The following is a 115,343-nucleotide window of genomic DNA, read 5'->3' as shown; positions in this document are numbered from 1 at the left end:
GGTGGCTCCATAGGCTCTTTTTACCTGATAAAGAATATAGGCATATTTAATTCACAGGCCGAAGTTGATGCCTATTCTAAAGATGGCAAGCTGATACAACCAAATGCCGCCCCAGGTGATGTTAAATTCCAGGATACCAATAATGATGGACAAATAAACGATAACGATAAAGTTAACGCGGGTAGTCCGTTCCCCAATTTTGAGTATGGCTTTGGCATAAATGCATCCATGTATAACTTTGATATCAATATGTTCTTTCAGGGTTCTCAGGGTAATAAGATCTACAATGGCTTAAGGCAGGATCTGGAAAGTACAAACCTGGATTTTAATTACTCCAAATCAATGCTTAACGCCTGGACACCTACCAATCACTCCAATGTGCCAAGAGCGGTTACCAGCGATCCAAACTTTAATAACCGTACATCTACCCGTTTTCTGGAAGATGGTTCTTATTTAAGGATGAAGACCTTGCAAATTGGGTACACTTTAAATAATGCATTGGCAAAAAAAATAAAGATAACTTCTTTACGTGTTTATGCAAGTGCTGATAACCTTTTTACAATAACAAACTATACTGGTTTTAACCCTGATTTGGGCAGAGCAACGAATGCTCAACTGAGTATTCTTGACCGGGGTGTAGATTTTGGGCATGTGGCTTATCCGCTGGCCAGAACCATCTCACTTGGTATTCAATTAACCTTGTAATTAACAAAGCGCTATTAAAATTTAAATTATGAAAAATTTAATAATCATATTTTGTATAGCTGCTATAGTTTGCAGCTGTAAAAAAAGCACATTAGAACTTCAAAATCCCAATCAAATAACAACAGAAACTTTCTGGAAAACCGAAACCGATGTACAAAGCGCCTTTGCTGCTACTTATGGCTTACTGAGGGATGTAAACGGCGGTTTTTATGGTGTAAGGGGTATTGAGCTGGGTAATGGTCGTGGCGATGACTTTTTTATCAGGAACGATGTGGCCGACCTGTACAAACTGTCGACATTTACCAATACACCCGATAATGGGCCTGCCAATGACCTGTGGAATACATCGTACCGTGCTATTTTCAGGACTAATCAAATCTTAGCTAATATTGATAAAGTTACTTTAGATGCCACTGTTAAAAAGGCCTATATAGCCGAAGCGAAGTTTTTAAGAGGCTTAAACTATTTTATTTTGGCCATAAACTTTGGAGATGCTCCTTTGATCGTTACTGTTCCGGCAACTACTCAGGAATATTTTACAGCCAAATCTCCAGAGGCTGATGTTTGGAAACAGGTAATTTCAGATTTTACCGCGGCTGGCGCCGATCTGCCGGCCTCTTATCCTTCCCAATGGATTGGCAGGGCAACTAAAGGTGCGGCTTTGGCCTATCTGGGTAAGGCATATGTTTACACCAAAGCCTGGGCCAATGCCGAAACGGCATTAAAACAGGTAACAACCATGTCATACCAGTTGATGCCTGATTATGGTGATAATTTTGTCGCCGCTAAAAAGAACAACCAGGAATCTGTTTTTGAAATTCAGCTGGCAGATGTTGGCGGAACCAATCCGTGGGCAGGTGAAAACGCGAATCAGGCTTTAGGAGTTACTACAGCGCAAGAGTTTGCACCATCTGAAGTAAGCGGATGGTTTGAGGTGAGCCCTACAGATAAACTTTTTAACGAGTTTAAGAAGGAAAAAACAACCGCCAATGATTTTGATCCCAGGATGTATGCTACCTTAATTTGGGATTACCCCGGAGCTACTTTTTACAGGAAACCGTTTAGCAGTTTTGCACTGGTGTTTGGTTACCATTCCATGTTCAAAAAATATCAGAATTACGACCAGGTTAACGAGCTCACAGGATCAAGCGGTGCATCTAATTATGCCTCAAGCAATAATGAAAGGGCCTTACGCTATGCGGATGTGCTATTACTGCTGGCCGAGTCTTTAACCATGCAGGGAAAAGTGCAGGACGCATATCCTTACGTAAAACAAATAAGGGACAGGGCAAAACTTGCCAACCTACCCGGTGGCTATAGCCCTGACCAGATGATGGCCGAGATTATGCACCAGCGAATGATTGAATTTGCCCGTGAAAACCAACGCTTTTATGATCTGAAACGCTGGGGTAAACTGGCACAGGAGATCGCCAATAGTGATAAAATTGGTAAGCAATTTTTTGTGGCCGGCAAGTATGATTATTTCCCGATCCCGCAAAATGAGATCAACAGTAACCCACAAATGAAACAAAATTCCAATTGGTAAAAGCCTGAATTGCTTTTCATTTTTATGATCTGATTGCTGTTGTTTTACGAACAGCAATCAGATCATCCTGTTAATTTAACCGGTTGGCTAATATCTGTAAGCACTTAAACAGATCACTGACCTATGCTAATTTCGCTATTTATATGAAAAAATTAAGCTCGCTTTTGTTAATTGCATTTTTGCAGTTTACATGTATAACCATTGCCAATGCGCAGTCAAAAAAAACACCGGTAAGCGCAGGTAAAAAGATAGATCTTTCAGGTAGTTGGGCGTTTCAAACCGACTCGCTGGATGAAGGAGTAACGCAAAAGTGGTATGCAAACACCTTAAAGGATAAAGTTACTCTTCCGGGTTCAATGACTACCAATGGCAAGGGAAATGATATTACCGTGCATACCCCGTGGACGGGCAGCATCGAAGATTCCACCTGGTTTCGTAGTCCGGAGTATGCACAATACCGCAAGCCAGGGAACGTCAAGGTACCGTTCTGGCTCCAGCCGGTTAAATATTACAAAGGGGCGGCCTGGTATCAAAAAAAAGTTGATGTGCCGGCATCGTGGTATAAAAAACACGTTGAGCTATATATTGAAAGAAGCCATTGGGAAACAACCGTTTGGGTGGATGGTAAACAAATTGGAATGCAAAATAGCCTTTCAACCGCTCAGGTTTTTGACCTCTCCAATACATTATCACCGGGGCAGCACCAAATAACTATCCGGGTTGATAACCGGGTTAAGGATTTCAATGTGGGGCAAAATTCGCACAGCATTTCTGATCACACTCAAAGCAATTGGAATGGCATGATAGGGCAACTGTTTTTGGAGGCCAAACCACTTGTATATATTGACGATGTGCAACTGTACCCTGATATAAAGAACAAACAGGTTGTAGCCCGCATACAGATCAACAATACCACAGGTAAGGCAGCCAACGTTACGGTGAATTTGTTAGCCACATCAAAATCTCCCCAGGGGCTAAAAACCGTAGCTAAAAAGCTTGCCATAGCAAAAAGTACAATTATCGAAATGACCTATCCAATGGGAAAAACCCCATTGTTATGGAGCGAATTTACGCCTGATATTTATAAAATGAAGATCAGTCTGGCTACTGACAAAAGTGGCCGGGACGAGCGATCTGTAACTTTTGGGATGCGCGATTTTTCGACCCGCGGCACACAATTTATCATTAATGGTCAACTTACGTTTCTTAGGGGAACGCTGGAATGTGCCGCTTATCCTAAAACAGGTTTCCCGCCAACTGATATAGCATCATGGATGCGGATCTTAAATATTTGCAAATCATACGGATTAAATCACTTACGTTTTCATTCCTGGTGCCCGCCTGATGCTGCTTTTGAAGCGGCCGACCGTTCAGGCTTTTATTTCCAGATTGAATGTGCCTCTTGGGCCAACCAGGGCGCCACCATTGGCGATGGAAAACCACTGGATCAGTACATTTATGACGAAAGTAACAGGATTGTAAAAGCATACGGGAACCACCCATCTTTTTGCCTGATGGACTATGGCAATGAGCCTGCCGGTAAAAATCAGGTTAAATACCTCACAGATTTTGTGAACTATTGGAAAAAGAAAGACCCCCGGCGGTTGTATACAACAGGCTCGGGCTGGCCCATTGTTAGCGAAAGTGATTATAACAGTACCCCAGCCCCGCGTATCCAGCAATGGGAAGAGGGACTAAAAAGTGTCATAAACAGCAAGGCGCCAAGTGCAGGCTATGATTGGGCAGATATTATTAAAAAGTGGCAGCACCCAACCGTAAGCCATGAAATTGGCCAATGGTGTGTTTACCCTGATTTTAAAGAGATAGCCCAATATGATGGCGTATTAAAAGCAAAGAATTTCGAGATTTTTAAGGATATACTGGTAAAGCATGGCATGGGCAATTTGGCCGAAGACTTCTTGTCTGCATCAGGAAAACTGCAGGCTTTGTGTTATAAGGCCGATATAGAAGCCGCTTTACGCACACCGGGTTTTGGTGGTTTTCAATTATTGGGCTTAAATGATTTTCCGGGGCAAGGCACAGCTTTAGTAGGGGTACTTAATCCGTTTTGGGGCGATAAAGGGTATATCACAGGAAAAGAATATAGCAAATTTTGCAACGCGGTTGTTCCATTGGCCCGCTTGCCAAAAATGGTTTATCTTAATAATGAAGTGTTAACAGTTCCAATTGAGATAGCACAATTTGGTCCGCGGGAGTTAATAGACGTAACACCGAATTGGAATATAAAGAATGACGCCGGTGATGTTTTATTTAAAGGCGAATTGGAGCGCACTAAAATATCCTTTGGTAACGGAATAAAGCTGGGCGTAATTAATCAACCCTTAACTTTGGTAACAAAGCCTGCTAAACTTACATTAACAGTTTCGGTTGCCGGTCATGAAAACTCGTGGGATATATTTGTATATCCGGCTACCTTGCCCCAGGTTAGCCAGGAGATCATGGTTACTAATACGCTTGATAACAAAGCTATTGAATTGTTAAACAAAGGCGGAAAGGTGCTGCTAACGCTTGAAAAAGGGCAGCTTAAAAAAGATAAGGGAGGCGATATCGCTATCGGATTTTCAAGTATATTCTGGAACACGGCCTGGACTAAAAGCCAGCCACCGGTAACATTAGGTATTTTATGCAATCCTCAGCATCCGGCTTTAAAAGAGTTTCCTACACAAAGCTATAGTAACTGGCAATGGTGGGATGCCATGTCGCATTCCAACGCAATCCGGCTTGATTCGGTGGCAAATGATTTGCAGCCAATTGTAAGGGTTATTGATGATTGGGTTACCGCAAGGCCTCTGGGTTTAATTTTTGAGTGCCAGGCCGGAAACGGTAAGCTGATCGTATCGGGTATCGACCTGCAGTCTGATCTGGACAAGCGCCCCGAAGCACGACAGCTATTATACAGTCTTAAAAGTTATATGAATGGCGACAAATTCTCTCCAAATAAAAAGATCGATATTCAAAAAATAAACGCTTTATACCAATAGTATAATTGCAAGGTATTACCTATTTATCCGGGGTATAGTCATTGGGCTATGCCCCGGATTTGTTATGGCAGCTTTTCTTTGGAATGTTTCATGCAACTATTTTATATACATGGATGTCTTTTACATCAAAATATTCGTTATCCATTACATTTTAATATAATTACAATAAATTAACCCCGACTGACTCCTCCAATTAATAGGCTATGTTAAAAGAAGAAAGACAAAACTTTATCATGAAGCAGATAAATCTGCATAATAAGGTATTATCCTCAGACCTATGTGTTAAACTAAATGTATCGGAAGATACCATCAGGCGCGATCTGAATGATCTGGCAAGTAGTGCGAAGATAAAGAAGGTATATGGGGGAGCTATGTCAAAATCATTTTCGCATACCACGGGTATAAAAGAAACCTATGCCCAGGAGGCTAAAAAGCAAATAGCCAAAAAAGCGCTAACGCTTATTAATGATGGGATGATTGTGCTTTTAGGTGGTGGTACAACAATAATTGAAATGGCCCGGCTGGTGCCTAAAGATCGGCGTTGTACTTTTTTTACAGTAAGTCCGGTGGTAGCCATGGAACTTATTGAATACTCAGATTGCGAGGTGATATTACTTGGAGGGAGTTTATTGCATGACTCTTATATAGTTACCGGTTCAATGGTGATCAATCAATTGGCTGATATTAAAGTTGATCTTTGTTTTTTAGGCACCAATGCTATTTCGCTGGAGAACGGTATTACCGATTCTGTTTGGGAGGTTGTACAGGTTAAAAAGGCCATGATCAAATCTGCTAATAAAACGGCTATTGTAAGTATTGCCGAAAAGCTTAATTCAGATGAGAAAATGAAGGTTTGCAATGTAAACGCCATCAACTATTTAATTACCGACATTGACCCTGCCGAACACATGTTATCTCCATATGCCAATGTTTTAAATGTCCTTTGATATTGCCCTGATCAGCAACCTGCTTCCCTAAGTTTTTTGTGTTAACAAGAATGTTACAATAGCTCTTTTCTTTGAAAATCATAAGGGAAAGACTGCATTTTGCTATGTTATTTTATGCTGTTTTATGCGGTATTAAATTAAATAACGCATAAGTTTGATATTTTAATTTTGTTATTGCATATATTTGAGCACAGGCGTTCAGGCGTTTGCATGTTTGTGCGTTTTTAAGCAGATTGAATTATTACTCTAAGCCTTCAAAATAACCGTATGCGTTTAATCACACTATTGCTGGTATTCATGCTTAACGCAGGTGTAGTGTTTGCACAAACAGACTCTATAAATTTCAAAAGGGCCGAGTGGGAAACAAAGCGCATAGCTCCCGGCATCCATTTAAAGCAAGTGTGGTTCAGGGGCAATTCATTATTTAAATCCAACCAGTTTATATCCATCCTGGAAGTTAATACCAGGCGTAGCAATAAACTAAGCATAGCTTATGAGGCCCAAATAAAAAGGGTTACCAGCGATTTTGGTAGCCAAAATCAAGCACTTGCTGCCATTAATGGGACTTTTTTTGATGTGAAAAACGGCGGTTCTGTGGATTTTATCCGCGCAGGAGGCCAAATTATAAACGAAAATCATCTGGAAAAAACTAATACCAGGGCAAGGCATCAGCAGGCAGCCTTAGTTATAAAAGATGGTGAGCTGCACATTGATCAGTGGGATGGCAGCCAGGATTGGGAGAAAAAGCTTGATGGTCAGGATGTAATGCTAACCGGTCCGCTGTTGTTGCATAACGACCTGCAGGTTAAGGTTGATTCAAACAGTTTTAGTATCACCCGCCACCCGCGATCGGCTATAGCTATTACTGATAATAACAGGATTTTATTGATCACGGTAGATGGCAGGGATGCAAATTCAAAAGGAGTGAGCCTGTTTGAACTCAGCAAGATCCTGCACTGGCTGCATTGCCGTGATGGTGTAAATATGGACGGTGGGGGCTCAACAACATTATGGGTAAAAGATCAGGGTGTGGTGAACTATCCCTCTGATAATGGAAAGTGGGATCACAAGGGGCAGCGAAAAGTAGCGAACGTGGTATTGGTTAAAAGAAACTAAGACATAAAGTTATATCAAAATGAAAATAGCAATGCTTTCCTTACTTACGCTGATCCTGGCCGGATGGGTAGGGGTTCAGCATCAACCCGGTCATGCGCCTTTACCCACATCTCACAAAAAAGAGATCATTACCGGGGCTGATCAAACCGAAAAATACCTTCCTTATTTAAAAGGAAAACGGATAGGTATGGTGGTTAATCCATCATCTCGAATTGGCAATAATGCAAGTGTTGACAGTCTTAAAGCTTTAGGGGTTAACATAGTAAAGATATTTGGACCTGAACATGGCTTTAGAGGCGACGCAAGTAATGGTGCAAAGGTTGACGATAGTGTTGATCCAAAAACCGGAATACAGGTAGTGTCATTATACGGAAAAACCGGCAAACCAAGTCCCCAGGACCTTGCCGATATTGATCTGATGATCTACGATCTGCAGGACGTAGGAGCAAGGTATTACACTTACCTGGCTACCCTGCACCGGGTTATGGAAGCCTGTGCCGAAAATGATAAAGAATTATTAATTCTTGACAGGCCTAACCCCAACGGGTATATGGTTGATGGGCCTGTGCTTGATATGAAACTAAAATCGGGCATCGGTTTTCATCCGGTGCCTATTGCTCACGGCATGACGGTAGGTGAATACGCCCGAATGATCAATGGCGAAGGCTGGCTGGCCGGTGGCGTAAAATGCCGGCTTAAAATTATCCCGGTAGCCAATTATAAGCACAGTATGCTTTACACGCTCCCGGTACATCCCTCTCCTAATTTAAACACCCAGCAATCCATTTTACTATATCCTTCCTTATGCCTGTTTGAAGGCACTATTATAAGCCAGGGCCGGGGTACTTATTTTCCGTTCTGTGTACTGGGCAATCCCGATCTGAAAGGAAAATACGATTTCACGTTTACGCCCATAGGCATTAAGGGCATGAGCGAAACACCTCTGTTTCAAAATGAAGCTTGTTACGGCCTCGATCTGAGGAATTACGATATCCAAAAATTGGTCAAAAGCAAACGCGTAAACCTAAGCTGGTTAATAGAAATGTATAAGGCCTACCCATACAAAGACAAATTTTTTGACTTTAAGCAAAGCAAGCAGATAGGGAATTTTGATAAGCTGGCCGGCACAACCGAGTTAAAAGAACAAATTATAGCCGGCAAAACCGAACGCGAGATAAGAAAAAGCTGGGAGCCCAAACTATCTGAATTTAAAAAAATGCGTCAACAATATCTGCTTTATCCTTAATCATACCAGCGCGCTCAACATACTATATAATATCAAACTAATAAAGTTTTACTGAACATTTAAATGAACAATTATGGAAAAAAAGCTACTTAAAACGTTTCTGGCTTTATTGTTTTTGTCGGTACAGGTTATGGCCCAGCAAAAAACAATTAGCGGAAAAGTGACTTCTGCAGATGATGGAAGTGTATTACCAGGGGTTTCAATTAAAATAAAAGGAACTTCTGATGGTACTGTTACCGATGTGAACGGTTCGTATTCAATTAGCGCCGGCAAAGGCCAGGTACTTGTATTCAGCTTTATAAGCTTTGCTACACAAGAAGTATCTGTAAACGCCAGCACCATTAACGTTAAACTTGGTGCCGATACCAAATCATTAAATGAAGTAGTGGTTGTTGGTTACGGAACGCAAAAGCGGGCCAACTTAACGGGTGCGGTTGCCACGGTAGATACGAAGGTTTTACAGTCGCGGCCCATTACCGATGTTGCGCGGGGATTGCAGGGCGTTGTTCCGGGTTTAACCATTACCACCGCTACAGGCGACTTGGGAACTGACCCTAAAATAAGGTTGCGGGGATTAGTTGGTTCAATTAATACAGGTGCAGCCGGAGCGGCACCTTTAATATTGGTTGATAACGTAGAGATCCCCAGTTTGCAATTGCTTAACCCTGATGATATTGAATCTATATCGGTGTTGAAAGATGCGGCTTCGGCTTCTATATATGGTACAAGAGCGGCCTTTGGGGTAATATTAGTTACCACCAAAACAGGTAAACGTAACGGTACTAACCGCATAACCTATTCTAACAATTTTGCTTGGTCATCCCCAACAAACCAGATAAAATTGGCACCCGCGGCAGATAACTCACAGGCTTCATTACTGGCACTGCAGCGTTTTAACCCCAACACATCCAGTTTCAGTATTATCGGTTATTCTGTTGATGCTGCATCCATACAAAAAATGCGCGACTGGGAAACCCAATACGGCGGTCAAAACCTAAGTCCCGAAATGGTACAGGGCCGTGATTTTGACATCCTTGGTGGTAAATTATACTTTTACCGTTCATGGGATGCCGGCAAAATGTATTTGAAAGACTGGACCCCGCAGCAATCGCACAATGTTGGTATAAGTGGTGGAAGCGAAAAAATAAATTACAACGTGGGGTTAGGTTACCTTAACCAGGACGGTGTACTAAAAGTAAATCCGGATAAATTTGATCGTTATAACTTTTCATTAGGTGTAGGCGCAAGCCCAACTAAATGGCTGGATGCACGTGCTAAGGTTATATTCTCCAATACGTTAACGTCTACCCCTTTCATTTTCTCGGGTACACAGTACGGTCCTTATTATTACTTGTATCGCTGGCCGGCCAACTATCCGTATGGTACTTTCAACGGATTGCCATTTCGAAGTGCTGTAACCGAGGTTCAGCAGGCAAAAATGGATCAGGATAAAAATAATTTGTCAAGAATATCAGTAGGGGGTACCATTAAAATAATTCCGGGTTTAACCCTTGATGCCGATTATACTTACTCAGGCACTAATGAGCATTTACACCAAACCGGTGGCAACACTATGGCTTATGATTTCTGGTCATTTAACGGAACCGCGTTAAATTATACCGGTTATCAAAGTGCTTCTTACAATAAGGCGCGGTATTACTCTTATTGGTCGACAGTAAACACAGGTAAATTATTTGCTACCTATAATAAAAATATAGGCGATCATTCGCTTAAATTTATTTTGGGTGGTGATATAGAACTTAATCAAAACACAAGTCAGTCGTCGGAGAGGAGGAATTTACTTGATCCTGATTTTGGCGAAATTCCGTTGGCTACCGGCGATCAATTTGTAACCGGATCCGATGCTCATTATTCAACTCTGGGTTATTTTGGCCGTATTAACTATGCCTACAAAGACAAGTATCTGTTAGAATTGAATGGACGTATTGATGGTTCATCACGCTTTCCGGTTAACGATTTGTATGGTTTCTTTCCATCAGCTTCGGCAGGTTATGTGCTTACCAAAGAATCATATATGGACTGGAGTAAAGGGTTTCTGTCATTCTTGAAAATAAGAGGGTCTTATGGCTCGGTAGGTAATCAGTCTATAGTAGGTAATTCACCGGCAGGTACAAGTTTATTCTTAATAAATTATTTAGGGCAAAATTCAAACTGGCTATTGCCATCAGGTAATGCTGTTACTATAGGTACACCGGGTGCACTTTCTCCTATTTTAACCTGGGAAACTATCAGAACGGCAGATATCGGTTTAGATGCACGTTTTTTAAATGATGAGCTCGGATTAACATTTGATGTTTATAACAGAACTACCAGCAATATGATCAGTCAGGGTGCAACACTTCCAAGCTCATTTGGTACTGCCGCTCCATTACGTAATTTTGGCGAATTGCAGGGTAAAGGATGGGAGTTAGCCATTGATTATAACCATACTTTTTCTGGCGGGTTTCATTTTAGTGCAACAGCAACAATGTCTGATGCGCAGGAAACAATCACCAAGTTTGCTCAAACAAACAGACAGCTTCCAGACCCGATAGCTGCTCTGAATTCAAAGTATTATGAGGGCATGAAGCTGGGCGAAATATGGGGCTATCAGACAGATCGTTTATTCACAGCGAGTGATTTTGCGGGTAAAGACGCGGCAGGGCATTATGTATATGCGCAGGGTGTGGCTTCACAAACTCAATTGGAAAGTGGTTCATTTTATTTCGGTCCAGGCGATGTTAAATATAAGGACCTGAATGGTGACGGTGTAGTTTATCAGGGCAGCAATACGGTTGATGATCACGGTGATAAAAAAATTATCGGTAACTCAACTCCGCGTTATCAATACGGTTTAAGATTGGGGGCTGAATGGAAAGGCTTTGATCTGAATGTGTATTTTCAAGGAGTGGGTAAGCGCGATCTGTGGGCAAGCGGTTCTGTTTTTATCCCCGGGTTCAGGGGCGCAGAAGGTTGGTACTCCAATCAGATGGATTACTGGACAGAAGCTAATCCTAATGCCTATTACCCAAGGCCAACTGATTATGGTGCAGTTGCCGACAAATGGGACTTTCAGCCTCAAACCAGGTATCTGCTCAATATGGCCTATCTGCGCTTAAAGAACCTGAATTTTGGTTATTCTTTCTCTAAAGGAGTTACCCGGAGATTGGGGATAACAAAGCTGCGTGTTTTCTTCAGCGGCGAAAATATATTAACATTTGATCATTTAGGAAACCTTGCCATTGATCCGGAAACTGATTTTTCGCAAACACAGATTGATAATGACCGTGCCGGTTTCGGACGTGTTTATCCGTACAGAAAAACATATTCCGCAGGATTACAGGTGACATTTTAATTTTATTAAAGAAGAAATTATGAAAACGCTAAAATATTTAATGTTCGGTTTAATCCTTATCTCTTGGGGATGCAAAAAGACCGATGATTTTCTAACTAAATTACCTCTCGATAAACTAACCGATGATACGTATTGGACAAGCGAAAATAATGTAAGAACTTTTGCTTATGGCCTTTATCCTACCTATTTTCCTGGTTACGCTTCTGGTTTTGACCTAAGCTGGGGGGGGTATTTTTCGGGCGAAAGTTTAAACGATGATTTTGCACCTACAACCCCAACAACTTTTACCAAAAACGTACCCGCAACTGATGCAGGAGATGCTGCCTGGTCATTTAAAAATATTCGGCGGGAAAATCTTTTTATTGACCGTATTAAAAGAGTACCCATGCCTGATGAAGCTATTAAGCATTGGACAGGTATTGGCCGTTTTTTCCGTGCATTGGAATTTGCCAATAAAGTGAAAAAATATGGCGATTTTCCATGGTATGGTAAAGTACTTGCAGAAACTGACACTAAAGAGCTTTACCGCCCGCGCGATCTGCGTACTACAGTAATGGACAGCGTATTGGCCGATTTTAATTATGCCGCCGCCAACGTTCGTCCTGTTGATGCTACAGCAGGAACACCGGGGCTTTTAGTAAACAGATATGTTGTGCTGGCATTTATGTCGAGGGTGTTTTTGTTTGAGGGCAACTGGGAAAAATACCAGGCTAACAATGCTGCAAAAGCTACAGAGTACCTTACAGCAGCAAAATGGGCAGCTAATGAGGTGATCACCAAAGGAGGTTATTCAGTAGCACCCGATTACAGAAAACTGTTCAACTCGCTTGACCTTTCAACCAACCCCGAAATAATATTATACCGGAAATATCAAACCGGGTTGCTTACGCATAGCCTGCAAAGTTATGTGAATAAAGAGCCGCAAACCGGTGCTTCAAAAAACGCCCTTGAATCCTATTTATGTAAAGATGGGCTGCCTATTAGCATATCTCCGCTTTATAAAGGAGATAAGGCCATCGCCGATGTTATGGCAGACAGAGACCCCCGCATTAGCGCTACCTTTGTACCTGCAATAAGGCTTAACGGTGTGGTATCAAATTATTCATCATCAGGTTATGCGGTATTAAAATTCTTTAATGCGGATATTAAGGACCTAACCAATGGAAACAGTAATTTGAATGATACCCAGGCCCCTGTAATACGTTATGGCGAAGTGCTGATAAACTACGCAGAAGCAAGTGCCGAACTGGGAACTTTAACACAAAATGACCTTGATGTATCCATTAACAAACTAAGGAAGCGTACAGGTATCAACTTGCCCGATCTGCAGGTAATGGGTGGGTTGCCGGCCGTAAATGGTGCAGTTTATGATGATCCTAAAAGAGATCCTTCTGTTTCCTCTTTATTATGGGAAATACGCCGCGAGCGCCGTACCGAACTGATGATGGAAGGTTTCAGGAATGATGACCTTAAAAAATGGAAAAAATACCAGTATCTGGATACACAGGGAAATCCTGATATTAACTTAGGCGCATGGATCAACAGGGTCGATTATCCCGCTACTTTATCAGTGGCCACACAAAACAATGCGGCTCAGGGTTACGTAGTACCCGCTACAAAAGCCGAGACACAAAGGATATTTAATGACCCTAAAGTTTATTTAAGTCCCTTACCTTTAGATCAAATAAAATTGTATAAGGATCAGGGTGTGGATCTGAAACAAAATCCGGGTTGGCAATAACAAAGAAGCATAAAGCCCCTTCCTGTTCTATCAGGAAGGGGCTTTTATAAATTGGTCATGAGCATGAAGAGGTTATACTATTATTTTCTGTGTCTTTTTTGCATAGCTGCACAGCTGGTAAATGCACAAACTAACCCTAAACGTGAGTTTAGGGGAGTTTGGGTGGCTACGGTTCAAAATATCGACTGGCCTTCAAAGCGTGGTTTAGGTTCTGATGTGCAAAAACAAGAGCTCATAAACATTTTAAATGAGCATCAAAAAAGTGGTGTAAATGCCATTATGTTACAGATCAGACCATCGGCCGATGCATTATATGCCAAAAGCCGCGAACCCTGGAGCATGTTCCTGGCCGGCAAACAGGGGCTTGCACCGCAGCCTTTTTATGATCCGCTTAAATTTGCAATTGACGAGGCTCACAAACGCGCCATGGAGCTGCACGCCTGGTTTAACCCGTACCGGGCAACTAACGACCTGATCGATTCAAACATCAGCGCAACTCACATTACACGCACACATCCTGAATGGTTTTTTACCTATGGCGGTAAAAAGTATTTTAATCCAGGCTTGCCCGAAGTGCGCAGTTACATCATTAGTGTAATTATGGATGTAGTACGCAATTACGATATTGATGGCGTACACTTTGATGATTATTTTTATCCGTATCCCGGAAAGAATAAACTGCCCGATACTACAACCTATGCGCAATATGGCAAAGGCTTTGATGATATTGATAACTGGCGCAGGCATAATGTTGATACCCTGATCCATGTGCTGTCTGATAGTATCCATGCTGCAAAAAAATATGTAAAATTTGGCATAAGTCCGTTTGGTATATGGCGTAACCTTAAAGATGATCCCAACGGATCACAGTCAACCGGGTTTTCGGGATATAGTAAATTGTTTGCTGATGCCCGCAACTGGACACGCTCCGGCTGGATAGATTATGTAAACCCGCAGATCTATTTTCCTTTTTATTATGCCGCGGCCCCATATGAAAAGCTGTTAGACTGGTGGAGTAAAAACACTTTTAACAAGCATTTATACATTGGTCAGGGAGTGTACAGGGCTATGGAAAACCGCGAGGGTTGGCGCGATAAAAGACAATTATCCAACCAGATGCGCGAACTACGAAAAAATGCACGGGTACAGGGCAGCGTGTTTTTCAGCTCGAAGTCACTTGCCGATAATTTAGCCGGGTTTCAGGATTCTCTCCGTATGGAATTTTACCAGTATCCGGCATTACCGCCCCAAATGATATGGCTTGGCGAATCTGTGCCACAGGCTCCGGCACGCTTAAATGTTTTATCTCAGAACAACAAGGTACAGCTAACGTGGTCATATTTAAGGAAACGACCGGTGGGTGTTTATGGATATGTTATTTACAGGTTTAAGAAAGGCGAAAAGGTTGATCTTGATCGCCCTCAACATATCATCAAGATAAGTTTTGATAAAACCCTGAGATCTTACACCGATACTACCGCAATAAGCGGAACACGCTACAGATATTTAATTACCGCTATTGACAGGCTTAAAAACGAAGGCTGGCCATCAAAAGCAGCCCTAATTGATCTAAAAAAATAATATATGTCAACATCGCCTATCTCCATTAATAATAAAAAATTAACCTCCTTTTTATTAGCACTATTATTAACAATAGGCATTGCTAAAGCCCAGTCGTTCAAATTCGCGTTTGTTTCGGATACCCATATCAATATAGGCAATGCAACAGCTGCGGAGGACTTGCGCAGAACAGTGAAAGACATTAATGCTAACAATGACTTGAAATTTGTTGTAATTACCGGTGATATAACAGAGTTCGGTGCAGATGATGAGCTAAAACTGGCTAAGCAAATTCTGGATAGCCTGAATAAAAAGTGGTACATTATTCCGGGTAATCATGATTCCAATTGGTCTGAAAGTGGGAGCAATACCTTTAAAAAGGTTTTTGGAGGAGAAACCTTCGCTTTTAATTATGGCGGATATCTTTTTGCGGCCACCAGCTCGGGCCCTAATATGCGGATGGGCCCGGGGCAGGTTCCACGGGAAAACATCGTATGGCTTGATTCGGTATTAAATCATACCCCACCGGCAACTCCGGTTGTGTATTTGAACCATTATCCGCAGGATTCCTCACAAAATAACTGGTATACCGTAATTAATAAACTGAAGCAGAAAAATATCCAGCTCATTTTGTGTGGCCATGGGCATAATAACCATACCTATACTTTTGATGGCATCCCCGGTGTAATGGGGCGCTCCAACTTAAGGGCCAATGATAGTATTGGGGGGTATAATATAGTCACTTTTGAAAATGGTAAGGCCACATTTGAAGAGCGTAAACCGGTTATACAAACCAACCGCAAATGGGCCGAAACAGCGCTGTTTGATCATCATTTTAACAAAGACACCGCACAATATTACCGCCCTTCCTATGCCGTTAATAAAAAGCCGGCAAGGGTAAAGGCCTTATGGAGCTATCAGGATCAAAGCGATATAGGAGCGGGGATGGCCATAGCAAAAGACAAACTTATTTTAACCGATACGAAAGGTTTGATATATGCTTTAAATAAAAGCAACGGGAAGCAGGTATGGTCATATGCCACTGGTGGTAAAATATATTCCACCCCGTTTGTGTCTGGTAATTATGTGGTTGCCGGTTCATCCGACAATTATATCTATTGCCTTTCGGCAGTTACGGGTAAACTCATCTGGAAAACCGCTGCTGAGAAAGCTGTTATAGCTTCGCCAATAATAAAAAATGATATCGTTTACATAGGTGCATCTGACGGGCATTTTCGTGCCCTGCATTTAGCTACGGGTAAATTATTGTGGGATTTTGATCAGGTAAAGGGTTTTGTGGTAACCAAGCCTTTGATCTACCAGGATAAAATATATTTTGGCTGCTGGGCCAATGATTTTTATGCGCTCGACCTCGCCACTGGTAAACTGGTGTGGAAATGGAGCAATGGTTCATCCAACCGTATGTTTTCGCCCGCGGCATGTTATCCCGTTGCCACCAATGGTCGGGTATTTATTGTAGCCCCCGATCAGTATATGACCTCTTTGGATGCATCAACAGGCAAAGTGTTGTGGCGTGCGCGGGTAGCCCATAATAGGGTGAGGGAATCAATGGGTTTATCAACAGATAGCGCATTGGTATATGCCAAAACAATGGATGGTCAATTATTGGGCATATCAACAAAAGCCGACACCCTGCAAATTGCCTGGAAATCGTCATTACAGTTACCTTATGAGCTTGATCCTTCTGCTATAGTAGAAGATCGGGGAGTAATTTACGTACCAACCCATTCGGGTACAGCCTATGCTGTCGATCGTAAAAGCGGCAGTGTTCTATGGAAATACAAGGTATCCAACTGTTTAATGAACAGTATATTGCCTTTTAATAATGCTGTTTACGCAAGCACTATGGATGGCAAAGTAAACTGCCTGCAAAGCATAAAAGGTAAATAGGTTGGATTTATAAAGCATGTCATTGCGAGCGTAGCAATCTCAAAGGACAAGTAACGAACTTTGCTTGTGCAACCTGTATGGTGAGATTATTAATCTTGTGTTTGTTTTTATTGTATTAATGAGCTCCCTATGGTCGGTTGCCACGCTACGCTCGCAATGACATATTGTTAATTGTTGTAACTGAAACACAAGCATCAATCCGTTTTATTGATTTTTCTAAGGCGATACAATTCTGAAGGATGATTTGTTATAATTGTATTACAACATACCAATTATGAAAAAGCACCTTTATTTGATCCTTTTATGCATTTCTTCAGCATGTTTTGCACAAAGTAGCCTACCGGATGTAGCGTTTATAAATCCACCTTCAGTAAGCACACCCAAAGGATATTCGCAGGCTGTTACTATTGATCTGGGCAAAAGTATCATGGTTATTATGTCCGGCCAGGTAGCGTTTGACAAAGAGGGAAACCTGGTAGGTAAGAATGACCTTGCCCAGCAAGTTCAGCAAGTGTTCACCAACATCAAAAATATAGTTGAAAGTGCAGGTGGCTCTATGAATGATGTGGTAAAACTCAACTATTATATGTTGGATGCTTCGCAGGTGCAGGTAATTCGCAACATCAGGGACAAATTTGTAAATGTCAGCCATCCGCCGGCCAGTACGCTTGTACAAGTAGGTAAACTTTTCAGAAATGATATTTTAGTTGAAATTGAAGCCACGGCCGTTATCCGGAAAAAGCAGTAAGGTTTAGTATTATTAAATCTTCGTGATCTTACGTTTGGTCTACACAATTTCCTGTTTGGTCTACTCTTCCCTGTGATAAACATTTGCTTAGGTAGTTTTATCATAAATGTTTAAGCATGCAAGTTAATTTAGTGTGAAATGACCAAGTCAAACATTAAAACATTGTACGGTTCGGTTGCCTTTTTATCACTCATCGGGCTTATTATTGTAGTGCGCAGAACGCTGCTTTTAGTGCCGGTGCTTATAAATGGTTGTCATCCACCTGCTACAGTTTCAAAGTTTACACAGATGGATGATATTTTTGCGCATCATCCTGTATTAACGCTTATCCACATTATTCCGGGCCCTATCTTTGTTATTACAGGGCCGTTTCAGTTTATCCAAAATATTCGTGTCCGTTATCCCCGGTGGCACCGTATTGGTGGCCGTTTGTTTTTGATAAGCGGCATCATGATAGGAATAACCGGTTTAGTGATGAGTTTTGCCATGCCTGCAATTGGCGGGCTTAACCAGGCCGCAGCAACCATTTTGTTTTCACTGTTCTTTTTGTACGCGCTGATCAAGGCTTTTCAGCAAATCCTGCAACGCAAAATTGCAACACACCGCGAGTGGGTAATCCGGGCTTACAGCATAGGACTGGCTGTAGCAACCATCAGGGTCATCAATGGTGTTTTCTTCGCCACCAGTCGTTTTACAGGTTTAACTCCGCACGAATTCTTTGGTATCGGCTTTTGGATAGGTTTTGTGATTCACCTCGTTGTTGCGGAGTTTTGGATCAGTAAAACCCGGCTGGTAAAAACTAAAAAACCTGTAAACACACTAACCAAAGATCCTTTTATTAAATTTATGTACCGATAGTATTTAAACCATTAAATGAAAGTAATTATAAAGCCCCGGCATATCAGCATCACACTTCATGTACTTATTTGGGGTGTACTACTGTTATTGCCCTACTTTGTTTCGACTGCTGCAAGTGGGTTTAAAATAGGTTCAATCCCCGGTTTGTTCTTTACAGAGGCCGGCATTATCCACATGGCCATTTTTTATATAAATGTTTTTTACCTGTACCCCAGATTTTATAACAGGCGTTTTTGGTTCCTTTATATTTTAAGTTGTACCCTGCTTGTATTTGGGTCTTTTTGGTTAAAATATCATATCATGGCTGCCTGGTTTCCAGAAATTATGAGGGATGCATCGGTATATAAGTTTGTTTTCCCCCCGTCCATTGCTGTTTTTATCATCAGTATCATTTATTGCAGAATAGTCGACAGCATTCGTTCTGAACGGGAGCAAAAGGAAAAACAGGCAGCACAGCTATTAACTGAACTGAAATTCCTTCGTTCGCAGATCAGTCCGCATTTTTTGTTTAATGTGTTGACCAACCTGGTATCCCTGGCCCGCAAAAAGTCAGATAAACTGGAGCAATCCCTCATTATGCTGTCAGATCTGATGCGCTATATGCTTTATGATGCCCAGGGTAAAAAGGTAGCCCTTCAAAAAGAAATTGAATACCTGAGCAGTTATATCGAACTGCAGAAACTTCGCTTTGGCAGCGATGTGCAGGTTAACAGCAGGATTGAGCTGGATAATGAGGATGATCAATATACCATTGAACCAATGCTGTTGATCCCATTTGTAGAAAATGCATTTAAACACGGGGTAGGTTATAATAAACACCCCCAAATTGACATTGAATTATCAGTACACCAAGGCCTGATGATATTTGAAGTACGGAATAAGTTTGAGGATGAGCCTTTGGTTAACAAAGATGAAAGCTCTGGCATCGGATTGAGCAATGTGCGGTCGCGGTTAAACCTGTTGTATAAAGACAGCTATACGCTAACTATAAATGATCAGAACAATTTATTTAGCATTACTTTAACTTTGAAGCTTGTATGATGCGTTGTATTATAGTTGATGATGAACAGTTGGTTAGGGAACTGCTGGAAGATAACATCCGGCAGATACCCTTTTTGCATTTGGTGAAAGCCTGTAAAAACCCATTGGAAGCCATTGAGGTTTTACAAACAGAACAGGTTGACCTGATATTCTTGGATATACAGATGCCCCGGTTAAACGGGCTGCAATTTCTGGAGTCGTTAAATAACCCGCCGCTGGTAATTTTGGTTACCGCTTATGAAAAATACGCGCTGGAAGGCTTTAACCTGAACGTGGTTGACTACATATTGAAACCCTTTGGCTTTGATCGTTTTTTAAAAGCCTGTAACCGTGCTAATGATCTGTTCAAACTACAGCAAAACAGTAAGTCGGCTATAAGCGAAGGGCAGGAAGATTTCTTCGTGAATGTAGAATATACCCTCGTGAAAATTGTAGTAGCCGATATTGATTATATTGAGGGGCTAAAAGATTATATCAAGATTCACCTGTCATCATCGCCCAAGCCGGTGCTTACCCGCATGACCATCAAAGCCGCCGAAGAGAAGCTCCCAGTGCCGGCCTTTATCCGTACCCATAAATCCTTTTTGGTGGCCGCCCGTAAAATTACCACCGTAAAACGCGATTTTGTTTGCATAGGCGAAAAAGAAATCCCTGTAAGTGAATCATATAAGGAGAATATCGCTCAAATACTGAATCGCCCCGAGCATTAAGTTTCTATACTTCCCGCTTTTGTCGCCACACTTCCCGCCCTTGTCTACTCTCCAAAAAAGGTAATATCCAGCCTTATAGTTTTGCCTGTAAATAGTATGAAAAACTAACAGGCTATGAAAAACAGTATCATAAAGTATAGCACTGCCGCTTTCCTGCTTTTACTGATATCGCAGAGATGATCAGGAACTTTTAAGTAAATACAAATAATTTTTAACCATTAAATTTTACGATCATGGGATTTGGGTTCATCATCATCATACGGATACTGTTTGTTACCTGTATGGTATTTATAATCGGTTACATTTTTGGCGGATTTTCAAAAAAGCCCGCGTTAGCTAATATAACAAAGGTGGCGGCTATTTTGGTGATCGTGCTCTTTATAGCTTCTAATGCTATAATCATGCGTAACAGCTTTGGTCATTTCAGAGGCAAAAATCACTTGCATCAATGCGATACTGCTTACAAGCAGGAAAAGCACCCCTAACAAGCGTAACTTCTTCATAACAAGTTAATACAGGGTATTGTTAGTGCTTTGGTACTAACAAACCCTTTTTGCTTTTTAAATATGTTGAAAAAGTAGTAAAACAAGTGCCGCTCTACTAATTATTTAACGATATAATATACCATAAGTAACCGGTATCCGGATATTAGATTTTAGCTAATGCCTGTTGCAGATCATTTATTAAATATTGGGGATCTTCTAAACCAACATACATCCTGATGAGCTGGTGACGTTCATCCGTTAATATATATTGATGCTCGGTAATTGACGCTATGGATGGGAGTACTAAACTTTCATGCCCTCCCCAGGAAACTGCCAGTAATATATGCTGCAAGTGATTGCAAAAAGCCTCAATTTTTTTGAACGAAGTATTTTTTAAGGTAAAACTAAATAATCCGCCGCAGCCCTGCATTTGTTCATGGGCCAGTTCTGTCTGTTTAAAGTCCTTGCTAAAGGGCCATATTACCTGTTGTACTGCTTCCTGGTCATTTAGCCATTGGGTAATAACTTTTGTGCTTTCAAAACTACGTTGCAGGCGCAATGGCAGCGTTCTTAGTCCCCTTAGTAGCAGCCATGCAGAATGTGGCGAAATTGCGGGGCCCAGGTTCATAAATTCGTGGTCAAATATCTGCCTGATCAATTCCTTACTGCCTGTAAGCACACCGGCCACTACATCTGAATGTCCGCCTATATATTTTGTGGCCGATTGTGCAACCAAATCAATGCCCATACTGATGGGTTGCTGATATATAGGGCTGCAATAACTATTATCAATCATTGTCATGATGCCCCGCGATCTGGCAAAAGCTGCAACCCTTTTTATATCCTGTAATTCATAGCTAAAAGTATTGGGGCTTTCCAGGTATATCAACCGCGTTTGGGGCTTAACCGCGTTTTCAAAGTTGTTAAAGTCAGTTCCGTCAATAAAGGTGGTGGTTATACCAAATTTGGGCAAAAACTCCTTAAAAAGTTTTATGGTCCAACTGTATGGGTTTTCAACTGCAATAATATGATCTCCTGTTTGCAGTAACGATAGCAGAGGCACACTAATTGCCCCTATTCCGCTGCTAAATACTAAAGCATCCCCGGCTCCATCCAGTGCCGCCAGTTTTTTCCTTAATATACTAAGCGTTGGGTTTTGCCCCCTCGAATACAAATTGGTGTCAAATTCATCGGCCATGGCCTGTCTGAGATCTGTTACCGTATTAAAGGTAAAGTTACTTGATTGTATAATAGGGGGCGAAACTGCATTAAAATAGTTTTCTCTTTCTTCTCCCAGTTCATTTAATATAAATGAAAGTTCCATAATTAAGGTGTTGAGATTGGTTTTTGGCTGTTTTTAGTTACAAAATATATGATAAGGCCAGCAACAAATGCACAAAGGCATATCAGCGCAGCCAAAGGGTTTTCAATAAAAATACTTATAGTAACAAACCAGTAAGTAGCAATAAAAATAATGGGGATAAGGGGGTACCACTTTATGGTATAAATGCCGGTTCCGTCAAGGTGTTTGGTTTTTTTTCTTAAAATAAAAATAGTAACGGCGGCTGTAGAGAGGCCAACGGTGTCAAAAAACATAACATAGCTCAGCATTTTCTGAAACGAGCTCACGAAAAATAATATAATAAGTACAGCAGCTACAAAAAAACTTAAGCCAAACTCCTGTACCTGGGTTTGCTGGTTAACATGACTAAATTTTTTCGGTAATATCCCATCTTCGGCCATGGCATAATAAACCCTTGGGTTGGCCATAATATTTACATTGATAAAGGCCAGTACCGATACAAACATTAATAATGAGATTATTTTATAGCCAATTGCGCCAAAAATGGCACCGGCCAGCGTGGCTGCCAGGGCAGTTTTATGCTGTAACCCGTTAATACCCAAAACAGAATAATAAGCAAAGTTGATTAACAGGTATAGGCATATAACTGTAATCATCCCCGCAAAAATAGCTTTAGGGATATTAACCTTCGCATTAATGATATCGCCTCCAAAATTTATAGTTTGCTGGTAGCCCCCGTAAGTGAAAAATACAGCTACCAAACTTATTCCGAACGCACTCACGCTGTAATTATTATCATTAACCTGTTCAATGATTTTATAAGCTTCCAATGTGTCATGGCTTTTAAAAACAGCGGTGCAAAGAATAAGGATCATGCTTATTTTAAATATAGTAAGTACGTTTTGCGTTCTTGCACTCATTTTAATACCCAAAAAGTTAATGATATATAATATAAGCACCGACGTTATGGTTATGATTTTAATACCCATATCATTTTGAAGATTTGCAGGCATTATTATAGGATTAATATATTGGGCACCTATTAGCGCCACTGCCGCTACTGATGCTGCATTACTGATCACTAATATCCAGTTGATCATAAAAGCAAACGCGGGATGAAAGCAATGCGAAAAAACCTTATAAAAACCTCCTGTGGTTGGATAGCGGGCGCCGATCTCGGCAAAGGTAAGCGCACCGCATAAACTTACGGCTCCGCCAAAAAACCAGGCACCAAAATATAAAAAAGGATTACTGGAACTGGTGGCTACTTCACCTGGGGTTGCAAAAATACCCATACCTATCACCAGACTAATAACGATCATGGAAAGATCAAAACGGTTAAGCTTGGGCGTAATGCTCATATTTAGTTATAGGGGATCAAATGTTTAATGTTAAGGGGCCGTTAATGACATCGGAAATTTAAACATATTTTTAATTAAATTCTTTTTAGTAAACGGGTTTACCAATTTTATAACCGACCAAGAAATTGCTTTAAAGCATTATATTAAAACTATATATGATATGGTGGGGTTGTAACATTATTATTAATTATTAATATGTAATAGAGCTCTGCGTACATTGCAAATGTTAATTAATGTTAATAGTGCTTAATGTTAAGATATTAAATACCCATTGCTTTGTAATAAATTTATATTTTTGACTATGACTAATAAGTACATTTTATTGTCTTTATATCCAGATATATAAACCTGAAAATCACGACCCATATATAATGATAAATAAAAAAATATCCATAAAGGATATAGCAAAACTTACTAATACCTCTATAACTACGGTTTCCTTTGTTTTAAACGGTAAGGGTCGTATCAGTAAAGAGATATCAAAAAAAATACTGGACGTAGCCGCCAAAAACGGGTATGAGCCAAATCGTATGGCCGTTGGCTTGCGCACAGGTGTTTCAAAAGTTATCGGGCTAATTGTAGAAAGCATTGGAGGTCCATTTTTTGGAGCAATGGCCAGGGTTATAGAGGAGGAGGCAGAAAAGGAGGGGTACAGGATCATATATTGCAGTACTAATAATAATATCCAGAAGGGGAAAGATGTGATCAGGATGCTTTCGCAGCAATTGGTTGATGGTTATATTGTTACTCCCATGAAAGGTTTAGAAAAAGAGATACAGAACCTGATAGCCAATGAAAAACCCGTAGTATTGATTGATGGCTATTTTCAGGGATTAGATATTCCGCATGTGCTGGTTGACAATTATGGCAGCGCTTATAATGCGGTTGAACATCTTGTTAAGGCCGGATATCAAAAAATAGGCCTTGTAACTGCCGATCTTGACCTTGTTCAGTTGGAAGACCGTATGTTGGGGTATAAAGAGGCTTTAAAGGCCAACGGTATAAAGGACGATAAAAAGTTGATCTTTAAACTGCCTTTCGATATAGATAAAGATGAAGCAGTGAATGCCGTAAAAACCTTTATTGCTCAGCATAAAAAAATGGATGCTGTTTTTTTTACTACCAACTACCTGGGCACAATGGGCTTGCAAAGTATCAAAGAACTTGAACTAAACATCCCGGGAAACCTGGCTGTGGTTAGTTTTGATGATAATGAGGTATTCAGTTTATACCCGCCTGGAATTACAACCATTCAGCAGCCCACCTACGAGATAGCAAAGTCGGCAATTGACCTTTTATTGTCCCAAATGAGTCCCGATAAGTACGATATATCAAAAATTAAACTACAAATTCCGTCAAAGTTGATTGAACGGGGGTCAGTCATGAAAAAAAAGATTGATCAAAAGGTGATTTAAACCGTGTAAAGCATTTGCCTCCTAAAATATTGAGTATCCCATATTAAAAAAAGAAAAAAAATGTGTTTATTTGGTAAAACGTTTTATCAAATAAACACATGCAGTAAATTACTGATCTGTTTGGGCTGTTAACATGATTTTTAAATGCCATAACTTATATATTTAACAATTATTTATTCAATGAAAAAAGTATTTCTTTTAAGCGTCTTGATTGCTCTTGTTTTTACTGAAAACACTCATGCCCAATCTTCCGAGGTTTTTAATAAAAAAGGATATAAACTTACCTTCGAAAACCAGGATGCTACATTTAGCAAGGACCTTAAAGATAAACTGGTTGAAACTTTCTATGAGGTTTATCCTAAATTAGCTAAGGCATACAATAAAAAGACCTCCAAAAATGTAACCTTTGTTATTGATACGGCTTATGATGGCGTAGCTGCAACAGACAATGGCAGGGTTGTTTTTAGCTCGAAGTACATGGCCAAACACCCGCATGATATTGATGTGGTTACTCATGAGGTAATGCACATAGTACAGGATTATGCTCAGAGCAACGGACCCGGATGGTTAACCGAGGGCATTGCTGATTATGCACGGTATAAATTCGGGGTAGATAATGCAGGAGCAAAATGGACGCTGCCTGCTTTTAAAACCAGCCAGAACTATGAAAACAGCTACCGCATTACCGCCCGCTTTTTGGTTTGGATTGAAAAAGGAATAAAGCCCGGTTTAGTAAAAGATTTGGACAGTCAATTACGTGACCATACCTTTACTGATAATAGCTGGAAAAGCGAAACGGGAAAAACATTGGATGAACTTTGGGCGGCTTATGCAGCTAATCCAACTATTTAAGCGTAACCAATTCTATAAATTATATTATGAAATTTAACAACGGTATAAAAGTCATTTGCATTGTTTTGTTTTGCAGCCTGTCTGTTATATTAAAGGCACAAAGTAATAAACCGGTAAAAGACCTGGCACAGTTGCAGCAGGAATTTGTCGACCTGCGTTTCGGTATGTTTATCCATTTCAACATCCCTACCTATCTGGATCAGGATTGGGCTGATCCGGAAGCATCACCAGCAATTTTTAATCCTACCAAACTTAACTGTGATCAATGGGCAAAGGCTGCCAAATCTGCCCACATGACTTATGGCTGTATCACTACCAAGCACCATAGCGGGTTTTGTATCTGGGATACCAAAACCACCGATTATAATGTGATGAACAGCCCCCTGAAAAGGGATGTGGTTAAGGAATATGCTGATGCTTTCAGGGCCAACGGATTAAAAGTGTTTTTATATTATTCTATACTTGATACCCACCACAGGTTAAGGCCCAACGCTATAACACACAAGCATATTGATATGATCAAGGCGCAAATTACCGAGTTGCTCACCAAATATGGCGATATAGGTGCGCTGATCATTGATGGCTGGGATGCACCGTGGTCAAGAATTTCATATGATGATGTTCCGTTCGAAGAAATTTATCGTCTTGTAAAATCATTACAGCCAAATTGTTTATTAATGGACCTAAATGGCGCCAAGTATCCGGCAGAGGGGATGTTTTATACCGATATTAAAACTTATGAGCAGGGTGCAGGTCAGCATATCTCAAAAGAAAATAACAATATGCCGGCACTTTCCTGCTATCCGCTGCAAAAGCACTGGTTCTGGAATTTGTCTGATCCTACCGATGCGGTAAAAGATCCTGTTAAGCTGGTAAATGACAACATCATTCCGTTTAATAACGTTGATTGTAATTTCATTTTAAACGTTGCCCCTAACCGCGATGGCCTTATTGATGATAACGCGTTAGCGGCCCTGAAAAAGATAGGCGAACTGTGGAAAAATGAAGGCCCGGTAGCTAAGTTACCCAAACTGGATGCACCCATTATTTCACATAACCTGGCTAAAAACCAGTTTTCTAACTCCAGCTGGAGCGACGACTCCAATATTATGGACTTTGCCAATGATGACGATTTTCGCTCCTCATGGATCTCTAACCCAACAGTGAAGAAACCCTGGTATGAGATCACTTTTGATCGGGATCAGGGTTTTAACGCGATCGCCATTACTGAAGAAAAACCAAACATTGCCAAATTGCATATTGAGTATTGCGAAAACGGAACCTGGAAACCATTGTTTTCGGGTGAGAATAAAGGCAGAGTAAAGATCTTCCGTTTTGACCGTGTTTGGGGAAGCAAAGTAAGAGTGTCTGTAGATGCATCTGACCGCCAGGTTTCTATTGCCGAAGTGGGTGTTTATAATGAAAGAAGATAATAACCCGTCAGGAAATTAAAACCTGATGTGAATATAATAATGAAATCCTCATGAACGGGTATTTTGTAAACCTTCATGAGGGTTTTATCCCCGTAAATTAATTTTTGTACTAATGAAAATAATTTTTAGCGCTTTTTTAGTCGTACTGTCGGTTTACACTTATGCGCAACAGGCCGAAAAGAGTAATAGCCCTGTAGACTATATTAACCCTTTAATGGGTACCGCGTCAAAGCCTGATCTTTCAAACGGGAATACCTACCCGGCAATCGCGCTGCCATGGGGTATGAACACCTGGACGCCGCAAACAGGTAAAATGGGTGATGGATGGCAATATACTTATGATGCCGATAAGATCCGCGGGTTTAAACAAACTCACCAGCCAAGTCCCTGGATGAATGATTATGGGCAGTTTGTAATTATGCCGGTAACCGGTCATCTCCGTTTTGACCAGGATCAGCGGGCCAGTTGGTTTTCGCATAAGTCTGAAACGGCCAAACCATATTACTACAGCGTTTTCCTGGCCGATGCTGATGTAACTACAGAAATTACCCCAACAGAACGGGCTGCACAGTTCAGGTTCACTTTCCCAAAATCAGATAGTTCATTTATTGTGGTTGATGCTTTTAATAAAGCATCTTATATAAAAATACTACCTAAAGAGGGAAAGATCATTGGCTATAGTACCCGTTACAGCCGTGGTAAAATGACCAACTTTAAAAATTATTTTGTTATTTATATTGATAAGCCTTTTACCCTGGCTAAGGCCTGGCATGATAAAACCATTGCCCCCGATTCGCTGGAGATAACCAGCGCCCACTCTGGTGCTGTAATTGGTTTTAAAACTTCAAAAGGCGAGAAGGTACATTTAAAAGTGGCATCATCATTCATCAGTTTTGATCAGGCCGAACTTAACCTGAAACGCGAGCTGGGTAATGATAACTTTGATGTAACCTGCCAAAAAGCCAAAGCCGTTTGGAATAAAACATTAAGCCGCATCAATGTGGAAGGTGGCACCATCGATCAAACACGCACCTTTTACTCTTGTATGTACCGGACGCTGTTTTTCCCTAATAAACTGTATGAGCTCAATGCACAAAATCAAATAGTGCATTACAGTCCTTACAATGGTAAAATAGTGCCGGGTTATTTATTTGGCGGCACTGGTTTTTGGGATACTTTCAGAGCGCTTTATCCATTTTTGAACCTGGTTTATCCATCCATCAATAAAGAAATGCAGGAAGGTTTGATCAATGACTATAAAGAAGGCGGCTGGTTGCCCGAGTGGTCAAGTCCTGGATATGCAGACATTATGGTGGGTAATAATTCCGCATCGGTTGTTGCCGAGGCTTATTTAAAAGGCCTCCGCGGTTATGATATCAATACCTTATACGATGCCCTGGTGCACGGTGCAAATAATGAAGGGCCTATATCAGCCACAGGCCGGTATGGTGTTAAATATTATAATGAATTAGGCTATGTTCCATACGATGTGAAAATTGATGAAAACGCGGCCCGCACCCTTGAGTATGCCTATGATGATTTTGCAATTTACCAACTGGGTAAAGCTTTAGGCAAACCACAATCAGAAATAGAGGTATACAAAAAGCGCAGCCAAAATTATCGCAACCTGTTTGATCCATCAAGCGGGTTAATGCGCGGCAAAAACAAGGATGGTAGCTTTCAATCTCCATTTAACCCCTTTAAGTGGGGCGATGCCTTTACCGAAGGCAACAGCTGGCATTACAGCTGGAGCGTATTCCATGACGTGCAAGGTCTTATAAACCTGATGGGCGGGAAACAAAAGTTTGTTACCAAGCTCGATTCGGTATTTACCCTTCCGCCAGTATTTGACGATAGCTACTATGGAGATGTGATCCACGAGATTCGTGAAATGCAGATTGCCAATATGGGCCAGTATGCGCATGGCAACCAACCAATACAGCACATGATATACTTGTATAATTACGCCGGCGAACCCTGGAAAACACAGTACTGGGCTCGCGAAACCATGAACCGTATGTATAAAGCCACACCTGATGGTTATTGCGGCGATGAAGATAACGGACAAACATCTGCCTGGTACGTATTTTCGGCAATGGGCTTTTACCCGGTAACCCCCGCCAGCGATCAGTACGTTTTGGGCGCGCCTTTGTTTAAAAAAATAACATTAAACCTCGAGAACGGTAACAAAGTTATTGTAAATGCCCCTGCCAACAGTGATCAAAACCGATACATTCATACATTTGAGCTAAATGGTAAAACGTATAGCCCAAACTGGTTAAGCCATCAGGCATTAATGAAGGGAGCCGTGATCAATGTTGGTATGACTGCAACACCTAATAAAACACGCGGTACCCAAGACAAAGATTTTCCATTTTCCTTATCAGGGAAAAACTAACTATATAACATGAAACAACTATTCACTGCCTTTTTATTATGTGCTGCTGTAGGGGGAAGTGCGCAAATCCGCCCTGCAGAAAATCTTGTACAATACGTAAATCCTATTATTGGCACCCAGCGAATGGGCCATACCTATCCTGGTGCAACCGTACCTTTTGGCATGGTGCAACTAAGCCCTGAAACCGATACAGCAGGCTACGAACTAAATGGCAAATATAACCCCGATGTATATAAATATTGTGCCGGTTACCAGTACGATGATAAAACCATAGTGGGCTTTAGTCATACCCATTTTAGCGGTACCGGTCACTCAGACCTGGGCGACTTTTTAATTATGCCAACTGTGGGCGCTTTAAAATTAAACCCCGGCACGGCAGATAAACCAGGCAGCGGTTACCGCTCAGCTTTCTCACACCAGAACGAGGTTAGCCAGGCTAATTACTATAAAGTAAAGCTTGATGCAAGCAATATCATTGCCGAAATGACCACCAGTACCCGTGTGGGTTTCCATCAGTACACTTTCCCTAAATCAGACCAATCACATATCATATTGGATCTGATGGCAGGCATTTATAACTATCCTGATAAAAACGTTTGGACTTACTTGCGTGTAATTAATGATTCAACAGTAATAGGCTACCGTCAAACCAATGGCTGGGCACGCAACCGTACGCTGTATTTTGCCATGAGTTTCTCCAAGCCATTTTATCAGCATGGTTACAAAAAATATGATAAACGCGAGGTGTACGGTGGTTTCTGGGGCAAGTTCAATCAAACCAAAAACTTCCCTGAAATAGCCGGTCGCCAGATCAGGAGCTACTTTGATTTTAAAACTGAAGAGGGAGAGAAGATCAAGATCAAGTTTGCTTTATCACCGGTAAGTATGGATGGCGCGCTGAATAATATGCGTACCGAAATACCAGGCTGGGACTTTGATAAAGTAAAGAACGATGGTCAGCAGCAATGGGAAAACGAACTGCATAAAATAGTGATACAAGGCAGCAAGGAAACAAAGGAAAACTTTTATACTTCCATGTACCATGCCATGATCAACCCGACCATTTACATGGATGCTGATGGGCAATATAAAGGGCTTGACCAAAATGTGCATAAAGCCGATGGCTTTACAAATTATACCACCTTCTCTATGTGGGATACTTACCGTGCCCTGCATCCGCTGTTTAATATTATTGATCCTAAGCGGAATGCGGATATGGTACAATCCATGCTGGTGCATTTTGATCAGAGCCCCGAAAAAATGCTGCCAATATGGTCAAACTCAGGTAATGAGAATTGGTGTATGAGCGGTTACCACAGCGTAGTAGTACTGGCCGATGCCGTGGTAAAAGGTAATGCCCCATTTGATGCCAATAAAGCACTCGACGCCTGTGTAGCCACTGCCCGTCACCGCGATTATGAAGGCATAGGATCATATATTGATCTGGGTTACATTCCTGATGAAAAAAGTGGTGTATCCGTATCATCAACACTGGAGTATGCTTTTGACGATTGGGCTATAGCCCAGATGGCTAAAAAGCTGAACCGTAATGATATTTATGAGGAGTTCATCAAACGTTCGCAGAACTATAAGAACGTGTATGATGCCAAAGCGGGCTTTATGCGCCCCAAACTGGCCGACGGAACCTTCCGCCAAAAGTTTGACCCCTTGAGTACCATTAATGAGGGATTTATTGAAGGTAACTCCTGGAACTATACCCTGTTTGCACCGCAGGACCCAGAAGGACTTATTAAACTGATGGGCGGCAACAAGCGTTTTGTGGGATACCTCGATTCGTTGTTCACGATGAACCTGCCTGATAAGTATTTTGCCGAAACAGAGGATATCACCCGCGATGGCATCATTGGTAATTATGTGCATGGCAATGAGCCATCGCACCACGTTGCCTACCTGTATAATTGGACCGATAAACCCTGGAAAACACAGGAGCGCATCCGCATGATATTGCCCCGCATGTACAAACCAACGCCTGATGGCCTGGGTGGTAATGACGATACCGGGCAAATGAGTGCCTGGTATATATTCAGTTCATTAGGGTTTTACCCGGTTGCCCCTGGTTCTGACCAGTATTCAACCGGCAGTCCGGCGGTTAACGGCGCAGTGATCAATCTGGATAATGGTAAAACCTTTACTATCAATGTTAAAAACCAAAGCCCTAAAAATGTTTACGTGCAGAAAATGGTGCTGAACGGAAAAACACTAAATAGTTTATTCATCAGCCATGCCGATATCATAAACGGCGGCGAGATCACTTTTTATATGGGATCAAAGCACAAGTAGAACCGCTGATTTGGGATGATTACGTTGATTTCGTTGAGATTGATTTAAACGATACACCCGAACATGACAAGCTTAAGGCTTGTTGCGTTCGGGTGTTCGGGTTTTAATTAACGGAAAACCTTATACCGTTCATATGTACACCCGTGAACGCCGTGAACACTAATGAACACTTGATAATCAGGTGTTTGAATTTTAGACCTTAAAAGAAAACGCTGTACACGGGGGGGCAAGCAAAGTCAATCAACTAAATCAGCGTAATCAAACTAATCAACGGTTCCACCTTACTGTTCAATCTGCACACTCATCACCCCTTTAGCCGGAATAGTAAAATGATTATTTAATGCCTTCAGCTTATCTTCAAGGAGGTTACTTTCCCATATCTTAATTGATGAGACATTGTTTGGCGTAATGCTTATCTCGCTATCACTATCCCCGCAGCTTACCAGTTGGGCAATTACACCTTTACCATCATCGGTTGGTTTTATAGCTTCTACATAAACATTGTCGCCATTGATCTTAAAGAACAAGCCCTTTTCAGGCTCACCAGAAGCAGCCGCAACTATGAGCGGTTGATGATTATTGAGCCCGGTTTGGTTGGCTTTAAAGCTATCAAAACCGCTATCATGCGCCTGTATAAAGTAATGGAAAGTAGCGGGCCCTTCCTGATCGGCCCTAAAATTGGTATGCCACAGGTTATTCATCACCCATGAATAAATATTTGATGATTGCGGCGTGAACGACAACCATTGAGGCGAATGGTGCAGCCCGCCCAGCAAATTGGCTGTAGTAATGTTGCCGATCTCGAACAATGGCGCATCCGGGCTCGACCAGGTAATACCGTACGAAGCATTTGATATATCAACCCAACGCTGCATAGTGTACCAGTTATGGTTGGAATAGGGAAGCTGATCAGCCTCGGCACGGGAGCTGCCCCATGGAATGCTATAACGAACCTGTACCTCGGGAACGTTGAATGGAAAAGCGAAATGCACGCTCTCTTTCCGTCTGATGGCGGTTTTATCTATGGTATTGATCAGTTCTACTTTATCCATACCGCTGATCAACTTTATTTCGCGGGTTAATCCTTTGCTGCCCGGAGCATCAGATTTAACCAGCAAACTTACCACCAGCGGACCTTTTTCCTTAATACTGATGCTGGCGTTTGAACTGGTAACCAGGTTTTTCAATGAGTCGCCCGGCATGTATATGTACTGGTTAAGTCCTGCAGAATCAGCCGAAACATAGTTACGGGTAGCAGAGGTGGCTTTGGTTAGTTTTACAATGTTACCTGTTTTGGCATCAACACCTATAGTATAAACACCATTGGTTAAACTGCTTGCAGTTACTTTGGCCGCGCCTTTTGCAAAGGCTTTACCGGTATTAATGGTATAGGTGGTTTTGCCCATTGCGGGTACGGCATCAGCAACAAAAACCAGTTCGCCGGTACTTAAACGCTGGGACGGGATCTTTTTTCCGGCGGCATCTTTAATCAGATCGCCTGCTTTACTTAGGGCTGCTGATACATAAACCACATCGGTACGCGGCCACGAAGTGGTGTTATAAACGTCAATGGCATTTGCTTTGGCGGCTGCTGGTTTTAATGCCTGCGACATTAAAGAATCAACTTGTTTTTCGGCGCGTAATACAAAACTCTGTTTTACGGCCCATTGGCTTTTTACTTTGGGATCATCGGGTTTACCAACGCTGTTGAAAGCGCCCCAGGTGTGCTCGTTGAATAATAATAAGTTTTTCCAGGTATCATCAAAAGCTGCAACAGGGTAAGCCGATTTATTGCGGATGGCCCATATAGCTCCGGTTTGCTTTAACCTGTCGGATGTATTGCGGCTTAAAGCGGTTTCTTTGGCTGCTGATGAAACACCATCGGTCCAGTACTCCGTATAATCGCCGGTGAAGCTGGGAATATCATTCTTGTATTTATCTTCCAGATCATTAAAAAACTGTTTTACCGAAGTAATGATCAGCTTTGGTGAAGCATAGCGCTCGTTCCACGCTTTAACCGCATCTGGTAGTTCGGGGTCAATGGGGGCGTTATCGCTCATGGCCCAGGTAAGGATAGACATGTTATATGGAAAGTTATTTTGCTCCAGATCGCCGAGGTATTGAAACAGGTATGGGTTCAGGAAATTTTCTGTCGGGCGACCGGTATAATACGGCTTGGGTTCATCAATGGTGAAAAAGTTAGGTATTTTGGCTCCTTTTAACTTATAACCAATAGAGTAGGGCTGGCACTGCCAAAACAATAATTTTTGCTTGCCCGATGGCGATACCCAGTAAAAAGGTTTATCCTGCCATTTGGCTAAATTCCCGATACGGTCTGACGCGTTTGGTCCCGATAAAAAGTAGTGGATACCCGTTTGCCCGGCTTGTGCCGCTAAACCCCATGATGCCCCCGGTACATCGCCCTGGAACATGGTATGAATTTCAATACCCTGCTCTTTGGCCAGTTTTTGCGATTTGGAGAACATCTGCATCAATTGCCTCGAATCTGTCATGCTGGTATTGATATTGCCATAAGCGCCATCTAAATTGATCCAGCCTTTTTTTACGGCATTCCAAAATCTGACCTTCTTTTCGTCACTGGCCAGTTTCAGGTAATTATCAACCACCCATATGGCTTCGGTGGTCCATTTGAAACGGGCCTCGGCGGGATAGTTCTGCGTTTTTTCGGCCAGATCAATGGATTCATCAATGTTATCCATGTGCAGCTTGAGCACTTTGTCCTGCGTGTTGGTATAACCAATATCTACGTGCGAGTGTGGCAATACATAAACGCTCCAGTCGGCACGGGCAGGCTCTATAATACAGCGGGCCACATAGGTTTGGCCGCCTGCTTTTAAAGTTACAGTAGCCTGCATAGCTATTTTTACAGCCGGACCAGGTAAGGCTACTTCAAAAACATCCAGGCCATCGGCACTGGCCGGAATCGTAATATTTTCAGTATGATCATTAAATGAAACAACTGCAATGCCCTGATTAAAGCTTTTACCATTTTTAAACAACAGCCTTGCCATGCGCCTGCTTTCGGCATTGTATTTTAAATAAGCAGTAGTAGGTTGCAAGGTTATGGAACTGAATGCCACCTTAGGTTTTTGAGCGTAAGCGCTAATGGCGATTATGCCAGTAAAAAACAGGGTAGCTATAAAGCGCAGACTTTTAATGCAGTGGTTTTTCATCTGATCAGGTTTTCTAATAAAGTGTGGCCGTAGTTTTAATATGTTATAATGTACAAACATATATTTTTCTAATGGATTTTTCAAGCTGATCAAAAGAAAATTGATTGTAAGAAATTAGGCTTATTTGATGCTAATGGTGATGAATTGGATGTCGGCGAGATGACTCATCCGACCATCGCTACGCTTGGTCACCCTCTCTTCGCCTGCGGCGGAAGGAAGGCGTTTTTAAAATCATAAAATAAAATTGTCATCCTGAGGAACGAAGGATCTATACGTAAACAGGTATAGTGTAGAATAGATGCTTCACTTTGTTCAGCATGACAAATTAAGAAGTTATGGAGTGCGCGGACAAGAACCACACGTAGAAACCCCTCCCTGCCACAGCACAAGCCAACCGCGCCCCTCCCGTGGGGAAGCAATGAAAAGAAAAAGTCCGTTAAGATTAATCTAACGGACTTATTTCTCGGTAATAAATCGGATTAATTGAACAGCATTGCTGCATCAAATTCCTTTTTCTCCAATGATCCCGGCGCTGTCACTAAAATCCGGAGGGGAGTTTGCCTTGTACGGTACGAACCAGGTACCGGTATAGGGGCGTTATAAATGTATTTCACCCTAATTTTATGGAACCCCTTTGCCAGTGGCAAAGCACTTTCGCTTTCGGTTATCTTTTCACCGTCAATAAATAATTGTGTATCGGTATAAGAAGACTGTGTAAAGTTATAGGCCCCATCAGCCGGAACATTTACGTAACCATCGAACAACATACCGAAGTGTGGATTATCCTTCTTAGGTGTTTCGGCATTTAGCTTATCAACTATTACGGAGTCTTTAGCGGTGGCGAAATCCAGCTGATCGGGTACAGTAAATTTACTTTTTACCATTTTACAGCTTAAGCCGGGTTTGTTTGCGTTATAATTTACTGCGGGCATTAACGCTCTGTTACACATCAGCGTGCGGGTGGCAATACTTCTGCGGCCCGATGGGGTGATCACCCTGGTTTTAAATTCTCTTTTTTCGTTAGCCGGAACATAGATGGTAATAGGTGACACATATTCGAGGTCAGTATCCAGCGGATCGCGGCCATTAAGCGTGTAGTAAATTTTAGCGCCCGGCACAACAGATTTTGGCGCGAAGGTAAACTTGTCGCCAAAAAACACGGTATCAATAATAGGTAAGGCGGTTGGTACGCGGTAGTTATAGTGTATAGCATCAAGTCTGGCAAAATGTTTAGCCAGCCGCACTTCCGAAAAGTTAGTATATTCCTTGTTTTCTGGCTTGCTCCAGGCTACTTCTGATAGCGCGAACAGGCGAGGCAGTATCTGGTACTGTAGTTTGGCTACAGTTGGTACATATTCCGTCCACAGGTTGCCCTGGGTGCCTATTACGTATTGCTGCTCTTCGGGTGTCAGCTCTTTCGAAACCGGGTCATAGTTATAGGTTTCATCCAAAGCCGCGTACCTGCCAAATGATACCGGCTCCTGTGGCGAACCGCTTTGATAATGGTCAAAATAGTTACCGGTGGTTTGCGGGGTCATGATCACGTTATGCTTTTGACGTGCAGCGGCAATTCCGCCTTCTTCGCCTGTCCAGCTCATTACAGTGGCATTTGGTGCCAGACCGCCTTCCAATATCTCGTCCCAACCAATAATACTGCGGCCCTTTGAGTTCAGGAATTTCTCTATCCGTTGTATAAAATAGCTTTGCAGTTCGTGCTCGTCTTTTAAACCTTTTTCTTTGATCAAAGCCTGGCAAAATGCCGATGCTTTCCACGGCTCTTTGTTGGCCTCATCGCCGCCTATGTGAATGAATTTGCTCGGGAAAAGCTCCATTACCTCGGTCAGTACATTCTCCAGGAAAGTAAATGTTTCTTCAGTAGGGCAGTATATGTTGTTTACCTCCCTTGCAGGTACTTTACTATCGGCAGGCAGTTGGCATTTTAATTCGGGATAAGCCCTTAACGCGGCCTCAGAGTGGGCAGGCATTTCAATTTCAGGGATAACATTAATATAACGGGCAGCAGCAAATTTCACTACATCCCTAATCTCGTCCTGGGTGTAATAACCGCCGTACGATAGGGAGTCGGGCCAGTCGCGGTTATTGCCAAACATGGTTTGCATGCGGTAAGCCCCAACCTGTGTTAGCTTAGGGTATTTTTTGATCTCGATGCGCCATCCCTGGCCATCTACCAAATGCCAGTGAAAGTTGTTCAGCTTATAAGCCGCCATGAGCTCAATAACTTTTTTAACCTGCGGCACGGTGAAAAAATGACGTGAAACGTCCAGCATCATACCACGGTATCCAAATCTGGGTGAATCCTCAATGGTTAGGCAGGGTAGTTTTTCGGTGCCTGATGTTTCAACAGGGAACAGTTGCATAAAGGATTGAATGCCATAAAACAAACCGGCACCCTTTCCAATAATGGTTACCCTCCGCTGGGTTATAGTTAATTTATAGCCTTCTTTTGGTAGTGCGGCCGCTCCTTTTGATGTAATTACAAGCCATGTGCCTTTATTTGATCTGATCCTGGAATTGTATTTTGATAGCTTGTTATTAAAGTGCCTGTTGTTTAACAGGAAATCTTTTAAAAAAGCAATGTTCCTGTCTTTAATATTATCTGCCTTGATCAGCGTTAGCTGACTGAATACAAAGGTACCCGTAGCTTTAGTTATGGAAGCAGGGGCGGGGATGATACCCATATGCGGATCATCGACGGGCGTTTGTGCTTTAACCTGGAATGCAAATACCAGGAAACAAGTGATAATTAACAGAGACTTTAATCGGGAGCTATAGTTTTGATTCATGATTAAGGAAAAGAAGATGAATAAACCGGATTGTTCCCCGCTAAAATACTTTATAATAATTTAACGTTCACAATAATGGTTTATGTAACAAATAATTGACAATAGAGGTTTGGTGAGTCGCCCCGATACGCCAATCAAAAAAAATCTTGATTAACGCCTTCGGGATATGTAACTAAAGATTAACAAATGTTAATCTAAATTTAAAATACCTCGCTTGTGATATTGATTTTTTTATCAATAACTTTATCATAACGAACCACCAATTAAAAACTATAAATTATGAACACACAAGAGGTAGCCGACAAATTGATACAGCTTTGTCGTGAAGGTAAAAATGTAGAAGCTATCAACGAGCTTTATGCAGATCATATTGTAAGTCATGAGCCTAAAGGCTCACCTATGGAATTTACAGAAGGTAAGGATGCTGTATTAGATAAAACAAACCAGTGGTATGCTATGGTTGAAGAGGTACACAGCGGCTCTGTTTCAGATCCTATTGTAACCGGCGAATTTTTTACCTGCGCTATGGATATGGATGTAACCTATAAAGGAATGGGCAGAAGCATGATGAACGAGATTTGCGTTTACCAGGTTAAAGGCGGAAAAATTGTTTCTGAGCGGTTCCATTATGACATACCCCAGGCAAACTGATAAGTTGCACAAAATCTCCCCATTATAAACTTAAAAATCCCCGCGACGCCTGTCAGGGGATTTTTTTATTTGAATCTGGTATTCCGCTATTTTATTAGGTTTAGGGCCAAGCCATTGCCCTGTAAGTTAAACAAGCCGATTGATATGCTGTTAAGGCATATTTATTATAAACTTAAGCCGTTTTGTTATTGGCTAAAATGGAGAGGCGTAAGATAATATATACTTTTTTTATTTTTATAATATTTAATTAATTGATAATTAAATAAATATAGTCTATTTTTATAAGAATTTTAGTCGATCCCTTTCATTTTTATTAGCCGATAGCCCCTTATGATTTATGTTCCCATAGATATAAAATTCCGTGATGGATACGGGATTTTTAGTATACCTTTTCCTCCTTCAAAACAAAAATCCAACAAATTAATATTAGAATTTATAAATGCCCAGGCTTGTCTTAATTATCAACTTGAACTGCTTGATTTAATGGCTGAAATGAAAGCTGATGAATCACTTTCCAGTAATATTGGCTTGCAAAATAGGGTTAGATTTTGCGAAAATTTAATGTTGGAGTTAATCAGTTGTAAACTATCTGATTTTATAAATCATCAATAACCGAACGTTCCAGTTAAGAATTACACAATATTTAATCAATAGTTATTTTTTAGTTTTCTAATAAATAATATTAATTACCTTAGAAATATATACCTCACATATCACATATTAAATAATACAATACACATTTTTGGTTATGCTAACCTGGCATAAGTGATTTGCTTTTTTTTAATAATATTTAACTCAAATAACATTTGAGTTTTTCTAAAACTATTCCTGATCTGTTAAAGACTATTCTTGCTATTCCTGATCTATCTTTTTAGCCGATACTTAATTTTTAGCCTATATGATTAATGTCCCAATTGATTTTAAATTCCTCAGTGGGTTTAAATTTTTTAATGTGATCATGCCATTATCCAAGAAAAATGATGATAAATTATTTTTGAAGTTTACAGGTAAAGCAACCCTATTTGCTTACGAAAAGTTGTTAATCAACTTATTAAACGATATGCGGGTTGATAAAAAGCTCTCTGCGAGTATTTTAATGCAAAATAAAATCAAATTTTTAGAAGATTTAGTTATTGAACTTATTCGATATAATGTTCGGGCGCGGAATGGTTAAATGATCTATAGCCTCAAAATTGACCGATTGACATATGATAGCTGTTAAGGATAAAAATGTGCTTTTAAAAGCCTTCGGGGTTAAACCTTTGAAGGCTTTTTTTATCATAGCTTTAGCTAAAAAAATACGTATGAAAAAACTGATTCTTTCGCTCATTTTAATAGCTGGTATGATTACACTGGTGTCTGCCCAAACCAGTTCACCAGTGCTTAACCGGTACAAGGATACCGTAACTTACCTTGGCCATAAAATTTATGTTAATATGGAAGTAAAATTGTTATATGGTTCAAAGCCGGATAAGGGTTTCGTATTTACTTATTCTAACCTGGTAATCAACCAACTATCTGCAGGTTATTCCAACGAGGTGGTGATCATTAAAGAGTTGAAAGAAATGAATGGTAAATGTTACGCCAGCGGAACATTCAAAACAGTTACCGGACTTTTAAACAGTAAAAATTGTTTGATCGATGTTCAGGGAGCTATTGATTGGAAAGAAATACAGGTTGAGTTATAGAACTTATCAATCGCCGGTGGTAACTGATTCATATTTACCGTCTTTCCAATAATAAGTTTGAGCTAAGCAGCAAGTTAACCCCGTTTTTACAAACTCCTGTTCTGTTTTATCAGTGCTTTTTAACATCTTTACACCTATAAAGTTTATATAATTCAGATTAACTTATGCAGCATTGGCTTGTAAAATCAGAACCCGTAAAGTATAGTTGGGAAAAGTTTAATAAAGATGGGCGTACCTTTTGGGATGGTGTGCGCAATTACCAGGCCCGCAATAATTTAAGGCTGATGAAAGAGGGCGACCTGGTACTGTTTTATCACAGTAATGATGGTAAAGCCGTGGTGGGTATTGCCAAAGTGGTAAAAGAGGCCTATCAGGATCCTACCACCAGCGATCCGAACTGGGTAGTGGTCGACCTGTCGCCGGTTGAAACCCTTAAAAACCCGGTAACATTAGAAGTAATCAAGGCTGATGAACAATTAAAAGATGTAGGCCTGGTTAGGCAGGGACGCTTATCAGTAATGGGTTTAAAACGCGAAGAATTTGACCGTATATTAGAATTAGGCAGTTAATGAGCACATTATCCTTTCCGCAAAATTTTAAATTAAAAAGCCTGTCTTTGATCAAGACAGGCTTAATTGTATCCGTGTTTTTTACTTCAGGCGCGGCAAAAGCACAGGATGCCTTTAAAGGACTGGAAAACTTATTTACCGTTCCTGAAAACTACGTAGTAAAGCATATAGCCACTGCGCCGGTAATTGATGGTGATATTGATGAGGCTATATGGCAACAGGGTAAATGGACAAATGATTTTGTGGATATTGAAGGTGACCTGAAGCCTAAACCATCGATGCAAACCAACATCAAAATGCTTTGGGACGATAGCTGTTTGTATGTGGCCGCCCGGATATATGATCCGCAGGTGTGGGCCACGCTAAAAAAACATGATGATATAGTTTTCAGGGATAATGATTTTGAGCTATTTATTGATCCGGTAAATACTACCCACGGTTATTATGAAATTGAGGTTAATGCTATAAATACCATTTTTGATCTGTATTTAAACAAGCCTTACCGTAACCAGGGTGGTGCGGTACCAGGCTGGGATGCACATGGTTTGCGTACCGCGGTTAAAATACAGGGCACGCTGAATGACCCTGCTGATACCGACAAAGGGTGGACGGTTGAAATGGCTATTCCGTTCAAATCTGTTAATCCCGGTTTTAAAGCTGCCATTCCGCAGCATGGTACTTTGTGGCGCATCAATTTTTCGAGGGTAGAATATGATACACAGGTACAAAACGGGCAAAATGTAAAATTAAAAGATGCGGCTTCGGGGCGCGACCTGCCTGAGCATAACTGGGTATGGTCATCGCAGGGGGTAATTAATATGCATTACCCAGAGCGTTGGGGTTATCTGCTGTTCAGTAACCATACAGCCGATGATGTAGTGTTTGAGATGCCTTATGCCGAGCAGCAAAAAAAATATTTATGGCTTATTTATTACCGGCAAAAAGAGTGGTACAGGAAAAATCAGCAGTACGCGTCATCATTAAAAGAATTAGGTATTGAAAGTGGTTGTAACATTTTAAAAAAATTTAATAACTTACGGCTTGAAGCCACTAAGCGTCAGTTTATGGCTTTAATTAACGATGAGGAAAATAAAATAACCTATACCATAAATCAGGATGGGCTTGTTGAACCTTTAAATACTAATCATTAAAAAGCTATGAATAAGCGCGAATTTTTAAAAGCTGGTCTGTTAGCCACTGTTGCATCGCAATTACCAATAAAAGGCCAGGCTTCGCCAGTTGTTGTAAGCAATAAAAAGAAGGTTATAAAAAACTGGATCTGGATAAATCCTAATTTAAAGGATACTGACGATGATCTTAAAACCAATTACACGGCTTATAAAGCTGCTGGCATCACCGGGATATTTTTTGAGAACGATAGTGAAAGGCATTTTCGCGCTGCAAAGGCCCATGGAATTGAAGCACATCGCTGGATATGGACCTTTAACCGGGCCGAAATGGTTACCGAGCACCCGGAATGGTACAGCAAAAACCGTAACGGCGATTCATGCGCAGATAAACCACCTTATGTAAAGTATTACCGCTGGCTTTGCCCGTCGCGCCCTGAAGTGGAGAAATACCTGACAGATACGGTTGATAAAATTTTGGCTAAAGATTATGTAGATGGTATTCACCTGGATTATGTACGTTATTGCGATGTGGTGCTGCCTGTAAACCTTTGGGATAAATACAAAATTGAACAAACCAAAGAGCTGCCCGAGTATGATTATTGCTATTGCGAAGTTTGCCAGGCTAAGTTTAAGGAGCATTATAACCAGGACGTTAAAGCAATTCAATACCCGGAGGCAAGCCTTTCATGGCGCTTGTTCAGGTATGGCAATATTATCCGCGTAGTAAACAGCATATCGGCTGTAGCGCATCAGCATAAAAAACCAATTACGGCGGCAGTATTCCCAACTCCCGAAGTTGCGCGCCGCAATGTGCGTCAGGACTGGACAAACTTTAAGCTGGATGGCGTATGCCCCATGATATACCACGGTTTTTATAAAGAAGGTGTAAGCTGGATAGGCGATGCTGTTGCAGAAGGGATTCACTTTTTGGCCGGCAAATTCCCACTGTATGCAGGCCTTTATCTTTCCGATTTTAATAATGACGAAGAAGTACGGTCGGGTATACAATATGCTTTAAAGAACGGCGCCTCGGGCGTATCCTTCTTTGGCAGGGTTACACCATCTGTTCTGGATATTTTAAAACAGGAAACGAGCGGATTTAAAGCCTGAGTTAGGGGTATTTGAAATATAGCGACGAAGACTCCCGATATCAACATATACACGCGTCATTGCGAGGCACGAAGCAATCCCCGACTTACAGAGCGACTCTGTATAGCATAGAGATTGCTTCGTGCCTCGCAATGACGCGTTTTCATTTTCTTTTTTCCCCTCTTTCCACCGCAGGCGAAGAGAGGGTGACCGAGCGTTGCGATGGTCGGGTGAGTCAATTCATCGATTAGTGCTACTCATTTCAACAAAGCCGTTTTGATTATCAAAACGGCTTTGTACTTTTACCACTGCAACAACTGCTACAAAAACTATGAACTACAGGGATTTTAAAGGTACTGCAATAGCCGAAGTTGGATTGGGTACCTGGCAATTGGGCAGCGCCGATTGGGGCAATGTGAATGAGGATGATGCCATAAACATTTTAAGGGCCTATACAAATGCCGGGGGTAATTTTTTAGATACTGCCGATGTATATGGCATGGGTGTAAGCGAAACGGTTATAGGCAAATTTTTAAAAACGGTTGATCACACTATTTATGTAGCTACCAAGCTTGGCAGGCGTGGCGATGCCCCAAACGGATGGCCGCAGAATTTTACCTATGATGCCATGAAGCGCCAGGCCGAAGATTCTTTGAAACACCTGGATATCCCGCGTTTGTTTTTAGAACAGCTGCACTGTATCCCTACGGATGAAATGCGCTCGGGCAAAGTGTTTGATCATTTACGCAGCTTACAGCAGCAAAAGCTCATCACGCATTTTGGCGCCAGTGTTGAAACTTCTGAAGAAGCATTGATTTGCCTGGAGCAGGAAGGTTTAGCGTCGTTACAGATCATATTTAACCTGTTCAGGCAGCACGTAGCCGATGAAGTGTTTACCAAAGCCGCGGATAGGGGAGTGGCTATTATTGTGCGCGTACCTTTAGCCAGCGGGTTACTATCCGGCAAGTTTAATTCACAAACCCAATTCGCTCAAAACGACCATCGTAACTATAATGCCAATGGCGATGCATTTAACGCCGGCGAAACATTTTCGGGCATGGAGTTTAATGAGGGTGTAAAGCTATCAGATAAAATAAAGGAACTATTACCTGATACCCGTATGCCGCAATGGGCCATCAGGTGGATACTCGATCATCCCGAAGTTACCACTGTAATACCAGGCGCATCAAAAGTGGCACAGGTTAACAGTAATGTGGAGGCATCAAAATTGCCGCATTTATCGCCGGCCGTTCATCAGCAGTTAAGGGATTTGTATGATGCGGAGATTTACGATAAAATAAGGGGGCATTTTTAAGCGAATACTTTAGATTGATAAATTAGTATAAATATGATTATCAATATGCATTTACTGTTGTAAATGTTGATAATATTAAATGTTGGTTCTCATTGTTCTCGTAAAAAGTGTGATAGCATCAATGCTTTCCGCATATAAATATCTGTTCATATGATATGTTAATCCTCGATTGTAGATATCAAGAACATTTTCGTCAGCAATTATATAATCTATGGTCTTATACGAATTTCTAAATGAATCTAAGTCAGCAACATGATCTGTTATATACAAACATAAATTAGGTGTAATCGGCATAATAAAAGAAAAATCCACGTTTGGTAATTCATATAAGTATCTACCATTGTGAATGAAATATCCAGGGTTGTCAGAGGTAATAAACTTATTATCTGATATACAAAGACACCACTTTGAAGTTAATAATTTAAATAAATCACCATTTTCGTCTTGTTTTGAATGATATTTTAGTATTAAAGTCAATAAATGTGAGTTCTTATTAAAGTGGGGATCACTTAGTACTCTTTCGATATCTTCCTTATCATTCGAGCTTAGAATATGAGTGCCATGCTTTTCCTCTGCAAGCATCTTATTCAATGTATTCTTTTTAACTTGTACAGAATTGTCTCTGAAAAATAAATTTCTATCCCTAAAATCAGTCAAAACGTGTAAAAGAAATTCGGCATCATTAAAAGTTATTCCGGGTTGTCCACTTTTTAAAGTAGTTAGGAGTTTTGGATACCAATCTTCATAAGTTTTAAATTTATTTTCCAAATACAAAGCATCCAAGTCCTTAAATCTTGGATAAATCTCTTTAAATTGAGGAGTGATGGTAAAATAGTCTTTTTGTTTGCATGCTTCTTTAGGGTAAGTTATTCTTGGCTTTGGAAGAATGCCTTTAGTTAACAATTCATTATCGATACTATAAAAATGTCCTTTTTTATTACAAAACTCTTTAAGATAACACTCTGGTAAATAATGCTGGTTCATAACAACATTAAATATACTTATTCTTATACAGATTTTGTCATTAGAAGGATAAGGTAACTCTATGTATGGTTAAAAAAATAAAGGCTGTCATGCTGAGCCTGTCGAAGCATGGTGGGAGGCTTCTCCGCGCGATCCTTCGACAGGCTCAGGATGACAGGCCCGTCTTATATAGATTAGCCACTTGTCCTAAAGAGATTGCTTCCTCAATGACGTGTTTTTTTATTATTACAAGAAACCTTTGGCCTTTAACCTTTGCCCTTTTACCTCAAAACTCCTCAAAAAACTATCCCCTCAACTTATCAAGCAGGTCACTTAGTGCGGCGGCTTCTTCTTCACTCATGTTGTTTTTCAGAAAGTCTTTGGTCCTAAATTCTTCATCCATTTTTGAGAGGATCTGCAGGCCCTGCTCGCTGATGCGTATATCAACCGCCCGCCTGTCTTTATTATTGGTACAGCGCGAAACCAGTTCTTTTTGGATAAGGCGGTCAACAATACGCGATGCGTCAGACATTTTATCAACCATACGTTCTTTTAACAGATTGATGGTTGCTGGGTTGGGGTATTGTCCCCTTAATATCCGCAGAATATTAAATTGCTGTTGAGTAAGATTAAATTTATCAAAGTGACATTTAAAGAAATTACTTAACCAGCCGGCGGTGTATGCAATGTTAATTGCCGCTTTATGGTAGTTATCTTCAAAATTTGTGCTTTGTATTTCGTCGTCAATCCGCATAGTATGTAACAATCAATAAGATGCAAATATGTTCAATTATTTTTAATTTGCACTAACCGTAATGTGCACACTTTGAACGATTAATTATACAATATTGTTTTTATCAGGAGAGTCCTGATCTGCTGATTGGTCAGTTTTTCCATAATCCCAGGGGCAATGCAGGCATTTGTTTTTACAACAATAACCACGTTTTAAATGGTACTCCTTTGTAAATACAAAGTTGCCATCCTCATTTATATAATAGTCAACACCTTCCTGTAGCATTTAATTAAGCAGTTTTACAAAAATATCATTATTAAAATGACTTTTTAAATGCCTGCCATCGCCATGCAATGTCCACACTTGTTTGGGTTGGGTGCGGGTTATGGTTTGTAAAATATCATTCCAATCGGCATGGTCTGATATAAACAGGGTATCCTTTTGATTAACCTGCAGGTTTTTCCAGCCTGAGGCAAACAGGCGGGTAACACCGGTAGCCCTGATATAGCTATCAAATGTAAACGGCGGAACGATATACACAAATTCATCCTGCACTTTCATGAGCTTACGGCCATAAATTTGGTGGGCACCCAATGCAAAACCCATCTTTTCATAAATGGCATTAATAGGCATAATGCGATGGTGTACCAGGATCTTTTTTTGCGGGGCATAAGTACTTATCAGGTTTATGAGGCGCTGGCTTTTGCCCAGGCCATAAGCCCCTAACAGGATATTGGTTTTGATAGCATTGATCTTTTGTATTTCGGCAACCGGATCAGGATGTATAACGGCAGGATCGGCAAAGGTGCTTTCGGTGATCAATACATCCGTGGTAACCCATTCAATAGGTTCGCAGGTGGCATCGGGCTGTAGTTTATAATCGCCGGTATAAAGGTACCGGGCGCCTTCATACTCCATTAATACCTGCGCCGAGCCCAGCATGTGGCCAGCAGGGATCAGGGTTATAGTTACCGGCCCAATATTAAACGGCTGGTTATAACCAATTATATTGAAAATCTTAGCCGCTGTACGGTCATAACGTAGCTGCATAATGGTGGCTGTTGCCCTGGTACAGTATACCTCGTTATTGCCGCTTACAGCATGATCTGCATGCGCGTGTGTAATAACCGCCGTTTTTGCAGGCAGCTTAGGATCCAGATGAAAATCGCCGTATTTGCAATACAGGCCCTTATCATCTATCAGAACAAAATCGTCAAGTATCATTAATTTTTTGCAAGTGATAAGTAAAGCTTGTGCAAAGCCAGCACCTGCGGAATTACCAGCTGCCGGTCGTCGTTGATGATGATGTCATCAGCCAGTTGTTTTTTTCGGTCTTCGGGAAATTGGCGTGCCTCACGGCTTTCTACTTCGGCTTGTGAAATTCCGTCGCGCTGCATTACACGAGCAATCCGGTTCTCCAATGGTGCTGAAACCAGTAAACTGCGGTCGCACATTTTGTATGAGCTGCTTTCAAATAACAGGGCAGCCTCTTTAATAACATAAGGAGCCGTTTTTATAGTTAATATCCAATTGTCAAAGGCCCTAAAAACAGCTGGGTGTACCAGGGCATTCAGTTTTTTAAGTTCAGCTTCGTTATTAAAAACAATGCCTGCAATATGTTTACGGTTAAGCGTACCATGCTCAAAGTAAGATTGCGCCCCAAAGGTTTGCTTTATGGAATCGATCAATAGCTCATCAGTTACCATTACTTTTTTGGCCTCATCATCGGCATAAAAAACGGGTATGCCCAAAAGCTCAAATACTTTTGCCACTGTAGTTTTGCCACTGCCTATATTACCTGTTAAACCTATTTTAAGCATTATTTTTTTACGGGTTGAAATTTAGATCAATGACTTTTGGAGCAAAGATAAAAGATTTGATATCCTTACTCTTTTATCAAAAATCCTTACTCCTGCCATGCATTATTTTTTTATGATGAAATCAATATTTGCCGGACTTACCTTTACAATTTTACAAAACGGAGGGACGCGTGTAAGCTTCACCGGGAGTGATTTGTAATCGTGGTCGCGCCAAAGATCAAGGTCGGCAGTAGCCTCAAACAGGTCTTCGTTCATATCAGGGTACCTGCTTAGCGCTGTAGTAAATGTCACTTTAACCCGCTGTGGAAAAACCTTTACATTATCATAATTATGATTGTTAATTAGCTTAACAGGCAGATCCAAAGTTTTTTCAGTAAACTCATCAACCGGCACAATTACCTGCACAGTTTTAGGATATACATTTAAATTACCCTCCTTTACCGATTGTAAGTTTATCCGGGTATTTATAGTTTCATCAACCTCCTGCATTTGCAGCGAATCGGTTTTCCATAAACTTATTTCCTTTAACCGGCCTGTAGGGCCGCTCACCGTTATATAGGCTGGTTTAATAACTATATTGCCCGATACAGCAAATTGTTTGCGGTATTTAAGGCTCAGCATAAGCTGTACCGGAACCTTTTTTACCAGCCTGTTTGTAAAATCAAAATACAGGGTATCAGGATCAATAGATATAATGGGTTGGGTCAGTTCCTTGTTAATGTTAATTTGTTTTAGCTGGGAACTAAGCACTACATAATTTCGGTTTTCAAGCGTAGCCAGGTCAATAGTAATAGGCTTGCTTTCTTTATTCATTCCAGAAAACAGCATTTGCCAGCCTGTACCCTGTACGGTGGCCTTAACCGTATCGGGCTGTAAGGAATGAAAAGCACGTTTTTGCGGAGCGTTTTTGTAGGTAAGCACCTCCTGCACAGAGTAGCTATATACGTTGGATAGCGTAGTAAACACCCAAGCTAAAACAGCCAGCACCAGGCAGGTGAAAAATGCCGATAAGCGCCTTCGTTCTGTTGCTGATAATTTTACTATTGCCATATTTATTAAGCTTAAGGCTTAAAGCCAAAAGCTGAAAGCAAAAAAAGCGGTTAACTGTTTTCAACTTCCAGCTTTTGGCTGTTATACATGAGCTATTCTTAGCTTTAGGCTTTTAGCCTTATGCTTTTAGCTTTAATTAGCTTTTTACAGGGGCGGCCGGAGCATTTAACGCTTTTGAAGCATCTAAAGCTATAGCCGACTTATCAAAACGGATCTTACCGTTATCAACTTCAACTAAAAAAGTGGTATCGTTAATGTCGATGATTTTACCGTGTATACCAGCGGTTGTAACAACCCTGTCACCTTTTTTTAGTTCCTCTACGTATTTCTTTTGGTCTTTTTGCTTTTTAACCTGCGGGCGGATCATGAAAAAGTAAAACACTACGATAATTAATACCATAGGAATTAACATGCCGTAACCTCCAGATGCTGGTGCTGCTTGTAATAAAATAGTTGCTATCATTTTTTAAATTAATTGTTATTTCGTTAAAACTTCGCCAATTAAATGCACCATGTTTTGGGCGGGTACCGTATTGGCGGTAATGGTTATTTGTTTATCCTGCAAACCTGTTTTGCCCGCACTGTTAAATACAACTTTGATCAAACCGCTTTCACCTGGTTTAACCGGGGTTTTAGGCCATTCAGGTGTGGTACAGCCGCAGCTTGCAACCGCGTCAGTAATGATCAACGGCGATTTGCCATTGTTTATGAATTTAAAATCGTAGCTAACTTTATCGCCTTGTTTAATTTTACCAAAGTCATGACTTTCTTTTTCAAACTTCATTACGGGCGCAATTGCTGCATTAGCGGTAGTTGCAGCAGTTTTATTCGCTGTGCTGTCGCCTGTGGTTGCAGCTGTTGAGGCATTGCCCGGAGTTTGATTACAGGCCGATAATAGTACGCCTGCGGTTACTAAGCTTAAAAACAATTTCTTCATTAGTTCAATTATTATTCTATTAATCCTCTGCCTATTTTTTTGATCTTATTCTCTGCTTTAAGGTCAATTAAAATCTTGTCTAAGATACCGTTTATAAATGAATTACTTTTAGGCGTGCTAAACTCTTTGGAGATCTCCAGGTATTCATTAATGGTTACTTTAACCGGGATGGATGTGAAATTAACAAACTCTGTAATAGCCATTTTCATTAATAAGGTATCCATCATGGCAATACGCTCAGGCTCCCAGTTTTGGGTTTTGGCAGCAATCAATTCCTGGTAAGGTGCATCAAATCTTACGGTTTTCTGAAACAGGTCTACCACAAACTCGCGATCCTCGGCCCAGTTGCCTGTAATTTCGGCCAGGTGATTCAGTTTGGCATCCTCGTAAGCAAAGTTTTTAAATGTTTTTGCTATTAATGCTTGTAGCACATCGCGGTCAACAGGCCAAAAAATAAATTTATCTTCAAAAACCTGCTCGGCCAGTGATGATTTTAGAATTACTTTTTTGAAAATAAATTTAATAATGTCTTTATCCGTTTGTATGGTATCACCGGTTTTTGCAAGATATTCGGCATACTCGGGCGCATTTTTAAGGATAGTGAATAGTGACTTGGCCAATTCGGGCTCAAAATGCCACTCCACTTTATATTTTTTTAAAGCGATCAGGTAGTCGCGGTTATCATTCAGGGTAAGAATAAACCTGTTACTTAGTATTTTGCGGTCGGCATTCAGGTCTTCGGCGGTAGGCAGGTGTTTGTTGGCTCTTTCTTCGGCGTCATTTGCCGCATAATTAGCCACTTCCGAAATTAATGACAGCATCCAGATGTACATTTCAAATACCTCGTCAATGCCGCTCAGCATATTTTTTTCGTGTTGCCTAACGTCTTTAGTGTCCGATTGATGGTATGCGTATAGCGCTTGTAATACCTTTACCCTTAGGTGCCTTCTGTTTAACATGTGTAAGAACGATTTGATCCGCCAGGGGGCGAATGGTTAAAATTATGATATTGTTAATAGGATGATTTCACTTTTTTAATGTCTGCTATTCTTTTCTCCGCAATTTTATTTGCAGCTGTAATAGTAGAAATGTTTTCTGTTTTAGAAAGTTTTAAAATATTACGCGTTACTTCATAAATATTTTCGGTAAGCTGCATGGTGCGTTTTTTGCTAAAGCTCATCAGTTCCGAATAGCAGTTGATGATACCGCCTGCGTTGATCACATAATCGGGCGCAAACAATATCCCCTTATCTAAAAGCAAGGCGCCATGCTCGGCTTCATCAAGTAACTGGTTATTGGCCGAGCCTGCTATAATACCGCATTTAAGCTTATTAATGGTTTGTGTATTAATGGTGCCGCCCAAAGCACATGGCGCATAAATATCGGCATCAATATCAAAAATATTGTTGTTTGATACCGCTTCGGCACCATATTTTTTAGCTATCTGGCCAATACGATCTTCCTGGATATCACTAATGTAAACCTTCACATTCTCATCTCGCAGCAAACGTACCAGATGTTCGCCAACATGACCCACACCTTGTACTATGACTGATTTACCGGTAAGACTATCACTGCCAAATTGTTCTTTTACGCAAGCCTTTATTCCCATAAAAACACCCTGTGCAGCTACGGGCGATGGATCGCCGCTGCCACCAATGCTTTCTGGTACGCCGGTAACATGCTGGGTTTCCATACGGATGTATTCCATATCGCGCGGATTGGTGCCTACATCTTCGGAAGTAATAAATTCTCCGTTAAGGTTTTTAATAAAGCGGCCAAACTTGCGCATTTTCGCTTCGGTTTTATCCCGGTGCGAATCGCCAATAATTACCGAGTAACCACCACCCATGTTAAGGCCGGCAACGGCACATTTATAGGTCATGCTTTTTGACAGGCGCAATACATCATTCAACGCATCGGCTTCTGATTTGTAGTTCCACATACGTGTGCTACCAAAAGCTGGGCCCAGTGTAGTATCATGAATGGCTATAATGGCTTTTAAACCTGTATCAGGATCGCTGCAAAATACAACTTTTTTGTGTCCGAAGGCATCGAGCTGACTGAATATAGATTCTGGTTGTTGAACAGGCATTAGTATACGGTAGTAAAATGTTTTAAGGCTCGACAAAAGTATAGGTTTTTTTTATTCTCACCAAGTTTATTAGTATACAGTCTCGGGCGATTTATGTAAAGGCGAAAAGTTTTAGGCAGAAAACCCGGAATTTGTTATTACTGACCACGTGCTAAGGACTTTAGACTTTTCCCTGACTTTTAACTTATCTTACTCTCCCAACTTTTTAATACTTTTGATCATTCGGACATCCCAACCTTCGGACATCCCGACTTAAGACTTCGGGCTCCGGACTTTTGGTTTGCCGGACTTTCTGACTTATGAAAGACCTCGCTTATCTTAATAAATTCTTTTACAAATATCGCTGGAGGTTAATTCCGGGTGTGCTGTTTGTAATTATATCCAACATTTTTGGTGTGTTGCCCGCGCAGGTAATACGTGTAGCCTTTGACCTGGTTACCGAAAATATTGGTGCTTACCAGCTTTTTGCCGGCTTTAACAGGCAAAGTATGATATATGATATTTTTGGTAGCAGCCTGATGCTTTTTGGGGCACTGGTATTGGTACTGGCGTTATTGCGTGGGTTGTTCTTATTTTTTATGCGGCAAACCATAATCCTCATGTCGCGGCATATTGAGTACGACCTGAAAAATGAAATATATCACCATTACCAGAAACTATCATTAGCGTTTTACCGCCGCCACAATACCGGCGACCTGATGAACCGTGTTACTGAGGATGTGAGCCGTGTGCGCATGTACCTGGGGCCTGGCATTATGTACACCATTAATACGGTAGTGTTGTTTATGCTGGTGATATATGCCATGCTTACTGTAAATGTAAGGCTGGCTATCCTTTCTGTACTGCCACTACCCATACTGGCGGGCATCATTTACTATGTAAATAACGTGATCAATTTCCGCAGCGAGCAGATCCAGGAGCGTTTATCTACCTTGTCGAGCTTTGTGCAGGAGAATTTTTCAGGTATCAGGGTCATCAAATCATACGTGAGGGAGGGTTTTGTACGAAAGAGTTTTGCTGCCGAAAGCGAGAATTATAAATCACATTCCATGGCCCTGGTTAAAGTGCAGGCCCTGTTTTATCCTATTATGCTGTTACTGGTAGGCCTGAGCAATGTGATCACGATGTACGTGGGTGGGGTAGAGGTAATGAAGGGCAACATCACATCGGGCAATATTGCTGAGTTTATTGTATACCTAAACATGCTTAGCTTCCCGGTTATATCATTAGGTTGGGTAACCTCGCTCATTCAGCGGGCGGCGGCTTCGCAAAAACGTATTAATGAGTTTTTGCATGAAAAACCCGAGATCATATCGCTCGAAGGGAATATACATACCGTTAAAGGAGCTATTGAATTTAATAAGGTATCATTCACTTATCCGGATACAGGCATTCATGCCCTTAAAAATGTATCATTTACTGTGGAACCCGGACAAATGGTAGCTATTATTGGTCGTACAGGTTCGGGAAAATCCACTATAGCCAATTTGGTAATGCGTATGTATGATACTACGGGCGGCCAAATATCCATTGACCATATACCTGTACAACAGCTTAATCTGGAAAGCTACCGTTCGCAAGTTGGCTTTGTACCGCAGGAAGTTTTCCTTTTTTCTGATACCATTGCCAATAATATTGCCTTTAGTGCCGATGTACTTGATATGCCAGTTGTAGAGCAAGCAGCCAGAGATGCCGCGGTGTATAGTAATATTATGGAGTTGGAAAAAGGTTTTGAAACGCTGATAGGAGAGCGGGGCGTAACATTATCAGGTGGACAAAAGCAGCGGGTATCAATCGCGCGTGCTATTTTTAAACATCCGCAGATATTGATCTTTGATGATTGCCTTTCGGCAGTTGATACCCGTACCGAGGAGGAAATACTGAACAACCTGGGACGGGTGATGCAAAATAAGACCAGCATTATTATATCCCACCGCATATCGACCATAAAAAATGCCGACAAAATATTGGTAATGGATAATGGCGAAATTGTTGAACATGGCACCCATGATTACCTGATGCAATTGAAGGGTACTTACTTTGAGTTATACGAAAAACAATTGCTTGAAGAGGAGCAAGACGCCTGATTTTTTCTTTTTAACACAAAAAAATGGCATAAAAGTTTCAAAAAGCTCAATAAAATCGAATAAAATACTTGCGCTTTCATTTTTTGATTTATATTTATGCCAACCAAAACTAATTACAGGTATATTCATTATGGGAGATTTTGACAATAGAGAGCGTGAAGAGGTTTTTTCAAAGAAGGTGAGAGCCGGGAAGAGGACTTATTTTTTTGATGTGAAAGCAACCCGTTCAAACGATTACTATGTTACAATAACAGAAAGTAAAAAACGGTTGGAGGATGGTGTTTTTATTAAGCACAAAATATTTTTGTATAAAGAAGACTTCGAAAAGTTTGCTGAAGGTTTAAAAGAAACCGTAGAGTACATTAAGGCAAATCAGGACGTAGTTGAAAAACGCTACGAGTACAACGAAAACCCTGAAGTAGCAAAAGCATCTGCCGATGAAGATTTCTCATTCGAGATTTAAAAAAGAACAAAACTAAACTAATACCATAAGGAAAAACCTGCTCTTGAGCAGGTTTTTCTGTTTGACAAGAATTTAATACAATTTGTCATTCTGAGCGTAGCGAAGAATCTAATCACCGATATGCACAGTTCACGAATAGATCCTTCGCTACGCTCAGGATGACAAAGAGGGAGAATGTTTATCCTAAAGCAGCGTGCCCCGCATTAATATTACGGCGATGGTAAAGTAAATGATAAGTCCGGTTACATCAACCAGGGTGGCCACAAACGGGGCTGAGGATGTAGCAGGGTCGGCGCCAAGCTTTTTCAGGATCAGGGGTAACATGGAGCCGGCTAATGATCCCCATAATACTACACCTACAAGGGCACAGCCTACGGTTAAGCCTACCAATATCCAGTGCGGCCCGTAAATGGGCGAAAACATAGTCCAGATGTAGATCCGCATAAAACCTATTAATCCCAATGTTAAGCCCAGCATTAAGCCCGACATCAGCTCGCGGCGCATAACCCGCCACCAATCGGCAACGGTAACCTCACCCAATGCCATAGCCTGTATAATTAGGGTGGAAGCCTGCGAGCCGCTGTTACCCCCACTTGATATGATGAGCGGAATAAATAAGGCCAGCACAACAGCCTTTTCAATAGCTTTTTCAAAAAAGCCCATGGCCGTGGCGGTAAGCATTTCGCCTAAGAATAATATGATAAGCCAGCCTACGCGTTTTTTTACCAGCCTAAATAGATTAATATCCAGGTATGGTTCATCCAGTGCCTCGGTACCCCCAATTTTTTGAATATCCTCGGTGTACTCTTCGTTGGCTATCCACAAAATATCATCAACGGTTACAATGCCCAGTAATATGTTCTCATTATCAACCACGGGCAGGGCCGTGCGGTTATTCATTCTGAAAATATTGATGGCTTCTTCCTGTGGATCGCTGGCACTCAGGGCTATTAACCGGCCATCCATCAGGTCGCTTACCTTTGTTTCGGGTTTAACCAATAGTATCTCACGGATCCTGATATCATCCAGTAACTGACCGGTTTCGTCAATTACATATATTACATCAATGGTTTCAGAGTTTTTACCATACCGGCGTATATGCGATAATACCCGGGTTACATCCCATGTTTTTTTAACGGCAATGTAATCGGGTGTCATCAAGCGGCCAACGCTGTCTTCCTCGTATCCTAAAAGAGATAATGCTTCCTTACGATCTTCGGGCGACAGGTGCTGGATCAGTTTTTGAACGGCATCACCATGCAATTCACTAAATAGGGCGGTACGGTCATCAGGAGGCAGCTCATTAATCAGATCGGCAACTTTTTGACCGGATAGTTTTTTAATGATACGCTCCTGGGTGGGCGAATCTAATATGCGGAAAACGTTAACGGCGCGGTTTAACGACAGGGTTTCAATAAATCGGGGGCCATGTTCAGGGAGCTCATCTATCAGCTCTTCAACATCCGATATATTTAGGTTGTTCAAATATTCCTGTAATTGGCTATCATCATTCTGTTCCAGTAACAATTCTATTTGCTCAACCATTTCTTTCATAAGCGGATCCCCCTTGTTTTTTACATCTTATTATTAACCTGTTTGCCTTATTTTGACGAGGGCAAAAGTCGTTTATTTTTTCAAATTATAAGGCAAAATTTTCTGTTATCTTTGCGCAAATTTAAGCCCCACCCAACCCTCCCCGGAAGGGAGGGCTATTATAAACATAATAAACAGGAAGTCTCCCCTTCCGGGGGAGATTTAGAGGGGGCAAAATTTATATAATATGGGTTTACAATGTGGGATAGTGGGTTTACCAAATGTGGGCAAATCAACACTTTTTAATTGCTTATCAAATGCCAAGGCACAGGCGGCCAACTTTCCGTTTTGTACCATTGAGCCAAATGTGGGCGTAATTACTGTGCCGGATGAGCGTTTAACCAAGCTTACCGAAATAGTACAACCAAAGGCCGTAGTGCCAAACGTTATTGAAATTGTTGATATAGCCGGCCTTGTTAAAGGTGCCAGTAAAGGCGAAGGTTTGGGTAACCAGTTTTTGGCTAACATACGTGCTACAAACGCCATTATACATGTGCTGCGTTGCTTTGATAATGACAATGTGATACATGTTGACGGCTCGGTTGACCCGATACGTGATAAAGAGATCATTGATACCGAATTGCAGCTGAAGGATCTGGATTCGATAGAAAAAAAGATCCAGAAGGTTGAAAAAATGGCTAAAACCGGCGGCGACAAAGAAGCTAAAAAAACCTTTGATGTTTTAACCGTTTATAAAAATCACCTGCTTTCGGGTAAATCGGCCCGTACGGCCCCGGTTGCCGAAGAGGATAAGGAATACATTGCTGATATATGGCTGCTTACCGCTAAACCGGTAATGTATGTTTGTAATGTTGACGAGGGTTCTGTTAGTACAGGTAACGCGTATGTGGAGCGGGTAAAGGCGGCTGTAAAAGAAGAAAACGCCGAAGTGCTGATCATATCGGCACAAATAGAGGCGGAGATAGCTGAACTGGAATCATACGAGGAACGCCAGATGTTTTTGAATGACCTTGGTCTTACAGAATCAGGTGTGAACAAGTTGATCAAAGCTGCCTATCGTTTGCTTAACCTGGCCACCTATTTTACTGCCGGTGTGCAGGAAGTACGTGCCTGGACCATTACGCAGGGCTTTACCGCGCCGCAGGCCGCAGGTGTTATCCATACCGATTTTGAAAAAGGGTTTATTCGTGCCGAAGTAATTAAATATGAAGATTTTGTTAAATTTAACGGCTCAGAAGCTATAATAAAAGAAAATGGCAAGCTGGGTGTTGAAGGAAAAACCTATATTGTGCAGGATGGCGACATTATGCATTTCAGGTTTAACGTATAGTATAACCATTCAGAAACCTAAATTTGAAAAACCGTTATGAAAAGATCTGCTTTATTAAAAACCTTAGCCTGCTTATTTATAGCACTTGTAATTAACATACAAAAGCCCTTTGCTCAAAATTCAAAATCAATGACTGAAATAACAACCGCGGTTGAGCAATTACGTAAAGCGATGGTAGATGCCGATGGCGCTACCCTTGACAAACTAACCTCAAGCGAATTAAGCTACGGCCATTCAAGTGGCAAGGTACAAACCAAAAAAGAGTTTATAGATGATCTGGTGACAGCTACATCAGATTTTGTATCTATCGACATTACTGATCTAACTATTAAGGTGGTAGGCAACACAGCAATTGTGCGCCACGTCCTTTCGGCAGCGAGCAACGATAAAGGCAAGGGCCCCGGCACTGTAAAACTTGGTATATTACTGGTATGGATTAAAAGTAATGACCAATGGCAACTGCTGGCCCGCCAGGCAGTAAAAATTCCGTAAGTAAATAAGGGATAAACATCCTCGTTTAAATTTGAAAGAGGGTTTACTTAGTTAAAGTAAACCCTCTTTTTTTGGTATTAACATTGTTGCCTCTTGTACTTTAAACCATCGTTTTTTTCCATTTTCCACCCTTAAATAATATGTAAGCCGCTATACTTAATCCAACTTCGGCAACCGGGATGGAAATAAAAACACCGGTTGGCCCCATTGCAAAATACTTGGCTAATAAATAAGCGAAAGGAATTTGGAACAACCAAAATGTAAAAACGTTAATTTTAGTTGGTGTCCAGGTATCGCCGGCACCATTAAAAGCACTGGTTAAAACCATGCCTACACCGTAAATAACAAAACCGCCACTTAAAATTTGTAAAGACCGGGTGGCTACTTTTTTAACCGCCTCATCATCTGTAAAAAATGAGGCAAATAAATGTCCGCAGGTTAAAAACAGGATGCTCACAATGCCTAAAAACACAACCGTGTATCTTATAGTTTGAAATACCGATTGTTCTGCCCTGTCCAAGTGCCCGGCACCCAAATTTTGTCCAACCAGTGTTGCTGCCGCGTTGCTCAGTCCCCATGCAGGCAGCAGGAAAAACATCATTAGCCGCAGTGATGTTTGGTAGCCAGCCGAACCATGGTCGCCGCCGGTTGTGGCAACCAATTGCGCCAAAAATATCCAGCTGCAACTGGCTATCACAAATTGTAAAATACCGGGTGCGGCAATTTTAATAATCGCTTTGATCTGCTGCCAGTCGGGTATGAAATAGCTTATACGTATTTTTAAAGCATTTTTACCATTAAATAAATTGTAGATCTGGTAACTAACACCCAGGCCACGGCCAATGCTGGTGGCTATGGCCGCACCTGTTAAACCAAACGCCGGGATAGGGCCTATGCCCCTGATAAAAATGGGGCATAAAATAATGTTCGCAATATTGGCTATCCACAAACTACGCATGGCGATGGCGGCATTGCCGGCTCCCCTGAAAATACCATTTATTAAAAACAACAATACGATAATGAGACTACCGCCCATCATGATGCGAACGAATGGAGTTCCATGATCTGCAGTTTCGGTCGAGGCGCCCATAATTAAAAGCAGGTCGCGGGCATGCAGAAATCCAAAAATGCTGATGGCCAGATTAATAAATACAGCAATTAAGATAGTTTGCATTCCTGCTTTTGATGCCGCTTCGGGGTTTTTCTCGCCAATACGACGGGCAACAACTGCGGTTGCGGCCATACTTAAACCTATAGCCAATGAATATATTACGGTTAATACAGATTCGGTTAAACCTACTGTTTGAATGGCATGACTGCTGTTTTCTAAATGACCTACAAAATAAAGGTCGACCAGCGCAAAAACAGATTCCATTGCCATTTCCAGCATCATGGGGATGGCTAACAAAACAATGGCTCTTTTAATGCTAATAGCGGTCAGATCAACTTCCTGGCCCTTTATCGCTTGCTTTAAAACCGAGAAAAAAGAAGATACCTTACTCTTTGTAGTAATTGACTGTGACATAAATATAAGCTTGTATTATTTTAGGTAGTTGCGTTGTATCCGGGCTGCAAATATAATGAAACCTTTTGGTTACGCAAGTTCGGAAATCAATATCTTCTATAGATACACTTATGTCTCAATTGTTACCGGGAATTTTAAAAAATACTAATAGTGGTAATAACAGGCCAAACAATGAAAACGACAATAAAATGATTTAATTAAAAAACTACCTTTTTTTTATGTGAAAAGCAGGTAAACAGCGATATTTTTATCAACTTTTATATAAATAATATCAAAGAAAATCGTTAAATTAACAACACCAATTAATTCCTGATTTGTCTTTATTATATGGAGACGCTGATCACATACATGTTCCAGCTTACATTGGCCTTTATGGTAATACAGGTCTGTATACCCCTTGTGATTATTTTTAAAGAGAGGAATAAGCCCAAAACTTATAGTGATTACGCCGACTTAAATCAAATAAAGTTTGACGAAACAGAGCACCAACATTTTCTCCAGGAAATAGATTCTATTTTAAATATTAATCATATATCACATTGTGATGATTAAGAAACTTGTTTAGATAATAAAAAAGCCCTCAGATAAAATCTGAGAGGCTTTTGTGCTCCCGACGAGATTCGAACTCATATCGATGGTACCGGAAACCATAATTCTATCCGTTGAACTACGGGAGCATTTGCTGCAAAGATATACATTCAATTGTTTATCCGGTTATGGAATGTTCAAAAATTGATCGGGTTATGATCTCTTTTATTTGAGCGTAGCTACGCCTCATCACCTAATTTTTATCACTCCGGTTTTATACAGGTCAATAGCCTGTTTTAAAATAGCCTGGATGGCTTCAATAGGCAGGTCCTGATCGGCTTCAAAAAGCATGATCTTCATCCGCGAGCGTTTTTCGATGATCAGGTTGGGGTGATCAAATCTTTTTCCTTCAACAATGCCTATGTAGGGTTGGTGAAGTTTTTTATGCACCCATAAATAGCAGAACATTTTGCCCTTGTAACAAAAAAACGGCATCCCGTACTTCCATGCTGCCGAAATATCCTTGTCCTGCTTTAAAATAATCTCCCGTAAGGCTAACAGACAGCCCTTAACAGGTTCTTCTTTTTGCAGGTAAAAATTATCAAGTTGTGTAAGCATGAGCGAAACAAGCGGTTAATCCTGAAAAGGGATAGCCCTGTTTTTTACAATTTTTGAAGCAATAAAGGCAAATAGCCCCTGCACCAATCCCGAAACTATACCTATTACAACGCCAATGATGGTTAAGGCAACCCGGGGCGAAAGATGGAGGAGATTATTGTTATACATATCGGCTTCTTTAGCATGGCTGGCCATGTAAGGTTCGAAAAAAATGAGGTGGGCAGCTATGATCCATACACAGTTTAACAGGCTTAAACAAAACCCATTGGCAAAATACATATATGTGCAATTTTTAGCAATAAAGTATGCGCTGATAATGAAAATAGCCAGCCAAAAAATTCCCTCAATGTTACTGGGAATAATAAAGGCGGTAGCAATGCCCAATGCCAAACCAAATAGGGAAAGTTTGAGTATCAGGTTCCAGTTCATGCGGTTTTTAGGTTTTAAATGTATTAGCAGTATGCTTGTATAAATTTATCTAAAACAAACTGAAAAACAAACTTCTATCTTAATAGAATTGAATGGTATACTATGCAAAATTATAAGCTACACCTTTGAAGGCACCACTCCAAATGCTTTTTTAAACGTATATGAAAAATGCGACAAGTTTTCGAACCCTACGTCAAGGTACACTTCAGATGGTTTCTGGCCTTTTTCCCTGATCAGATAATAAGCCTCTGAAAGCCGTTTTTGCTGTAGCCATTGCCCCGGCGAAGTGTGGAACACCTTTTCAAAATCCCGTTTAAAACTGGCCAGGCTACGGCCGGTAAGCTTGGCAAACTGGGCCGCGGGTACATTGAACATATAGTTCTGGTTCATGTAAGCCTCCAGGTCAATTTTGTAAGGTTCGCTGAAATCAAAGAGGAAATCGTAAAATGTCGGGTTCAATCTTAGTAGCAACTCAACGGCCTCTTTTGTTTTCAGATCGGCTATGGTATTGCTGGATTGTTCGGGATGATTAAAATAAGGTAGTAAAGAGTCAAAATATCCTTTGATGAATGGGTCGGGAGGGAGCAGGTGCACAGAGTCACCCGTGTAGGGTTTGGCCGGGCCAAGTTTATGCTCTGCACTGTATCTGCGTAAAAAAGCCTGGTCAAAAAATATATTGATCGATTTAAATTCGCCTTCCGGACCGGGAATTTTCTCTGATTTGATCAGCTGGTTCCTGCGGATGAGCCCTACTGTACCCGCTTTAAAAACCCTGATGCCTTCATTCGTTTTCTGATGGGTTTCGCCCGATATAATGTACCCGAAAGCATGCTCAGGTACAAAGGATTCATTACCGCGCTGTTTTTTATCAACACAGGAGTACAGCAGGTTGTTGAACAGAATGTGGCTTTTATCTTTCATTTTGATCGGCGTTTTTAAATATACCCATTACTTTAATTGGCTCAACAACATTTTATCAAATGTACGGTCGGGCAGTATTTTTCGCATGAACAGCGCAGGTGCAGCCATGTAACCACCGTGGTAGCGGGTTTTGGGATTTTTGGCTGCTATGGCTTTCCTGATAAGGTTTACAATAACTATCGGGTCGGCATTTTTTGCATTGGCTTTTAGAGCAATGCCCGCAAATTGTTTGGCTAAAGACCGGTACTCTGTATCGCCCGAGATCTTCATCAAGCTATCCATTGCTATCTCGCTCCATTCAGATTTTACACCGCCTGGTTCAATTACAACTACATCAATACCAAATTGCTTTACCTCGTTACGCAGACTATCGCTTAAGGCCTCCAACGCAAACTTGCTGGCATGATACCAACCGCCAAGTGCTGCTGCAAACTTACCGCCGATGGATGATATATTGATGATTTTACCGTAATGCCGATCCCGCATATGTGGTAACACCAATTGTATTAACCGGGCAGCGCCAAATACATTTACCTCCAGTTGGTAACGGGCATCACTGATGGGTACATCCTCAATGGCGCCGTATGAGCCAAAACCGGCGTTGTTTATCAATACATCAATGCGGCCTTCGGCTTTAATTATAGTTTCAACACCTGCAACCATTGATGTTTCGTCGGTTACATCCATAGCCAAAACCTTTACGCCAAGTTGTTGGATATTGCTCATTTTATCAACCCTGCGCGCCGCACCATAAACAATATGGCCGTCTTGTAATAAGTGTATAGCCATTTCCTTACCCATGCCGGCAGAGGCGCCGGTTATTAATATGATCTTTTTCATTTTTTCTGTTTTGTTTATTACAAAACAAAAGTGCGGGTAAAAGCAGGGGGGAGGTTTGCTGAGTAGCTCAACTTTGCTTTGGTGAAAAGCTCAGGAGAGTGGGTAGTAAAAAAACAAAGCTGTCACCCTGAGCATGTCGAAGGGCATGCGTAGAAGTTTACGCATCATGTTTCGACAGGTTCGGTATAACAGCCTGTTAAATAATTTAATTATTTAAAAATCACAATCGGCATGTTCAACACCATCGCCTGCTTTTAAAAAGCAACTTTTTATGGCATTGCTTATGTCCGAAAGATTAAATGGCTTTGCTATAAAGGCATCGGATCCGTAATTGCCCAATGATTCAAGTACCCTTGGATAAGCAGATACCATGATCACCGGGATGTGCGCCGTCGCGGGCGTGGTTTTTAGTATGTGGCAAAGTTCGCCGCCATTTATTCCAAATAATATGTAGTCCAATATTACCATGTCGGCATTGTAACTGATAGCTGCCTTACATATATCATCGGTAAAATTGAGCACCTGAACCTCGTAACCCTCCATCTCGAGAGCGTCTTTCATCATTTCGAGTATATCCTCGCTATCATCAAGGACTAAAATTTTTTTAGGCATATTATTAAATTGGTATTGATAATAACGTTTGGTTGATAACTTTTGTTTTTAACTCAAAACTTATTGCTGTAATAATTAAGTTACAGCTTAAGCCTCAAGCTCCGTTATTATATTATTAACGGTTTTTAGTACCGTATCTAAATTAGCCGGGGTGCTGGTTACTTTAGCTATCATGATGCCCCCTTCAATCAACGCGATAATGGAAAGGGCCGTTTGGGTGGTATCAATATCTTTTCTGAACTCGCCGGTAGTAATGCCGGCTTGTATCAATTCTTCAATGCCTTTTTTCCACCTCAAAATAACCCTGGCGGCTTTTTCTTTTAATACAGGGTTGGTATCATCTGCATCAACAGCGGTATTCAGTATGGGGCAACCGCCTTCAGGAAAGTTTACTGTGGTAAAGCTGTGATAAACTTTGGCATAAACCATGAGTTTTTCATGATAGGTGGGGGCCTTTTGAATAAGCTGCATTATCTGCTTGCGTACTTTGGATGTATTGTATTCAAATGCGGCTACGGCAACTTCTTCTTTATTTTTAAAATTACCATATATGCTGCCCTTGGTAAGTCCGGTAGCCTGGGTTAAATCAGATAACGAAGTACCTGCATATCCCTTTTTGTTAAATATACCTGCAGTGGTTTCTACAATAAACTGACGGGTTCTATCAGCTTTTGATAATTCATTTTCCATAATGCAAATGTACCAACTGGTATTTTAATATTATAATTTGATAAACGATGATCAGGTATAGGAAGTTATATTGTGCTTTGTCAAAGTTTGCACAAGAGGAACGAAGGAGAAAATTTCTCCTCGTTCCTCGTCGAAATGACATGAGTTTTTAGCGTTATGATTATGCTTTTAATTATACACAAGCTAATTGCCCGTCAATTAACTGGTGCGGCTATGCAATGCTTTTAAAGCTTCGGCGGGTGATGACAGGTATAGCTGGTACAATTGTTCGGTACCTGCAACCCTGATCTCATAATTATCAGTTTCCAAACCGGCTAAAAACTCATCAGCAACCTGCGATGCAGGGATGCCATTGTGACCGCCTATTTCTGTAGAAAATTCAGTATCAACTAATGGAGGCATCAGTTCAAATACTTTAACAGGTGTTTCTGCCAGGGCAACTCTTAATGCCTGGGTGTAGGAGTGCAGTGCGGCTTTACTTGCAGAATAAGTTGCGGTTACCTTACCAGGCACAAATGCTACTATTGATGACACATTTACGATAGCTGCTTCACTTTGTTTTTTGAGTGTTGGCAACAGTTTTTCATTAAGTCTTATCACCGACAGGTAATTGGTATGCATTTCGGCACTTGCTTTTTCAAAAGTATCGGTATTGTTAAGAAGGTCGCTTAAGCTGGCAGCACCTGCATTGTTGATCACGATGTTCAGATTGGGGAAATCACTGATCAGTTTGGCTACCAGCGTTTCTACATCGGCGGCATCTGATATATCAGCATTAATAGCGGTTACATTTTGCAACAGCGCGGCTGCTTTTTGCAGGCGTTCCGGGTTACGGCCAACAATAATTACATGATTGTTTTTGGCTGATAATTGTTTGGCTAATTCAAAACCTATACCTGCGCTTCCACCTGTAATAAGTACTGTATTTTGTGAGGTTTTCATTTTATTTAATGTTTTTATTTTGATAGAACAAAAATATACCAATCGGTATATTTTAACAATAGGTGATATTCATTCCTGTGTCATCATTTTAATGGGCTGATTTTAAGTTTTATTAAAGATATAAAAAAAGAAGCCTGCTATTTTTTTAAATAGCAGGCTGATACAAATATATATTCATTAAAAAGGGGTTATGGTAATATAAAAACCGACAAACTCCTGGGCCCATGAGCACCTATCACAAGGGATTGTTCAATATCCGCGGTTTTTGACGGACCGGCTATAAATGCTCCGTAGCCATATTCTACACTGCCAATTTTAGCATAAGCCTGGCTCATGGTAGGTACCAGATCATCCTTGCTGATCACAACGGCCAAATGCTGACTTATAAAGGGTAATACCCTCACATTCATTTCGGTTTCGGTTAGCCACAATGCGCCGTTCTCGGCAACACCCAGATATGATCGCAGTATGGTTAGTTCAACATCGGCAAAGCTATGCGCCAGTTCATCGGCTACGCTGCCTGCAAAGGTATAATCATCCAGTTCTTTAATGCCCGAAATGATTTTTACCCCCGGTTTAAACTCTTTATGTAATATGTTTTTTATAGCTTCAAAATTAGCCACCTCATAAACAAAACTACCTCCTGCACTGGCTATAGCCGTATATTGCTGAACCAGATCGCCTTCAGTAGCCGTCAAGGTATTTAATATTTCAAGGTCGGGTAGTTCGGCATGATCAAATTGGTTTGCTTTAACTGCCGCTAATATTTTTTCCCTGCTCATTAGTTTTGTCCTTCCTTTCTTTTGCTGTACCATTCGCCAAATGATTCCTGAGGTGCCTTAGGCATTTCGCGGTGTTTGTACCATGGATTTAATTGATTATTAACTGCAAAAGGAGCGTATTTAAATGCCAGGCGTGCAACTTTACCTCCCGATCTGTACAGCGCAGGTGACGACAAGGTAAATGCCATAGCCTTCATGGCTATGGTTTTTGCAGTAGGACTGTAGCCTTCTTTTACAATAACCTGCCGCCATTTATAAAGCTGGTCATGAATATCAATTTTAACCGGGCACACATTACTGCACGAGCCGCAAAGCGTTGACGCGAAGGGCAGGTCGGCATACTTTTTCATATCCAGGTTGGGTGCCAGTATGGAGCCTATAGGACCTGCAATGGCAGTATGGTAGCTATGGCCTCCACTTTTACGGTAAACCGGGCAAGTGTTCATACAGGCCCCGCAACGGATGCATTTCAATGAATTACGAAAATCCTCCCTGCCTAATTGTATACTACGGCCATTATCTACAATTACGATATGAATTTCGCGACCTTGTTGCGGTTTTTTGAAATGACTTGAATAAGTAGTGATAGGTTGCCCTGTAGCACTACGGGTAAGCAGCCTTAAAAATACGCCCAGGTGTTTCCTTTCCGGGATAATCTTTTCTATCCCCATCGAGGCTATGTGGATCTCGGCCAGATGGGCTCCCATATCGGCATTGCCTTCATTGGTGCATATTACAAATTCGCCGGTTTCGGCAACAGCAAAGTTTACGCCCGTAAGAGCGGCACGGCGGGTTAAAAATACTTCGCGCAGATGCTGACGGGCAGTTTCGGTCAATATTTTAGGGTCCGATTCACCTTTGGCCGAGCCTAAATGCTCATGAAAAATATCGCCTATTTCTTCTTTCTTTTTATGGATGCAGGGCAGTACAATATGGCTTGGCGGTTCGCCGGCTAGCTGTACAATGCGCTCGCCCAGGTCAGAGTCTATCACATCAACACCCTGATCTTTCAAATATTCATTTAAATGACACTCCTCGGTAAGCATTGATTTGCTTTTAACCATACGGTTGATGCCACGCTCCTGTAGTAGCTGATGTATTATCCTGTTATGTTCAGCGGCATCAGCAGCCCAGTGCACTATCACACCGTTCTTTATCGCATTAGCTTCAAACTGCTCCAGGTATTCGCTCAGGTTTGATAGTACGTTGTTCTTGATCTGCGATGCTGTTTCGCGCAGTAGTTCCCACTCGGGTAATTTATGAGCGGCAATGTCGCGCTTGGCGCGTACCCACCATAGGGTTTCATCATGCCAGTCAACCCGTGGCTCGTCTTTATTAAAGGCTGCCGCTAATTCAGCGTGGCTTTTTTCGGTAACGTTACTCATGGCTGGTAGTGATTTAAAATTTCGGCAACATGAATTACTTTAACATCGCTTTTTTGCCTGCGTAAAATACCTTCCATGTGCATCAGGCACGAAAGATCGGCCGAGGTTATATACTGGGCGCCATGCTCAATATGATCATCAACGCGGTCTTTTCCCATTTTTGATGATACTGCTTCTTCGGCAACACAAAACGTTCCTCCAAAGCCGCAGCAATCGTCCTGCCGGCTCAGGGGTACCAGCTCCAGGCCCTCCACCATATCCAGCAATTGCGCAGGTTTACTAAAGGCCGGGGCAACCAGTTCGCTCATTTGCGATATGTGCAAGCCCCGCAGGCCATGGCAGCTCTGGTGCAAGCCTACTTTATAAGGGAAACGCGCCTGCAATTGCTCCACCTTTAATACATCAACCAAAAATTCGGTAAGCTCATAAACCCTTTTTCTGATGTCAATAGCCTGGTCCTCTTTCTGGGGCGAATGAAGGTGCTCTTTGATATGCAGGGTACAGCTGCCCGATGGGCATACGATATAGTCATAGCCCGAAAAATTATCAATAAATAAATTATTGCAGCCTGTTGTAAGGTGCTCATAGCCAGAGTTTGCCATAGGCTGCCCGCAGCAGGTTTGATTTTTAGGATAATGAACCTCAACGCCAAGTTTTTCGAGCAGCTCCAACGTGGCAATGGCCGCTTTGGGATAAAACTGATCAACATAGCAGGGGACAAATAAAGCTACCTTCATTTTATTTGTTTGTTTACTTTAATTGGTTAAAGCAATATTAATGGTTATAAATTGTAAAACTGTCCTGTGGCATCTTAAAGTATAGTTTAAAACAAGTGCAGCCTTAAGTTTTAAGAAAATGGCTGATTGGTTTTATCCTTTACTTATTAATAAATGTAACTTGTACAGTTGAATACTAAGGAACGAAATTACAGTTATAGTTGGCAAGTGTTATCAGCTTTTTTTGCAAAAGATTAATGGTAATTAGCGTAGAGCCTCAACTAAATCCTCTCCAAAGGAGAGGACTTTGATTTGCCTGACAATTAATAAAGGCGCGTTATTGCGAGGAACGAAGCAAATAATAAATTTGTCATCCTGAGGAACGAAGGATCTATTCGGCGATTAGATTCTTCGCTATGCTCAGAATGACAAAGTGGTGAAAAAGTTGCTTCGTACCTCGCAATGACGGTATTATCGAGAATGGTTAATTTAAGCGGAAACTGAGTGCTTTTCAATCAGCAATATAAGCCAACTTAACATTTTTGTAAGCTGGTTTTTGAAGTTGTGCTTTTAGTTTTATAAAGCTTTCTGTTGGGCCCTGAGTAATAAACATATTTAACAGCCAGGCCGGTACGCTGCCGCCTGCATCCAAATGCAGGGTATATTCTACTTTCACCTGTCCGTTATCGGTTGGGGTAATTATCCATTTACCTACGGAGTGTTCAATGCGCACTATTCCATCCTTAACGGGTACCATATCCGCGAGGCAGGGGGCATCAACTGTGATTACTTTGGTTGCAGGGTCCTGTGTTACTTTTATATGGGCAATAAAATCGCGATTATGCAAGGGCCATGGTATATTCACCTCTGAGTAATAGTATAATTCTGATGGTGATACCTGTTTTATCAAATTAACAGATTTGGTATGGTATACCCAGTCAATACTGCCTTTTATATCCATTAATACGGCAACCAACTGCGCCGGCGTCGCATTTAATGAGCACTCTACCTTAATGGCCTTTATTTTTGAATTGGGTACGTGACGTGTATAAACCTTAATACCTTCTTTAGTGGTACTTAATGACCAGGGTTCGTCGGCATTGGCTGTAGTTAGCGTTATTAAAAGCAGGAGTATTAAGGTTATTTTTTTATACATGATAAGTACACCAATAATAATTATTGATGTAACAAAAGTATATACAAAACAGGCCGGTTAATTAACCGGCCTGTCAAAACAAGGTCATTTGGTGTTAAGTGAATGTAAATATGATATACTTATGTCAATTGAGGTGATAATTATTTCACGTCAAAAACATAACTACCCGCGGTCACTTTATACTGCTGTGTGCCTGTTATTGGCTTTGCTCCCTGGTATACTTTACCTTCCGGAAATTTGATGGTCGCGGTTGAGTTAGCGGGTACCGTTATCCTATAGGTAACACCGGTATTGCTCCTTTGCCATGAGGATATTATTTTGCCATAAGGCCCATTATGGGTGGCTGTAAATTCATTGAGTCCGGCTACAAAATTTGGTTGCAACAGTACGTTCTTAAAACCAGGATGGTCCTGATCAGGGTGTATGCCTGCGATGCCTTTGTATAGCCAGGCCCCAATTTCGCCAAACATGATATGGTTCAATGATATGTCAAATTTTGCATCGATCTTCCAGTTTTCATAAAGTGTAGTTGCCCCGTTCACCATCCACCATCCCCATGAAGGGTAAGTTTCCTGCGATGCTATTTTATAGGCTACATCAGGATAACCATTATCACTCAGCGCGCCTAAAATGGCTTTGGCACCCAGTATGCCCACGTCAAGATGGTAATTATCAGCAGCTACACGCTGTGCAAGGTTGGCGGCTACTTTTCCCTTCAGATTTTGCGGTACTACATCCCAATAAAGCGGTACACTCAGTTCCGTTTGCAAACCCTTACCGTACATGCCGGTTTCGGTGTTCAGATATTTGGTGTTGATGGCATTCTTAATTTTATTAGCCAGGGCCGAGTATTTTGTGAAATCGGCCTGTTTACCCAATATTTTGGCTGTTTTGGCCAATATACAGGCATCGGCATAATAATAAACTGATGAAGTAAGCTCAACCGGCGAAACCGATTTTACAGGTACCCAATCGCCAAGACCCCAGCTGGTGAGGCCGGTTGGGTAAAGCTCATCAATGTGGTTTACATATTTTTCAATGCTGGCGTAGCTATCGGCCAGCAGCTTGCTATCGCCATAAAACAGATAAATGTTCCAGGGGATAATGGCAATAGTACTGGTCCAGTCTGGCCCGTTGCCCCACTCGTAACCCCAGCCACCGGTTGGGATAATGGATGGCAATACGCCGTTAGGTTGCTGCTCGTCACGATGGTCGGCAAGCCATTTTTCGTAAATAGTTATCGCATCAAAGCTATAAAGACCGGTTTCGCAGGCTATATGGGCATCGCCTGTCCAGCCGTTCTTTTCGCGCTGCGGGCAATCGGTAGGGTAGCCAAACAAGTTGCTGAGATAGGAATTATTGGTAGCAGTCCAAATTTGGTTTAGAGTTTTGTTTGATGATGTTACCGTGCCAATTGGTGCAACGTCGCTGTGCATAAAATAAGCTTTCAGGCTTTCTTTGGTCAGTTCAACAGGTTTGTTGCTGCTTACCTCTACATATTGAAAACCTTTGTAGTTAAATTTAGGCATAAAGGTTTCTTCACCTTTACCGCTTAAGATAAAGATATCAGTCTGAAAAGGGTCTTTATCATCTGTAGGGCGATAGTGCAAGTCGATATTAGATTGATCAACATGGCCGTTCTTGTTCATCCGTTCGGCGTGTTTAAGGCGGATGACTGTGCCCGAATCGCCTTTTACGGTGATCTGGCTTACGCCCGAAATATTACGACCGATATCAAACACCCACAGGTTATTGTCAATTTTGGTGATGCTTTTGGCAGCTATTTCCTCTACATTACGAATAGGCTGCAGGCTTTGGGCTACTATGTTTTGTGATGGCGCCGCGCGGTTAATGACCGGTTTCCAGGCGCTGTCAATAAAATTGGGCGTGTTCCAGCCGGCTTGTTCACGGCGGGCGTCATAATGCTCAGCAGTGTAAATGCTGTTAAATACTACCGGACTAAGCGAGGTTTTCCATTGGGTGTTTGATGATATGGTTTCTTCGGAACCATCGGTATAGGTAATGCGCAGATCCATACAAAACGTAGGGCGACCGCGCCAGGGAGCCTGGTGAAAAAACCAAACCGCGGTGCTCTGGTGGTTATACCAGCCATTGCCTAATAATACGCCAATGGCATTTTTGCCGCTTTGTAGTTGGGTGGTAACATCATAGGCTACATATAAAGTACGCCTGTCAAACCGGGTGTACATGGGATCGAGCCGGTGATTACCGATTTTTTGTCCGTTGATATACATTTCATATAAACCGGCTACCGCAATATAAGCCCTTGCAGAGCGGATGGATTTAGCAATCTTGAACGTGCGGCGAAAATAGGGGGCAGGGTTAACAGCGATACCCTTATTGTCACTAATCCACGAACCTTTCCAGTTACGCATATTCATCATACCGGTTTCAAAACTGGCAATGGCCGACGCGCTTAATTTTTTACCGGCCTGATCCCATAGCTGAACACGCCAATAATACTTAGTAAAAGGTTGTAAAGGTTTACCCTGATAGCTCACCAAATTTGCCGCCGACATAATTTTGGTGGTTAGCCAGCTATCGCCTTTACCTGCACTTACCGAAGCAGAATCTGTACCCACAAAAAGCTGGTAAGCGGTTTGCGCGGCGCCCTGCTGTTCATCGGTCAGTAACCATGTTAAGCGGGGATGCGGAGCATCAATACCTATGGGATTAAGCAAGTGTTCACATTGTAAACCGGCAGCTTTACCAGGTACAGCCGCATAGGCCGGAATAATAAAAAGATTATTAAATAATAAAGCGGTGTAAAGCGCAAGCTTACATAAGGGTTGTTTCATATAGTGCGATAAAGCGGTTTATAAATATAGGAAAATGCTTTTAGCAAATATTTATTCAAAAGGAAAAAGCTTGTTTGGGACATTAAAGTTAATTGGGTTAACAGCAATGTTAAAAGGATATTTTTGCTTATGCAACCCTAACTGTCCTGTACTGTCTGGTGGTTTTTATAACAACCCATGTAACACCGGCCAAACATTATCAGCCATGATCCTGTAACCTTCAGCGGATGGATGCAACATATCGGGCAGGTTAAGATGGGCTTTCCCGGCTACACCTGCCAGGTAAAAGGGCACAAAAGCCATTTGGTTAGCATCGGCCAGTTTACGGAATATGGATTTAAACTCAACCGCGAAAGGACTGGGGATAAAAATTGGGATCTCCATGCCCATCAAAGCCAGTTTTACATCGGGATATTTGAATTTAACCTTGTCAATAATGGCCTGTAGATTTTTATAGGTGGTTTGGGGCGATACACCCCTGATGATGTCATTAATGCCCAGTTCCAATACAAAAATATGTACTGGCCTGTCTATCCAATACTCCAGGCGAAAAAGACCACCGCCTGATGTGTCGCCACTTAAGCCGCCATTAATAATATGATAAGGTAGGTTTTCGGCGTTTATTTTTTGTTGTATCAGGCCGGGGAGCGATTCGGTTTTAGCATTTTTCAGGCCATAACCCGCCGTTAGGCTATCGCCAAAAAAAAGAATGTTGTACATAAAATAATGAGTTTTAAGTAAGAAGTCGGGCTTTCGACTTAAAACTCAATACCTGGTATTATCCCTAAAGTTTTGCGCACGCGCAGCAATCTGCTCTAAGGTAAGTTCGCCATATTTTTTTGCACGGTCCATCCATTCCGGCCCGTTTTCGGCAAGATCGTCAATGATCGATTTACCATCAGGACCTTTTTTTGTAACATAGTTTATGCCGTAAGCAACTGCTGCACCAACGACAAGAAATTTCAATAAACCCATAATTTTGTTTTTTAATGTTTATATGACAATGATGATGCCAGTTTGTTACATGGCTTGTTATAAGACCTTTTGGCTGATGTAAAGTTTAATGTTTTAACTACTTTTACAGCTAAAGCCTGTTGCAATATGTTTTTTATCCTTTCAAAAGTATTGGCGTTTTTACTTTACCCACTGTTATACGTATTTGTTTTGTTATTGGTGGCTATATTTTCAAAAAATGCCAAATGGAGGCGCAGGTGTTTACTTTATGGTGTTTGTCTGCTTTACCTTTTTTCTAATTCGTTTTTGCAAAACCAGTTTGCCAAAGCTTGGGATGTACCTGCTGCCAAACTCGAAAATGGCAAAGTGTACAGTACGGTTATTATATTAGGCGGTTTTGCATCGTATGATAGCAATGCGAAAGGTATGTTTAATGCCGCTGCCGACAGGTTCATACAGGGGGTTCTGTTACAAAAAAGTGGCCGTGTAAAACACATTATGATAACGGGTGGTAATGGAAATTTAAATCCGGGCAGTTTTAGGGAGGGCAGTTGGGCCAAAGGCCAGCTAAAAGCTATGCAAGTGCCGGATAGCTGTGTCCTGATTGAGGATCAATCGCGTAATACGCTTGAAAATGCTTCGCTTACAAAGGAGATACTGCAAAAACATGGGCAGAAGGGACCTTATTTGCTGGTAACATCGGCTTTTCATATGCGGCGATCATTAGGGATATTTAAAAAGAAGGGAATAGATGTAATTCCATATTCCTGTAACTATATTGCCGGAACCGGCGATGCATCATTTTGGGAAATTGTGCCTAATGCAGATACCCTGAGCAAATGGAGCACTTATATTAAAGAGGTTATTGGTTTAACGGTTAATCGCATTTCGGGAAAGGGCTAACAGGATGCTTTCTTCTTTTTGAATTTTAAAAAACTAAATAAAAGTTAATTTCTTTATAATAATTGCGGAGCAACAAAGCTTATGATCTGCACTTTCAACAAAAAAACATGGGCAAAATATGGGGATATTATTAGTTGAGGATGAACCCAATGTTGTATCGGTAATAAAACGGGGACTTACAGAGTACGGTTTTGAAATAAGCGTTGCCGGCAATGGCGCAACCGGGCTGCAAATGGCGCTTGATAATGATTTTGACCTGGTAATATTAGACGTAATGCTGCCGGTGATGGATGGCATACAGGTATGTAAGCTCATCAGGCAGCAAAAGCAAACCATGCCTATTATTATGCTTACCGCGCTTGACTCTACAGAAAACATTGTGAGCGGTTTAGACAGCGGTGCGGATGATTATTTGGTTAAACCCTTTAAAATAGCCGAACTGGCTGCCCGCCTGCGCACGCTGCTGCGCCGTAAAGGGGGAGAGGCACTGGTTAAAAACAATGTATTTACTATTAATGATCTGGAACTTAATACCGAATCGAAAATAGCCTATCGTAATAATGAAGCATTAAAATTGACTGCTACCGAGTTCAGACTGCTGGAATATTTTGTTAAAAATCAAAAAAAAGTATTGTCACGTATCCAGATATTGGAAAGCGTATGGGATATTGATTTTAACATGGGTACCAACGTGGTTGATGTGTATGTGAATTACCTGCGCAAAAAGCTGGAGAAAAACGGCGCGCCAAAACTTATCCATACGGTTTTTGGTATGGGCTACATCATGAAAGAGGACGAACGGGATGAAAATACAAAGTAAAATAACCTTACTGTTCCTGTTACTATCTGGTGCCATATTGTTGCTGCTCAATATCACTATCTTTTACCTGGTATACCGCTTTGGCTTTGATGATTTTTTTAAACGACTGGAGGCACGCGTAAATATATCGGCCGAGGTAAATATTTTCCCCAGCGCAAAAAGCAAGGCATATCTGGAGGTTAGGAACAAATACCTTGAAAAACTGGAAGCCGAAAGGGAATATTTTTTTAATACCGATACCATAAACAAGGTTCATATACCCCGTGGCATTAATGTAAAAAGCAATTTTATCCGGAATATATTAAAAGACGGTAACGCGCGATATAAGGTTGATAATACTTTTTATGCAGGTAAGGTATTTACCAAAAGTAATGAAAAGTACATTGTTATAGTTTCGGCGGCAGATCCCTCAGGTTTCCAGGAATTAAAGGACCTGCAGCGGATATTGATATATGGCTTTCTTGCCGCTATGGTATTGGTTTACTTCGTGGGTAAAATATTTTCATTCTATACCTTTCAGCCCGTAAGGCGCATTATTCATAACGTTAAAAATATTACTGCCAATAACCTGCATTTCAGGCTTGATGAGTTGAGCGGCAGCGACGAAATAGCCGAGCTGTCATATACTTTTAACGATATGCTTAACCGGCTCGAAACCGCTTTTGAAACGCAGAATAATTTTGTAAGCAATGCATCGCACGAACTGCGAACTCCCCTAACCATCATCAGTACCGAGGCTGAACTGGCTTTGAACAAACCTGATGTGAGCACGGAACAGCGCGAAATGTTCAATACCATTTATTCGGAATCAGAAAAGCTGGGCCAGATATTGAACAGCCTGCTTACGCTGGCACAATCGGGCTTTGATGGTAAAAAGCAACGCTGGGAAAGTATCAGGATAGATGAGCTTTTGATGATAGCATCAGAATCAATTAAAAAGATAAACCCGGATAGCAATATTCAGATTGATCTGGATGATATGCCCAGTGATGAACGCTTGCTTTATGTAAGCGGCAATAATAATTTACTGCGGCTGGCTATCACCAATATCATAAGCAATGCCTGTAAATACTCAGATAACCGTATGGTGAAAATAAGGTTATTGGCCGAAAATAATAAAGTGATCATCTCCATCGCCGATCAAGGTATTGGCATCCCCCAAACCGAACTTCAACATGTATTTGAACCATTTTTCAGGGCCTCTAACGCGCATAATTATGAAGGGCATGGGGTAGGGCTGCCCTTAACGTTAAATATAATACGCCTGCACAAAGGCAGTATAGGTATCCGGTCGGAAGTTGGCACTGGTACCGAAATGAAAGTTTTTTTGCCGGTGGAGAACCTCACACCAGCCCTTTCCAAAGGAGAGGAAGCCAACAAGCAGGATAAATAATCTGTAAAATTAGATTTACAAAATATGCAAATTAAAGCCCTCTCCTTTGGAGAGAGTTGGGGTGAGGCAAAACTCTAATCAAATTCTAATAACTTTCTTATATCGTCTTAATTATTGGCCGCTACACTTGTATCAAACAAAATGTACAAGTTAAACCATTAAAAAAAGACGACTATGAAAACGCTGCTTATCCCTACCGATTTTACTTATCAATCACTTCAAAGTATTCCTGTAATAGCACAGCAGTATTATCCTCAAAAGCTGGATATCATACTGGTACATATGTTAAAAATAACCGATTCCATTAGCGAGTTGCTCATGCTTTCGCGCCGGTCTGCCGAACTCAGGCACATTCCTGATAATTTTTATGTACGGTGCCGCGAGCTTGAAAAAGATTACAGCCACTTAATTAACCGCGTACACATTGACATATTTTATGGCAGCACCATAGCTGTTTTTAATAATTACCTGGATGCCCACCAAGTAGATGGGATTGTGGCTCCGCATGATAATTACCAATTGCTGTTTAAAAATAGTATTGATCCCGAAATACTAATAGCAAGGTGCGGAAAAAGGGTAATTGCCATAGCCGAAACACCGGGATCAATGGCAAATATTATTACTGAAGAGTCTGAGCTAATTGAACAACAGTAATGGACTATTAATTATTTAAACATTATGCTACTAAAAGAAAACATACCAGCAACCTATGTATTTGGTAAAATAAAGAAAGAACTGATCATGGTGGCCATTTACTCCTCGGCTATTTATTTTGTGCATCAGTACTATAATTTTAAAGAGGTATCCATCCCCCTTACGGTACCTACCATATTAGGTACTATAATATCTTTACTATTGGCTTTTCGCTCAAACCAGGCGTATGACCGTTGGTGGGAGGCCCGCATTTTATGGGGAACTATAGTGAACGACTGCCGCACCTATACCCGCCAGATATTAACTTTTGTTGACAGCAGTTATGATGGCGAAGAAAGATGGGCGCTTAAAGAAAGAATGGTGAAACGTCAAATTGCCTGGTGTTACAGTTTAAGCCGTCACCTGCGTAAACAAAACGCTAAACAGAACCTGGATGCTTATTTGAACGAAGATGACCTGAATACTATCAAAAACAGGGAAAATGTTCCGGTAGCACTCAACGAGTTGCAGGGACATGATCTGAGGACATTATACAAATTAGGCTGGGTTAATGAGTATCAACAGGTTGCCATGGACGAAACATTGACCCGTTTTATAAACTCCATGGGCGGTTGCGAACGTATTAAAAATACAGTGTTCCCGGCTACTTATAGTGTTTATATACACTGGCTGGTATTATTTTTTGTACTGCTGCTGCCCTTTAGTCTTATTGAGTTTTTTGGCATATTGCAAGTGCCGCTGGTAATTGCTATTTCGTCGGCATTTTTCCTGATCGAGAAGATGGCCATCCACTTGCAGGACCCATTTGAAAACATGCCTACCGATACCCCTACCACAGCTATCAGTCGCAAAATTGAGCAGGATCTGAAACAGATGCTGAAAGATGAACTGCCAAAGGATATTGACGCGGTTATCAATAAACAACAAAAAACGCAGGCGGTATTCTATATTTTATAAATATCTGAGCATCATTGCACGGAAGTTCTTTTAATCTCCCCCGGTAGGGGGAGATTTTTATTTTTAAGTCCTCCCTTCCGGGGAGGGCTGGGTGGGGCTTCCTCGCCATGACGCGTTAATGGGTTTTCTCCCTTAATCATATAAATCTCCCTTTATTTAATTACTTTGGCCTCAGGGAAATTTAAAACACCTCCCACTTTACAAAAATGACTTATTGCCTGGGAATTAAGGTTAAAGAAGGATTATTGGCCATAGCTGATACCCGTGTTACATCTGGAACTGATACCACTATAAAAAAGAAAATAACAATAGAACAAAAGGATAATTTTTCGCTTTTTATCATGACAAGCGGTTTACGGTCAGTAAGGGATAAGGCCATCACTTATTTTACCGAACAACTAGAAACCAAAGAGTTTAACAAATTGTATAAAGCCGTAAACGCTTTTGGCGAACAGGTTAAACGGGCCGCCGAAGAAGACAGGGTTTCGTTGGAAAAAGCGGGTTTTAGATTTGACCTGAATACCATAATAGGAGGGCAGTTAAAGGATGATGATGAGCATAAACTATTCTTGCTTTACCCTGAAGGTAACTGGGTTGAATTGGGGCAGGGCGCACCCTATGTAGTAATAGGCAACTCAGGACACGGCAAGGCCATATTAAACAGGATACTTGAAGAGGACTCAAGCTTGAAACTGGCCCTTAAAACAGGCTTTCTATCTTTTGATTCTACCCGGGTAAGCTCTAATAATGTTGATTTTCCTATTGATGTGGCGCTTTACAAAAAGGATAGCTTTGAAATTGTAGAGCAGCGATACGAGAAGAAAGACCTGGAATATATATCGACCGAATGGGCCGAAGAATTAAAAAATGCCCTTGATCACATATCAGAGGATTGGATGGAGGTTGCATTTGATAAACTAAAAGAAACTAAAACAACGAGCTGACAATATGAAATTCGATGTGTTTACCCAAATGGAATATGTAGTACGGTCGCCGGGCACATTGATATTAAATATACACGCTTTACGCACACCACATCAAACGGTGCTTAACGAGGAATTTACGGTTGAACCATATATTAAGGTTGAAGAACTGATCTCGCCCCAGGGCGAAAACAGGCTGATGCGTTTTGAGGTGGCCGATCCGGGTACTATTAAGGTTACCTATAAAGCCCTGGTTGATAATTATTATGAGCTAACTGATTATACGCAACAACAGGAAACTATGGTTGCCCAAATGGATGTAGCTGTGCTGCCTTACCTTAACCCAAGCCGATATTGCCAGTCGGATAAATTGTACCGCCTGGCGCATAACCTGTTCGGGCATATTACAAATCCTTTTGAACAGGTAGTAACCCTTACCGACTGGATCCATAAAAATGTACAATACCTGAGTGGGTACAGCAATTCGCAAACATCGGCCTTTGATACGGTAACCGAGCAGGTTGGCGTATGTCGTGATTTTGCCCACCTGGGCATTGCCTTATGCCGTGCTTTAACTATACCCGCACGTTATTTTACCGGCTATGCCTATCACTTAAAACCGGCCGATTTTCATGCTTGTTTTGAAGCTTACCTGGGCGGTAACTGGGTGTTATTTGATGCTACCAAACTTGTGCCGCTTAATGGGCTTATCAAAATAGCAACCGGCCGTGATGCCGCCGATACGGCCATAGCCAATATTTTTGGTGATGTAACCTTCACTACCATGCAGGTGAGCTGTGAACTGGCCCTGGAGGAAGGCTTTGAGCCAATTTATTACGGATCAGAGGATTTTAAAGGGCTGTCGTATTTGTAGGATTAAGAATTAAGCTGCTTTTAATTTTTGTGCTACACACCCGGTTAATGGCCAATACAGCTAATGGATGGCTAAAAAAGGTGCAGGAAAATAAAAGGAAATTTGATGCCGCGGGCAGATTCGAACTGCCGTAAAAGGTTTTGCAGACCTTAACCTATCCTCTCGGTCACGCGACTTTGAAAAAAAACTATAAAATCACTTATAAGATGGCAGGGGGTAAGATCTTTGTTATCTTTCTCCTTTACGGAGCAGGAATTAGCACCTTTTACATTATGCGGATGTACAGGTTGCTAAGACGTCTTTGGGCCTTTCCCTCAGTCTTTCTTGATAAGTTAAATAAAGAACTATTTGTCTGTTGACTCTGCAAATATAAAAACTATTTATATAATTCCTATAGAATTGGTAGAATATTTTAAATTTCTTCAAATCATCATCTTTTTTACAGTTTAAAAAGCACCCCCGGAGATTAGTTCATCGGTGTAAGTTTATATACACCATCGGCCTTTACAGAAATAATAGTACCATCTTTTAACTGGTAATCAGTAACCAGAAAAGGAGTGCTATCGGCCTGAACAAGTTTTATTTCTTTGGTTTTAAGGTTTAATGTGTAATACCCGTCTATCATCAGGGTGGTATTGTAAGTGAAATGCTGATAGAACGTCAATTCATCATTTTTAATGTTAGCTATGATAGGGAAAGAAGCGCTTCTTCCATACTGGTAATCTGACTGGTATACCGGGGTATTGTCTTTATAAACGCTAAAGGCTGTTTCAAGATCTTTACCGGTATTTTCCTTTACCGAAGATACAAGTGCATAGCCTGAATTATCGTCAATATCAATAATACCTGAATTGTCGTCAAGGTTTACCGGAACAGACATGGAACCATTTGTTGTGCTAACCAGCTTGTTGGCGTATAAAATATGACCGAAGCTGTATTCATGTATCCGGGTAAAGTCAAAGTAATTCAATGAGTATTTAACTTTTGAAAGGTCGGCAAGGTTTATCAGTGAGGCCGTTTTGTCTTCAAATATGGGGTTAGTTACCAGTACATGGTTGTTAACAATGCGCGATATTCTACCATAATCACGAGATACAAAGTCTACAAAGGTTGATTGCTTGGTATTCACATTGTATTTGGCCAGTACAACACGGTCGCTGCCCGGATCACTGGTAAACGCAGGCACATTGGTTGTGTTTTTATCGCCGTATACCAGTAATTCGTCATCTGATACCGCTCTTATAAATGTTGTAGGCAATTTGTTGTTGATGTCTTCTGCCGCAAAGGTTTTTAACGATAGCCTTTTAGTATATAGCACATTATTAACATCATCGGTAATAAACAAAAAATTTCGGGATGGCGACAGGTCAAAGGCATCTGGGCCTAAACTTTGTTTTAATTCAAGCAGTTTTTTATAAGCGAAAGTTTGGACGTATCGGTGGCTGTAATTGTTTATAGTATACTGGCGGATGGTATCTGAAACTGGGAGGGCTTGTACTTTGAAATTATATTTAACACCCGGCTTAAAAGCATAATTAAAGGTAGCGGTAAACGCGCCCAAATTATCTTTGTTTAGTTTTAAAGTTTGTAAAGTGGTAGTATCCTGTTTCAGCATTATTTGGGAAAGTACCTGTTGTTGATCATCCCTTAAAGAAACTTTTACCTGGTCATTGGCGAGGGGAGCAATTTTAAAAGGTATGGTGCCCGCGTCTTTTATTACAGCTTTGATGGCCGGCGGCCAAGTTTGCACATCATTTTTTTTAGAACATGCACTAATTAATAAAGCGATAACGATAAGGTAAATATATTTTTTCATTAAGGTAAGGTTGTAAAATAATATCAAATATCTGTTTTAAAGTTAAATATGCTATAAATATATTGTAAAATATTCATAATAATATGACTGCTGTTGATAGCAAAGGTTTAATGATTATTTGATGATTATTCATTTTTTAATGTTTATTTCTCATTAATACACATATTTGCACTATGAGCAAGTTATGGCAAAAAACCACCAACGTAAATGAACTGGTAGAGAACTTTACTGTTGGCCGCGACAGGGAATTTGACGAGCAAATGGCAGCTTTTGATGTTTTAGGATCGCTGGCCCATACCCGTATGCTGCAAAGTATAGGGCTGATGGATGCTGTCGATCTTGACCTTGTTCAACGCGAATTAAAAGCCATTTATGCCGATATTGAAAAAGGTGGTTTTACTATCGACGATGGGGTTGAGGATGTACACTCGCAGGTAGAAATGCTGCTTACCCAGCGCATTGGCGACGCCGGTAAGAAGATTCACAGCGGCCGCTCCCGTAATGACCAGGTGCTGGTTGACCTGAAACTGTTTTTTCGCCATCAATTGCAGCAGGTTGTTGAAGAAACTGAAACCTTGTTTCGCCAGCTCATTGAATTAAGTGAAAAACATAAAGACGTTTTATTACCAGGTTATACCCATTTACAGGTGGCTATGCCTTCATCATTCGGGCTATGGTTTGGCGCATATGCCGAAAGCCTGGCCGATGATCTGGAACTTGTTTTGGCGGCCTATCGAATCACCAATAAAAACCCATTGGGTTCGGCAGCAGGTTATGGCTCGTCATTCCCACTAAATCGTACTTTAACAACCCAATTATTAGGTTTTGATAGTTTAAACTATAACGTAGTTTATGCCCAAATGGGCCGTGGTAAAACCGAAAGGATCATAGCGCAGGCTTTATCATCCATTGCTGCTACGCTGGCTAAAATGGCCATGGATCAGGCCCTGTACCTAAGCCAAAACTTTGCTTTTGTAAGTTACCCTGATACTTTAACCACGGGTAGCAGCATTATGCCGCACAAAAAAAACCCGGATGTTTGGGAAATTATGCGCGGCAAATGCAATCGCCTGCAGGCCCTGCCCAATGATGTGGCCATGATGACCACCAATCTGCCATCAGGCTATCACCGGGAGCTGCAGTTGCTGAAAGAGTTATTGTTCCCTGCGTTTACCGATTTGAAAAACTGCCTGCACATGGCCACCTTTATGCTGCAAAACATAAGCGTGAATGCCGATATATTGAAAGATCCCAAATATGCCTATCTGTTTAGTGTAGAGGAAGTGAATAGGATGGTATTAAACGGCACGCCTTTCCGGGATGCTTACAAACAAGTAGGTCTGGCTATTGAGCAGGGTGATTTTAATCCTGATAAAACAGTAAACCATACCCATGAAGGTAGTATAGGTAACCTGGGTAATGAGCAAATTACAGCAGCGTTTGATAAGTTGCTTACTAATTTTGATTTTGCAAAGGTTGAGGTGGCGATAAAAGGGCTGGTAGGAAAATAACCTCCACCACGTCATTGCGAGAAAGCCTCACCTAACCCTCTCCAAAGGAGAGGGCTTTAAAATGTCTTAAAAAGTCTCCCCCTTTGGGGGAGATTTAGAGGGGGCCTCTTGCTTCGTGCCTCGCAATGACGACTTTGAATATTATCGGTGGAATCATTAAAACAATCGGTGTAATCCTGAAAAAATGAACGGACAAAACAGAAGCGATATTTACCCGGGCCTTGAGGTCGATATCATCCTGAAAAAAGACCAGCGGAGCGGTACCTTAACCCGTGGCTTTGTAAAACGGTTACTGACCAGCTCGGCCTATCACTCGCGCGGTATCAAGGTTCAATTAGAAGATGGGCAGGTTGGCCGTGTGGCCTGGATAGTTGAAGAAGACTAAATTTAATAATTCATAAATTCTACACAATTCATCGCCATATTTACATCAGTACTTACCATAGTATCAGAACAATATGCCTGCAATCACTAAAACAAAAGCAAAGGTATGGTTTAAGTTAGATGCGCATCACCGTATGCTCATATCATTGGTTGCAAGTGCTGTCACCCTATTTTTTTCCTGGGGCCATTTTAGCGCGCCGGCGGTGATATTGTTTACCTGGATAGCCTTTGCACTAATGATCATCATTATGGACTGGATAATCATTTTATCATCGCACCCGATGGAGGTTCGTAAGATTGCCAGGATCGAAGATTCAAGCCGTACATTGATATTTTTATTTGTAATCGTGGCTTCATTGATAAGTATGCTGGCCATTTTTTTCCTGCTGAAGTCGTCAAAGGAGCTATCTCCTGAAGCAGTAACAGGGCATGTGTTGCTGGGTATGGCTTCGGTTATTATTTCCTGGTGGCTGGTGCATACTATATTTACCCTGCGATACGCGCACATGTTTTATGCTACCGATCCTGACGATGATCAAAAGAAAAAACCAATAGGCGGGCTTGAATTTCCGGGCGATGAAAAAGAACCCGATTATCTCGACTTTGTTTATTTCTCTTTTGTTGTTGGTATGACGTTCCAGGTATCAGATGTAGAAATCTCTTCCCGCCAGATCCGCCGCCTGGCCTGGATCCATGGTCTGATAGCATTTGCATTTAATACCGCTATTGTGGCATTAAGCATCAATGTAATATCGGGATTGGTAGCTAAATAAGCTTAACTAAACAGGCTGCTAATAAATTGAGGGCGTTTTAATTGCATGCCCAAAGCTTCATTTAGTTTTTCAACAACGTAATCAGCAAGTTTAGGTGAAAACTCTTCTTCGTGCTGGTGCATTAAAAACCATACCGATTGTAAACCCAATTGCTGCCATTGTTTTATCCGCTCCACCCATTCATCAACACGGGCATAGTCGGTAGGGTGCAGGCCATTACCCACAAAGCGGATAAACGCGTGTGGGGTAGGCAGGTTCATGTGCACCACATCACGACGACCGGTAGCATCAGTTATAACCGCGCCAATATTAAGGTCGCGGAGCATGGCGAAAACCTTATCACGGTTCTCTGGCACTGCAAACCATTCTTTATGCCGCAGTTCAACAAATACGGGTACGTCTTTAGGGAGTTGTTCCAGGTATGCTTTTAGTTCCGGGAAACTTTTGGGGGTATAGTTATCGCTTAGCTGCAAAAACAACGGGCCAAGCTTATCGCCAAAGGCCATAATGCCCTCGTAATAGCTGGTGGTAATATCTTCCGCGTTTTTTAACCTGCGGATGTGGCTAATGCTTTGCGAAAACTTAGGACAAAATTTAAAATGAGGATTACTCTCGGCCTTGGCTTTCCATTTGGTAATAGTATCCGGACCGTAAACATTATAAAAAGTAGCATTGAGCTCAATGCAATCAAAATGTTTTACATACTCATCCAAAAAATTAGCTTCTTTGGTTTTAGGCGGATAGATCTGACCTATCCATTCCTTACGTCCCCATTTAGCGCAACCCACGTGTACCTGCAAGGACTGGTTGCTTTTTGCAGCCTTTAGGGTATTGATGGTAAGTTCAGGATCAGGTGGGAGCGTAAAATCTACTGCTGCTAACTCCTCTGGGTTTACACGGCCAAATTCCATAGGTTAGTTGAATTTTTTTGGAAAGATAGGGTTTTGGGTTGAATTGTTAATGAAGCTGAATTGAGGGTAGTGTCTCGGTTTGAAATTTAATTTTCACTCGTAACCTCAACCCCATATCGTATTGCCGCCTCAAGTATATCAATTTTTATATCTTTTTGCGTTTTGAACTTGATGCAATACCCGGTCACGCTCGCCTTGCCTATTTCTTTTCCATACGTTTGGGCTAAGTATGTCTTATCCTTAATACCGAGAATATAAACAGAGATCCCTGTTGTGTTTGCGCTCAAACCAACTTGGAAAAAATCCCTGGTCTTTCCATCAGCATATTTTATGGTGTAAAATCCATAGCCTATGTTAGGGTTACTAACTGTTTTATTTTCACTGTTTTTACCATTGTCGAACCATAATTTACAACCTGGTAAAACTTGAAGTATGTGATTGTGCAACTCTTGAATTTCACTACGTTTTGGTTCGGGTTGGCTGGTAATATACTCTTTGATTTGTTCTTGTACGTCCATATGAAATATTGAATTATGGGGTGTTTACTTTGCCTTTTCAAATCTCGCTTTATTTACCGGAAAAAGGTAATCAACCCAACAAATCAACCTTAAATATAGGCGCCGCCCTTTTTTTAGAAGCCTGTTCATAAGCATAACCCAGTTTAATGATCTCGCCTTCTTTGTAAGCCGTGCTGAAAAAAGATAAACCAACAGGCAGCTCATGCGCTTTACCCATGGGTACCGTAATATGAGGATACCCGGCCATTGCCGCTGGACCCGAAAACGAGAACCCATTATCATAATCGCCGTTCACCAGGTCAATACAGCCTGCTGGGCCGTTGGTGGTACCTATAATGGCATCCAGTTTATTGTCGTTTAGTATTTTATCAATTACTTTTTTGGTGCCATCACTTGTCTTTTTTAAGGCATCCAGGTATTCTTTGCTTTTTAAATCGCCTTTGGCCTGGGCCTGTTCCAGGATTTCCTGTTTAAAAAAAGGCATGGCTTTAGCCTCGTTATTTTTGTTAAAGGCAATGACATCGGCAAGTGTTTTGGTCTTGCTGTTGGCGTTGTTTAAATACAAGTTCAGTCCGTCTTTAAACTCATATAACAGCACGTTAAATTCACCTTTGCCTATTTCCTTTAACTCTTTATTCAGTTCAATTTCAACAACCGTAGCTCCTTTGCTTTTCAGCGTTTTAATGGCATCCTGTAACAAGGCTACCACAGCTGGATTATCATCCAAAGCCGATTTCTCAACACCCAACCGCTTGCCCTGCAATCCATTGATATCTAAAAATTTGGTATAATCGGTTTCTGCTTTTCCTTTACTGGCTAAAGTATAAGTGTCCTGCGCGTCAATACCGGCAAGTGCACCTAAAAGTATAGCGGCATCCTTAACCGTACGCGTCATTGGTCCGGCGGTATCCTGCGTTTTTGATATGGGGATAATGCCCGTGCGGCTCCATAGCCCAACGGTTGGCTTTATACCCACCAACCCATTAACCGATGCCGGCGATACGATAGATCCGTTAGTTTCGGTACCAATGGCTACGGTGCATAAATTAGCCGCCGCCGCCGATCCTGATCCCGCGCTTGAGCCGCTGGGGTTACGATCAAGTATATAAGGACATTTTGTTTGCCCGCCGCGGCTGCTCCACGCGCTGGTTGAGTGGGTGGAACGAAAGTTGGCCCATTCGCTCAAATTTGTTTTACCCAATAGCACGGCTCCAGCTTCGCGCAATTTGTATACAATAAAGGCATCCTGTTTGGCAAAATTATCGCCCAGGGCCAGCGAACCGGCTGTGGTATGCATGTTATCGCCTGTGTTAATATTGTCTTTTATCAGTACGGGTATGCCATGTAATGGTCCGCGTACTTTGCCTTGCGAGCGTTCTTTATCCATGGCGTCGGCCATGTTAAGGGCATCTTTATTTATTTCGATGACAGAGTTAAGTTTAGGGCCGTTCTTATCTATTTCATCAATGCGTTTCAGGTACAATTCTGTAAGCAATCGCGAGGTATATTGCTTGGCCTGCATTTTTTGCTGCAGATCGGTAATGGTTGCTTCCGAAAGTTCAAACAGGTCATCTTTGTCGTCAGCCGCAGCATCTGCTTTTTTTTCTGCGGATGGCTGACTGCAGGAAGCTGCAACCAGGGTTGATATAGTTAAACCTGCTAATGAACCTGTTTTCAGGAAATTTCTTCTGTGCATAAACCGTGAGTTTAAAGGTGTTACAAGTAACAAAATATTTAGCTAATTAAAAATTATCAACCTAATATGTTACACAAATCGCGGTCATATCAGCATAAATAAACTCCTGATTAAAAGCTTCCCAAACAACAATGCATTCTGCAATAAAATAGTGATTTATTTTTGAGGGATCAGAATCTCATCAGCCAATTTACCTGTACCATCAACCTTGCCGGTATAAGTAAGGCCTAATATATTTTTTATCAGGTTAAAAACATCTACATTTTGAAATGATGGAATGGTGGTGTGGGGTTTAAATGCAGGTCCCCAGGCCAGGAATGTGGCATGCATATCTTTAACCACGCTGGGGTCATACCCATGCCAGCCTATGTTTATTTTTTTACTGTATAAATTAAATACTTTAGGATAATGAGGGATCAGCAAAATATCGCCTATGCGGTTATGCCAGTCGTCGGTTTGGGCATAATGTAATTTGGCGGGCATATCAACTTTAAGATAAACGTCATAATCTTTAGCCTCCTGCTTTAAGTTGTTATAAGTAGCCTTAACGCCTGCCTGGTTTTTGGCATAAAGCTCAACCAATATCCCATCGCCCGAAACAATAAATTTGGAGGTATCAATAGCCGCGGGGATGCCAATAGCATGGTCTTTGTCAACTTTGGTCATCCCATGATCAGATACAAAAACAAAATTCACATCAAGGCCGGTTGTTTTTACGGCTTTGGTCAGTTCATTTACTGCCGAATCAACAAAATGGACTTCGCGGGCTGTTTCAGGTGCATCGGGGCCATAAACATGCCCGGCGTGGTCAACCTGTGGAAAGTAGAATGTAATGAGATGCGGACGATCTTCGGCGGGCAGGTTTAACCAGTTCACTACTTCGCTGATGCGTTTATGAATGGCTATCTTTTCGTTATAAACGTAATAATATGTAGGGGTTATATTTTGGATGGCAGCCTCAGATGCGACCCAGTAAAAACTGGCAGAAAGGAGGTGCTGCTGCTCGGCAAGCACCCACAAGGGCGAACCATAGTACCAGGAGCCATCGGCTACTTTGGCTTTATTGCCCATATAATAATCATCGTGACGGTCACGGTCATAAAATGTATTATTCACCAGACCCGAGTGCGAAGGATATAAACCACTTACCAATGCATAGTGATTTGGAAAGGTAACTGATGGATATGATGGGATCATTGATGCTGCTCTCACACCATCGTTACTTAAGGCAAGTAAATTTTTGGCCTGGTATTTTTGTGCATAATCATACCGGAAACCATCGGCCGAAATGAGGATAACATAGGTTTTTTTTTGCTGTTCAATGCTGTTCTTTCGGCCCGGTACAATTTTCTGAACAGTATCAATCTGCCCAAAGGCAACAACGGTTTGTAAAAGGACTATTAAAAATGTGATATGTTTTTTCATAGAAAACGATAATGCACAAATTTATATAAATAGCATTATGCGTATAATAAGATTGGGTTAAAGTATAAAGATCCTATTTCCGTTTCAGGGCCTCGGCAATTGCTTTTTCGGCAAGAGGCTCCATTACTTTGTAGCCCGCAAGATTTGGGTGAACCCCATCGCCCGATAATGATTTAGGCAGACCTTGCCTGTCATCAGCCATAGCCGAAAAATAATCCAGGTAAACGATATGGTGCTTATCTGCATAATCTTTGATCATGGTATTCAGGCGTACTACTTTTGATGCAGGCTCCATACCTGGCCGCCACGGAAAATCAAAAGCCGGTAATACTGATGACAGCACCACTTTAATACCCGCGGCCTTTGCCAATATAGCCATTGATTGTATGTTGCCAAAAACAGCTTCCAGTTTAATAGGGCCATTGTTTTCGGCAATATCATTAATACCAGCCAGTATTACTACTACTGCAGGCTTTAAGTTAATTACATCATCGCGGAAACGTACCAGCATTTGAGTAGTGGTTTGCCCGCTAATACCGCGATCATAATAGGGCTTGCCTGCAAAAAATGATGGATCATTATTTATCCAAAAGTCAGTAATGGAGTCGCCCATATAAACTACACTTTTGGGGTTTGCAGCCGCTCCGGACACTTTGCTGTTATCGGCTTCATAGCGTTTTATATTGGCCCAGTCTTTATGAAAAGCCTCTTCTTGTTTTTTACGGTTGATTTCTGCTTGTTGTTCTTTTTCGCTGGGTGATACGGTTTGCGCCATTGCGCCGGCTGCAAAGAGTACCAGCAATGAAAATGTTAATTTAAGCTTCATATAATTGGTGATTTAAAGCTAAAGTAGCGCTTAATTATAATAAATAAAAGCATTTAGCAAATGCCTGTTTAAAACCCGCAAATTCCTTAGTTTAATAATGTCACAATTCTATATATAAATCGCAGAGTTTTAGCTTCCTGAAATGTTTTCATTATATTCATCACTCAGAATTTTAAAGCTATGATACCGGATAAAATAATCAGCGTATTCTTGTTTGCTATCCTTCCGGTATTGCTACTGTCATGCGGTAAGCAAACTAAAGTTTTTGAGAGCAATTGTAATGAAGGGATAACCTTTAAGAAAGTTGAATTTACCGAACTGGTAAGTCATCTTGAAAAATACGATAAGCAATATGTGGAGGTTAACGGAAAATATGCCGAAGGCTTTAAGCAATCAGCTTTATTCAATGATAGCCTTTTTGCCGATCATTCCCTAAAAAAGGCTTTGTGGGTTGATTTTAGCCAGGAATGCCCATTGTATTTATCAGGTACCCGGGTTGGTTTATTTGAGTATAATAACGGCACATTTACTCAAATTGATAAAAGATACATTACCATAAAAGGCAAAATTAACATGCATAATACCGGGTATTTAAAACAGTATAAGGGCTCAATAGATAGGGTGAGTTTTATTAAACTATAATTAATTTATTAATTTTTGTTTAAATAACTGTTTAATAATCAATGATAAAGTATTTTTTGTTAAGCTATAATTAAAATAAATAGCATTTACGTAAAACATTGATTAATAATTATCGTTATACTAAATAAATAATAACATATTACGATCATCGACCCAAACAATATGCCAGGTAATGGTTTTTGATGCGTTGACCGATGAATTAATTATTAATAGAAAAGATTAAAAAAGTTTAAAATGGTATGATGAAGCCAAAAAAAAATTGACGAAATCCTGAGCAAAGCTTATGCTTCTAAGCACATTAAGGAACTACAGTATAGCATAGCCGCTTTAAAACGAAATATAAAGTCTGTTGTTTTCGGCAAATATTTTAAGCATGTTAATGGTAATATGATCAGTATTGTCATATACGTTTTGATCAGGAGAGCTAAGAAACCCCTCAATTTCTTGTAAGGTTTCTGGATTCACTGATGCAAAAGCCATTGATGAGTCCGGGAAATTTCTTTTACTTGATATTCCGGATGCCAGTTTAATAATGTTTTTATGCCTTGTATCAAGTTCAATGGCTTTATAGATCCGATCAATGTTATTTTTATCGCCTTCAAGTACCTGCATAAAGGTGCCTTGGCAATATAATAATATGCCTGTAACGTTATACTTCTTATTATTAGTGCGCGAAACCTTAAGTACATCTATTAGTTCCTTTTCACTCAACGGCCTTTGAGCTGTGCTTACATAAACAATATATTCCATCTAATAGGGGGGCTATCCTTGTAAGGTACATTTCATACCTCACAACGGATGCTTGCAAATATTGTTTTTTTTTATGCGAATATTGTTTTGTTTTATGCTTTTTTATTGTAAAATGTTAAACATCAGGGTTGTTTACTATGAATTGTTAAATATTAAGCTTTAAACCGTCATATGCCAATTCAATATTATCGGGCAGCTCTTTTGATATATCCAGGTGTTTGCCTAAGCGGTGGCTGATGTGTGTTAAATAGGTTTTTTCGGCGCCTATATCATTGGCAAAGGCTATTGCTTCGTCAAGTGTGAAGTGTGATATATGTGTTTGTTTTTGCAGCGCATTGATCACCAGGATCTTTGTTCCGCTTATTTTTTCCTTTTCAGTTTCCGATACTGTTTTGGCATCAGTGATATAAGTAAAGTCGTTTATCCGGAAACCTAATACAGGTAATTTATAATGCAAAACCTCAACGGGGGTAAACTTTACGCTTCCTATATCAAAAGGGTGCAGGTCAATAGGGTGCACAATAACCTGCGGAATACCCGGATAGCCGGTGCCATCAAAGATATAAGGAAACTCGCGCACCAGCGCCCTTTGTACACGCGCATCTGCATAAACATCAACCGGGCTGTTTTGCTTGTAATTAAACGCGCGAATATCATCCATCCCTGCAATATGGTCCTTATGCTCATGGGTAAATACAATAGCGTCGAGGTGTTTTACTTTTGCCCGTAACATCTGGTACCTGAAATCGGGCCCTGAATCAATAACTATCGTTTTATCTTCAGCCTCAATTAAAATAGAGGTTCGCAGCCGCTTATCGCGGGCATCGGGCGAGGTGCATACCTCGCAGCCGCAGGCAATAACAGGTACTCCCTGTGAGGTTCCGGTTCCTAAAAATGTTATGGTCACAGCTGCAGTTTAGTTTGTTTAATTTCCTGCAAAAATGCAACCTGTTTTTCGTCAAGCAATTTATAGTCTACCTCAAGTTCACGCAAAAGTTCAACTATAGCCAGTATTTTACTTTCCAGGTTTGAGAAACGGTTAACAATAACCATACGGCTGTTTAGTAACAGGCATGAGCCGGTTTTAAAATTGCCTTTTTCATACCGCACCCTGTACCCGGCTGATTTAAGCAGCATTTCAAGTTTTTCGAGCGTATGATTAGTAGCGGGCAGCATTAATTCCAAAAATAATAAAAGTAAGTGTAATTATACTTTGAATTTCCTGAATTTTGAAAAGCTGACATTCGGAAAACTTGAATATATAATGGTTATATACCTATATTTAATCCACCTTTTATCCTAAAAATATCACCCAATGAGAAAGCTGTTATTAGTTACCCTAACTATAGTTATAAGCATTTCTGGTTTTGCACAGCAAACCAAAACCTATGCCGAGCGGCTTGGCTGGCCCAAAGGTGCCCGTGTAATTATTTTGCATGTTGATGATGCAGGTATGTCGCATGATTCAAATGAGGGTGTTGAGAAAGCTATAAACGAGGGTGTGGCTACCTCAACCAGCGTTATGATGCCTTGCCCCTGGGTGCCTGAGTTTAAAAAGTTTTTGGATAAACACCCCAATACAGATGCCGGTTTGCATTTAACCTTAACATCAGAATGGGATAGTTACCGTTGGGGGCCGCTGGCTGGTAAAGCCGCGGTGCCGGGATTAACGGATAAAGAAGGCTGCCTGTGGCCATCGGTGGCGGCAGTATATTTTAGGGCCACGGGCGATGAGGTTGAAAAAGAGATAAGGGCACAGCTTGACCGCGCGCTAAGCATGGGTTTTGTACCCACGCACATGGACTCGCACATGGGAACATTGTTTGCCAAAGATGCCTTTATGGAGCGCTATATAAAAGTGGGTATTGAAAAACATATCCCTATTATGTTTCCGGGTGGTGATGATCTTTTTTACCGTGCCGAAGCCAAAGCGGCTACCATTGCCGATTTAAAAAAACAAGGCAAATACACTGAAGGTATGCAAATATCTGAACCAGCTGTCTTAGGTAAGGTAAAAGAAATTGGAGCTATGATTTGGAAAGGCGGCCTGCCTGTTTTGGATGATCTGCATAACTCCAGTTACGACTGGCAAATGCCCGATATAGAGAAAAAGACGGATGCGGAGATACAACAATGGTACACTGATCATTATATGGAGAGTATTGGCCGCCTTTCGCCGGGGTTAACTATGGTAATTATGCATTGTACCCAGCCATCGGCTGCATTTAAATATATTTCTGATACCGGCCAAAAGCGCAAAGGCGACCTACTGGCCATGACAGACCCACGACTAAGGGCTTTTTTAAAACAACAGGGCTTTATTTTAACCACCTGGCGTGAAGTAATGGCGAGGAGGGTTAAAGCCGGTAATACGGATTAAAAGATGTGTGGATATGCAGGTGTGCACATCTATCTACTAATCACTTCCTGATATTTTTTTTTGCACCAACTTGTATTTGCCCGATTTGATGAGCCTTTGTTGCTCGGGCGAAAATGATTCGCGGCCGCCAAAATCCTGCACCCAGTAATTTTTATATAAGGCTGCGCCAACTTCTTTAAAGTCGGGGTTCATGAGGTTTTTACAGTGGCCCTCACTTTTAAACCAGCCATCCATTACCTCGGCTATGCTTTGCTGTCCGGCTGCAATGTTTTCGCCAACGGCATAGCTTTTAAAACCTTTATAAGCGTACCCGGCTGATAGTATACGGTCGCCCATACTGCGGCCGTCCCTGCTGGTATGGTCAAAATAATCGTGGCGGGCCATATCCCGGGCATGTCCTGCAGCTGCATCTTCAAGATCATTGTTCCAGGTTAAAGGAGCTGCCGGAGGATAATACCTGATGCCGCAGTTACAACCTTTTTGCCTGGTTAAATTTATACGGTATAAAAACTCGTTTCTGAATTGGCGGCTGCTTTGGCCATAAGCGGTATTAAACGTAATTAAAATGGTAAGCGTAAAAATAATTTTTGCAATCAACTTTCTCATATCCTTTGTAAGACAGTTTTACCAGCAAGTAGTTTAAAACCGGCTGCAGATATAAGAAACGTTAAGGCCGGGGTTTTCTTATCCTTAACCGCCACCTGCCTTGTTTGCGGCGCCTGTAATAAATTATTACTGCTATGGCCATTAAAGCCAGGCTAATGATGAGAACTATTACAAGGCTACGCGTTTGGCTGATTTTGCTTTGTAAAGCTTTTTGTTGCTGGAGGTAAATACTTTTTTTTTGGCGATGGCCGAATCCTGTTTTTTGATCTGGATAGAATCCTGGGTGTTTATTTGAGCTAAGCGGTCTAACTCGGCTTTATGTATACTATCATCAATCTCTTCATGCCGTTTTATGGCAAGGGAGGCTTTTGTAAATTCCTTCATTTGCCGGTATAAGCCTGCATAGCCTACCTGCACAGCCGATTCATTTTTAGGGTCTTTACTTTTTACAGAAAGCTTCAATGCCTCGTTCAGATCGCGCATACCCAGTTTATAATCTTCCATATCCCCCTTTATAGCCGAAAGCTCAATTAATGAAGTGATGATATTAGGCACATCATGCTTTTGTCGCGATATAGAATTTGATTGCAATATGAACCATTTGGCCTGAATGTATTTGTGTTGTAAACGATAAATTTTTGACAAATTATTATAGCAGGTACGTAAACCCAGGGTATCCTCATAGTTTGAGTATACATGTAACGCCAGCATGGTATAATTTAAGGCATCCAGCTGGTTAAGGAATTTCCAGCGCCTGCTGCTTATCGTATCGTTCTTTGATAAATACGCGTTGGCAATGTCAATATATACAGGGCCCTTTAATGAATCTTTGGTGATCTGTAATTTTTGTTTAAGACTATCAAGGTCACCCGCTTGTGCTGATAACTGAAATACGGCTAAGAGGATAAAAATACAAGTAATAAGTTTCTTCATGTACGGGTTTATCGAATGTTCAGCTAAATTCAATATCCCTCGTCAAATAACGTGCCTGTTTGCCGCTAACTATCAGGCTGGTATATAATTATAGTCGGTTTTAGTGCTTTTTACGCTTTAATGGCACATTGGGAGTAATATTACTGATCAAATATTATTCAACATGGAGCTGTGATTTTCAGCAATGCCCAATTGGTATAGTAAATAGTACAGTAATTATAATATAATTTGCTCGTAGTTATTGATGAACCCTTGCAGCCATTTTATACGGTTTATCAACAGGTTAAACAGGGAGATGCCGATAATTGCGGTAGTAATGCCTGCCAGCACATCAAGTACATAATGATGACTTGCATACACTGCGGTGAACCATATACCCAGCATCACTATAACAAAAATTGTATTAACGATGCCCAGGCGGTTTTTTATACCATAATAAACCACAATAACAGGGTAGGAGGAGTGTAGCGATGGCATTGCTGCAAATACGTTGGAGCCCTTGGTATATATGGATTTAAAAATACCGGCATGAAAGTAGGCATCGAACTTGGCTAACCCTGCTGTGTTGCCCGCCTTTAATGGGGTGAATGCAAAGCCATGATATTGAACATACCAGGGTGGTGCAGCGGGGTATGTATAATAAATTACAAAGCCCAGGAGATTTACCAGTACAAAAGTGAGCGAAAAATAGAGGAATTGTCGCTTGTTTTTAAAGAACAGAAACGCTGCGAATCCAAGTGGTACAGGAATCCAGCACAGATAAAACAGGCCGGTTATTACATCAATAAAGGTTGTTCCATGCAATCTCCAGTATTCATTTGGCGTTAATAACGTACCGTTATCAAGTATGCCGAAAAGATGTTTTTCAAAATTATACAAATCGCCTATATGTACCGGGTTAAAATTGTAATTGGGAAAAGCCTTCATATAATCAAATATGATCCAATACACAATGAATATAGAAAAGCCCAGTATAAACTTGCGCGTAATTACTGAAAGGTAAAAGAGCGAGTTAAATATGGCAACCAAAAAAAGCTCAGACGAGTTATAGCCAATGAGGAAGTAAGAAATTACTAAATAACCCAAAGAAAGAAGAGAAACAATCAGTACCGTTTTTGTATTAATTGTTATGCTGTTATGCCCGGTACTATCCACACCTATTTTTTTAAGAAACCCGAACGGAATATTTTGTCCCACAGCGGCGAGCTCACACCATAACCTTTTTCAGGATCCTGGTAGTGGTGCAGCATATGGTGTTGTTTTATTTTTTTAAACAGGCCGCTTTTAAAGTTAAAGTGATGCATGGCATAATGCGATATATCATAAAACAGGTAACCTAATATAAAACCGGGGAAAAAACCAAATACATAATTTACAGGTAACAAGGCTTTAAATAAAAAATAAAAACCTGTAGCTAACGGAATACTTAGCGATGGGGGCAATACCAGGCGCTTGGCATCGCTTGGATAATCATGATGAACCCCATGCATAATAAAATGTAACCTTTGTGCCCATTTCCAATTCTCCTTTGGCTGATAATGGAAAACAAAGCGGTGCATGATATACTCAACAATTGTCCATATAAAAAGGCCTGCGATAAATAAGCCAACATACAGTATAAAACTAATGCCGGCCTCAAAAAAGGCTTTATAAGTGCAGAATAAAATAACGGGTACAAAAATATATAGGGGTACGGTGTAATGTACCTTAGATAAACCTTCTAAAAAATTGCTTTTAAACATTCTCACAGACTCCTGAGAATTGGAGACATAATTCTTTTTCATAGCATATCAGGGTTTAAAATGTTTAACAATTTCTCTGCCTGTTATTTGTCTTTTTTAATATTATATAAGTAATGTTTGGGGTTTAAAACCTAACCGGATACAATTTTAATAAAGATTTAGTTAGGAGTAAACACCTTTATTTAATTGTTACGAATATATGATATTTTGAGCTTTAGTTTTGAGTTTTGTATGGTAGTTTTGAGTACGGAGCTGTTAATAGCAAGAATTACATGAATTCACCCATTTATAACGTATCACTTACAACTCAGGCGTCACCACCTTCTTCCAACTTTATTAAGGCCTTTTTAGCTTCTCTTAGTCTGTTAAATGCGGTAATATTGGTAAGTACTGCAAGTATTACAAGTGGTATAGTAAATATTGATATGGTTTCAAAAACATGAAACTTAACACCGGGAATAAATAATTTGTAATTGCCGCCAATATACTGTGCTACTATACCGCTTAAGGCAGCACATAAACCTATGGTTACCACACGCTCGGGCCTTTGCATTAAACCGCCTTTAATTTCAACACCTAAACCTTCGGCACGGGCTCTTACATAACTCACCATCATGGAGCCTATTAATGCAATGAACGCTGCTATTGAACTTAAAAAATAATGGTGGGCAACTAAATAATAGCATATCCCCAAAAACATGATCAGTTCGCTATAACGGTCAAGCACAGAATCATACAGTGCACCAAATGTCGATTTCATATTACCCAGCCTGGCTACCTGTCCGTCAAGCATATCAAACAGGCCTGCAAACAAAATTAAACCACCGGCCCAGCCCACATAGCTCAAATCACCACGGTTGCCTTCTTCTGCGCCTAAAATAAATATGGCGGCCACGCCCACATTTAATACAAAACCAATTGATGTAACCGCGTTAGGGGTTAAACCAACTTTGATAAGAATTTTTACAAAGGGATCAATAACCTTGTAAATGCCTAATTGAAGGTTTGTTCTTATTGATGTTTGCTGTTCCATTTTGTAATTATTATGATACAAAGTTAAAAATCAAATTTGACCCGTACACGGATGCCTGAACTTGGCACCTCAGGATGGTCTAAATAGTTAAATCGCCTTACATAATCAATCCGTATAAATTTAAATATATTTTCGATACCAACACTACCTTCAACATAAGGAGTCTTGTCCATTATATAAGTAATAGGTAATCCATTACCATCAACAGGGAGCTGATATAATGACGGATGTAACGAAGGATTGTTTTTATCACTTAAACCACCGTACAACACTTTTGCCGATGCTACTTCACGCCATTTTAACTTTTTAAGCAAAGGTATTTTGTTAAAAAAGAAACCGCTGAAGTGATGGTCGATCCTAAAGCTTGCATATTTATCGTTTACAAACTCCAAAAAGTTCATCAGGTTATAGGAATCAAGATCATAGGCATAAGTTTGATTAGCTCGGGGAATAGTTAACAGCGGGAATGGTACCTGACCGAAAATTTTTCCTGCCGAAATGTTAAGATCGGAATATCCCAGCTGTGACAGGTATAAGCGCTTATCAATACGGAAATCAAGCTTTTGATAGTTGTACTCGCCATTGAAAAGGTTTTTAATACCCGCAGCATAATCAAGTTCAAGTGTAGGATATTTATTAGGGATAGGGATCCTGTAAATTTTACCCTGGTAAAATTCTTCATGTGGCGACCAACGCACGCTGGCAGTAAGTTCAGTAGTAGTAAGTGTGTGTATAGAATTGGGCTGTCCGTTTACTGTATTGTTAAAATAAAGTGATCCGGCAGGTTCCTGTTTCCAGTTTTTAAACCCTGCACCAAAAGAAAAATGGCTTTCAAGTTCGTGCACGTAATCCAACCGGTAAAAATCATTATACAGGTATTTATCATTTACACCACGTTTAAATGACAGCAGAAAGTTGTCTTCCTGAACAAATTGCAGGTTTGCACCCGGTATTTTGGTGTCGCGCTGAAAACTTGCCCTGATATAATTTTGCGGGAACTTATAAATAGATTTTTTGTTAAGGGAATATGTACCGCTTATAAAATATTTCCAGCGCTCGTCTTTAAAACCATAAGCCGCATATGTTTCAAAATAGTAGCGTTTACTTAACTCAGGCGTGGTACGGCCACCAAGCCTTAAACGTAAGCCTTCAACGGGGTTAAAACTGTAAAAGGTGTTGGCAGGACCAATCTCAAACTTCCCGAAGCCCTTATAGCCGGCAAGCACCAATGTAGCAATATCCATGGTACGTTTGTATGATGGCATGTTACGAAGGCTATCAACATTTTTATATACTTTGGCTTCGGCAGTAGTTAAAGTATCAAGGCGGTTATGTTCCCAGAAATCCTGATTTCTGATCTTAGCCTCATCTACCGATTCTTCTGATTGCTTAATAGCATACGTTGTGTCTGGATGCGGCTGATTGACCAAATAATTTTTATAAGTTATGGTGCGCATACCCAATAAGCCGCTTTTACCTTCTTTTTTGGTGGCCCCGAACTCAGCAATGGTATTGCTGCGGCTCAGGTGATAGCGATTGTCAGGATTTTGTTCAAAATCAAGATCAACCTCCATAGAGCGTATGAAGTTGATATTGATGTGTTTATTGATTTTTAATACCGCTTTTTGAACAGCATAATTGCCATCAAGCGTAACATATATCATACCTTCAAAAAGTACGTCGTTGCTATTACGCGGGGTAAAGCTTAACTCAACCAGTTTTTGGTTTTTACTATCGGTAATGGTATCTGTTATGAAAAACTTATAATAGTTAGGTGAATTGTTTGATATTGGACTTAAAAACTGACTGGTGATCAAAAATATATCATTGTCATAAATATCCACCTTGTTATACAGGTGTTTAAAATATTGCTTAACACCTTCATTATCAACTGCAGGGCCAAAGTTTACACCTCGCTGGCCTAATATTACTTCCCGTGTTTTTTCGGGGTTTTTGCGGTAGTAGTTTTGTGATAATTTCTCGTCAAGATAAATAGGCAATATGGATTTACCCGGTAAAATTGTGCTGTCGCGATTATCTATCACGAACTTATATTTTCTGAAAAATTTCCTGTCAGAAAATTGGGCCGATACGTTGATAAACCCAAACATCATTTTATCATACTCACGATATTCAACAAAATCATAAGCCTCAGGACGATTCTTGGGCTTGTTTTCAATTACCTGGCGTATCAGCTCAACAGCCGGGTTATCTTTATTACGATATTTAGGTTTTTTGCCCGATTTTATAACAACCTCATTCAGTTGCCTGGAAACCGGAAAAAGCTTTACGTTTATTACTTGTTCCTTACCGGGTTCAACAGCTAAAAAAGCGTCTTTATAACCTAAAAATGATATTTTTATTTGTTTGTATGGCTGACTTGTTACCAATCGGTATTTTCCCTGATTATCAGTAGTAACGCCAACTGTGGTGCCTGTAAATGAAACAACTACATAAGGAAGGGTTTGTTTATTACCGGCATCAGTAACTGTGCCTGTAACCACGGTGGTTTGTGCGAATAATGAGGTGGCAGAAAAAAAGAATATTAAAAAAAATAAACTTCTATGTAACTTTTTATAATCCATGTACTTTATGCAATTATGCAAATACAAACTTTTTTTGATCGAACTATTTTTATAACCTGTTGTTAATAATTACTGCTATCAGTTTTTTGAATACGGATAATTTAATTATTAACTCAAAACAACAGATCATAATATCATATCACCTGCTTAGTCATCTTTATCATCACTTATCACCACCTGTTTTAACACAAAAACAGCTTATAAAAGTTTGTTTTTGCATTGACATAGCTATCCCGTCAGCTTGTAACTGCGCTTCAAAGGTAGAAAAATTTATTACAGACTAATGTGGTCAAAAAGTCAAATATTCCTCATTTTAAGTATGAAAACAGCACATTCAGTAAATATTACCGTCAAATTATATTACTCTGCAAACGGCAGCATCTGATATATATTATAGGCTTTTTATCAGCCGCTTATAATGTCGGTTGCGTAATATATTGATTGTTAGATTGATTTAAATTGAGGTAGGCAATTTGTTATTTTAAAATATACATGTTTAAACCTACAATAACAAACCGGAGAAATTGCAGCTTTTGCAATAAAGCTAAAAGTATATTCAAATAAAAAGTAATTTTTAACAGTCATTAACAAAAAAAACGGCCGGATGAGGTTTTTCCTTCTCCGGCCGGTTGCAAGTTGTGTTGGGTTTGCTTTATGCTTCGGCAAAGGCCTCTTCATAGTAATCCAATCCCAGATGGGTAATCAGGTCTTCGCCCATTAAATAACGTAAGGTATTCTCTAACTTGATCAGTTGTTTAAATATGTCGTTCTCCGGGCGTAATCCTTCTGCAGTTTGAGGCGATTTAAGGTAAAATGATAACCATTCCTGTATACCACTCATGCCTGCTCTTTTTGCCAGATCACTGAATAAAGCCAGATCCAGGGCAATAGGGGCGGCTAAGATAGAGTCGCGGCAAAGAAAATTGATCTTGATCTGCATTTTATAACCTAACCAGCCAAAAATGTCAATATTGTCCCAACTTTCTTTGTTATCGCCATGTGGAGGGTAGTAATTAATACGGATCTTGTGGTAAATGTTACCATAAAGCTCTTCGTTATCTTCGGGCTTAAAAATATCTTCAAGTACTCCTAATTTTGAAACCTCTTTGGTTTTAAAATTATCCGGATCATCCAGCACCAGGCCATCGCGGTTACCCAATATATTGTCTGAAAACCATCCATGAACTCCTAATGAGCGTGCTGCTAAACCAGGGGCTAAGATAGTTTTCATTAAGGTTTGGCCTGTTTTAAAATCCTTACCTGCAATTGGGGTTTTATTTTCTTTTGAAAGCTCAATTAAAGCCGGGATATCAACAGTTAAGTTAGGGGCGCCGTTTGAGAACGGTATACCCAGTTTTAAGGCCGCGTAAGCGTATATCATGCTTGGAGCTATCAACTTATCATCATCAAGTAAAGCTTGCTCAAAAGCAGCCAGTGTTTGGTGAATGGCCGATGCTTCGTAGTATGTTTCGGTTGACCCGCACCATATCAATACAACACGGTCCAAACCATTTTTTTCCTGGAAGTTTTTAATGTCTTCCATCACCTGCTGGGCCAACTCATAACGTGTACCTTCTTTTACATAGGTACCGGTAAGGTTTTTTGCATAGTTTTTGTCAAATGCAGCCTTCATCGGTTTAATGGCTTCTAATTCGGCCTTTACCGAATTTAATAATGCTGGTTCAAGCACCTTTGCATTTGATGCAGATTCATAAACGTTATCTTCATAAACATCCCAGCCGCCAAAAACTATATCATTTAAATTAGCTAATGGAACAAAATCTTTAATCTTAGGGTTACGGTTTTCGGTTCTTTTACCTAAACGGATATGACCCATTTGCGTAAGGGAGCCTATTGGCTGCGATAAACCTTTTTTTACTGCTTCAACGCCGGCGATCAGCGTGGTGGCTACTGCTCCTAAACCAGGGATAAGGATACCCAGCTTTCCTTCGGCAGGTGAAATTTTACTTTTCATTGTACTTGTTTTATTTAATTATTGAGGCTAAAGCCACTTGTTGGCTTTATACCAGGGTTTGCATTTTTGTTGATCTTGAAGTTTATACCCATTACTTAAACGTTTAAGTAATGGGTATAAAAAACGAATTCTATTGCTTTTATTCCTTCATCGCCTAATTTACTTAAACGTTTAAGTAAATTAGGCGATGAAGGAATTTTAATTTTCATTGCATTAATTTACTGTTTAATTGTTATCGGCTAAAGCCATTTATTGGCTTTATACCAGGTTAGCGTTTCAGTTAAACCCTTGTGCAGGTTGTATGTTGGATAAAACCCCAGTTCTGATTTAGCATTTTCATTATCGCATGACCAGTTTACGGCCATGAGTTCATCTATTTTTTCAAGATTAACTACAGCTGCTTTATTGCTCAAAGAACTTATTTTTTCTGATACAACAGCTATTATTTTTACAAAATTTACAGGCAAATGAAACTTTATGGTTTTAAGCTTCAGCACTTCTTTGGTAATATCACCCAATTCGTACTTACTGTAAAAGTTTCCATCGCTCAGGTTAAAGGTTTTATGATTGCCGCCGTATAAAGCTTTTATAGCGGCTTTAGCCACATCCTTTACATATATAAAACTCAGCTTTTGTGGCGCATTCCCTATATAAGGTTCAATACCTTTTACCAGTTGTTTAAAAAATATAAATATACCGGTATCCCTTGGCCCATAAACGGCTGTGGGGCGTAATATAGTATAGTTCAAATTTTCAACTGTCCTTAACTGTTCTTCGGCCAGTAATTTACTGCGGCCATAGGCAGTTACCGGGTGGGGGGGAGTAGTCTCGTTTATGATACCCTCAAAGGTTTTAAGCGGACCTATTGCCGCAAGGCTGCCTATCAATACAAACTTTTTTAAATTACCGCAAACCTCAACTGCGGCCGATGCCAGGTTAAAAGTATGGGTGGCGTTGATGTAATTATACTCGGCCTGTGAGCGGGCCGAGGTAACGCCTGCTGCATGAATAATATAATCGGGATTCAGTTGGGTAAGTTGTTGTTTTAAGGCAGGCAGATCTTTGTAATCAAGATATATATATTGTATATCTAAATGTTTTAAATGATTGGTATTGCTGCTTTTACGCACAGCGGCATAAACCTCCAGGTTTTGCTGTAATGCTTCTTCAATTAAATGAAAACCTACAAAGCCGCTTGCGCCGGTTATTAAAACCCGCTCCCTCATATTTGTTTTTCGTATAACCTGTATTTTTTGTACGGGTTGCCGTTTATGGCTTCAATGGCACGGTTTACCATATCATTGTGTTCCAGTGTCCAGCCGGCTTCGGCTTGTTTCATGCCTTTTCTTTTGTACTCTTTAATAATGGTACCATATAAACAGGCTTCAATACCCATTTTACGATAGCCGTCAATAACACCAAGGGCGTATATGCGCAGGCTTTGTATCTTTTTTCTGCCAAACAGTATTTTAAAAATACCGGTTGGTAATAAACGGCCCCTTTTAATTTTCTGAAATATCTCGTTATAATTAGGCAGCGCTAAACCAAAGGCAACTATTTTACCTTCCTGCTCGGCAACCAATACAAAATCAGGATCAAGTATCAGCTTAAGATCTTTAGCCAGGTAATCAAATTCCTCGTCTGTTAAAGGCACAAACCCATCATTATGATCCCAGGCTGAGTTATAAACTTCGCGTAGTTTCACCGCTTCTTCTTTAAACTTTTTCAAGTTTAATTTACGGATAACAATATTATTACGCTTTAAACGCTCTTCGAGGGCATTCAATAACCTTACCGATTTATCGTCATAACTTTTGTCGTCCCAATGCCAGGCAATCAGGTCAACGTTTTTAATAAAGCCAAGTCCGTCAATCAGATCGGCGTAGTAGGGGGCATTATAGGTTTGCATTAAAAAAGGAGGACTGTCAAAGCCTTCTATTAATAAACCGCAGGGCTCGTTAGTTGAAAAATTAACCGGGCCTATAAATTTGCCCGTTACCCCTTTTTGCTTAAGCCAGGTAGCGGCAGTATCGAAAAGAGTCCACGATACTTCGGCGTTGTTAACACAATCAAAAAAGCCAAAAAAGCCATCATTGGCGTTATTGAATTTGTTATGCGCGTTATTGAGTATGGCCGCAATGCGCCCAACAATTTTATCGCCATCATAAGCTAAAAAAGGTTGTACAGTATTATGCTTATGAAAGGGATGAATGGTAAGCAAGTCTCTTTGGGCAATAAACAATTCCGGAACGTAATTAGGATCGTTCTCATACAAATCATGCGGAAAATCAATAAATGAAGCTAATTCCTTTTTAGAATTAACAGTTACTATTTTTATCATGAGTGGTATTATAAAATGGATTGCCGCAAGGCGGTAGAATATTAAACGTCCATATACAGGAGCCGGTTTTTATTAAAACAGCATCATGCACATGGACGTTCGGTTAATATTATATGTTTTCTTTAACAGAAGTTACACCAACCTCTTTAAACACTTTAGCAAGTTTTTCAACAGCTTCGTCAATTTGCTCAAAGGTATGTGTGGCCATTAATGAGAAACGAAGCAATGATGAATCTGAAGGTACAGCAGGCGATACAACCGGGTTAACAAACACACCAGCTGCTTGCAGGTGTTTGGTTACCAGGAAGGTTTTTTCATTGTCGCGTACATATATTGGCAATATCGGGCTTTCGGTAGGGCCTAGGTCAAATCCTTCTTCGATAAGAAGTTTTGAGGCGTAATTAGTATTATCCCAAAGTTTTTGGATCCTTTCAGGCTCTGATTCAATGATATCCAAAGCGGCAATTACACTGGCTACCGAACCGGGAGGCATACTTGCACTGAACATTAATGAACGTGCACGGTGTTTAATATAATCAATGGTATCCTTATCGCTGGCAATAAAACCACCTAATGATGCCAGCGATTTACTGAATGTGCCCATAATAAGGTCAACATCACTGGTAAGGTTAAAGTGCGATGCGGTACCAGCGCCATTATGGCCTATAACTCCAAGGCTATGCGCATCATCTATCATGATATTTGCACCATATTGGTCGGCAAGCTTAACTATTTGTGGTAGTTTAACAATATCGCCTTCCATGCTGAATATACCATCAACAGCAATAATTTTTACAGCCTCCTCTGGCAATATGCTCAGTTTACGCTGCAAGTCGTCCATATCATTATGGGCGTATTTTATAACTTTCGAGAACGAAAGTCTGCTGCCATCAATAATACAGGCGTGATCATATTCGTCTAATATAATATAATCATTACGACCTGTTATGCATGAAAGTACACCCAGGTTAACCTGGTACCCGGTGCTGAATAAAACAGTAGCCTCTTTGCCAACATAGCTGGCAAGCCTGTTCTCTAACTCAATGTGGATATCAAGTGTACCATTCAAAAAACGAGAGCCAGCACAGCCTGTGCCGTATTTGTCAATAGCTTTCTTCGAAGCTTCTTTAATCTTAGGATGATTTGTTAGTCCTAAATATGAATTAGAACCAAACATCAAAACCCTTTTGTTATCTATTAGTACTTCAGTGTCCTGAGCAGACTCAATAGGCCTGAAATAAGGATACAATCCTCTTTCCCGGAGCATATTTGCAACCTGGAATTGAGCGATCTTCCCATGTAGTTTTTTAACCATGTATTAACCCTGCTTAAATTTTGTGTAAAAATACCATGAATAAGCATATAACTTATACGGTATATGTAATTTTTTTTAAAAATGCTTATTATGAACTTAAATTAATAAGAACCCATCTATATTCTCACATGGCAAATTAATTAATTTTTTTATTTATTTCGCACCACATTTTTTCATTTTTTTGTAAAAAGCCTAAAAAAGTTAGTTTTAGGCATGTTTTTATAAAATTTGCGTAAAATTTTTGTTCTTGAGTTTAATTTAGTAATATTAATCACATATTCGCAGTTCCCCTGTGCAGCTCTATAAAAACTATAAGATTATTATTTTGTATTTTTTGTAGATAAATAACGTTACCTACAGCCTCTCTATGAAAAAAATGAAATACTTAGCGATTTTTACTATAATTAACTTAACATTAATTTTACATTCGTCGCTTTTTGCACAAACGGGAATAGATACAGCAATTAATGGGCCAGTTTCATTAAAGCAATGCGTTGAATTTGCCTTGCGTAACCAACCGGTGGTACGTCAGGCTTCTATTGATGAGCAAATTAATGAGAGGGATATTAAGATAGGGTTATCTGCCTGGCTGCCGCAGGTTACTTCATCCGGACTGTACAATTATTATTTTAAAGGTAGCCCGCAGGCAGGTGCCTCCGGTGCCAACATCCCCGCCGGAACCGGGGTGCGTAACCTCTCAACAGTGGGTTTACAAGCCAGTCAGGTAATATATAACAATGATGTATTACTGGCTTCAAAAGCCTCCAAATATTCGCGTCAATACTATAAGCAAAACATCTTAAGCAGCCAGATCAATGTGGTATCAGACGTAAGTAAAGCCTTTTTTGATGTATTACTTTCCCAAAAACAGCTTAACATTACTAATGAGGATATTACCAGATTGCAAAGAAGCTTAAAGGATGCTTTTAATAAATACCAGGCCGGCGTATCTGATAAAACAGACTACAAACAGGCTACCATCGCCTTAAATAATTCATTGGCCACCCGCAAGCAAACCGAAGAAGCTATAAAAAGTAAAACGGCTTATTTAAAGCAGATCATGGGAGTTGGTGGTTCAAAAGAGTTGTCACTGGCCTATGACTCATCGCACTATGAACAGGAAGCTTTTATTGATACCAATCAAAAACTTGATGTAAATAACCGTATTGAATATAGGTTACTGCAAACCAGTAAAGCGTTGCAAAATATAAACGTTAATTATTACAGATATGGTTTTTTACCTTCCTTATCGGCAGTAGGCAGTTATAATCTGGCTTATTTCAGCCATGATTTTTCAGACTTGTATAATAAGCCATTTCCAACCGGATATGCTGGCCTTACGCTTAACCTGCCCATTTTTCAGGGAACCAGGCGCCTGCAAAATTTAAGTAAGGCCAAATTGCAGGTTGAGCGTACTGATCTTGATATTGTAAACAGTCAGAACACTATAAATACCGAATATGTGCAAGCCCTGGCAGGTTATAAAAGCAACTACGCCAGTTATCAGCTCATCAGGCAAAATGTTGACCTGGCCAAGGATGTTTATAAAATAGTAAGCCTGCAATACCGCGAAGGTGTTAAAACCTATCTTGATGTTATTGTAGCCCAGTCAGATTTGCGAACGGCCGAACTAAACTATTACAATGCGCTGTTTCAGCTGTTATCAAGCAAAATTGACCTGCAAAGAGCATTAGGTACACTTGCTGTTGAATGATAATTAAAAATCGGGCAGTATAAAGTTGCCTGCAAATACTATAGAAAAAACTACGTAGCACTCTTAGGTACTATCAAAAAACAAACCAACAACGAATAATCACTACGATGAAAAACAGATATATATACTGGTTGGCCCCGGCGGCATTATTAGCATTGGCCTCATGTAAAGGTAAAGCGAAACAGGATGCTGCCCCGCCGCCAACGCCGGTAAGTGTTAAGGAAGCTATAAAGGCCGAAGCCACTTATTATGACCTATATCAGGGTACAGTTATTTCTATAAACACTACTGAACTCAGAAGCCAGGTACCTGGTTTTGTAACAGGAATATTTTTTAAAGAGGGTGATATTGTGCCCAAAGGCAAGGTGCTTTATGAAATTGATAAGCGTAAATACCTTGCTGCGTTTCAGCAGGCTCAGGCCAACGTTTTAAGTGCCCAGGCTAATTTGGTTAAAGCGCAAAAAGATATTGACAGGTACAACATGCTATTGAAAAATGATGCTATTGCCCGTCAAACCGTTGACCAGGCAGAGGCTGCCTACGAAACTAATAAGAGCCAGGTAGCCGTTGCAAAAGCAGCTCTGGAGTCAGCCCGTACTGATCTGTCTTTCGCTACCATAACCGCCCCGTTCACAGGGCGTATAGGTATATCGCAGGTGAGGCTGGGCACACAGGTTTCGGCAGGTACTACGCTTATGAACACCATATCGGCCGAGCACCCCATAGGTGTTGATGTAGTAATTAACGAGCAGGAAATCAACCGCTTTTACGATCTGAAAAAAGCAAGCAGCGATACTACTTTTAAACTACAGCTGCCTGATGGTACTACCTATAATAAAACAGGTAAAGTTTTAGCTATTGACAGGGGGGTAAGCAGCGGAACCGGAAGCATTAAAGTAAGGATCCAATTCCCTAACGAGGATGATGCCCTGAAGGATGGTATGAGCTGTGTTTTACGGGTATTAAATGGACAATCGGGTAACAGGGTGCAAATACCTAATAAAGCTGTAACCGAGCAAATGGGCGAATTTTTTGTTTTTGTGACCAGGGATACTACAGTTAAGGATACTGCCGGAGATAAAACCATAAAAGACAGGCGCGATACCATTGCCAAACAGGTAAAGGTAAAGCTTGGCCCGCGTGTTAATACCGATATAGTGGTTATGGATGGTATTAAGGCTGGCGACAATGTGGTGACCGATGGCTTTCAGCGTTTGCGCGACGGCGGCAGAATAACTCTTGGCGGCAGCGGTCCACCTGCAGGTGCTGCCCCTAAAAAATAATTGTTTATATACATACAAAGAGAAATTTAAGCGAGTGGCAGGGAACAATCCCTGCAAAACTTAATAATAAAAAGAATGATCGCAGATACTTTTATACGACGACCGGTAACCGCAATAGTGATCTCGATAGTGATTGTAATTGTAGGTATATTGTCAATGACCAGCTTACCTATCGGACAATATCCTGATATTACTCCACCAACTGTTTCTGTTACGGGTACTTATACCGGGGCCGATGCATTAACCGTAGAGCAAACTGTGGCCACTCCTGTAGAAGTACAGGTAAACGGTGTACCAGGCATGACCTATTTGCAAAGTAACAGCAGCAGTAACGGTCAAATGAGCATGACCGTTAACTTTGATGTGGGTACCGATATTAACATAGCGGCACTTGATGTGCAAAACCGTGTAGGTATCGCGCTCCCAACTTTACCGCAGGAAGTACAGCGTTTAGGTATGATTGTGCGTAAACGTAATCCAAGTATTTTGATGCTGGTGGCCATGTATTCGCCTAAAGGCAGTCATAATGTTACGTTTACTGATAATTATACCAACGTTTTTATAAAGGATGCCATATTACGTACCAAAGGCGTGGGCGATGTTGTTTCCCGTGCCGATGATTTTAGTATGCGCATCTGGCTTAATCCTGATAAGCTTGCGGCTTTAGGTATGAGCGCGGGTGATGTTACCGCAGCATTGGCCGAGCAAAACGCCCAGGTAGCCCCGGGTACGGTTGGTGCCACGCCTCAGCAAAAAGCACAAACCTTTGAATATTCTGTACTGGTAAAGGGCCGTTTAAGCAAACCCGAAGAGTTTGGTAATGTAATAGTGAAAACCGTGCCATCTACCGGGGCAATTGTACATTTAAAGGATGTTGCACGTATTGAGCTCGGTAAATTCAATTACTCTGGTAATTCATATGTTGACGGTAAAAGGGCCTCGTACCTGTTGGTTTACCAGGCGCCAAACAGTAACTCACTTGAAACAGCCGAGAATGTGTATGCCACTATGGAGCAGCTCAAGAAAAGCTTCCCCGCTGATGTTGATTACGTGGTTCCTTTTGAAGCGATAACCGTAGTTAAAGTATCAGTGAGCGAAGTGGTTGAAACTCTGGTTATAGCATTGGGGCTGGTTATTGTAGTAGTGTTTTTATTCCTGCAGAATTGGCGTTCTACACTGATCCCTGTATTGGCTATTCCGGTATCTATTATAGGCACGTTCATATTTTTTATACCCCTCAATTTTACCATTAATACGCTTACGTTGTTTGGTTTTGTACTGGCCATAGGTATTGTGGTTGATGATGCCATTGTAGTGGTTGAGGCTGTACAGCATTATATGGATGAGAAGGGTATGTCGCCACGGGAAGCAACTGAACACGCCATGCGTGATATATCGGCGCCGGTAATTGCTATTGCCCTGATATTAGCCGCCGTGTTTGTGCCGGTGGGGTTTGTGCCGGGTATAGTTGGACGCCTTTATCAGCAGTTTGCCATCACCATAGCTATATCCGTATTGATATCGGCTTTTGTGGCGCTTTCGCTAACTCCTGCACTGTGTACGTTGCTGCTTCGCCCGCATAAAATTGATGAAAAATCAAGAGGGCTCAACAAATTCTTCTTTGTATTTAATGAGTGGTTCACCCGTATAACAGGCAGGTACCGCAACACGGTTGATAAGAGTATAAAACATTCAAAATTTATTATCATTATACTGGTGTGCATTATTATAGGCACTATACTTTTATTCAGGGGTAAGCCATCCGGCTTTATTCCACTGGAGGATGATGGTCGTGTTTATATCACCTATGATCTGCCTGAAGCTTCATCAACAGTGCGAACGGTTGATGTTTTGGGTCAAATGATGAAAACCCTTGATAGTGTACCCGAAATTGCGCACTACGCGGCATTAGGCGGATTGAACGCTATCAGCTTTGCAAGTAAGGCTAACAGTGCCACCATGTTTGTTCAGCTTAAACCCTGGGATGAGCGGAAAGAAAAATCACAGCAGATAACCGCCCTTGTTGCCAAGCTCACTAAAAAACTGGCCAGGTTTAAAGAGGCTAATGTTATTGTAATTCAACCGCCTGCTATACCAGGTTTGGGAAGCACCGGTGGTTTTTCATTTATATTGGAAGAAAAAGAAGCAGGTGGGGACATAAAGGTTTTTGAAAAAACGCTGAAAACATTTGTAGGTGAGATTAATAAACGTCCTGAAATTGCAAGAGCCTTTACCTTTTTTACAGCGAGTACACCTGCTTATCAGCTAACTATTGATAGGGAAAAGGCTAAGAAGTTAGGCGTTTCAATAGCTGACGTTAATAGTGCCCTTCAAACTTATATGGGTAGTATCTATATTAATGACTTTACCATATATGGACGAAACTTTAGGGTACTTGCACAAGCCGATACTGCTTATCGGAGTAATATCAGCAATATTGGGCAATACTTTGTGCGTAATCAATTTGGTACAATGGTGCCACTAAGCACACTTACATCTTACAAGGTTATTGAAAACTCTCCGTTGATTGCCCATTATAATCTGTTCAGGTCGGCCGAGATCAATGGGAGTACCAAACCTGGTTATAGTAGTGGTGATGCTATAACGGCTTTGAAAGAAGTTGCTGCAAAAACGTTACCACAGGGCTTTGGTTATGAATTTTCGGGACTTAGCCGCGAGGAGATATTATCTGGTTCAAAAACAGTTTACATTTTTGCCCTTTCTATAGGCTTCGTATTCCTTTTTCTTGCCGCGTTATATGAAAGCTGGTCGGTTCCGTTCTCGGTACTGCTGGCTGTACCTTTAGGGGCATTTGGAGCCATCCTGTTCCTGACGTTCTGGTCCGACTTAACTAATAACGTATATGCACAGATTGGTTTAATAACGTTGATAGGGTTGGCGGCCAAGAACGCGATTTTGATAGTTGAATTTGCCAAAGAGCGCGTAGATAGAGGTATGAATCTTGAAAAAGCTACTCTTGAAGCGGTACGACTGCGTTTGCGTCCAATCATCATGACCTCGATGGCATTTATATTAGGGGTAGTGCCTTTAATGATCGCATCCGGCGCAGGTGCCGAGGCCAGGAAAACCATAGGATGGACAGTGTTTGGGGGGATGCTTGCAGCCACATCGCTTGCTATATTTATAGTGCCTGTTTTATATTATACCATTACCCGTTTTGCATACGGTAAAGAAAAACTGGCCGAGATGGAAAAAAACTATAAGCCCGATGTGGAAGATGATCCGCAGGTTTAATATTTTACTTTATTAAAGTCAAAAGAGAGGCAAAGCCTCTCTTTTTTTGTTTATGGCAGTTTAAGGATAGTTGCTCAATGCCGTTTTACCCGTAAATTTTAAGTGAAACAGAACAAAAATTCGTCGTTTTCCTACACTTATTTATTTAGCAGGTACTGTTTTTTCGATCATTATTTAATCTGTAATTAAGGTTTGTAATTATAGGTTTCAAGAAAATGGCGAATTTAAAAACATTGATTATCAATAATTAACAGGTCAAAAGCTGCTAAATTGTTTAGCTGGTGTATTACGAGTTATTGTTTATACCATTATCATAACAGGGGGACAATTATGATAATGGCAAAGTATTTGTTAAGGTGGTGTTAATACAATGAAAATTGTAGAGTATATTTTAAAAACACAACTATGAAAAATTCGACAAACTTTATAGCCGCCGCGTTAACTGCTGTAGCTATATTTTTAGGAACTACTGTAAAAGCTCAAACTACTCCGGCCGACAAATTACGTTTTGGTATTGGTTTAGAAGTTGGTGCGCCAACTGGCAATGCGCATGATGTTTCAAATTTTGAATTAGGCGGTACAGCGCGTTTGCAATATGGCTTAAGTGATAACATGGCATTAACTTTAACTTCGGGCTATTACAACATGTTTGGTAAAGAAGCCGGCAACTCAGGTGTTAAATTTAACAGCTTAGGTGTGGTACCTGTTAAAGCGGGTATAAAAGCTTTCTTCGCACAAAATCTATATTTTGGAGCTGAGGTAGGTGCTGGTTTTGAGGTTCACACGCCAATTCCAGGAACAGAAAAGGATACGAAACTGATTCTTGCCCCTGGTATAGGTTATGCATCTAAATCATGGGATGTTGGTTTACGTTATGAAAACTTCTCTGGTCAGAGCAATAACTACGGTCTGGTTGGTTTACGTGTAGCCTACGGATTTGGTTTGTAATTTTACATAAATCGCTTTATAACAAAGCCCCTCATCATTTGATGAGGGGCTTTGTTATTAATGATTATTTTGTCAGAACCGCGATTTATGCGATTAAGAGATTATCACGATTTTTACTTGCAAATCAAAATCTAAAAAATCTGATTAATCGTGGTTCAGACAATCGCAAACTATTTCAATTTACCCAACGCTTCTTTTATCCTTTTCACGGCCTCTATCAGCTTATCTTCAGCGGCAGCATAGGAGATACGGATAGAAGTTGGATCACCAAATGAATCACCACCTACGGTAGCAACATGGGCTTCCTCTAACAAGTAAATGCTTAGCTCATCTGCATCTTTAATGGTTTTGCCATTATAGCTTTTGCCAAAGAAAGAAGTTACGTTCGGGAAAAAGTAAAACGCGCCATCGGGCAGGTTTAATTTAATGCCGTCAATTTCGCTTAATAGTTTATACACAATGTCACGACGTTTTTTAAATGCGGCACGCATTTCAAGTACTGTTTCCAGGCCACCTTCGTACGCGGCAACACCTGCACGTTGAGTTATTGAACAGGTACCAGAAGTAATCTGTCCCTGCATTTTGTCGCAGGCAGTGGCAATTTCTTTGCTACTTGCAGTGTAACCAATTCTCCAGCCGGTCATGGCAAACGCTTTAGACCAGCCATTGATGATCACTACGCGATCTTTAATATAATCAAACTGGGCTATCGATTCGTGTTTATCAATATAGTTAATGTGCTCATAGATCTCATCGCTCAGGATATAAACATGAGGATGTTTTTCAAATACTTTTGCTAATCCTTCCAGCTCATCCTTGCTGTAAACGCTGCCTGTAGGGTTACATGGCGATGAAAACATGAACAATTTGGTTTTTGGCGTAATAGCCGCCTCTAATTGCTCAGGGGTTATTTTAAAATTTTGCTCAACAGTGGTGTTTATAAAAACGCTTACACCTTCGGCCAGCTTTACTACTTCTGAGTATGATACCCAGTATGGGGTAGGGATTATCACTTCTTCGCCAGGGTTTACCAGGCACAGTACCGCGTTGGCAATAGCCTGCTTAGCACCTGTTGATACCACGATCTGGCTAAAATCATAATCAAGGTTGTTCTCGTTCTTTAATTTGGCAACTACTGCCTTACGCAGTTCAGGATAACCGGCTACTGGTGTGTAGTAGGTATAGTTTTGGTCCATGGCCTTCTTGGCAGCCTCCTTAATATGTTCAGGAGTATGAAAATCAGGTTCGCCAAAGCTCAGGCTGATCACGTCAACACCTTTTGCGGCAAGTTCACGGCCCATTTTGGCCATTTTAATTGTTTGAGATTCGGACAGGTTATTTATCCGGGTACTTAATGCGCTCATATAAATTATGTTATCGCGGCAAATATAGAAAATAACTTTACTGCTACTTACGCTTGTTATTTATAAATTTGACCTCTTAATTAAGATAGGTTTGAAAGAACAGAAGAGGATCATATTTATTTCGCTTATTACAGGCTTTATCCTGATGATGGCGAAGTTTGGGGCATATCTTTTAACCGCGTCTAACTTTGTACTTACCGATGCCGCCGAAAGCATTGTAAATGTAATTGCCAGCGCCTTCGCTTTTTTCAGTATCTATCTGTCATCAAGGCCTCGGGATGAGAACCATCCTTATGGGCACGGCAAAGTGGAGTATTTCTCTGTTTTTATCGAAGGCTCATTGATAGGTATTGCGGGCGTTATCATCATCATTAAATCTGTTTATAGTTTATTTTACCCCACTTATATCCATGACCTGCTTACCGGTGCTATGATTATTGGGGCCACAGGGCTCATTAACGGGGCTTTAGGTTATTACATGATCCAAAAGGGCAAGTCACTGCGCTCTATAACATTGGATGCGGATGGCCGTCATCTGCTTACCGATATGGTAACCAGTGTTGGTTTGGTTGCTGGTTTAATACTGATAAAATTAACGGAGATTTTATGGCTCGATAGCGCCTTATCTATACTTGTAGCTTTATATATTATATTTAATAGTTACAAGCTGATACGCAAATCAGTCGGTGGCTTAATGGACGAGGCCGATTTTCAGGTGGTGACGGATATTATACATGTGCTGAGCGAAAAACGCCGCGATGCCTGGATTGATGTGCATAACCTGCGTGCCCAGAAATATGGTAACGAACTGCATATTGATTGCCACATGACCCTGCCCAACTACTTTGATCTAACCCACGTACATGCCGAAGTATCGCTGGTTGATAAAATGATCAACGAAGAGGTAGGAATAAAAACGGAACTGTTTATACATTCGGACCCATGCGTGCCTGAATGTTGCCATTATTGCAGTATGCCCAATTGCCCTATACGGTCCGAAGCACAAACCGAAACCATAGCGTGGACAATGGATAAGGTGGTACGCAACAAAAAACACTTTGAATAATGGAGTATTTTAATGTACGTGTATATGGTTTGCTTATAAATGAGCAAAACGAAGTGCTGATAAGTGATGAGCAGGAGTATGGCCATCGTTTTATAAAATTTCCTGGCGGAGG

At 40.8% G+C, this 115,343-nt stretch carries 100 protein-coding genes, 2 tRNA genes and 1 riboswitch (2 of these 103 cut by a window edge); of the genes, 50 read left to right on the top strand and 52 right to left on the bottom strand.

Features of this window, described 5'->3' with window-relative positions:
• From M2273_RS13980 to M2273_RS13910, 15 genes are all read left to right on the top strand, one after another.
• On the top strand, window positions 1-705 hold the end of the coding sequence (locus tag M2273_RS13980; RefSeq protein ID WP_429397801.1) for a TonB-dependent receptor. 2,601 nt of this gene lie to the left of the window's left edge; the window shows 705 of its 3,306 coding nt (coding positions 2,602-3,306); its start codon lies off the left edge, out of view; the stop codon is at window positions 703-705.
• A 28-nt stretch (window positions 706-733) separates the two neighbouring features.
• Window positions 734-2,251, top strand: a complete 1,518-nt coding sequence (locus M2273_RS13975; protein WP_429397799.1) for a RagB/SusD family nutrient uptake outer membrane protein — start codon at window positions 734-736, stop codon at window positions 2,249-2,251.
• A 143-nt stretch (window positions 2,252-2,394) separates the two neighbouring features.
• Window positions 2,395-5,253, top strand: coding sequence for a sugar-binding domain-containing protein (locus tag M2273_RS13970; protein ID WP_429397797.1), 2,859 nt, complete (start codon window positions 2,395-2,397; stop codon window positions 5,251-5,253).
• Window positions 5,254-5,456: 203 nt separating this feature from the next.
• A complete protein-coding gene (locus M2273_RS13965; RefSeq protein WP_429397795.1) occupies window positions 5,457-6,200 on the top strand; it encodes a DeoR/GlpR family DNA-binding transcription regulator in 744 nt (247 codons plus the stop codon).
• 267 nt (window positions 6,201-6,467) lie between these two features.
• Entirely contained in the window at window positions 6,468-7,316 is an 849-nt protein-coding gene (locus M2273_RS13960; RefSeq protein WP_429397793.1) for a phosphodiester glycosidase family protein, read from the top strand.
• A 19-nt stretch (window positions 7,317-7,335) separates the two neighbouring features.
• Complete coding sequence (locus M2273_RS13955; RefSeq protein ID WP_429397791.1) at window positions 7,336-8,562, top strand: exo-beta-N-acetylmuramidase NamZ family protein; 1,227 nt, start codon at window positions 7,336-7,338, stop codon at window positions 8,560-8,562.
• A gap of 73 nt (window positions 8,563-8,635) precedes the next feature.
• Window positions 8,636-11,917, top strand: a complete 3,282-nt coding sequence (locus M2273_RS13950; protein ID WP_429397789.1) for a SusC/RagA family TonB-linked outer membrane protein — start codon at window positions 8,636-8,638, stop codon at window positions 11,915-11,917.
• 19 nt (window positions 11,918-11,936) lie between these two features.
• Entirely contained in the window at window positions 11,937-13,658 is a 1,722-nt protein-coding gene (locus tag M2273_RS13945; protein ID WP_429397787.1) for a RagB/SusD family nutrient uptake outer membrane protein, read from the top strand.
• Window positions 13,659-13,721: 63 nt separating this feature from the next.
• The gene (locus M2273_RS13940; RefSeq protein WP_429397785.1) at window positions 13,722-15,239 is read left to right on the top strand and encodes a glycoside hydrolase family 10 protein; all 1,518 of its coding nucleotides are present in this window, start codon (window positions 13,722-13,724) and stop codon (window positions 15,237-15,239) included.
• Between the two features lie 3 nt (window positions 15,240-15,242).
• Entirely contained in the window at window positions 15,243-17,129 is a 1,887-nt protein-coding gene (locus M2273_RS13935; RefSeq protein WP_429397782.1) for a PQQ-binding-like beta-propeller repeat protein, read from the top strand.
• 274 nt (window positions 17,130-17,403) lie between these two features.
• On the top strand, window positions 17,404-17,877 hold the full coding sequence (locus M2273_RS13930) for a RidA family protein (RefSeq protein ID WP_429397780.1): 474 nt from the start codon (window positions 17,404-17,406) through the stop codon (window positions 17,875-17,877).
• A 138-nt stretch (window positions 17,878-18,015) separates the two neighbouring features.
• Window positions 18,016-18,735 (top strand): DUF2306 domain-containing protein, encoded by a 720-nt coding sequence (locus M2273_RS13925; RefSeq protein WP_429397778.1) that lies wholly within the window; start codon window positions 18,016-18,018, stop codon window positions 18,733-18,735.
• Window positions 18,736-18,750: 15 nt separating this feature from the next.
• On the top strand, window positions 18,751-19,776 hold the full coding sequence (locus M2273_RS13920; protein WP_429397776.1) for a sensor histidine kinase: 1,026 nt from the start codon (window positions 18,751-18,753) through the stop codon (window positions 19,774-19,776).
• The gene (locus M2273_RS13915) at window positions 19,773-20,486 is read left to right on the top strand and encodes a LytR/AlgR family response regulator transcription factor (RefSeq protein ID WP_429397774.1); all 714 of its coding nucleotides are present in this window, start codon (window positions 19,773-19,775) and stop codon (window positions 20,484-20,486) included. Before M2273_RS13920 ends, M2273_RS13915 begins: the two co-directional genes overlap by 4 nt.
• 233 nt (window positions 20,487-20,719) lie before the next feature.
• Window positions 20,720-20,971, top strand: a complete 252-nt coding sequence (locus M2273_RS13910; protein WP_429397772.1) for a hypothetical protein — start codon at window positions 20,720-20,722, stop codon at window positions 20,969-20,971.
• Window positions 20,972-21,134: 163 nt separating this feature from the next.
• On the opposite strand, the gene M2273_RS13905 is transcribed toward M2273_RS13910, so the two are convergent.
• Window positions 21,135-22,295: a trans-sulfuration enzyme family protein gene (locus M2273_RS13905; protein ID WP_429397770.1), complete on the bottom strand. Its 1,161-nt coding sequence runs from the start codon at window positions 22,293-22,295 to the stop codon at window positions 21,135-21,137.
• 2 nt (window positions 22,296-22,297) lie between these two features.
• The gene (locus M2273_RS13900; protein WP_429397768.1) at window positions 22,298-23,635 is read right to left on the bottom strand and encodes an APC family permease; all 1,338 of its coding nucleotides are present in this window, start codon (window positions 23,633-23,635) and stop codon (window positions 22,298-22,300) included.
• Between the two features lie 371 nt (window positions 23,636-24,006).
• Between M2273_RS13900 and M2273_RS13895 the strand changes: the two genes are divergently transcribed.
• The 5 genes from M2273_RS13895 (at window position 24,007) to M2273_RS13875 (ending at window position 32,034) form a co-directional block, all read left to right on the top strand.
• Window positions 24,007-25,050, top strand: a complete 1,044-nt coding sequence (locus M2273_RS13895) for a LacI family DNA-binding transcriptional regulator (RefSeq protein ID WP_429397767.1) — start codon at window positions 24,007-24,009, stop codon at window positions 25,048-25,050.
• Window positions 25,051-25,230: 180 nt separating this feature from the next.
• Entirely contained in the window at window positions 25,231-25,902 is a 672-nt protein-coding gene (locus tag M2273_RS13890) for a basic secretory protein-like protein (protein ID WP_429397765.1), read from the top strand.
• Between the two features lie 26 nt (window positions 25,903-25,928).
• On the top strand, window positions 25,929-27,335 hold the full coding sequence (locus tag M2273_RS13885) for an alpha-L-fucosidase (RefSeq protein ID WP_429397763.1): 1,407 nt from the start codon (window positions 25,929-25,931) through the stop codon (window positions 27,333-27,335).
• Window positions 27,336-27,447: 112 nt separating this feature from the next.
• Window positions 27,448-29,733, top strand: coding sequence for a GH92 family glycosyl hydrolase (locus M2273_RS13880; protein ID WP_429397761.1), 2,286 nt, complete (start codon window positions 27,448-27,450; stop codon window positions 29,731-29,733).
• Window positions 29,734-29,742: 9 nt separating this feature from the next.
• Window positions 29,743-32,034: a GH92 family glycosyl hydrolase gene (locus M2273_RS13875; protein ID WP_429397759.1), complete on the top strand. Its 2,292-nt coding sequence runs from the start codon at window positions 29,743-29,745 to the stop codon at window positions 32,032-32,034.
• 281 nt (window positions 32,035-32,315) lie between these two features.
• On the opposite strand, the gene M2273_RS13870 is transcribed toward M2273_RS13875, so the two are convergent.
• Together M2273_RS13870 and M2273_RS13865 are read right to left on the bottom strand one after the other, a co-directional pair.
• The gene (locus tag M2273_RS13870; protein WP_429397757.1) at window positions 32,316-35,228 is read right to left on the bottom strand and encodes a glycoside hydrolase family 38 C-terminal domain-containing protein; all 2,913 of its coding nucleotides are present in this window, start codon (window positions 35,226-35,228) and stop codon (window positions 32,316-32,318) included.
• Between the two features lie 479 nt (window positions 35,229-35,707).
• Entirely contained in the window at window positions 35,708-38,032 is a 2,325-nt protein-coding gene (locus M2273_RS13865) for a family 20 glycosylhydrolase (protein WP_429397755.1), read from the bottom strand.
• A gap of 279 nt (window positions 38,033-38,311) precedes the next feature.
• Here M2273_RS13865 and M2273_RS13860 point away from each other — a divergent pair, with 279 nt between their 5' ends.
• The 8 genes from M2273_RS13860 (at window position 38,312) to M2273_RS13825 (ending at window position 44,474) form a co-directional block, all read left to right on the top strand.
• Complete coding sequence (locus M2273_RS13860; protein ID WP_429397754.1) at window positions 38,312-38,683, top strand: SnoaL-like domain-containing protein; 372 nt, start codon at window positions 38,312-38,314, stop codon at window positions 38,681-38,683.
• 330 nt (window positions 38,684-39,013) lie between these two features.
• Window positions 39,014-39,295 carry a hypothetical protein gene (locus M2273_RS13855; RefSeq protein WP_429397752.1) on the top strand — a complete coding sequence of 94 codons (282 nt, stop codon included), beginning with the start codon at window positions 39,014-39,016 and terminating at the stop codon, window positions 39,293-39,295.
• A gap of 346 nt (window positions 39,296-39,641) precedes the next feature.
• Entirely contained in the window at window positions 39,642-39,857 is a 216-nt protein-coding gene (locus M2273_RS13850) for a hypothetical protein (protein WP_429397750.1), read from the top strand.
• Between the two features lie 130 nt (window positions 39,858-39,987).
• Window positions 39,988-40,371, top strand: a complete 384-nt coding sequence (locus M2273_RS13845) for a hypothetical protein (protein ID WP_429397748.1) — start codon at window positions 39,988-39,990, stop codon at window positions 40,369-40,371.
• Window positions 40,372-40,535: 164 nt separating this feature from the next.
• Window positions 40,536-40,940 (top strand): EVE domain-containing protein, encoded by a 405-nt coding sequence (locus M2273_RS13840; protein WP_429397746.1) that lies wholly within the window; start codon window positions 40,536-40,538, stop codon window positions 40,938-40,940.
• Window positions 40,940-42,091: a carbohydrate-binding family 9-like protein gene (locus tag M2273_RS13835; RefSeq protein WP_429397744.1), complete on the top strand. Its 1,152-nt coding sequence runs from the start codon at window positions 40,940-40,942 to the stop codon at window positions 42,089-42,091. Before M2273_RS13840 ends, M2273_RS13835 begins: the two co-directional genes overlap by 1 nt.
• Before the next feature lie 6 nt (window positions 42,092-42,097).
• A complete protein-coding gene (locus M2273_RS13830) occupies window positions 42,098-43,180 on the top strand; it encodes a family 10 glycosylhydrolase (RefSeq protein ID WP_429397742.1) in 1,083 nt (360 codons plus the stop codon).
• A 310-nt stretch (window positions 43,181-43,490) separates the two neighbouring features.
• Window positions 43,491-44,474 (top strand): aldo/keto reductase, encoded by a 984-nt coding sequence (locus M2273_RS13825; RefSeq protein ID WP_429397740.1) that lies wholly within the window; start codon window positions 43,491-43,493, stop codon window positions 44,472-44,474.
• Window positions 44,475-44,549: 75 nt separating this feature from the next.
• Here the strand turns inward: M2273_RS13825 and M2273_RS13820 are convergent, their stop codons facing one another.
• The 10 genes from M2273_RS13820 to M2273_RS13775 form a co-directional block, all read right to left on the bottom strand.
• The gene (locus tag M2273_RS13820) at window positions 44,550-45,458 is read right to left on the bottom strand and encodes a DUF4238 domain-containing protein (RefSeq protein ID WP_429397738.1); all 909 of its coding nucleotides are present in this window, start codon (window positions 45,456-45,458) and stop codon (window positions 44,550-44,552) included.
• A 283-nt stretch (window positions 45,459-45,741) separates the two neighbouring features.
• Window positions 45,742-46,191 (bottom strand): MarR family winged helix-turn-helix transcriptional regulator, encoded by a 450-nt coding sequence (locus tag M2273_RS13815; protein WP_429397736.1) that lies wholly within the window; start codon window positions 46,189-46,191, stop codon window positions 45,742-45,744.
• An 84-nt stretch (window positions 46,192-46,275) separates the two neighbouring features.
• Window positions 46,276-46,455 carry a DUF5522 domain-containing protein gene (locus M2273_RS13810; RefSeq protein ID WP_429397734.1) on the bottom strand — a complete coding sequence of 60 codons (180 nt, stop codon included), beginning with the start codon at window positions 46,453-46,455 and terminating at the stop codon, window positions 46,276-46,278.
• Window positions 46,456-47,394 carry an MBL fold metallo-hydrolase gene (locus M2273_RS13805; RefSeq protein WP_429397733.1) on the bottom strand — a complete coding sequence of 313 codons (939 nt, stop codon included), beginning with the start codon at window positions 47,392-47,394 and terminating at the stop codon, window positions 46,456-46,458.
• On the bottom strand, window positions 47,394-47,990 hold the full coding sequence (gene coaE, locus M2273_RS13800) for a dephospho-CoA kinase (protein WP_429397731.1): 597 nt from the start codon (window positions 47,988-47,990) through the stop codon (window positions 47,394-47,396). Before coaE ends, M2273_RS13805 begins: the two co-directional genes overlap by 1 nt.
• Window positions 47,991-48,092: 102 nt before the next feature.
• Window positions 48,093-49,040: a CdaR family protein gene (locus M2273_RS13795; RefSeq protein ID WP_429397729.1), complete on the bottom strand. Its 948-nt coding sequence runs from the start codon at window positions 49,038-49,040 to the stop codon at window positions 48,093-48,095.
• Window positions 49,041-49,176: 136 nt separating this feature from the next.
• Complete coding sequence (yajC, locus tag M2273_RS13790) at window positions 49,177-49,503, bottom strand: preprotein translocase subunit YajC (protein ID WP_429397727.1); 327 nt, start codon at window positions 49,501-49,503, stop codon at window positions 49,177-49,179.
• 15 nt (window positions 49,504-49,518) lie between these two features.
• Window positions 49,519-49,977, bottom strand: a complete 459-nt coding sequence (locus tag M2273_RS13785) for a DUF1573 domain-containing protein (RefSeq protein WP_429397725.1) — start codon at window positions 49,975-49,977, stop codon at window positions 49,519-49,521.
• A gap of 11 nt (window positions 49,978-49,988) precedes the next feature.
• Window positions 49,989-50,936 (bottom strand): transcription antitermination factor NusB, encoded by a 948-nt coding sequence (nusB, locus tag M2273_RS13780; RefSeq protein WP_429397723.1) that lies wholly within the window; start codon window positions 50,934-50,936, stop codon window positions 49,989-49,991.
• Between the two features lie 53 nt (window positions 50,937-50,989).
• Window positions 50,990-52,072, bottom strand: a complete 1,083-nt coding sequence (locus M2273_RS13775; RefSeq protein ID WP_429397721.1) for a Glu/Leu/Phe/Val family dehydrogenase — start codon at window positions 52,070-52,072, stop codon at window positions 50,990-50,992.
• A 299-nt stretch (window positions 52,073-52,371) separates the two neighbouring features.
• Here M2273_RS13775 and M2273_RS13770 point away from each other — a divergent pair, with 299 nt between their 5' ends.
• Complete coding sequence (locus M2273_RS13770) at window positions 52,372-54,159, top strand: ABC transporter ATP-binding protein (RefSeq protein WP_429397719.1); 1,788 nt, start codon at window positions 52,372-52,374, stop codon at window positions 54,157-54,159.
• 130 nt (window positions 54,160-54,289) lie between these two features.
• Complete coding sequence (locus M2273_RS13765; protein WP_429398663.1) at window positions 54,290-54,622, top strand: DUF3276 family protein; 333 nt, start codon at window positions 54,290-54,292, stop codon at window positions 54,620-54,622.
• Between the two features lie 183 nt (window positions 54,623-54,805).
• Here M2273_RS13765 and mgtE read toward each other — a convergent pair whose 3' ends face one another.
• On the bottom strand, window positions 54,806-56,176 hold the full coding sequence (gene mgtE, locus M2273_RS13760; protein WP_429397717.1) for a magnesium transporter: 1,371 nt from the start codon (window positions 56,174-56,176) through the stop codon (window positions 54,806-54,808).
• A 226-nt stretch (window positions 56,177-56,402) separates the two neighbouring features.
• On the opposite strand from mgtE, the gene ychF reads away from it, so the two are divergent.
• Both ychF and M2273_RS13750 read left to right on the top strand, forming a co-directional pair.
• Window positions 56,403-57,506, top strand: a complete 1,104-nt coding sequence (ychF, locus tag M2273_RS13755; RefSeq protein WP_429397715.1) for a redox-regulated ATPase YchF — start codon at window positions 56,403-56,405, stop codon at window positions 57,504-57,506.
• Between the two features lie 129 nt (window positions 57,507-57,635).
• Window positions 57,636-57,998 carry a nuclear transport factor 2 family protein gene (locus M2273_RS13750; RefSeq protein ID WP_429397713.1) on the top strand — a complete coding sequence of 121 codons (363 nt, stop codon included), beginning with the start codon at window positions 57,636-57,638 and terminating at the stop codon, window positions 57,996-57,998.
• A gap of 100 nt (window positions 57,999-58,098) precedes the next feature.
• On the opposite strand, the gene M2273_RS13745 is transcribed toward M2273_RS13750, so the two are convergent.
• From M2273_RS13745 to M2273_RS13670, 16 genes are all read right to left on the bottom strand, one after another.
• Complete coding sequence (locus M2273_RS13745) at window positions 58,099-59,523, bottom strand: MATE family efflux transporter (protein WP_429397711.1); 1,425 nt, start codon at window positions 59,521-59,523, stop codon at window positions 58,099-58,101.
• 605 nt (window positions 59,524-60,128) lie between these two features.
• Window positions 60,129-60,200 (bottom strand) — tRNA-Arg (locus tag M2273_RS13740).
• Window positions 60,201-60,300: 100 nt separating this feature from the next.
• The gene (locus M2273_RS13735; protein WP_429397710.1) at window positions 60,301-60,669 is read right to left on the bottom strand and encodes a DUF1801 domain-containing protein; all 369 of its coding nucleotides are present in this window, start codon (window positions 60,667-60,669) and stop codon (window positions 60,301-60,303) included.
• A 15-nt stretch (window positions 60,670-60,684) separates the two neighbouring features.
• Window positions 60,685-61,098, bottom strand: a complete 414-nt coding sequence (locus M2273_RS13730) for a hypothetical protein (protein ID WP_429397708.1) — start codon at window positions 61,096-61,098, stop codon at window positions 60,685-60,687.
• A 117-nt stretch (window positions 61,099-61,215) separates the two neighbouring features.
• A complete protein-coding gene (locus tag M2273_RS13725) occupies window positions 61,216-62,019 on the bottom strand; it encodes a helix-turn-helix domain-containing protein (protein WP_429397706.1) in 804 nt (267 codons plus the stop codon).
• 27 nt (window positions 62,020-62,046) lie between these two features.
• Entirely contained in the window at window positions 62,047-62,859 is an 813-nt protein-coding gene (locus tag M2273_RS13720; RefSeq protein ID WP_429397704.1) for an oxidoreductase, read from the bottom strand.
• A gap of 213 nt (window positions 62,860-63,072) precedes the next feature.
• The gene (locus tag M2273_RS13715) at window positions 63,073-63,471 is read right to left on the bottom strand and encodes a response regulator (RefSeq protein WP_429397702.1); all 399 of its coding nucleotides are present in this window, start codon (window positions 63,469-63,471) and stop codon (window positions 63,073-63,075) included.
• A gap of 87 nt (window positions 63,472-63,558) precedes the next feature.
• The gene (locus M2273_RS13710) at window positions 63,559-64,161 is read right to left on the bottom strand and encodes a TetR/AcrR family transcriptional regulator (protein ID WP_429397700.1); all 603 of its coding nucleotides are present in this window, start codon (window positions 64,159-64,161) and stop codon (window positions 63,559-63,561) included.
• 198 nt (window positions 64,162-64,359) lie between these two features.
• The gene (locus tag M2273_RS13705; RefSeq protein WP_429397698.1) at window positions 64,360-65,103 is read right to left on the bottom strand and encodes an SDR family oxidoreductase; all 744 of its coding nucleotides are present in this window, start codon (window positions 65,101-65,103) and stop codon (window positions 64,360-64,362) included.
• Window positions 65,104-65,291: 188 nt separating this feature from the next.
• Window positions 65,292-65,885 carry a LutC/YkgG family protein gene (locus tag M2273_RS13700; RefSeq protein WP_429397696.1) on the bottom strand — a complete coding sequence of 198 codons (594 nt, stop codon included), beginning with the start codon at window positions 65,883-65,885 and terminating at the stop codon, window positions 65,292-65,294.
• Window positions 65,885-67,270: a lactate utilization protein B gene (locus tag M2273_RS13695; protein ID WP_429397694.1), complete on the bottom strand. Its 1,386-nt coding sequence runs from the start codon at window positions 67,268-67,270 to the stop codon at window positions 65,885-65,887. The genes M2273_RS13700 and M2273_RS13695 overlap by 1 nt, the downstream gene beginning before the upstream one ends.
• A complete protein-coding gene (locus tag M2273_RS13690) occupies window positions 67,267-68,007 on the bottom strand; it encodes a (Fe-S)-binding protein (RefSeq protein ID WP_429397692.1) in 741 nt (246 codons plus the stop codon). Before M2273_RS13690 ends, M2273_RS13695 begins: the two co-directional genes overlap by 4 nt.
• Before the next feature lie 490 nt (window positions 68,008-68,497).
• Window positions 68,498-69,142 carry an START domain-containing protein gene (locus tag M2273_RS13685; RefSeq protein WP_429397690.1) on the bottom strand — a complete coding sequence of 215 codons (645 nt, stop codon included), beginning with the start codon at window positions 69,140-69,142 and terminating at the stop codon, window positions 68,498-68,500.
• 140 nt (window positions 69,143-69,282) lie between these two features.
• Window positions 69,283-71,961: a family 78 glycoside hydrolase catalytic domain gene (locus tag M2273_RS13680; RefSeq protein WP_429397688.1), complete on the bottom strand. Its 2,679-nt coding sequence runs from the start codon at window positions 71,959-71,961 to the stop codon at window positions 69,283-69,285.
• Window positions 71,962-72,126: 165 nt separating this feature from the next.
• Entirely contained in the window at window positions 72,127-72,681 is a 555-nt protein-coding gene (locus M2273_RS13675; RefSeq protein WP_429397686.1) for an arylesterase, read from the bottom strand.
• A 45-nt stretch (window positions 72,682-72,726) separates the two neighbouring features.
• The gene (locus M2273_RS13670; protein WP_429397684.1) at window positions 72,727-72,936 is read right to left on the bottom strand and encodes a YtxH domain-containing protein; all 210 of its coding nucleotides are present in this window, start codon (window positions 72,934-72,936) and stop codon (window positions 72,727-72,729) included.
• Between the two features lie 126 nt (window positions 72,937-73,062).
• On the opposite strand from M2273_RS13670, the gene M2273_RS13665 reads away from it, so the two are divergent.
• The 7 genes from M2273_RS13665 (at window position 73,063) to M2273_RS13635 (ending at window position 79,439) form a co-directional block, all read left to right on the top strand.
• Window positions 73,063-73,818 (top strand): YdcF family protein, encoded by a 756-nt coding sequence (locus M2273_RS13665; RefSeq protein ID WP_429397682.1) that lies wholly within the window; start codon window positions 73,063-73,065, stop codon window positions 73,816-73,818.
• 118 nt (window positions 73,819-73,936) lie between these two features.
• Window positions 73,937-74,638 (top strand): response regulator transcription factor, encoded by a 702-nt coding sequence (locus tag M2273_RS13660; RefSeq protein ID WP_429397680.1) that lies wholly within the window; start codon window positions 73,937-73,939, stop codon window positions 74,636-74,638.
• A complete protein-coding gene (locus M2273_RS13655) occupies window positions 74,622-76,031 on the top strand; it encodes a HAMP domain-containing sensor histidine kinase (protein WP_429397679.1) in 1,410 nt (469 codons plus the stop codon). The genes M2273_RS13660 and M2273_RS13655 overlap by 17 nt, the downstream gene beginning before the upstream one ends.
• 174 nt (window positions 76,032-76,205) lie before the next feature.
• Complete coding sequence (locus tag M2273_RS13650) at window positions 76,206-76,685, top strand: hypothetical protein (protein ID WP_429397677.1); 480 nt, start codon at window positions 76,206-76,208, stop codon at window positions 76,683-76,685.
• A gap of 24 nt (window positions 76,686-76,709) precedes the next feature.
• Entirely contained in the window at window positions 76,710-77,642 is a 933-nt protein-coding gene (locus M2273_RS13645) for a bestrophin family protein (RefSeq protein WP_429397675.1), read from the top strand.
• A 206-nt stretch (window positions 77,643-77,848) separates the two neighbouring features.
• Window positions 77,849-78,586: a peptidase gene (locus M2273_RS13640; RefSeq protein WP_429397673.1), complete on the top strand. Its 738-nt coding sequence runs from the start codon at window positions 77,849-77,851 to the stop codon at window positions 78,584-78,586.
• A gap of 4 nt (window positions 78,587-78,590) precedes the next feature.
• Window positions 78,591-79,439 (top strand): transglutaminase-like domain-containing protein, encoded by an 849-nt coding sequence (locus tag M2273_RS13635; RefSeq protein ID WP_429397671.1) that lies wholly within the window; start codon window positions 78,591-78,593, stop codon window positions 79,437-79,439.
• Window positions 79,440-79,544: 105 nt separating this feature from the next.
• Here M2273_RS13635 and M2273_RS13630 read toward each other — a convergent pair.
• A tRNA-Cys gene (locus tag M2273_RS13630) sits at window positions 79,545-79,615 on the bottom strand.
• A gap of 49 nt (window positions 79,616-79,664) precedes the next feature.
• A riboswitch (SAM riboswitch) is annotated at window positions 79,665-79,773 on the bottom strand.
• 132 nt (window positions 79,774-79,905) lie between these two features.
• Window positions 79,906-81,255 carry a hypothetical protein gene (locus M2273_RS13625; RefSeq protein ID WP_429397669.1) on the bottom strand — a complete coding sequence of 450 codons (1,350 nt, stop codon included), beginning with the start codon at window positions 81,253-81,255 and terminating at the stop codon, window positions 79,906-79,908.
• 173 nt (window positions 81,256-81,428) lie between these two features.
• Between M2273_RS13625 and argH the strand changes: the two genes are divergently transcribed.
• From argH to M2273_RS13610, 3 genes are all read left to right on the top strand, one after another.
• Window positions 81,429-82,766, top strand: a complete 1,338-nt coding sequence (argH, locus tag M2273_RS13620; protein WP_429397667.1) for an argininosuccinate lyase — start codon at window positions 81,429-81,431, stop codon at window positions 82,764-82,766.
• 184 nt (window positions 82,767-82,950) lie between these two features.
• Window positions 82,951-83,151, top strand: a complete 201-nt coding sequence (locus tag M2273_RS13615; RefSeq protein ID WP_429397666.1) for a YwbE family protein — start codon at window positions 82,951-82,953, stop codon at window positions 83,149-83,151.
• A 73-nt stretch (window positions 83,152-83,224) separates the two neighbouring features.
• A complete protein-coding gene (locus tag M2273_RS13610) occupies window positions 83,225-83,923 on the top strand; it encodes a DUF1345 domain-containing protein (RefSeq protein WP_429397664.1) in 699 nt (232 codons plus the stop codon).
• Window positions 83,924-83,925: 2 nt separating this feature from the next.
• Here the strand turns inward: M2273_RS13610 and M2273_RS13605 are convergent, their stop codons facing one another.
• The 5 genes from M2273_RS13605 to M2273_RS13585 all read right to left on the bottom strand — a co-directional run bounded on the left by M2273_RS13605 (window position 83,926) and on the right by M2273_RS13585 (window position 89,299).
• The gene (locus tag M2273_RS13605) at window positions 83,926-84,834 is read right to left on the bottom strand and encodes a DUF72 domain-containing protein (protein ID WP_429397662.1); all 909 of its coding nucleotides are present in this window, start codon (window positions 84,832-84,834) and stop codon (window positions 83,926-83,928) included.
• Between the two features lie 86 nt (window positions 84,835-84,920).
• Complete coding sequence (locus M2273_RS13600) at window positions 84,921-85,352, bottom strand: hypothetical protein (RefSeq protein ID WP_429397661.1); 432 nt, start codon at window positions 85,350-85,352, stop codon at window positions 84,921-84,923.
• Window positions 85,353-85,422: 70 nt separating this feature from the next.
• Window positions 85,423-87,048, bottom strand: coding sequence for an amidase (locus tag M2273_RS13595; RefSeq protein ID WP_429397659.1), 1,626 nt, complete (start codon window positions 87,046-87,048; stop codon window positions 85,423-85,425).
• A gap of 156 nt (window positions 87,049-87,204) precedes the next feature.
• Window positions 87,205-88,473 (bottom strand): ectonucleotide pyrophosphatase/phosphodiesterase, encoded by a 1,269-nt coding sequence (locus M2273_RS13590; RefSeq protein WP_429397657.1) that lies wholly within the window; start codon window positions 88,471-88,473, stop codon window positions 87,205-87,207.
• Between the two features lie 73 nt (window positions 88,474-88,546).
• Window positions 88,547-89,299 carry an SGNH/GDSL hydrolase family protein gene (locus M2273_RS13585; protein ID WP_429397655.1) on the bottom strand — a complete coding sequence of 251 codons (753 nt, stop codon included), beginning with the start codon at window positions 89,297-89,299 and terminating at the stop codon, window positions 88,547-88,549.
• A gap of 180 nt (window positions 89,300-89,479) precedes the next feature.
• On the opposite strand from M2273_RS13585, the gene M2273_RS13580 reads away from it, so the two are divergent.
• Window positions 89,480-89,941, top strand: a complete 462-nt coding sequence (locus M2273_RS13580; protein ID WP_429397653.1) for a hypothetical protein — start codon at window positions 89,480-89,482, stop codon at window positions 89,939-89,941.
• 327 nt (window positions 89,942-90,268) lie between these two features.
• Here the strand turns inward: M2273_RS13580 and M2273_RS13575 are convergent, their stop codons facing one another.
• From M2273_RS13575 to M2273_RS13565, 3 genes are all read right to left on the bottom strand, one after another.
• Window positions 90,269-90,691: a BLUF domain-containing protein gene (locus M2273_RS13575; RefSeq protein ID WP_429397651.1), complete on the bottom strand. Its 423-nt coding sequence runs from the start codon at window positions 90,689-90,691 to the stop codon at window positions 90,269-90,271.
• Between the two features lie 145 nt (window positions 90,692-90,836).
• Window positions 90,837-91,598: an MBL fold metallo-hydrolase gene (locus tag M2273_RS13570; RefSeq protein ID WP_429397649.1), complete on the bottom strand. Its 762-nt coding sequence runs from the start codon at window positions 91,596-91,598 to the stop codon at window positions 90,837-90,839.
• The gene (locus M2273_RS13565) at window positions 91,595-91,867 is read right to left on the bottom strand and encodes a hypothetical protein (protein WP_429397648.1); all 273 of its coding nucleotides are present in this window, start codon (window positions 91,865-91,867) and stop codon (window positions 91,595-91,597) included. Before M2273_RS13565 ends, M2273_RS13570 begins: the two co-directional genes overlap by 4 nt.
• A 139-nt stretch (window positions 91,868-92,006) precedes the next feature.
• Here M2273_RS13565 and M2273_RS13560 point away from each other — a divergent pair, with 139 nt between their 5' ends.
• Complete coding sequence (locus M2273_RS13560; protein WP_429397646.1) at window positions 92,007-93,071, top strand: polysaccharide deacetylase family protein; 1,065 nt, start codon at window positions 92,007-92,009, stop codon at window positions 93,069-93,071.
• Between the two features lie 36 nt (window positions 93,072-93,107).
• Here M2273_RS13560 and M2273_RS13555 read toward each other — a convergent pair whose 3' ends face one another.
• The 10 genes from M2273_RS13555 to spt all read right to left on the bottom strand — a co-directional run bounded on the left by M2273_RS13555 (window position 93,108) and on the right by spt (window position 105,601).
• The gene (locus M2273_RS13555; protein WP_429397644.1) at window positions 93,108-93,677 is read right to left on the bottom strand and encodes a CAP domain-containing protein; all 570 of its coding nucleotides are present in this window, start codon (window positions 93,675-93,677) and stop codon (window positions 93,108-93,110) included.
• Between the two features lie 168 nt (window positions 93,678-93,845).
• Window positions 93,846-94,610, bottom strand: a complete 765-nt coding sequence (locus M2273_RS13550) for a hypothetical protein (RefSeq protein ID WP_429397643.1) — start codon at window positions 94,608-94,610, stop codon at window positions 93,846-93,848.
• Between the two features lie 216 nt (window positions 94,611-94,826).
• Window positions 94,827-95,765, bottom strand: coding sequence for a phosphatase PAP2 family protein (locus M2273_RS13545; RefSeq protein WP_429397641.1), 939 nt, complete (start codon window positions 95,763-95,765; stop codon window positions 94,827-94,829).
• Window positions 95,766-95,767: 2 nt separating this feature from the next.
• Window positions 95,768-96,394, bottom strand: a complete 627-nt coding sequence (locus M2273_RS13540) for a sterol desaturase family protein (RefSeq protein WP_429397639.1) — start codon at window positions 96,392-96,394, stop codon at window positions 95,768-95,770.
• 265 nt (window positions 96,395-96,659) lie between these two features.
• On the bottom strand, window positions 96,660-97,385 hold the full coding sequence (locus tag M2273_RS13535) for a CDP-alcohol phosphatidyltransferase family protein (RefSeq protein ID WP_429397637.1): 726 nt from the start codon (window positions 97,383-97,385) through the stop codon (window positions 96,660-96,662).
• A gap of 23 nt (window positions 97,386-97,408) precedes the next feature.
• Window positions 97,409-99,970 (bottom strand): DUF5686 family protein, encoded by a 2,562-nt coding sequence (locus M2273_RS13530; protein WP_429397635.1) that lies wholly within the window; start codon window positions 99,968-99,970, stop codon window positions 97,409-97,411.
• 652 nt (window positions 99,971-100,622) lie between these two features.
• The gene (locus M2273_RS13525) at window positions 100,623-101,945 is read right to left on the bottom strand and encodes an inositol-3-phosphate synthase (protein ID WP_429397633.1); all 1,323 of its coding nucleotides are present in this window, start codon (window positions 101,943-101,945) and stop codon (window positions 100,623-100,625) included.
• Between the two features lie 239 nt (window positions 101,946-102,184).
• Window positions 102,185-103,171: an NAD-dependent epimerase/dehydratase family protein gene (locus M2273_RS13520; RefSeq protein ID WP_429397631.1), complete on the bottom strand. Its 987-nt coding sequence runs from the start codon at window positions 103,169-103,171 to the stop codon at window positions 102,185-102,187.
• Window positions 103,168-104,286, bottom strand: coding sequence for a hypothetical protein (locus M2273_RS13515; protein WP_429397629.1), 1,119 nt, complete (start codon window positions 104,284-104,286; stop codon window positions 103,168-103,170). The genes M2273_RS13520 and M2273_RS13515 overlap by 4 nt, the downstream gene beginning before the upstream one ends.
• A 109-nt stretch (window positions 104,287-104,395) precedes the next feature.
• Window positions 104,396-105,601: a serine palmitoyltransferase gene (gene spt, locus M2273_RS13510; RefSeq protein ID WP_429397627.1), complete on the bottom strand. Its 1,206-nt coding sequence runs from the start codon at window positions 105,599-105,601 to the stop codon at window positions 104,396-104,398.
• A 376-nt stretch (window positions 105,602-105,977) separates the two neighbouring features.
• Between spt and M2273_RS13505 the strand changes: the two genes are divergently transcribed.
• The 4 genes from M2273_RS13505 to M2273_RS13490 all read left to right on the top strand — a co-directional run bounded on the left by M2273_RS13505 (window position 105,978) and on the right by M2273_RS13490 (window position 112,801).
• On the top strand, window positions 105,978-107,315 hold the full coding sequence (locus M2273_RS13505; protein ID WP_429397626.1) for a TolC family protein: 1,338 nt from the start codon (window positions 105,978-105,980) through the stop codon (window positions 107,313-107,315).
• Window positions 107,316-107,422: 107 nt separating this feature from the next.
• Window positions 107,423-108,598, top strand: coding sequence for an efflux RND transporter periplasmic adaptor subunit (locus M2273_RS13500; protein WP_429397624.1), 1,176 nt, complete (start codon window positions 107,423-107,425; stop codon window positions 108,596-108,598).
• Between the two features lie 75 nt (window positions 108,599-108,673).
• Window positions 108,674-111,853: an efflux RND transporter permease subunit gene (locus tag M2273_RS13495; protein WP_429397622.1), complete on the top strand. Its 3,180-nt coding sequence runs from the start codon at window positions 108,674-108,676 to the stop codon at window positions 111,851-111,853.
• A 405-nt stretch (window positions 111,854-112,258) separates the two neighbouring features.
• Window positions 112,259-112,801: a hypothetical protein gene (locus tag M2273_RS13490; protein WP_429397619.1), complete on the top strand. Its 543-nt coding sequence runs from the start codon at window positions 112,259-112,261 to the stop codon at window positions 112,799-112,801.
• 170 nt (window positions 112,802-112,971) lie between these two features.
• On the opposite strand, the gene M2273_RS13485 is transcribed toward M2273_RS13490, so the two are convergent.
• A complete protein-coding gene (locus tag M2273_RS13485; protein WP_429397617.1) occupies window positions 112,972-114,165 on the bottom strand; it encodes a pyridoxal phosphate-dependent aminotransferase in 1,194 nt (397 codons plus the stop codon).
• A gap of 91 nt (window positions 114,166-114,256) precedes the next feature.
• Here M2273_RS13485 and M2273_RS13480 point away from each other — a divergent pair, with 91 nt between their 5' ends.
• Entirely contained in the window at window positions 114,257-115,231 is a 975-nt protein-coding gene (locus M2273_RS13480) for a cation diffusion facilitator family transporter (protein WP_429397615.1), read from the top strand.
• Window positions 115,231-115,343, top strand: partial view of an NUDIX domain-containing protein gene (locus M2273_RS13475; RefSeq protein WP_429397613.1) — the beginning only. Its footprint extends 328 nt past the window's final position; only the first 113 of its 441 coding nucleotides appear in the window; the start codon lies at window positions 115,231-115,233; its stop codon lies beyond the right edge, outside the window. Before M2273_RS13480 ends, M2273_RS13475 begins: the two co-directional genes overlap by 1 nt.

Origin of the sequence: Mucilaginibacter lappiensis (assembly GCF_050433765.1) — a bacterium.
Classification (GTDB): domain Bacteria; phylum Bacteroidota; class Bacteroidia; order Sphingobacteriales; family Sphingobacteriaceae; genus Mucilaginibacter; species Mucilaginibacter lappiensis_A.
This window is presented reverse-complemented; position numbering and strand designations above follow the sequence as displayed.

Coding starts and splice junctions, on each gene's coding strand:
- M2273_RS13975 (WP_429397799.1), top strand. CDS start 734: ATGAAAAATTTAATAATCATATTTTGTATAGCTGCTATAGTTTGCAGC.
- M2273_RS13970 (WP_429397797.1), top strand. CDS start 2,395: ATGAAAAAATTAAGCTCGCTTTTGTTAATTGCATTTTTGCAGTTTACA.
- M2273_RS13965 (WP_429397795.1), top strand. CDS start 5,457: ATGTTAAAAGAAGAAAGACAAAACTTTATCATGAAGCAGATAAATCTG.
- M2273_RS13960 (WP_429397793.1), top strand. CDS start 6,468: ATGCGTTTAATCACACTATTGCTGGTATTCATGCTTAACGCAGGTGTA.
- M2273_RS13955 (WP_429397791.1), top strand. CDS start 7,336: ATGAAAATAGCAATGCTTTCCTTACTTACGCTGATCCTGGCCGGATGG.
- M2273_RS13950 (WP_429397789.1), top strand. CDS start 8,636: ATGGAAAAAAAGCTACTTAAAACGTTTCTGGCTTTATTGTTTTTGTCG.
- M2273_RS13945 (WP_429397787.1), top strand. CDS start 11,937: ATGAAAACGCTAAAATATTTAATGTTCGGTTTAATCCTTATCTCTTGG.
- M2273_RS13940 (WP_429397785.1), top strand. CDS start 13,722: ATGAAGAGGTTATACTATTATTTTCTGTGTCTTTTTTGCATAGCTGCA.
- M2273_RS13935 (WP_429397782.1), top strand. CDS start 15,243: ATGTCAACATCGCCTATCTCCATTAATAATAAAAAATTAACCTCCTTT.
- M2273_RS13930 (WP_429397780.1), top strand. CDS start 17,404: ATGAAAAAGCACCTTTATTTGATCCTTTTATGCATTTCTTCAGCATGT.
- M2273_RS13925 (WP_429397778.1), top strand. CDS start 18,016: ATGACCAAGTCAAACATTAAAACATTGTACGGTTCGGTTGCCTTTTTA.
- M2273_RS13920 (WP_429397776.1), top strand. CDS start 18,751: ATGAAAGTAATTATAAAGCCCCGGCATATCAGCATCACACTTCATGTA.
- M2273_RS13915 (WP_429397774.1), top strand. CDS start 19,773: ATGATGCGTTGTATTATAGTTGATGATGAACAGTTGGTTAGGGAACTG.
- M2273_RS13910 (WP_429397772.1), top strand. CDS start 20,720: ATGGGATTTGGGTTCATCATCATCATACGGATACTGTTTGTTACCTGT.
- M2273_RS13905 (WP_429397770.1), bottom strand. CDS start 22,295: ATGGAACTTTCATTTATATTAAATGAACTGGGAGAAGAAAGAGAAAAC.
- M2273_RS13900 (WP_429397768.1), bottom strand. CDS start 23,635: ATGAGCATTACGCCCAAGCTTAACCGTTTTGATCTTTCCATGATCGTT.
- M2273_RS13895 (WP_429397767.1), top strand. CDS start 24,007: ATGATAAATAAAAAAATATCCATAAAGGATATAGCAAAACTTACTAAT.
- M2273_RS13890 (WP_429397765.1), top strand. CDS start 25,231: ATGAAAAAAGTATTTCTTTTAAGCGTCTTGATTGCTCTTGTTTTTACT.
- M2273_RS13885 (WP_429397763.1), top strand. CDS start 25,929: ATGAAATTTAACAACGGTATAAAAGTCATTTGCATTGTTTTGTTTTGC.
- M2273_RS13880 (WP_429397761.1), top strand. CDS start 27,448: ATGAAAATAATTTTTAGCGCTTTTTTAGTCGTACTGTCGGTTTACACT.
- M2273_RS13875 (WP_429397759.1), top strand. CDS start 29,743: ATGAAACAACTATTCACTGCCTTTTTATTATGTGCTGCTGTAGGGGGA.
- M2273_RS13870 (WP_429397757.1), bottom strand. CDS start 35,228: ATGAAAAACCACTGCATTAAAAGTCTGCGCTTTATAGCTACCCTGTTT.
- M2273_RS13865 (WP_429397755.1), bottom strand. CDS start 38,032: ATGAATCAAAACTATAGCTCCCGATTAAAGTCTCTGTTAATTATCACT.
- M2273_RS13860 (WP_429397754.1), top strand. CDS start 38,312: ATGAACACACAAGAGGTAGCCGACAAATTGATACAGCTTTGTCGTGAA.
- M2273_RS13855 (WP_429397752.1), top strand. CDS start 39,014: ATGATTTATGTTCCCATAGATATAAAATTCCGTGATGGATACGGGATT.
- M2273_RS13850 (WP_429397750.1), top strand. CDS start 39,642: ATGCCATTATCCAAGAAAAATGATGATAAATTATTTTTGAAGTTTACA.
- M2273_RS13845 (WP_429397748.1), top strand. CDS start 39,988: ATGAAAAAACTGATTCTTTCGCTCATTTTAATAGCTGGTATGATTACA.
- M2273_RS13840 (WP_429397746.1), top strand. CDS start 40,536: ATGCAGCATTGGCTTGTAAAATCAGAACCCGTAAAGTATAGTTGGGAA.
- M2273_RS13835 (WP_429397744.1), top strand. CDS start 40,940: ATGAGCACATTATCCTTTCCGCAAAATTTTAAATTAAAAAGCCTGTCT.
- M2273_RS13830 (WP_429397742.1), top strand. CDS start 42,098: ATGAATAAGCGCGAATTTTTAAAAGCTGGTCTGTTAGCCACTGTTGCA.
- M2273_RS13825 (WP_429397740.1), top strand. CDS start 43,491: ATGAACTACAGGGATTTTAAAGGTACTGCAATAGCCGAAGTTGGATTG.
- M2273_RS13820 (WP_429397738.1), bottom strand. CDS start 45,458: ATGAACCAGCATTATTTACCAGAGTGTTATCTTAAAGAGTTTTGTAAT.
- M2273_RS13815 (WP_429397736.1), bottom strand. CDS start 46,191: ATGCGGATTGACGACGAAATACAAAGCACAAATTTTGAAGATAACTAC.
- M2273_RS13810 (WP_429397734.1), bottom strand. CDS start 46,455: ATGCTACAGGAAGGTGTTGACTATTATATAAATGAGGATGGCAACTTT.
- M2273_RS13805 (WP_429397733.1), bottom strand. CDS start 47,394: ATGATACTTGACGATTTTGTTCTGATAGATGATAAGGGCCTGTATTGC.
- coaE (WP_429397731.1), bottom strand. CDS start 47,990: ATGCTTAAAATAGGTTTAACAGGTAATATAGGCAGTGGCAAAACTACA.
- M2273_RS13795 (WP_429397729.1), bottom strand. CDS start 49,040: ATGGCAATAGTAAAATTATCAGCAACAGAACGAAGGCGCTTATCGGCA.
- yajC (WP_429397727.1), bottom strand. CDS start 49,503: ATGATAGCAACTATTTTATTACAAGCAGCACCAGCATCTGGAGGTTAC.
- M2273_RS13785 (WP_429397725.1), bottom strand. CDS start 49,977: ATGAAGAAATTGTTTTTAAGCTTAGTAACCGCAGGCGTACTATTATCG.
- nusB (WP_429397723.1), bottom strand. CDS start 50,936: ATGTTAAACAGAAGGCACCTAAGGGTAAAGGTATTACAAGCGCTATAC.
- M2273_RS13775 (WP_429397721.1), bottom strand. CDS start 52,072: ATGCCTGTTCAACAACCAGAATCTATATTCAGTCAGCTCGATGCCTTC.
- M2273_RS13770 (WP_429397719.1), top strand. CDS start 52,372: ATGAAAGACCTCGCTTATCTTAATAAATTCTTTTACAAATATCGCTGG.
- M2273_RS13765 (WP_429398663.1), top strand. CDS start 54,290: ATGGGAGATTTTGACAATAGAGAGCGTGAAGAGGTTTTTTCAAAGAAG.
- mgtE (WP_429397717.1), bottom strand. CDS start 56,176: ATGAAAGAAATGGTTGAGCAAATAGAATTGTTACTGGAACAGAATGAT.
- ychF (WP_429397715.1), top strand. CDS start 56,403: ATGGGTTTACAATGTGGGATAGTGGGTTTACCAAATGTGGGCAAATCA.
- M2273_RS13750 (WP_429397713.1), top strand. CDS start 57,636: ATGACTGAAATAACAACCGCGGTTGAGCAATTACGTAAAGCGATGGTA.
- M2273_RS13745 (WP_429397711.1), bottom strand. CDS start 59,523: ATGTCACAGTCAATTACTACAAAGAGTAAGGTATCTTCTTTTTTCTCG.
- M2273_RS13735 (WP_429397710.1), bottom strand. CDS start 60,669: ATGCTTACACAACTTGATAATTTTTACCTGCAAAAAGAAGAACCTGTT.
- M2273_RS13730 (WP_429397708.1), bottom strand. CDS start 61,098: ATGAACTGGAACCTGATACTCAAACTTTCCCTATTTGGTTTGGCATTG.
- M2273_RS13725 (WP_429397706.1), bottom strand. CDS start 62,019: ATGAAAGATAAAAGCCACATTCTGTTCAACAACCTGCTGTACTCCTGT.
- M2273_RS13720 (WP_429397704.1), bottom strand. CDS start 62,859: ATGAAAAAGATCATATTAATAACCGGCGCCTCTGCCGGCATGGGTAAG.
- M2273_RS13715 (WP_429397702.1), bottom strand. CDS start 63,471: ATGCCTAAAAAAATTTTAGTCCTTGATGATAGCGAGGATATACTCGAA.
- M2273_RS13710 (WP_429397700.1), bottom strand. CDS start 64,161: ATGGAAAATGAATTATCAAAAGCTGATAGAACCCGTCAGTTTATTGTA.
- M2273_RS13705 (WP_429397698.1), bottom strand. CDS start 65,103: ATGAAAACCTCACAAAATACAGTACTTATTACAGGTGGAAGCGCAGGT.
- M2273_RS13700 (WP_429397696.1), bottom strand. CDS start 65,885: ATGAGCAGGGAAAAAATATTAGCGGCAGTTAAAGCAAACCAATTTGAT.
- M2273_RS13695 (WP_429397694.1), bottom strand. CDS start 67,270: ATGAGTAACGTTACCGAAAAAAGCCACGCTGAATTAGCGGCAGCCTTT.
- M2273_RS13690 (WP_429397692.1), bottom strand. CDS start 68,007: ATGAAGGTAGCTTTATTTGTCCCCTGCTATGTTGATCAGTTTTATCCC.
- M2273_RS13685 (WP_429397690.1), bottom strand. CDS start 69,142: ATGTATAAAAAAATAACCTTAATACTCCTGCTTTTAATAACGCTAACT.
- M2273_RS13680 (WP_429397688.1), bottom strand. CDS start 71,961: ATGAAACAACCCTTATGTAAGCTTGCGCTTTACACCGCTTTATTATTT.
- M2273_RS13675 (WP_429397686.1), bottom strand. CDS start 72,681: ATGTACAACATTCTTTTTTTTGGCGATAGCCTAACGGCGGGTTATGGC.
- M2273_RS13670 (WP_429397684.1), bottom strand. CDS start 72,936: ATGGGTTTATTGAAATTTCTTGTCGTTGGTGCAGCAGTTGCTTACGGC.
- M2273_RS13665 (WP_429397682.1), top strand. CDS start 73,063: ATGTTTTTTATCCTTTCAAAAGTATTGGCGTTTTTACTTTACCCACTG.
- M2273_RS13660 (WP_429397680.1), top strand. CDS start 73,937: ATGGGGATATTATTAGTTGAGGATGAACCCAATGTTGTATCGGTAATA.
- M2273_RS13655 (WP_429397679.1), top strand. CDS start 74,622: ATGAAAATACAAAGTAAAATAACCTTACTGTTCCTGTTACTATCTGGT.
- M2273_RS13650 (WP_429397677.1), top strand. CDS start 76,206: ATGAAAACGCTGCTTATCCCTACCGATTTTACTTATCAATCACTTCAA.
- M2273_RS13645 (WP_429397675.1), top strand. CDS start 76,710: ATGCTACTAAAAGAAAACATACCAGCAACCTATGTATTTGGTAAAATA.
- M2273_RS13640 (WP_429397673.1), top strand. CDS start 77,849: ATGACTTATTGCCTGGGAATTAAGGTTAAAGAAGGATTATTGGCCATA.
- M2273_RS13635 (WP_429397671.1), top strand. CDS start 78,591: ATGAAATTCGATGTGTTTACCCAAATGGAATATGTAGTACGGTCGCCG.
- M2273_RS13625 (WP_429397669.1), bottom strand. CDS start 81,255: ATGAAAAAATATATTTACCTTATCGTTATCGCTTTATTAATTAGTGCA.
- argH (WP_429397667.1), top strand. CDS start 81,429: ATGAGCAAGTTATGGCAAAAAACCACCAACGTAAATGAACTGGTAGAG.
- M2273_RS13615 (WP_429397666.1), top strand. CDS start 82,951: ATGAACGGACAAAACAGAAGCGATATTTACCCGGGCCTTGAGGTCGAT.
- M2273_RS13610 (WP_429397664.1), top strand. CDS start 83,225: ATGCCTGCAATCACTAAAACAAAAGCAAAGGTATGGTTTAAGTTAGAT.
- M2273_RS13605 (WP_429397662.1), bottom strand. CDS start 84,834: ATGGAATTTGGCCGTGTAAACCCAGAGGAGTTAGCAGCAGTAGATTTT.
- M2273_RS13600 (WP_429397661.1), bottom strand. CDS start 85,352: ATGGACGTACAAGAACAAATCAAAGAGTATATTACCAGCCAACCCGAA.
- M2273_RS13595 (WP_429397659.1), bottom strand. CDS start 87,048: ATGCACAGAAGAAATTTCCTGAAAACAGGTTCATTAGCAGGTTTAACT.
- M2273_RS13590 (WP_429397657.1), bottom strand. CDS start 88,473: ATGAAAAAACATATCACATTTTTAATAGTCCTTTTACAAACCGTTGTT.
- M2273_RS13585 (WP_429397655.1), bottom strand. CDS start 89,299: ATGAAGCTTAAATTAACATTTTCATTGCTGGTACTCTTTGCAGCCGGC.
- M2273_RS13580 (WP_429397653.1), top strand. CDS start 89,480: ATGATACCGGATAAAATAATCAGCGTATTCTTGTTTGCTATCCTTCCG.
- M2273_RS13575 (WP_429397651.1), bottom strand. CDS start 90,691: ATGGAATATATTGTTTATGTAAGCACAGCTCAAAGGCCGTTGAGTGAA.
- M2273_RS13565 (WP_429397648.1), bottom strand. CDS start 91,867: ATGCTGCCCGCTACTAATCATACGCTCGAAAAACTTGAAATGCTGCTT.
- M2273_RS13560 (WP_429397646.1), top strand. CDS start 92,007: ATGAGAAAGCTGTTATTAGTTACCCTAACTATAGTTATAAGCATTTCT.
- M2273_RS13555 (WP_429397644.1), bottom strand. CDS start 93,677: ATGAGAAAGTTGATTGCAAAAATTATTTTTACGCTTACCATTTTAATT.
- M2273_RS13550 (WP_429397643.1), bottom strand. CDS start 94,610: ATGAAGAAACTTATTACTTGTATTTTTATCCTCTTAGCCGTATTTCAG.
- M2273_RS13540 (WP_429397639.1), bottom strand. CDS start 96,394: ATGAAAAAGAATTATGTCTCCAATTCTCAGGAGTCTGTGAGAATGTTT.
- M2273_RS13535 (WP_429397637.1), bottom strand. CDS start 97,385: ATGGAACAGCAAACATCAATAAGAACAAACCTTCAATTAGGCATTTAC.
- M2273_RS13530 (WP_429397635.1), bottom strand. CDS start 99,970: ATGGATTATAAAAAGTTACATAGAAGTTTATTTTTTTTAATATTCTTT.
- M2273_RS13525 (WP_429397633.1), bottom strand. CDS start 101,945: ATGAAAAGTAAAATTTCACCTGCCGAAGGAAAGCTGGGTATCCTTATC.
- M2273_RS13520 (WP_429397631.1), bottom strand. CDS start 103,171: ATGAGGGAGCGGGTTTTAATAACCGGCGCAAGCGGCTTTGTAGGTTTT.
- M2273_RS13515 (WP_429397629.1), bottom strand. CDS start 104,286: ATGATAAAAATAGTAACTGTTAATTCTAAAAAGGAATTAGCTTCATTT.
- spt (WP_429397627.1), bottom strand. CDS start 105,601: ATGGTTAAAAAACTACATGGGAAGATCGCTCAATTCCAGGTTGCAAAT.
- M2273_RS13505 (WP_429397626.1), top strand. CDS start 105,978: ATGAAATACTTAGCGATTTTTACTATAATTAACTTAACATTAATTTTA.
- M2273_RS13500 (WP_429397624.1), top strand. CDS start 107,423: ATGAAAAACAGATATATATACTGGTTGGCCCCGGCGGCATTATTAGCA.
- M2273_RS13495 (WP_429397622.1), top strand. CDS start 108,674: ATGATCGCAGATACTTTTATACGACGACCGGTAACCGCAATAGTGATC.
- M2273_RS13490 (WP_429397619.1), top strand. CDS start 112,259: ATGAAAAATTCGACAAACTTTATAGCCGCCGCGTTAACTGCTGTAGCT.
- M2273_RS13485 (WP_429397617.1), bottom strand. CDS start 114,165: ATGAGCGCATTAAGTACCCGGATAAATAACCTGTCCGAATCTCAAACA.